The sequence below is a fragment of the uncultured Reyranella sp. genome (genome assembly GCF_945957355.1).
Taxonomy (GTDB): domain Bacteria; phylum Pseudomonadota; class Alphaproteobacteria; order Reyranellales; family Reyranellaceae; genus Reyranella.
This window is the reverse complement of record NZ_CAMFKM010000009.1, coordinates 1-112887: the sequence shown is the minus strand read 5'-3', so window position 1 is coordinate 112887 and position 112887 is coordinate 1. Positions and strand designations below refer to the sequence as shown.

At 66.9% G+C, this 112887-nt stretch carries 109 protein-coding genes and 1 pseudogene (1 of these 110 only partly in view); 52 read left to right on the top strand and 58 right to left on the bottom strand.

All coding sequences use genetic code 11. The annotated features are described in order from the left end of the window. Positions 1-501: the start of a thiolase domain-containing protein gene (locus Q0Q48_RS16170; protein WP_295139686.1), read on the bottom strand. It extends 672 nt beyond the left edge of the window; the window shows 501 of its 1173 coding nt (coding positions 1-501); it begins with the start codon at positions 499-501; the stop codon falls past the left edge of the window. 128 nt (positions 502-629) lie between these two features. Between Q0Q48_RS16170 and Q0Q48_RS16165 the strand changes: the two genes are divergently transcribed. Further along, positions 630-1442 carry a metal-dependent hydrolase gene (locus Q0Q48_RS16165; protein ID WP_295139684.1) on the top strand — a complete coding sequence of 271 codons (813 nt, stop codon included), beginning with the start codon at positions 630-632 and terminating at the stop codon, positions 1440-1442. Here Q0Q48_RS16165 and Q0Q48_RS16160 read toward each other — a convergent pair. Further along, positions 1439-2017, bottom strand: a complete 579-nt coding sequence (locus Q0Q48_RS16160) for a class I SAM-dependent methyltransferase (RefSeq protein WP_295139683.1) — start codon at positions 2015-2017, stop codon at positions 1439-1441. The genes Q0Q48_RS16165 and Q0Q48_RS16160 overlap by 4 nt on opposite strands. Positions 2018-2020: 3 nt before the next feature. Then, on the bottom strand, positions 2021-3235 hold the full coding sequence (locus Q0Q48_RS16155; RefSeq protein ID WP_295139681.1) for an LLM class flavin-dependent oxidoreductase: 1215 nt from the start codon (positions 3233-3235) through the stop codon (positions 2021-2023). A 77-nt stretch (positions 3236-3312) separates the two neighbouring features. On the opposite strand from Q0Q48_RS16155, the gene Q0Q48_RS16150 reads away from it, so the two are divergent. The 9 genes from Q0Q48_RS16150 to Q0Q48_RS16110 are packed head-to-tail and all read left to right on the top strand — an operon-like array spanning position 3313 to position 12528. Further along, a complete protein-coding gene (locus tag Q0Q48_RS16150; protein ID WP_295139680.1) occupies positions 3313-5652 on the top strand; it encodes a CoA transferase in 2340 nt (779 codons plus the stop codon). Between the two features lie 3 nt (positions 5653-5655). After that, on the top strand, positions 5656-6636 hold the full coding sequence (locus Q0Q48_RS16145; protein ID WP_295139678.1) for a nitronate monooxygenase family protein: 981 nt from the start codon (positions 5656-5658) through the stop codon (positions 6634-6636). 57 nt (positions 6637-6693) lie between these two features. Then, a complete protein-coding gene (locus Q0Q48_RS16140) occupies positions 6694-7806 on the top strand; it encodes an S-(hydroxymethyl)glutathione dehydrogenase/class III alcohol dehydrogenase (RefSeq protein ID WP_295139676.1) in 1113 nt (370 codons plus the stop codon). A gap of 14 nt (positions 7807-7820) precedes the next feature. Then, on the top strand, positions 7821-8702 hold the full coding sequence (locus Q0Q48_RS16135) for an MBL fold metallo-hydrolase (RefSeq protein ID WP_295139673.1): 882 nt from the start codon (positions 7821-7823) through the stop codon (positions 8700-8702). Beyond that, on the top strand, positions 8699-9535 hold the full coding sequence (locus Q0Q48_RS16130) for an SMP-30/gluconolactonase/LRE family protein (protein WP_295139671.1): 837 nt from the start codon (positions 8699-8701) through the stop codon (positions 9533-9535). Before Q0Q48_RS16135 ends, Q0Q48_RS16130 begins: the two co-directional genes overlap by 4 nt. A 9-nt stretch (positions 9536-9544) precedes the next feature. After that, entirely contained in the window at positions 9545-10363 is an 819-nt protein-coding gene (locus tag Q0Q48_RS16125; protein ID WP_295139669.1) for an SDR family oxidoreductase, read from the top strand. Between the two features lie 21 nt (positions 10364-10384). Then, the gene (locus Q0Q48_RS16120) at positions 10385-10939 is read left to right on the top strand and encodes a carboxymuconolactone decarboxylase family protein (RefSeq protein ID WP_295139666.1); all 555 of its coding nucleotides are present in this window, start codon (positions 10385-10387) and stop codon (positions 10937-10939) included. Between the two features lies 1 nt (position 10940). Then, positions 10941-11741 (top strand): SDR family NAD(P)-dependent oxidoreductase, encoded by an 801-nt coding sequence (locus tag Q0Q48_RS16115; RefSeq protein WP_295139664.1) that lies wholly within the window; start codon positions 10941-10943, stop codon positions 11739-11741. 28 nt (positions 11742-11769) lie between these two features. Continuing rightward, positions 11770-12528 carry an SDR family oxidoreductase gene (locus Q0Q48_RS16110; protein WP_295139662.1) on the top strand — a complete coding sequence of 253 codons (759 nt, stop codon included), beginning with the start codon at positions 11770-11772 and terminating at the stop codon, positions 12526-12528. On the opposite strand, the gene Q0Q48_RS16105 is transcribed toward Q0Q48_RS16110, so the two are convergent. Next, a complete protein-coding gene (locus tag Q0Q48_RS16105) occupies positions 12482-13393 on the bottom strand; it encodes a LysR substrate-binding domain-containing protein (protein WP_295139660.1) in 912 nt (303 codons plus the stop codon). The two genes, Q0Q48_RS16110 and Q0Q48_RS16105, sit on opposite strands and share 47 nt — an antisense overlap. Before the next feature lie 116 nt (positions 13394-13509). Between Q0Q48_RS16105 and psrA the strand changes: the two genes are divergently transcribed. From psrA to Q0Q48_RS16075, 6 genes are all read left to right on the top strand, one after another. Further along, positions 13510-14622, top strand: a complete 1113-nt coding sequence (gene psrA / locus Q0Q48_RS16100; protein ID WP_295139658.1) for an iron-containing alcohol dehydrogenase PsrA — start codon at positions 13510-13512, stop codon at positions 14620-14622. Positions 14623-14655: 33 nt separating this feature from the next. Then, entirely contained in the window at positions 14656-15531 is an 876-nt protein-coding gene (gene phnD / locus Q0Q48_RS16095) for a phosphonate ABC transporter substrate-binding protein (RefSeq protein ID WP_295139656.1), read from the top strand. A 30-nt stretch (positions 15532-15561) separates the two neighbouring features. Then, positions 15562-16404: a phosphonate ABC transporter ATP-binding protein gene (gene phnC / locus Q0Q48_RS16090; protein ID WP_295139655.1), complete on the top strand. Its 843-nt coding sequence runs from the start codon at positions 15562-15564 to the stop codon at positions 16402-16404. 2 nt (positions 16405-16406) lie between these two features. After that, positions 16407-17201: a phosphonate ABC transporter, permease protein PhnE gene (phnE, locus tag Q0Q48_RS16085; protein ID WP_295139652.1), complete on the top strand. Its 795-nt coding sequence runs from the start codon at positions 16407-16409 to the stop codon at positions 17199-17201. An 87-nt stretch (positions 17202-17288) separates the two neighbouring features. After that, entirely contained in the window at positions 17289-18881 is a 1593-nt protein-coding gene (locus tag Q0Q48_RS16080; protein WP_295139650.1) for an ABC transporter substrate-binding protein, read from the top strand. 158 nt (positions 18882-19039) lie between these two features. Continuing rightward, the gene (locus Q0Q48_RS16075) at positions 19040-20041 is read left to right on the top strand and encodes a tripartite tricarboxylate transporter substrate binding protein (protein WP_295139648.1); all 1002 of its coding nucleotides are present in this window, start codon (positions 19040-19042) and stop codon (positions 20039-20041) included. Here Q0Q48_RS16075 and Q0Q48_RS16070 read toward each other — a convergent pair whose 3' ends face one another. Then, on the bottom strand, positions 20042-20776 hold the full coding sequence (locus Q0Q48_RS16070) for a DUF1194 domain-containing protein (protein ID WP_295139646.1): 735 nt from the start codon (positions 20774-20776) through the stop codon (positions 20042-20044). Positions 20777-21021: 245 nt separating this feature from the next. On the opposite strand from Q0Q48_RS16070, the gene Q0Q48_RS16065 reads away from it, so the two are divergent. From Q0Q48_RS16065 to Q0Q48_RS16045, 5 genes are all read left to right on the top strand, one after another. Further along, positions 21022-21792 (top strand): ferredoxin--NADP reductase, encoded by a 771-nt coding sequence (locus Q0Q48_RS16065; RefSeq protein WP_295139644.1) that lies wholly within the window; start codon positions 21022-21024, stop codon positions 21790-21792. 104 nt (positions 21793-21896) lie between these two features. Continuing rightward, a complete protein-coding gene (locus tag Q0Q48_RS16060) occupies positions 21897-23036 on the top strand; it encodes a CoA transferase (RefSeq protein ID WP_295139641.1) in 1140 nt (379 codons plus the stop codon). After that, on the top strand, positions 23033-25123 hold the full coding sequence (locus Q0Q48_RS16055; RefSeq protein WP_295139639.1) for a hydantoinase/oxoprolinase family protein: 2091 nt from the start codon (positions 23033-23035) through the stop codon (positions 25121-25123). Before Q0Q48_RS16060 ends, Q0Q48_RS16055 begins: the two co-directional genes overlap by 4 nt. Further along, the gene (locus Q0Q48_RS16050; protein ID WP_295139637.1) at positions 25120-26856 is read left to right on the top strand and encodes a hydantoinase B/oxoprolinase family protein; all 1737 of its coding nucleotides are present in this window, start codon (positions 25120-25122) and stop codon (positions 26854-26856) included. Before Q0Q48_RS16055 ends, Q0Q48_RS16050 begins: the two co-directional genes overlap by 4 nt. A 115-nt stretch (positions 26857-26971) precedes the next feature. Continuing rightward, the gene (locus tag Q0Q48_RS16045; RefSeq protein ID WP_295139635.1) at positions 26972-27934 is read left to right on the top strand and encodes a tripartite tricarboxylate transporter substrate binding protein; all 963 of its coding nucleotides are present in this window, start codon (positions 26972-26974) and stop codon (positions 27932-27934) included. An 18-nt stretch (positions 27935-27952) separates the two neighbouring features. Here Q0Q48_RS16045 and Q0Q48_RS16040 read toward each other — a convergent pair whose 3' ends face one another. Next, positions 27953-28669 carry a TIGR02281 family clan AA aspartic protease gene (locus Q0Q48_RS16040; protein ID WP_295139634.1) on the bottom strand — a complete coding sequence of 239 codons (717 nt, stop codon included), beginning with the start codon at positions 28667-28669 and terminating at the stop codon, positions 27953-27955. A 259-nt stretch (positions 28670-28928) separates the two neighbouring features. Here Q0Q48_RS16040 and Q0Q48_RS16035 point away from each other — a divergent pair, with 259 nt between their 5' ends. Continuing rightward, a complete protein-coding gene (locus Q0Q48_RS16035) occupies positions 28929-29291 on the top strand; it encodes a hypothetical protein (RefSeq protein WP_295139632.1) in 363 nt (120 codons plus the stop codon). A 43-nt stretch (positions 29292-29334) separates the two neighbouring features. Here the strand turns inward: Q0Q48_RS16035 and panE are convergent. Together panE and budA are read right to left on the bottom strand one after the other, a co-directional pair. Beyond that, positions 29335-30260: pseudogene (panE, locus tag Q0Q48_RS16030) on the bottom strand (2-dehydropantoate 2-reductase). Positions 30261-30341: 81 nt separating this feature from the next. Further along, complete coding sequence (gene budA, locus Q0Q48_RS16025; RefSeq protein ID WP_295139630.1) at positions 30342-31178, bottom strand: acetolactate decarboxylase; 837 nt, start codon at positions 31176-31178, stop codon at positions 30342-30344. A gap of 89 nt (positions 31179-31267) precedes the next feature. On the opposite strand from budA, the gene alsS reads away from it, so the two are divergent. After that, complete coding sequence (alsS, locus tag Q0Q48_RS16020; RefSeq protein WP_295139629.1) at positions 31268-32926, top strand: acetolactate synthase AlsS; 1659 nt, start codon at positions 31268-31270, stop codon at positions 32924-32926. Between the two features lie 23 nt (positions 32927-32949). Here alsS and Q0Q48_RS16015 read toward each other — a convergent pair whose 3' ends face one another. The 4 genes from Q0Q48_RS16015 to Q0Q48_RS16000 are packed head-to-tail and all read right to left on the bottom strand — an operon-like array spanning position 32950 to position 37030. Beyond that, a complete protein-coding gene (locus Q0Q48_RS16015; RefSeq protein WP_295139628.1) occupies positions 32950-33459 on the bottom strand; it encodes an anthrone oxygenase family protein in 510 nt (169 codons plus the stop codon). Between the two features lie 39 nt (positions 33460-33498). Next, on the bottom strand, positions 33499-34677 hold the full coding sequence (locus Q0Q48_RS16010) for a 3-hydroxybenzoate 6-monooxygenase (RefSeq protein WP_295139626.1): 1179 nt from the start codon (positions 34675-34677) through the stop codon (positions 33499-33501). After that, entirely contained in the window at positions 34664-35878 is a 1215-nt protein-coding gene (locus tag Q0Q48_RS16005; protein WP_295139625.1) for a CoA transferase, read from the bottom strand. Before Q0Q48_RS16005 ends, Q0Q48_RS16010 begins: the two co-directional genes overlap by 14 nt. Before the next feature lie 30 nt (positions 35879-35908). Beyond that, entirely contained in the window at positions 35909-37030 is a 1122-nt protein-coding gene (locus Q0Q48_RS16000; RefSeq protein ID WP_295139624.1) for an NADH:flavin oxidoreductase/NADH oxidase, read from the bottom strand. A 79-nt stretch (positions 37031-37109) separates the two neighbouring features. Here Q0Q48_RS16000 and Q0Q48_RS15995 point away from each other — a divergent pair, with 79 nt between their 5' ends. After that, positions 37110-38816 carry an amidohydrolase family protein gene (locus tag Q0Q48_RS15995; protein ID WP_295139622.1) on the top strand — a complete coding sequence of 569 codons (1707 nt, stop codon included), beginning with the start codon at positions 37110-37112 and terminating at the stop codon, positions 38814-38816. 56 nt (positions 38817-38872) lie between these two features. Here the strand turns inward: Q0Q48_RS15995 and urtE are convergent, their stop codons facing one another. The 13 genes from urtE to Q0Q48_RS15930 form a co-directional block, all read right to left on the bottom strand. Continuing rightward, complete coding sequence (urtE, locus tag Q0Q48_RS15990) at positions 38873-39568, bottom strand: urea ABC transporter ATP-binding subunit UrtE (protein WP_295139621.1); 696 nt, start codon at positions 39566-39568, stop codon at positions 38873-38875. A 2-nt stretch (positions 39569-39570) separates the two neighbouring features. Continuing rightward, on the bottom strand, positions 39571-40317 hold the full coding sequence (gene urtD, locus Q0Q48_RS15985; protein ID WP_295139884.1) for an urea ABC transporter ATP-binding protein UrtD: 747 nt from the start codon (positions 40315-40317) through the stop codon (positions 39571-39573). Positions 40318-40328: 11 nt separating this feature from the next. Then, complete coding sequence (gene urtC, locus Q0Q48_RS15980; RefSeq protein WP_295139619.1) at positions 40329-41447, bottom strand: urea ABC transporter permease subunit UrtC; 1119 nt, start codon at positions 41445-41447, stop codon at positions 40329-40331. Beyond that, a complete protein-coding gene (gene urtB, locus Q0Q48_RS15975) occupies positions 41444-43057 on the bottom strand; it encodes an urea ABC transporter permease subunit UrtB (RefSeq protein WP_295139617.1) in 1614 nt (537 codons plus the stop codon). Before urtB ends, urtC begins: the two co-directional genes overlap by 4 nt. Before the next feature lie 79 nt (positions 43058-43136). Then, on the bottom strand, positions 43137-44423 hold the full coding sequence (urtA, locus tag Q0Q48_RS15970) for an urea ABC transporter substrate-binding protein (protein WP_295139882.1): 1287 nt from the start codon (positions 44421-44423) through the stop codon (positions 43137-43139). A gap of 109 nt (positions 44424-44532) precedes the next feature. Continuing rightward, on the bottom strand, positions 44533-45105 hold the full coding sequence (locus Q0Q48_RS15965) for a HupE/UreJ family protein (RefSeq protein ID WP_295139616.1): 573 nt from the start codon (positions 45103-45105) through the stop codon (positions 44533-44535). A 16-nt stretch (positions 45106-45121) separates the two neighbouring features. Beyond that, positions 45122-45745: an urease accessory protein UreG gene (gene ureG / locus Q0Q48_RS15960; protein WP_295139615.1), complete on the bottom strand. Its 624-nt coding sequence runs from the start codon at positions 45743-45745 to the stop codon at positions 45122-45124. Further along, positions 45742-46170 (bottom strand): DUF3995 domain-containing protein, encoded by a 429-nt coding sequence (locus Q0Q48_RS15955; RefSeq protein WP_295139612.1) that lies wholly within the window; start codon positions 46168-46170, stop codon positions 45742-45744. Before Q0Q48_RS15955 ends, ureG begins: the two co-directional genes overlap by 4 nt. After that, a complete protein-coding gene (locus tag Q0Q48_RS15950; protein WP_295139610.1) occupies positions 46167-46850 on the bottom strand; it encodes an urease accessory UreF family protein in 684 nt (227 codons plus the stop codon). The genes Q0Q48_RS15955 and Q0Q48_RS15950 overlap by 4 nt, the downstream gene beginning before the upstream one ends. Beyond that, positions 46843-47331, bottom strand: coding sequence for an urease accessory protein UreE (locus Q0Q48_RS15945; RefSeq protein WP_295139608.1), 489 nt, complete (start codon positions 47329-47331; stop codon positions 46843-46845). Before Q0Q48_RS15945 ends, Q0Q48_RS15950 begins: the two co-directional genes overlap by 8 nt. A 2-nt stretch (positions 47332-47333) precedes the next feature. Continuing rightward, complete coding sequence (gene ureC / locus Q0Q48_RS15940; RefSeq protein WP_295139607.1) at positions 47334-49379, bottom strand: urease subunit alpha; 2046 nt, start codon at positions 49377-49379, stop codon at positions 47334-47336. Between the two features lie 11 nt (positions 49380-49390). Then, complete coding sequence (locus Q0Q48_RS15935; protein ID WP_216956016.1) at positions 49391-49693, bottom strand: urease subunit gamma; 303 nt, start codon at positions 49691-49693, stop codon at positions 49391-49393. Positions 49694-49745: 52 nt separating this feature from the next. Beyond that, positions 49746-50576: an urease accessory protein UreD gene (locus tag Q0Q48_RS15930; RefSeq protein ID WP_295139606.1), complete on the bottom strand. Its 831-nt coding sequence runs from the start codon at positions 50574-50576 to the stop codon at positions 49746-49748. A 30-nt stretch (positions 50577-50606) separates the two neighbouring features. Between Q0Q48_RS15930 and greB the strand changes: the two genes are divergently transcribed. Continuing rightward, positions 50607-51158 (top strand): transcription elongation factor GreB, encoded by a 552-nt coding sequence (greB, locus tag Q0Q48_RS15925; RefSeq protein WP_295139604.1) that lies wholly within the window; start codon positions 50607-50609, stop codon positions 51156-51158. Here greB and pcaB read toward each other — a convergent pair. Genes pcaB through pehA form a run of 4 tightly spaced genes read right to left on the bottom strand, consistent with a single transcriptional unit; the run spans position 51145 to position 55269 of the window. Beyond that, positions 51145-52446, bottom strand: coding sequence for a 3-carboxy-cis,cis-muconate cycloisomerase (gene pcaB, locus Q0Q48_RS15920; protein WP_295139603.1), 1302 nt, complete (start codon positions 52444-52446; stop codon positions 51145-51147). The two genes, greB and pcaB, sit on opposite strands and share 14 nt — an antisense overlap. Positions 52447-52450: 4 nt before the next feature. Next, a complete protein-coding gene (gene pcaG, locus Q0Q48_RS15915; RefSeq protein ID WP_295139602.1) occupies positions 52451-53014 on the bottom strand; it encodes a protocatechuate 3,4-dioxygenase subunit alpha in 564 nt (187 codons plus the stop codon). Next, on the bottom strand, positions 53011-53715 hold the full coding sequence (gene pcaH / locus Q0Q48_RS15910) for a protocatechuate 3,4-dioxygenase subunit beta (RefSeq protein ID WP_295139600.1): 705 nt from the start codon (positions 53713-53715) through the stop codon (positions 53011-53013). Before pcaH ends, pcaG begins: the two co-directional genes overlap by 4 nt. Before the next feature lie 21 nt (positions 53716-53736). After that, a complete protein-coding gene (pehA, locus tag Q0Q48_RS15905) occupies positions 53737-55269 on the bottom strand; it encodes a phosphoric/sulfuric ester hydrolase PehA (RefSeq protein ID WP_295139599.1) in 1533 nt (510 codons plus the stop codon). Between the two features lie 71 nt (positions 55270-55340). Here pehA and Q0Q48_RS15900 point away from each other — a divergent pair, with 71 nt between their 5' ends. Beyond that, positions 55341-56372, top strand: a complete 1032-nt coding sequence (locus Q0Q48_RS15900) for a C-terminal binding protein (protein WP_295139598.1) — start codon at positions 55341-55343, stop codon at positions 56370-56372. A gap of 15 nt (positions 56373-56387) precedes the next feature. Here the strand turns inward: Q0Q48_RS15900 and Q0Q48_RS15895 are convergent, their stop codons facing one another. From Q0Q48_RS15895 to Q0Q48_RS15870, 6 genes are all read right to left on the bottom strand, one after another. Further along, entirely contained in the window at positions 56388-56564 is a 177-nt protein-coding gene (locus tag Q0Q48_RS15895; RefSeq protein ID WP_295139597.1) for a hypothetical protein, read from the bottom strand. Positions 56565-56613: 49 nt separating this feature from the next. Next, the gene (locus Q0Q48_RS15890; protein ID WP_295139596.1) at positions 56614-57594 is read right to left on the bottom strand and encodes an NAD(P)-dependent oxidoreductase; all 981 of its coding nucleotides are present in this window, start codon (positions 57592-57594) and stop codon (positions 56614-56616) included. Positions 57595-57797: 203 nt separating this feature from the next. Next, on the bottom strand, positions 57798-58196 hold the full coding sequence (gene hpxZ, locus Q0Q48_RS15885; RefSeq protein WP_295139594.1) for an oxalurate catabolism protein HpxZ: 399 nt from the start codon (positions 58194-58196) through the stop codon (positions 57798-57800). 9 nt (positions 58197-58205) lie between these two features. Continuing rightward, on the bottom strand, positions 58206-59588 hold the full coding sequence (locus Q0Q48_RS15880; RefSeq protein ID WP_295139592.1) for an AtzE family amidohydrolase: 1383 nt from the start codon (positions 59586-59588) through the stop codon (positions 58206-58208). Further along, a complete protein-coding gene (locus Q0Q48_RS15875; protein ID WP_295139590.1) occupies positions 59585-59773 on the bottom strand; it encodes an AtzG-like protein in 189 nt (62 codons plus the stop codon). Before Q0Q48_RS15875 ends, Q0Q48_RS15880 begins: the two co-directional genes overlap by 4 nt. Positions 59774-59809: 36 nt before the next feature. Continuing rightward, entirely contained in the window at positions 59810-60070 is a 261-nt protein-coding gene (locus Q0Q48_RS15870) for a hypothetical protein (RefSeq protein WP_295139588.1), read from the bottom strand. On the opposite strand from Q0Q48_RS15870, the gene atzF reads away from it, so the two are divergent. After that, a complete protein-coding gene (gene atzF, locus Q0Q48_RS15865; RefSeq protein WP_295139587.1) occupies positions 60041-61816 on the top strand; it encodes an allophanate hydrolase in 1776 nt (591 codons plus the stop codon). The genes Q0Q48_RS15870 and atzF overlap by 30 nt on opposite strands. Positions 61817-61883: 67 nt before the next feature. Then, the gene (locus Q0Q48_RS15860) at positions 61884-62636 is read left to right on the top strand and encodes an SDR family oxidoreductase (protein WP_295139586.1); all 753 of its coding nucleotides are present in this window, start codon (positions 61884-61886) and stop codon (positions 62634-62636) included. 15 nt (positions 62637-62651) lie between these two features. On the opposite strand, the gene Q0Q48_RS15855 is transcribed toward Q0Q48_RS15860, so the two are convergent. Next, positions 62652-63746, bottom strand: a complete 1095-nt coding sequence (locus Q0Q48_RS15855) for an alpha-hydroxy acid oxidase (protein WP_295139584.1) — start codon at positions 63744-63746, stop codon at positions 62652-62654. A 188-nt stretch (positions 63747-63934) separates the two neighbouring features. Here Q0Q48_RS15855 and Q0Q48_RS15850 point away from each other — a divergent pair, with 188 nt between their 5' ends. Then, positions 63935-65839 carry an ABC transporter substrate-binding protein gene (locus tag Q0Q48_RS15850; protein WP_295139583.1) on the top strand — a complete coding sequence of 635 codons (1905 nt, stop codon included), beginning with the start codon at positions 63935-63937 and terminating at the stop codon, positions 65837-65839. A gap of 48 nt (positions 65840-65887) precedes the next feature. Here the strand turns inward: Q0Q48_RS15850 and Q0Q48_RS15845 are convergent, their stop codons facing one another. Continuing rightward, complete coding sequence (locus tag Q0Q48_RS15845; protein WP_295139581.1) at positions 65888-69247, bottom strand: carboxyl transferase domain-containing protein; 3360 nt, start codon at positions 69245-69247, stop codon at positions 65888-65890. Between the two features lie 25 nt (positions 69248-69272). On the opposite strand from Q0Q48_RS15845, the gene Q0Q48_RS15840 reads away from it, so the two are divergent. Then, positions 69273-69731, top strand: a complete 459-nt coding sequence (locus tag Q0Q48_RS15840; protein WP_295139579.1) for a flavodoxin family protein — start codon at positions 69273-69275, stop codon at positions 69729-69731. A 15-nt stretch (positions 69732-69746) separates the two neighbouring features. Here Q0Q48_RS15840 and Q0Q48_RS15835 read toward each other — a convergent pair whose 3' ends face one another. Further along, positions 69747-70550, bottom strand: coding sequence for a glucose 1-dehydrogenase (locus Q0Q48_RS15835; protein ID WP_295139577.1), 804 nt, complete (start codon positions 70548-70550; stop codon positions 69747-69749). Between the two features lie 102 nt (positions 70551-70652). On the opposite strand from Q0Q48_RS15835, the gene Q0Q48_RS15830 reads away from it, so the two are divergent. From Q0Q48_RS15830 to Q0Q48_RS15820, 3 genes are read left to right on the top strand one after another with little or no spacing between them, the layout of a single operon-like run. Beyond that, complete coding sequence (locus Q0Q48_RS15830) at positions 70653-71123, top strand: tripartite tricarboxylate transporter TctB family protein (protein WP_295139575.1); 471 nt, start codon at positions 70653-70655, stop codon at positions 71121-71123. Beyond that, entirely contained in the window at positions 71123-72622 is a 1500-nt protein-coding gene (locus Q0Q48_RS15825; protein ID WP_295139573.1) for a tripartite tricarboxylate transporter permease, read from the top strand. The genes Q0Q48_RS15830 and Q0Q48_RS15825 overlap by 1 nt, the downstream gene beginning before the upstream one ends. Positions 72623-72636: 14 nt before the next feature. Beyond that, positions 72637-73602: a tripartite tricarboxylate transporter substrate binding protein gene (locus tag Q0Q48_RS15820; protein WP_295139571.1), complete on the top strand. Its 966-nt coding sequence runs from the start codon at positions 72637-72639 to the stop codon at positions 73600-73602. Between the two features lie 118 nt (positions 73603-73720). On the opposite strand, the gene Q0Q48_RS15815 is transcribed toward Q0Q48_RS15820, so the two are convergent. Both Q0Q48_RS15815 and Q0Q48_RS15810 read right to left on the bottom strand, forming a co-directional pair. Next, the gene (locus tag Q0Q48_RS15815; RefSeq protein ID WP_295139569.1) at positions 73721-74944 is read right to left on the bottom strand and encodes an acyl-CoA dehydrogenase family protein; all 1224 of its coding nucleotides are present in this window, start codon (positions 74942-74944) and stop codon (positions 73721-73723) included. Positions 74945-74953: 9 nt separating this feature from the next. Next, positions 74954-76078 carry an acyl-CoA dehydrogenase family protein gene (locus Q0Q48_RS15810; protein WP_295139567.1) on the bottom strand — a complete coding sequence of 375 codons (1125 nt, stop codon included), beginning with the start codon at positions 76076-76078 and terminating at the stop codon, positions 74954-74956. 85 nt (positions 76079-76163) lie between these two features. Here Q0Q48_RS15810 and Q0Q48_RS15805 point away from each other — a divergent pair, with 85 nt between their 5' ends. Then, positions 76164-76508 (top strand): DOPA 4,5-dioxygenase family protein, encoded by a 345-nt coding sequence (locus Q0Q48_RS15805; RefSeq protein ID WP_295139566.1) that lies wholly within the window; start codon positions 76164-76166, stop codon positions 76506-76508. Between the two features lie 4 nt (positions 76509-76512). Next, complete coding sequence (locus Q0Q48_RS15800; protein ID WP_295139564.1) at positions 76513-76995, top strand: CinA family protein; 483 nt, start codon at positions 76513-76515, stop codon at positions 76993-76995. A gap of 2 nt (positions 76996-76997) precedes the next feature. Here Q0Q48_RS15800 and Q0Q48_RS15795 read toward each other — a convergent pair whose 3' ends face one another. From Q0Q48_RS15795 to Q0Q48_RS15785, 3 genes are read right to left on the bottom strand one after another with little or no spacing between them, the layout of a single operon-like run. Further along, on the bottom strand, positions 76998-77396 hold the full coding sequence (locus Q0Q48_RS15795) for a DUF423 domain-containing protein (RefSeq protein WP_295139563.1): 399 nt from the start codon (positions 77394-77396) through the stop codon (positions 76998-77000). 4 nt (positions 77397-77400) lie between these two features. Further along, the gene (locus Q0Q48_RS15790; protein WP_295139561.1) at positions 77401-78204 is read right to left on the bottom strand and encodes a glucose 1-dehydrogenase; all 804 of its coding nucleotides are present in this window, start codon (positions 78202-78204) and stop codon (positions 77401-77403) included. Between the two features lie 10 nt (positions 78205-78214). Continuing rightward, complete coding sequence (locus Q0Q48_RS15785; RefSeq protein WP_295139559.1) at positions 78215-78988, bottom strand: enoyl-CoA hydratase-related protein; 774 nt, start codon at positions 78986-78988, stop codon at positions 78215-78217. 86 nt (positions 78989-79074) lie between these two features. Here Q0Q48_RS15785 and Q0Q48_RS15780 point away from each other — a divergent pair, with 86 nt between their 5' ends. After that, positions 79075-80007: a 3-hydroxyacyl-CoA dehydrogenase NAD-binding domain-containing protein gene (locus tag Q0Q48_RS15780; protein ID WP_295139557.1), complete on the top strand. Its 933-nt coding sequence runs from the start codon at positions 79075-79077 to the stop codon at positions 80005-80007. Here Q0Q48_RS15780 and Q0Q48_RS15775 read toward each other — a convergent pair. Continuing rightward, a complete protein-coding gene (locus Q0Q48_RS15775) occupies positions 80004-81788 on the bottom strand; it encodes a DEAD/DEAH box helicase (protein ID WP_295139556.1) in 1785 nt (594 codons plus the stop codon). The two genes, Q0Q48_RS15780 and Q0Q48_RS15775, sit on opposite strands and share 4 nt — an antisense overlap. A gap of 380 nt (positions 81789-82168) precedes the next feature. Here Q0Q48_RS15775 and Q0Q48_RS15770 point away from each other — a divergent pair, with 380 nt between their 5' ends. Beyond that, positions 82169-83242 carry an LLM class flavin-dependent oxidoreductase gene (locus Q0Q48_RS15770; RefSeq protein ID WP_295139555.1) on the top strand — a complete coding sequence of 358 codons (1074 nt, stop codon included), beginning with the start codon at positions 82169-82171 and terminating at the stop codon, positions 83240-83242. Beyond that, positions 83239-84132: a DMT family transporter gene (locus Q0Q48_RS15765; RefSeq protein WP_295139553.1), complete on the top strand. Its 894-nt coding sequence runs from the start codon at positions 83239-83241 to the stop codon at positions 84130-84132. The genes Q0Q48_RS15770 and Q0Q48_RS15765 overlap by 4 nt, the downstream gene beginning before the upstream one ends. Here the strand turns inward: Q0Q48_RS15765 and Q0Q48_RS15760 are convergent. Both Q0Q48_RS15760 and Q0Q48_RS15755 read right to left on the bottom strand, forming a co-directional pair. Beyond that, entirely contained in the window at positions 84122-84496 is a 375-nt protein-coding gene (locus Q0Q48_RS15760) for a lysozyme inhibitor LprI family protein (RefSeq protein ID WP_295139551.1), read from the bottom strand. The genes Q0Q48_RS15765 and Q0Q48_RS15760 overlap by 11 nt on opposite strands. Next, the gene (locus Q0Q48_RS15755) at positions 84493-85281 is read right to left on the bottom strand and encodes an SDR family NAD(P)-dependent oxidoreductase (protein ID WP_295139548.1); all 789 of its coding nucleotides are present in this window, start codon (positions 85279-85281) and stop codon (positions 84493-84495) included. Before Q0Q48_RS15755 ends, Q0Q48_RS15760 begins: the two co-directional genes overlap by 4 nt. A gap of 56 nt (positions 85282-85337) precedes the next feature. Between Q0Q48_RS15755 and Q0Q48_RS15750 the strand changes: the two genes are divergently transcribed. Beyond that, positions 85338-85829, top strand: coding sequence for a GFA family protein (locus Q0Q48_RS15750; protein WP_295139546.1), 492 nt, complete (start codon positions 85338-85340; stop codon positions 85827-85829). A gap of 1 nt (position 85830) precedes the next feature. Here Q0Q48_RS15750 and Q0Q48_RS15745 read toward each other — a convergent pair whose 3' ends face one another. Continuing rightward, positions 85831-86853, bottom strand: a complete 1023-nt coding sequence (locus Q0Q48_RS15745) for an alpha/beta hydrolase (RefSeq protein ID WP_295139544.1) — start codon at positions 86851-86853, stop codon at positions 85831-85833. A gap of 17 nt (positions 86854-86870) precedes the next feature. Between Q0Q48_RS15745 and Q0Q48_RS15740 the strand changes: the two genes are divergently transcribed. Continuing rightward, on the top strand, positions 86871-87683 hold the full coding sequence (locus tag Q0Q48_RS15740) for an enoyl-CoA hydratase-related protein (protein ID WP_295139541.1): 813 nt from the start codon (positions 86871-86873) through the stop codon (positions 87681-87683). 164 nt (positions 87684-87847) lie between these two features. Here the strand turns inward: Q0Q48_RS15740 and Q0Q48_RS15735 are convergent, their stop codons facing one another. Genes Q0Q48_RS15735 through Q0Q48_RS15725 form a run of 3 tightly spaced genes read right to left on the bottom strand, consistent with a single transcriptional unit; the run spans position 87848 to position 89594 of the window. After that, positions 87848-88663, bottom strand: coding sequence for a crotonase/enoyl-CoA hydratase family protein (locus tag Q0Q48_RS15735; protein WP_295139538.1), 816 nt, complete (start codon positions 88661-88663; stop codon positions 87848-87850). Next, positions 88660-88860: a hypothetical protein gene (locus Q0Q48_RS15730; protein ID WP_295139535.1), complete on the bottom strand. Its 201-nt coding sequence runs from the start codon at positions 88858-88860 to the stop codon at positions 88660-88662. The genes Q0Q48_RS15735 and Q0Q48_RS15730 overlap by 4 nt, the downstream gene beginning before the upstream one ends. Then, the gene (locus tag Q0Q48_RS15725) at positions 88857-89594 is read right to left on the bottom strand and encodes a TSUP family transporter (protein ID WP_295139532.1); all 738 of its coding nucleotides are present in this window, start codon (positions 89592-89594) and stop codon (positions 88857-88859) included. The genes Q0Q48_RS15730 and Q0Q48_RS15725 overlap by 4 nt, the downstream gene beginning before the upstream one ends. A gap of 76 nt (positions 89595-89670) precedes the next feature. Between Q0Q48_RS15725 and Q0Q48_RS15720 the strand changes: the two genes are divergently transcribed. From Q0Q48_RS15720 to Q0Q48_RS15710, 3 genes are all read left to right on the top strand, one after another. Next, on the top strand, positions 89671-91104 hold the full coding sequence (locus Q0Q48_RS15720) for an amidase (protein ID WP_295139529.1): 1434 nt from the start codon (positions 89671-89673) through the stop codon (positions 91102-91104). Between the two features lie 82 nt (positions 91105-91186). Then, complete coding sequence (locus Q0Q48_RS15715) at positions 91187-92152, top strand: tripartite tricarboxylate transporter substrate binding protein (RefSeq protein WP_295139527.1); 966 nt, start codon at positions 91187-91189, stop codon at positions 92150-92152. Positions 92153-92160: 8 nt separating this feature from the next. Then, complete coding sequence (locus Q0Q48_RS15710) at positions 92161-92523, top strand: DMT family protein (protein WP_295139525.1); 363 nt, start codon at positions 92161-92163, stop codon at positions 92521-92523. 15 nt (positions 92524-92538) lie between these two features. On the opposite strand, the gene Q0Q48_RS15705 is transcribed toward Q0Q48_RS15710, so the two are convergent. Genes Q0Q48_RS15705 through Q0Q48_RS15695 form a run of 3 tightly spaced genes read right to left on the bottom strand, consistent with a single transcriptional unit; the run spans position 92539 to position 95986 of the window. After that, complete coding sequence (locus Q0Q48_RS15705) at positions 92539-93828, bottom strand: PepSY-associated TM helix domain-containing protein (RefSeq protein ID WP_295139523.1); 1290 nt, start codon at positions 93826-93828, stop codon at positions 92539-92541. 2 nt (positions 93829-93830) lie between these two features. Further along, on the bottom strand, positions 93831-95711 hold the full coding sequence (feoB, locus tag Q0Q48_RS15700) for a ferrous iron transport protein B (protein WP_295139520.1): 1881 nt from the start codon (positions 95709-95711) through the stop codon (positions 93831-93833). Further along, a complete protein-coding gene (locus tag Q0Q48_RS15695; protein ID WP_295139516.1) occupies positions 95708-95986 on the bottom strand; it encodes a FeoA family protein in 279 nt (92 codons plus the stop codon). The genes feoB and Q0Q48_RS15695 overlap by 4 nt, the downstream gene beginning before the upstream one ends. A 56-nt stretch (positions 95987-96042) precedes the next feature. Between Q0Q48_RS15695 and Q0Q48_RS15690 the strand changes: the two genes are divergently transcribed. Genes Q0Q48_RS15690 through Q0Q48_RS15675 form a run of 4 tightly spaced genes read left to right on the top strand, consistent with a single transcriptional unit; the run spans position 96043 to position 99248 of the window. Next, positions 96043-96759, top strand: a complete 717-nt coding sequence (locus tag Q0Q48_RS15690) for an alpha/beta hydrolase (protein ID WP_295139513.1) — start codon at positions 96043-96045, stop codon at positions 96757-96759. Next, positions 96756-98132 carry a CoA transferase gene (locus Q0Q48_RS15685; RefSeq protein ID WP_295139511.1) on the top strand — a complete coding sequence of 459 codons (1377 nt, stop codon included), beginning with the start codon at positions 96756-96758 and terminating at the stop codon, positions 98130-98132. Before Q0Q48_RS15690 ends, Q0Q48_RS15685 begins: the two co-directional genes overlap by 4 nt. A 4-nt stretch (positions 98133-98136) precedes the next feature. Next, complete coding sequence (locus Q0Q48_RS15680) at positions 98137-98751, top strand: pyridoxamine 5'-phosphate oxidase family protein (protein ID WP_295139509.1); 615 nt, start codon at positions 98137-98139, stop codon at positions 98749-98751. After that, positions 98718-99248, top strand: a complete 531-nt coding sequence (locus tag Q0Q48_RS15675) for an N-acetyltransferase (RefSeq protein WP_295139507.1) — start codon at positions 98718-98720, stop codon at positions 99246-99248. Before Q0Q48_RS15680 ends, Q0Q48_RS15675 begins: the two co-directional genes overlap by 34 nt. Here the strand turns inward: Q0Q48_RS15675 and Q0Q48_RS15670 are convergent. Genes Q0Q48_RS15670 through otsB form a run of 3 tightly spaced genes read right to left on the bottom strand, consistent with a single transcriptional unit; the run spans position 99245 to position 103169 of the window. Beyond that, positions 99245-100630, bottom strand: coding sequence for a trehalose-6-phosphate synthase (locus Q0Q48_RS15670; protein WP_295139504.1), 1386 nt, complete (start codon positions 100628-100630; stop codon positions 99245-99247). The genes Q0Q48_RS15675 and Q0Q48_RS15670 overlap by 4 nt on opposite strands. Beyond that, on the bottom strand, positions 100615-102414 hold the full coding sequence (locus Q0Q48_RS15665) for a glycoside hydrolase family 15 protein (RefSeq protein WP_295139501.1): 1800 nt from the start codon (positions 102412-102414) through the stop codon (positions 100615-100617). Before Q0Q48_RS15665 ends, Q0Q48_RS15670 begins: the two co-directional genes overlap by 16 nt. After that, positions 102411-103169 carry a trehalose-phosphatase gene (gene otsB, locus Q0Q48_RS15660; RefSeq protein WP_295139499.1) on the bottom strand — a complete coding sequence of 253 codons (759 nt, stop codon included), beginning with the start codon at positions 103167-103169 and terminating at the stop codon, positions 102411-102413. The genes Q0Q48_RS15665 and otsB overlap by 4 nt, the downstream gene beginning before the upstream one ends. 264 nt (positions 103170-103433) lie before the next feature. Between otsB and Q0Q48_RS15655 the strand changes: the two genes are divergently transcribed. The 5 genes from Q0Q48_RS15655 to Q0Q48_RS15635 all read left to right on the top strand — a co-directional run bounded on the left by Q0Q48_RS15655 (position 103434) and on the right by Q0Q48_RS15635 (position 109727). Continuing rightward, complete coding sequence (locus Q0Q48_RS15655; RefSeq protein WP_295139497.1) at positions 103434-103622, top strand: CsbD family protein; 189 nt, start codon at positions 103434-103436, stop codon at positions 103620-103622. A 108-nt stretch (positions 103623-103730) separates the two neighbouring features. Continuing rightward, positions 103731-104879, top strand: a complete 1149-nt coding sequence (locus Q0Q48_RS15650) for an aminotransferase class V-fold PLP-dependent enzyme (RefSeq protein WP_295139495.1) — start codon at positions 103731-103733, stop codon at positions 104877-104879. Between the two features lie 119 nt (positions 104880-104998). Continuing rightward, the gene (locus Q0Q48_RS15645) at positions 104999-105976 is read left to right on the top strand and encodes a tripartite tricarboxylate transporter substrate binding protein (RefSeq protein WP_295139492.1); all 978 of its coding nucleotides are present in this window, start codon (positions 104999-105001) and stop codon (positions 105974-105976) included. Positions 105977-105978: 2 nt separating this feature from the next. Continuing rightward, entirely contained in the window at positions 105979-108045 is a 2067-nt protein-coding gene (locus Q0Q48_RS15640) for a hydantoinase/oxoprolinase family protein (protein WP_295139488.1), read from the top strand. Further along, the gene (locus tag Q0Q48_RS15635) at positions 108042-109727 is read left to right on the top strand and encodes a hydantoinase B/oxoprolinase family protein (protein ID WP_295139485.1); all 1686 of its coding nucleotides are present in this window, start codon (positions 108042-108044) and stop codon (positions 109725-109727) included. Before Q0Q48_RS15640 ends, Q0Q48_RS15635 begins: the two co-directional genes overlap by 4 nt. A gap of 91 nt (positions 109728-109818) precedes the next feature. Here Q0Q48_RS15635 and Q0Q48_RS15630 read toward each other — a convergent pair whose 3' ends face one another. Beyond that, positions 109819-111684, bottom strand: a complete 1866-nt coding sequence (locus Q0Q48_RS15630) for a dihydroxy-acid dehydratase (RefSeq protein WP_295139482.1) — start codon at positions 111682-111684, stop codon at positions 109819-109821. A 157-nt stretch (positions 111685-111841) separates the two neighbouring features. After that, positions 111842-112642: a hypothetical protein gene (locus tag Q0Q48_RS15625; RefSeq protein ID WP_295139479.1), complete on the bottom strand. Its 801-nt coding sequence runs from the start codon at positions 112640-112642 to the stop codon at positions 111842-111844. Between the last annotated feature and the right edge of the window lie 245 nt (positions 112643-112887).

Below are 112887 nucleotides of genomic sequence, written 5' to 3'. Positions count from 1 at the left end.
GGCGAGCTGCTCGGAGGTCGTGCCGAACTCGTACATGTGACGCATCGCGCAGTTGGCGTACATGTTCACGACCGTCGGGCCGTAGGGGAATTCGAACGGATCGTCGGGTGTCGGCGTGCCGCCGCGACTGCGCGGTACCGTGCCGGTCGCCATGCCCTCGGCGCGCGGACGGCCGGCCAGGGTGATCAGGGCCACCTTGCATTTGCCCGCGGCGATCGCCTCGGCGGCGTGACCGACATGGAGCACGTAGGAGGAGCCGCCGGTATCGGTCGAATCGACGTGGCGAACCTTGAGCCCCATGTACTCGACCATGGACATCGGGCCGAGGCCCGGCGCATCGCCGGCGCAGAAGTAGCCGTCGACATCGTCCTTCGTGAGGCCCGCATCCTCCAATGCGCCCTTGGCGCACTGCGCATGGATCTGGGCCAGCGAGATGTCCTTCGCGAGCCGCGTCGGATGCTCGTAGATTCCAGCGATATAGGCCTTGCCCTTGATGCTCATCGGCGAGCCATCCCCCTAGGTCATTGTGCAGCGCACATGGTGGGCGATCGGAGCCTCACAGGAAAGTGCGCACTTTCGCAGCGAAGAATGATGCTAGGCTCTGCGAAACGAACGGGGAGCGACGCCACATGGTCTTCCGTCTTCTTTTCGCAACTCTGGCGGCTGTGGTTTGTCTTGCCGGGGCCGCACAGGCCCAGGGCAAGGCTGAGCTGCTGTGGTACAGCCAGGCCGCCTTCAAGCTCACAACCCAGAGCGGCAAGGTCATCATGATCGACCCCTGGATCATGGGCGCCACCAGGATCCCGCCGGAGCTGAAGGACCTCGACAAGATCGGCAAGGTCGACCTGATCCTCGTGACGCACGGCCATGGCGACCACCTGGGCGACGCGATGGAGATCTCCAGGAGGAACAACGTGCCGCTCTGGGCGCCGGCCGGCCTCAACCAGACGCTGGCCACGCTCGGCCTGATGCCCGCCAACCTCGTGCCTCGCATGAGCAAGGGTGGCACGATCGAGCCCTTCCCCGGCGTCAAGATCACCATGGTCCACGCCGACCACTCTTCCGAAATGATCCTGAAGGACCCGGCCACGGGCAAGGACACGAGTTTCGCCGCCGGCGAGCCCTGTGGCTTCATCATCGAGCTGGAGAACGGCTTCAAGATCTACCACATGGGCGACACCGGCCTGTTCGGCGACATGAAGCTGATCGGCGAATACTACAAGCCCGACCTCGTGCTGATCCCGATCGGCGGCCACTACGTGATGGACCCGAAGGCGGCGGCCTATGCCACCAAGGAGCTGATCAAGCCCAAAATGGCGTGGCCCATGCACTATGCCAGCAACCCGTTCCTGCGGGGCACACCTGCGGAATACAAGGCGGCTCTGGGCCAGTCGTCGATCGAGGTGATCGACGCCGTGCCTGGCACGAAGAAGCAGTTCTAGTCGCTTCGTTCGAGGACGGCTTCCCATACCGACTTGGGTCGATCGTACCGGTCGATCACCTTCTCCTCGATGGCGAGCATCCGCCAGCCATGTGCAAACAGACGATCGACGGCATTGCGATCGAAGAAGCGCTTGGGCGTGCCGTCGACGAGATAGAAATCCTTTTCGATTTCCGGATGGCCGCTGGCCCCGAAATGGTGATCGTTGGTCGAATTGAGCCGGCACAGCAGCACGCCGTCGGGCTTCAGGACCTCGTGCACTCGTCTGGCCAGTGCAATGGTTTCCGACCAGTCGAAGTAGTGCAGCGACAGGCTGGCAACGACGACACCGACGCTGCGCTCAGCAAGCGGAAATGGTGCGCGAATATCCTGGCAATGAATTTGAACCGAGGGCACGCGCTCCCGCGCGCGTGCGACCGCTTCGGGTGACAATTCGATCGCGACGACGCGATGCCCCGCAGCGGCGAGCGTGGCGGTATCGCGTCCGCCTCCACATCCCAGCTCCAGCACTGGCTGCCCCCCTGCCCGTTCGGCGATGAGCGGCAGCCAGCGCGCCAGCCATTGATCGACCGCCAAGTCTCAGTCGCCGGTCACGTCGCGCGCGCCGGGCGTGCGGGCGCGGAACTCCTCGGGGGCCTCGCGGCCGGCGTCGGTGAAGGCTTTCTTCACCGCGGCGACGTTGGGTCCGAAGATGCCCTTGCGGTTGTCCTTGGCCCACTGGTTCGAGTTGACGATGGTGTCGAGCGACCCCTGGAAGCGCGGCATGACGTAGCGCGCGAACAGCTCGTAGGACCGCAGGGTCTGCTCGCGCGTCGCCCATTCGTGGGCGCGGAACAGGACGCCACCGAAGCCGCCGTTGGAGAAGCCCAGCAGACGCTCGATGCCCTTGGCCACCGTATCCGGGCTACCGACCAGGGTCGTCCCCATCTTCACGCCGTCGCGCAGCGGATCGTCGGCGCGGCCCGGCGGGCGGCCGAGCGTATCCTCGAAATAGGTCATGGTCTCGCGGCGCTCGCCGGCATGGACTTCGCGCAACGCCTGCTCGTCGTCCTCCGTCACATGGCAGTTCACCACCACCCGCCACTTGCCGCGGTCCGCCGTCTTGCCGTGCTTGGCCGCAGTCTCCTCGTAGATGCCCCACTGCTTGCCGAGCATTTCCGGCCCGCCGGGAATTCCGGCGCCGATCGACAGGACACCGAGCCCGTGCTTGCCGGCCGCGATCATGCCCGAGGGGGTGATGGTGCTGGCGCAGGCGATCGGGAAATGCGGATAGCTGTAGGGCGCGAGATGCAGCCGCGCTTCCTTCAGCTCGAACCAGTCGGTCTTCATCGTGACCGGCTCCTTGCATTCGAGCAGGCGCATGATCGCCTCCAGCGCCTCCTCCATGCGCGGTCGCTGCGTCGAGGGATCGATGCCCATCATGTAGGCGTCGGACGGCAGCGCGCCGGGACCGCAGCCCAGCATCGTGCGGCCGCGCGACATGTGGTCGAGCTGCACGAAGCGGTTCGCGACCATCAGCGGGTGGTGATACGGCAGGCTGGTCACGCCCGAGCCGAGGCGGATGTAGCGCGTGCGCTCGATGGCGGCGCCGATGAAGACTTCCGGCGACGCGATGGTCTCCCACCCGGCGGAATGATGCTCGCCGATCCAGGCTTCGTCGTAGCCCAGTTCGTCGATCCACTCGATCAGCTCCATGTCGCGTGCCATCGAGAGAGTCGGGTTCTCGCCGACACGATGGAACGGCGCCAGGAAGATGCCGAACGTTAGTCCTTTATGATTACCGGTCTGTGCCATTGAAGTCCTCCGTCACGCGCGACGGTAGCATGTGCGCGACGTTGACCGCAGCACTGGCTTGCGCAGATCATCCGACGATGATGGAGACCGCTTCCCTCCCGCTGGCGCGCTTCAGGATCGTCGAGGTGAACGACGCGAATGTGCCGCTCTGCCTGCGTTTGGCGATATCGCTTGCAGCGAAGATCGCGGCCGATCTCGGTGCCGACGTGCTCAAGATCGAGCCGCCCGGAGCGGATCCGGTGCGCCGCGCGCCGCCTTTGCTGCCGCAGGGCGGAAGCGCGCTGTTCCAATTCCTCAACACGTCGAAGCGCTCGCTGACGCTCGATCTCTCGAGCGAAGCCGGCCGCACGGCACTCGCCGCCGTGGTCGACGGGGCCGACGCCGTGCTGTTCGAGGAGCCGACTTCCGTCGCGCCGATATTGCGCACGGGCAAGGCGACGCCCATCGAGATCGCGGCCTTCCCGGTCGAGATGGAAGCGGCGTGGCGGCCCGTCAGCGAGCTGGCGATCCAGGCGCTGGGCGGACTGATGCACATGGTGGGCGAGCCCGCGCGCAAGCCGCTGAAGCTCGGCGGTCATCAGGCTTCCTATCCGGCAGGGCTCACCGCCTTCACCGGCCTCATGTCGGCGCTCGCCGCGCGCGACGCCGGCCGGGCCGCACCTTCGGTTCGGGTGTCGCTTGCTGAAGTGATGCAGTGGGTGAATTGGAAGGCCGCATCGGGCGCCGCCGCATCGGGCACGTCGCCAGGGCGCGAGGGGAAGAACTCGGAATTCCAGGTTCTGCCCTGCCGCGACGGACATGTGGCGGTGGTCTACACCGTGACCCAGTGGCCAGCGACACGCGCCCTGATCGGCGATCAAAGGCTCGACGACCCGAAGTTCGCCACCCGCGCCGGGCGACGCCAGAACATCGCCGAACTCTATGCGGTGCTCGCGCCATGGTTCGCCGACAAGACGCGCGAGGAGATCCAGAAGACGGCGCAGGCCAAGGGCGTGCCCTTCGGCCCGATCTTCTCGCCAGCCGAGTTGCTACAGACCGAGCAGTATGTGGCGCGTGGTTTCCTCGCCGACATGATGCATCCGACGGAGGGCAAGCTGCGCCTGCCGCAACTGCCCGTACAATGGAACGGCCGCTCCTTCGCGCCGCGTCCGGCGCCGCCTCTTCCGCCTCCCCATTCAAATGGGGAGGTGCTCTCGTCATACGAGGGCGGAGGGGGCAGGAACGGTCGCTCGCAGACCATGCGCCCTCCGTCGCTGAAGACAGCGACACCTCCCCATTGGAATGGGGAGGAGAATGAACGTCCCCTTGCCGGTATCCGCGTGCTCGACTTCGGGCTGCTGACCGCGGGCGCGAACACCTCGGCGATGCTGGCCGATCTCGGCGCCGATGTGATCAAGATCGAATCCGGCGCCTATCTCGACCCCTTCCGCGTCGTCGGCAAGACCGACAATGACGAGGGCTGGTGGAACCGCTCGCCGCAGTTCCGCTTCACCAACCGCAACAAGCGCGGGCTGGCGCTGAACCTCAAGGATCCCGAGGGCCAGCGCGTGATCCGCGAACTCGCCGCGCACTGCGACGTCGTCGTCGAGAATTTTCGCCGCGGCGTGCTCGATCGCGCCGGCCTCGGCTACAAGGATCTGAGCACCATCAACCCGCGCCTGGTGTTCGCCGCCATCTCCAGCCAGGGTGACACTGGACCCGAGCGCATGAACGTCTCGTTCGGCAGCACGCTCGACGCCACGTCGGGCATCGCCTCGCTGACCGGCTATGAGGGCGAGACGCCGCGCATCTCGGGCATGGACGTGAACTACCCCGACCAGATCGTGTCGTTGTTCGCCACCGGCATCGTCATTGCCGCCGTCACCGAAGCGCGCCGCACCGGCAAGGGCGCCTTCCTCGACTTCTCCCAGCGCGAGGTCGCGTCGTTCACCCTGGGCGAGGAAATTCTCGCGGCTTCGGCCGATTCGCGTCACCGGCTGGAACCGCGCGGCAACACGGAAGTCGGCGTCGCCCAGCAGGACGCCTACGAGTGCGCTGACGGCAAATGGCTGGCCGTCACGCTCGAAAGCTCCGATCCGTCGATGGCGGCCTTCTGCGCCGGCAAGGAGCGCGACGCCGCGCTGGCCGCGCTGCTCGCCAAGGGCATCGCCGCCGCGCCATGCCTCGATGGCAATGATCTCCTTCTCGACGCTGAATTGCAGGGCGTCACCCTGGTACGCGACGAGAACGGCGGACTCGTGAAAGGCCTGCCCTACCGGCTCGACGGCGCGGGTCTCGCCATCGAGCGGCCGGCGCCCGATCTCGGCCAGCACACCGCCGAGGTGTTGCGCGAACTGCTGGGCTGCGACGATGCCCGCCTGAAACAGTTGAACGACAGCGGCGTGACCTCGACCACGCCCACCATCGGAGAGGTTTGATCCATGCCGCGCGCTGAAGTGCACAAGTTGATGGAGCGCATGGCGATCCCCGCCATCGCCGCTCCGATGTTCCTGGTCTCCAATCCCGCGCTGACCCTGGCCTGCTGCGGCGAGGGCCTGATGGGCAGCTTCCCCGCCCATGGCACACGCAGCCGCGAGGAGTTCCAGGGTTGGCTCGACGAGATGGTCGAGGGGATGAAGCGGCTGGAGGATGCCGGGAAGAAGCCCGCGCCCTGGGCCGTCAACCTCGTCGTCCATGCCTCGAACCCGCGCTACCAGGGCGACCTCGAACTGGTCGAGAAGTACAAGGTGCCGGTGGTACTCACCTCGAAGGGAGCGCCGGGCGAGGCCATCAAGCGCATCCATGGCTGGGGCGCCGTCGCCCTCCACGATATCGCCAACCGGCGCCACGCCGAAAAGGCGCTGGAAGCTGGCGTCGACGGCGTGATCGCGGTGGCCGGCGGCGCCGGCGGCCATACCGGCACCATCAACCCCTTCGCGCTGATGAACGAGGTACGCCAGCTGGGCGACAGTTTTGCGGTGGTGCTGGCCGGCGGCCAGACGACGGGCCGCGACGTGTTCGCGGCCGAGGCGATGGGCGCCGACCTCGCCTATATCGGCACGCGTTTCATCGCGACCCAGGAGGCGATGGCGGCGCAGGCACACAAGGACATGATCCTGGGCACGCGCGCGACCGACGTGTTCCTCACCGCCTCGATCGACGGCGCTCCGGCCAACTGGCTGACGCCCAGCCTTCTGGCCGCCGGAATCGACCTCGACGTGCTGCGCACGACCCTGCCTGGCAAGATCGTCGGCGCCCAGGAGAACAAGAAGCGCTGGAAGGACATCTACACGGCGGGTCACGGCGTGGGGAACATCGAGGACATCCCGGCTGCCGCCGACCTCGTCAGACGCCTCGTCAGCCAGTATCGCGAGGCGAAGGCTGAAATGGCGCGCACGCTCGCCGGTCGCGTCGCAGCGTAGACGGTGGGCGGCCCCCTGCTCTAGGTTTCGGCTCCAGAGTTTCGAGGGGGTATCCGCGTGAAGACAAAGGCAGCCGTGTGTTTCGAGGCCGGCAAAAACCTCGAGATCGAGACCGTCGACCTCGAAGGGCCGAAGTTTGGCGAGGTCCTGGTCGAGATCAAGGCGTCGGGTGTCTGCCACACCGACGAGTTCACCCGGTCCGGCGGCGATCCCGAGGGCCTGTTCCCGGTGATCTTCGGCCATGAGGGCGCGGGCGTCGTGGTCGATGTCGGGCCGGGCATCGTGTCGCTGAAGAAGGGCGACCACGTGATCCCGCTCTACACGCCGGAATGCCGCCAGTGCAAATCCTGCATCTCGGGCAAGACCAACCTCTGCACCTCGATCCGCGCGACGCAGGGACAGGGCGTGATGCCCGACGGCACCTCGCGCTTCTCGATCAAGGGCCGGAAGATCCATCACTACATGGGCTGCTCGACCTTCTCGAACTACACGGTGCTGCCCGAGATCGCGCTGGCGAAGATCCGCCCCGACGCACCGTTCGACAAGGTCTGCTACATCGGCTGCGGCGTGACGACCGGCATCGGCGCCGTCATCAATACCGCCAAGGTCGAGGCCGGCGCCAACGTCGTGGTGTTCGGGCTCGGCGGCATTGGCCTCAACGTGCTGCAGGGCGCGCGCATGGTCGGCGCCAACATGATCGTCGGTGTCGATCTCAACCCGGCCCGCGAGGCCCTCGGCCGCAAGTTCGGCATGACGCACTTCGTCAATCCGAAGGAACTCGGCGACAAGGACCTGGTCGCGCATCTCGTAGAGCTGACAGACGGCGGCGCGGATTACAGTTTCGAATGCGTCGGCAACACCAAGCTGATGCGCCAGGCGCTGGAATGCTGCCACCGCGGCTGGGGCAAGTCGGTCATCATCGGCGTCGCCGGCGCCGGCCAGGAGATCGCCACGCGCCCGTTCCAGCTGGTCACCGGCCGCACCTGGATGGGCACCGCATTCGGCGGCGCCAAGGGCCGCCGCGACGTGCCGAAGATCGTCGACTGGTACATGGATGGCAAGATCGACATCGACTCGCTGATCACCCACACGATGCCGGTCGAGAAGATCAACGACGCGTTCGACCTGATGCACAAGGGCGAGTCGATCCGCAGCGTCGTCACGTTCTAGCGCGGGAGGGAAAATTGGCCGTCAGAGCCATCGGAAACGCCACCATCCAGAAGGTCGAGGAGATCTGCGGTCCTGGCTTCAAGCCCGGTCGCATGTTCCCGAAGTTCGACCAGGAAGCCTTCGACGCCCAGAAAAGTTGGATGGTGCCGGAGCACGTACAGGAGGGTAGCGACCGGCTGATCGGCTCGGTCCACACCTGGATCGTCAGGACTCCGAAGCACACGATCCTGATCGACACCTGTCTCGGCAATCACAAGCAGCGCCACAATCCCGGCTGGAACAACCTCGACACGCCGTTCCTCGACCGGCTGAAGGCCTGCGGCTGCCCTGCGGAGTCCGTCGACTTCGTGATGTGCACGCACCTGCATGTCGATCATGTCGGCTGGAACACGAAGTTGGAGAACGGACGCTGGGTGCCGACCTTTCCCAACGCGAAGTATCTCTTCGCCAAGCGCGAATACGCGCACTGGGAAAGCGAGCGGAAGTCACAAGGCGAAGGCAAGGTGAACGACGGCTCGTTCGATGATTCGGTGCTGCCGGTCGTCGAGGCCGGCAAGGCAGTGATGATCGAGAGCGATCACCAGCCCGACCCGCTGCTCACCCTCCGGGACTATCCTGGCCACACGCCGGGCTCGATCGCCATCAACCTGAAGGACCGGGGCCGGCAGGCCTGCTTCTCGGGCGACATCATGCATCACCCGATCCAGGTCTATCACCCCGACTGGTCGAGCCAGTTCTGCTGGGACCAGGCGATGTCGGCCATCTCGCGCCGCAAGCTGCTGGAGGATTGCGTCGAGAGCAATGCGCTGCTCTGCCCCGCCCACTTTCCCGGCGCCAATGCGGGCTACATCAAGCCCGAGGGCAATTCCTTCAGGATCGACTGGGATCGCCCATGAAGCTCGAACCGCTGCTTGACGGCCTCTCCTTCGGTGAAGGCCCGCGCTGGCGGGACGACCGGCTCTATTTCTCGGACTTCTATGTCCACCAGGTGCGCACCGTCGACGAGAGCGGCAAGGCCGAGACGATCGTCGAGGTGCCCGGACGCCCCTCGGGCCTGGGCTGGCGGCCCGACGGTACGATGTTGATTGTCAGCATGACCGACCGCCGGCTGATGCGCTTCACGAACGGCAAGCTCTCGGTCGAGGCCGAGCTGGGCACGATCGCGACCGGCCTGTGCAACGACATGGTCGTCGACGCCAAGGGACGCGCCTATGTCGGCAATTTCGGCTTCGACCGGCACGCGGGCGAGAAGCCGCGCGCCGCGGTGCTGGCGCGCGTCGATCTCGATGGCTCGGTCCACGCGGCCGACGAGCTCATGTTCCCCAACGGCACCGTCATCACGCCCGACGGCAGGACAATGATCATCGGCGAGACCTTCGCCAAGCGGCTCACGGCTTTCGACATCGCGGACGACGGCACGCTCTCCAACCGGCGCGTCTGGGCGGAGACGCCGACCTGCAATCCCGACGGGATCTGCCTCGATGCCGAGGGCGGCATCTGGGTCACCGGTGCCTTCACCCACCGCATGATCCGCGTGCTCGAAGGCGGCAAGGTCACTCACGATCTCGATCTCGGCGAACGCGCCGCCTATGCGTGCATGTTGGGTGGCCGCGACCGCCGGACCCTGTTCGTCGTGACCAACAGCGGCAGTGGACCGGCCATCGCCGCCAAGAAGGACGGCCGCATCGAGACGATGCGCGTCGACGTACCCGGCGCCGGCCTGCCCTAGGAGGAATTCGTGAAAGGTCCCGAAGACGATGCCGGGCTGACCGGCAAGGTGGCGATCATTTCGGGCGGCGGCGCAGCCGGCGACGGTATCGGCAACGGACGGGCCGCGGCGATCCTGCTCGCCCGTGCCGGTACCCGCGTACTGGTGGCCGACAGGGACATCAAGCTTGCGCAGCGCACCGTCGAGATGATCCTGGCCGAGGGTGGCCATGCGGCGGCTCATGCCGGCGACATGACGCAGGAGGCGGAGTGCAAACGGCTGGTCGACGCCGCGGTCGACCGCTGGGGCCGGCTCGATTTCCTCGACAACAATATCGGCATCGGCAGCCGCGGCTCGGTGGTCGAGGAAAAGCCCGAGGAATTCCGTCGTGTGATGCAGGTGAACGTCGAGACGATGTTCCTGCTCTCCAGGCACGCGATCCCCGCCATGATCAAGACCGCCAAGGGCGGCTCGATCGTCAACATCTCCTCGATCTCGGCGCTGCGGCCGCGCGGCCTCACCACCTACACGACGTCGAAGGCCGCCGTGATCGGCCTCACCCAGGCGATGGCGGTCGACCATGGCCGCGACGGCATCCGCGTGAACTGCATCTGTCCCGGCCCGGTCTACACGCCGATGGTCTATGCCCGCGGCAACGGCATGAGCGAGGCTGCGCGTGCCCAGCGCGCCAAGGCCTCCGTTCTCAAGACCGAGGGCACGGGCTGGGACGTGGGCCACGCGGTGCGCTTCCTGCTGAGCAACCACGCCCGCTACGTCACCGGCCAGGTCCTGGTCGTCGATGGCGGCGTGACGCTGCAGGGCCCGGAACGCGATTCGCAAGATCACTGAATCCAAAGGGAGAAAAACAAGATGGCCCGCCTGCCCTATCTCGAGCCCGACCAGGTCGCGCCCGAGTATCGCGACATGCTCAAGCGCAACACCAACCTTCACAAGCTGCTGGTCAACTCGCCCGACATGGCGCGAGCCTTCAGCGGCTTGGGCGGCTACATCCGCTTCAAGAGCAAACTCGATCCCCGCCTGCGCGAGCTCGCCATCCTGCAGGTCGGCTGGCTGGAGAAGTCCGAATACGAATTCACTCATCACGTGAAGATCGGCAAGGAGTTCGGCGTTACCGTCGAGGACATCAAGGGGCTGATGGCCGAGACCGAGGGCAAGCCTTCGCAGCTCGAGCCGCTCGCCAAAGCGATCCTCAGGGGTGCACGCGAGATGGTGAAGGACCTGGGCATGTCCGACGCGACCTTCGCCGAGATAAAGAAGGACCTGTCCGACGAGCACATGACCGACCTGGTGCTCACCATCGCCTTCTACTGCGCCGTCGTCCGCGTGCTCGCCACCATGCAGATCGACAACGAGCCGCAATACAAGGAAGTGCTGAAGCAGTATCCGCTGCCGGGAGTGAAGTGACATGCGCCTGAAAGATCGCGTCGCCATCGTCGTCGGCGCCGGCCAGAGCCCCGGTGAAGGCATGGGCAACGGCCGTGCCACCGCCCTCACCTTCGCGCGCGAGGGCGCCAAGGTGCTCTGCGTCGATCACAATCTCGACTCGGCGAAGGAGACCGTCGAGATGATCGGTGCGAACCAGGGCACGGCGGTCGCCTTCAAGGCCGACGTGACCAGGGGCGCCGACCTCAAGGCCATGGTCGACGAGACGCACGCGCGCTGGGGCCGGGTCGACATCCTGCACAACAATGTCGGCGTCTCGCTGTCGGGCGGCGATGCCGAACTTCTCGACATCACCGAGGAAGCCTTCGATCGCTGCACCGCGATCAACCTCAAGAGCTGCATCTTCGCGGCGAAGCACGTGCTTCCGATCATGCGCGCGCAGCAGAGCGGCGTGATCATCAACATCTCGTCGATGGCCGTCATCACCACCTATCCCTACGTCGCCTACAAGGCGACCAAGGCGGCGATGGTGTCCTTCACCGAGCAGCTCGCGTACCAGAACGCGCAATACGGCATCCGCGCCAACGTCATCCTGCCCGGGTTGATGAACACGCCCATGGCGGTCGACACGCGCGCCCGAACCTTCAAGAAGAGCCGCGCCGAGGTCGAAGCCGAGCGCGATTCCAAGGTGCCGCTGCGAAAGAAGATGGGTACCGGCTGGGACGTCGCCAACGCCGCCCTCTTCCTCGCGTCCGACGAGGCGAGCTTCATCACCGGCGTGACCCTGCCGGTCGACGGTGGCGCCAGCGTCCGGCGCGGCTAGAGGCACGAACCTTGCGTCGGCCAGCGCCATGAACCGACTTGCCGGCAAGACTGCCCTCATCACCGGTGCCTCCTCGGGCATCGGCCGTGCCATCGCCAGGAAGTTCCACGCGGAAGGGGCGACCCTTCTGCTAATGGACATCACGGAGGCCGTCGTCGAAGGCGGCGAACCGACACACAGGATCCTGGACGTGCCCTTCTTCCAGGGTGACGTGTCAAACGAGACGGACGTCGAGGAGGCGGTGCGCCGGGCGGCCCTGCCGACCGGCCGGCTCGATATCGTAGTCAACGACGCCGCCATCCGATCGGCGAAGAAGCTCACCGACACCAACCTCGAGGAATGGAACCGGGTGATGGAGGTGAACGTCACCGGCGTCTTCCTGATGTGCAGGGCGGCGGTGCGCCGGATGCTGACCCAGGAGATCCGCAACGAGGCGCGGGGGCGCATCGTCAACATCTCCTCGCAGCACGGCATGATCTCGTCGCCCGAGGACTTCTCCTATGGCGTCTCGAAGTCGGCGGTCGTCTACATCACGCGCCAGATCGCCTCGGACTACGGACGCGACAGCATCATCTGCAACGCAGTGGCGCCGGGAAAAATCCTGACCGGCAAGACCGGCCGCGCGATCGAGCCGCGCTGGATCGACTATTCCCATGCCCGCACGCCGCTGCCGCGGCTCGGCCGCTCCGAGGACGTGGCCAATGCCGCCCTGTTCCTCGCCTCGGACGAGGCGACGTTCATCACCGGCGAGAACTTGATGGTCGACGGCGGCTGGATGGCGAACTGACCGGCAGCAACCCGGCCAGGACCTGAAGGAAGGCGCGCACGAGGCGCGCATTCTGCCGCTCCTTCAGGTGCACGACGTGCGCGTAGGTGAAAATCTCCGCATCTGCGATCGGTAACGGCCGGATGCGCGGGTCGGGAATGAACTCCGCCTCCGACACCACGCCCATGCCGATCCCCTTGGCGACCGCCTCACGGATCGATTCGCGGCTGCCGATCTCCATCACGACCTTGGGCCGCACATCGGCCTCACGCATCGCCTGGTCGAAGGCGCGGCGCGTCGTCGAGCCCGCCTCGCGCACGACCAGCCGCTGTCCCTCCATGTCGCGCGCGCGCAGGCTGCGCCGCTGTGCGAAGGGATGATCGACATGGCAGAAGGCAATCACCCTGTGGCGGCGATAGGGGATGGCGACCAGCCGTGGATCGGGATCGACATGGGCCAGCACCGCCACGTCGGTGCGATAGTCCAGCAGGTCGCGCAGCGTGTCGCGTGAGTTGCCGACGGTGACCGACACGTAGAGGCCGGGATGGCGCGCATTGAAGGCCGCCAGCATGTCAGTGACGTGATAGGGACCGACGGCGCCGACACGGAGATGCCCGGTCTTGAGGCCGCGCGTCTCGTTGAGATAGTCGGCCGCCTCCTTCTCGTCGGCGAACAGGCGGCGCGCGATGTCCAGAAGGCCGCTGCCGGTCTCGGTGAGTTCGATACGCCGGCCCCGTCGCACGAACAGCTCGACGCCGAATTCCTGTTCCAGCGACTTCACCTGTGTGGTGATGGTGGGCTGGCTGACGCCCAGTTCGCGCGCGGCGGCGGTGAAGCTCAGGCGCTGTGCCACGGCATGGAAGGAGCGGAGCTGCGTGTGCCGCATATTGATTTTCTCAATGCCAATCCGAGAATGTTTGAATTGGATAAATGTGAGTAACGGCCGGAGGATTGTCAAAAGCCGACAAGGCAATGCCAGTGAGCCATGGGAGTGACGCGCGGATGTGGCGCTACCGTAATCCGGTCGACGTGAAGTTCGGCGCCGGCGTCTTCGAGACGCTGGGCAAGGTGCTGGCCGGCCGGGCCTATTGTCTCGTCACCTACGACGACGCCAATGGCGGTGGGGTCTTCGCCGATCTCGCGCGCCGCGTCGTCGGCCAGGCCGGCGCCCCGGCCGTGACAGTGGGCAATATCGGGCCCAATCCCGATTTCGTCGGCCTCACGGAGTCCTGCCGGGCCTATGCCGCGGCGACGCGTCCCGTCGAGGCGATCGTGGCGCTGGGCGGCGGCTCGGTGATGGATGCCGCCAAGGTCCTGGCTGCCGCGTCGGGCGACTTCGAGGTGGTGAGACGGCACCTCGCCACCGGCCGGGATGGCGAGGCGCTGGGGCGGACACCGATCATCGCCGTTCCCACCACCGCGGGCACCGGCAGCGAGGTGACCTCCTGGGCCACGGTGTGGGACACGCAGGCGATGAAGAAATACTCGCTGGCCCGCGAGACGCTCTATCCCGAGGCCGCCTTGGTCGATCCGCTGCTGACGCTCGGCCTGCCGCGCGCGATCACAATCAGCACCGGACTCGATGCGCTCAGCCATGCGCTCGAAAGCATCTGGAACGTCAATGCCAATCCCGTGTCGAGTTCGCTGGCAGAGGTTGCCGCGCGCGAGGTGATCGAGGCCCTGCCGCTGCTGGCTGACGATCTCACGAACGAAGCGCTGCGCACGCGCCTGGCGCGCGCCAGCCTGTTCGCGGGCCTCGCCTTCTCGAACACCCGCACCGCGCTCGCACATTCGCTGTCCTATCATCTGACTCTGCACCATGGCGTGCCGCACGGCATCGCCTGCTCGTTCAGCCTGCCCATGGTGATGCGCGCCGTGGCCGGCTGCGACGCCGCCTGCGACGCCTCGCTGCGACGCATCTTCGGCAACGACCTTGGTGCAGGTGCCGCGCGGCTCGAGGCATTCCTTACGAAACTCGGCATCTCGCCGGATGCCACGGCACACGGCATCGCCGCCCGCGACTGGTCGCGTCTTGTCGACGACGCGCTGGCGGGGGACCGCGGGCGCAACTTCATCGGACGCCGGGAGGCGCTGTTGGCCGAAATGGCCGCTTAGTCAGTCAAAGAAAAGAAAATATGGAGGAAGCAAATGACGAGGATGACGCGTCGCGATTTCGGGCTTCTCACCGCGGGCTCGCTGCTGGCCGGTGGACCCTTCGGCACCGCCCAGGCCCAGCAGGTCCTGAAGGTCGGCCTGATCCCCTCCGAGGACTCGCGGGCGATGCTCGCGCAAAGCAAGGACATCCTCGACGCCGTCGAGAAGAACTCCGGGATGAAGGTCCAGGGCTTCGTCGCCACCGACTATAACGGCGTCATCGAGGCGCTGCGCGCCAAGCATCTCGACATCGCCTATCTCGGGCCCTTCTCCTACGTGCTGGCCACCACCGTGACGCCGGTCGAGGCCTTCGCGATCGCCGAGACTGCCAAGGCCGGCCGCACTTACTATCACTCCAAGATCATCGCCCTGAAATCGAGCGGCATCAAAACGCTCGACGATCTCAAGGGCAAGAACTTCGCTTTCGTCGACCCGGCCTCGACCTCGGGCTATGCCTTCCCGCTGGCGGGCCTGCTCAAGGCGGGCATCGAGCCCAAGCGCGATTTCAAAACGGTGATCTTCACCGGCGCGCACGACGCCAACGCGCTGGCCGTGGCCAACGGCAAGGTCGATGCCGCGACAATCGCCGACCGCATCCTCGATGCCGCCATCGCCAAGGGCCACATCAAGGCCGACCAGATCCAGGTGGTGTGGGAATCGCCGCCGATTCCGGAATCGCCGATGGTCTGGCGCAAGGATCTGTCGCCGGAAACGAAGGCCAAGGTGAAGGCCGCCTTCCTCTCGATCAAGGATCTGAACTGGTCCGACCAGGGCAAGCTGAACGGCTTCAAGGAAACCAACGACCAGGCCTACGACATCGTCCGCGAGACCGCGAAGCTCGCGAACATCGATCTCAAGAAGCAGAAGTAGCCATACGCCTGCTCCCAGGGAGATCGACCCATGATCGAAATCCGCGGCCTCGCCAAATCCTATGGCGACCACCAGGCGCTGCACGATGTCAGCCTCTCGATCCGGCCCGGCGAGTTCGTCGTCGTGCTGGGACCATCGGGAGCCGGCAAATCGACCCTGCTGCGCTGCATCAACCGGCTGATCGAGCCGACCGCCGGCGACATCGTGGTCGACGGCACGTCGCTGTCGTCCAACCGCCGCGACCTGCGCCTGCTCCGGCGCAACGTCGCCATGATCTTCCAGCAGCACAATCTGGTGAAGCGTCTGTCGGTCCTGAAGAACGTGCTGGTCGGCCGCATGGCCGACCTTTCGCCGATCCTCAGCAGCCTGCAGCTCTTCCCCGAGGCCGACGTGAAGATCGCGATGCACTGCCTCGAACAGGTGGCGATGGATCACAAGGCCCGCAATCGCGCTGACGCATTATCGGGTGGCGAGCAGCAGCGGGTCGGCATCGCCCGCGCCCTCGCCCAGCAGCCCAAGTTCATGCTGGCGGACGAGCCCGTGGCGAGCCTCGATCCCAAGACCTCGCGCACCGTGCTGAACTACCTGAAGAAGAGCTGCAAGGAATCGAACATCGCCGTCCTCTGCAATCTCCACCAGATCGACTATGCGCTCGAGTTCGCCGAACGTGTCGTCGGCCTCTCGGCCGGCCGCGTCGTCTATGACGGCGCGCCGGCGGGCGTGAGCGGCGACGTGATCCGCAGCATCTATCCCGGCCTTGACGATCCCAACGTGCTCGACGCCGCGCAGCGTCTTACGGAACGCCGCCGCGCCGCGGCGGAAGCCGAGATTGCGCTCGCAGCCTCCGCCGCCTCGGTCGAAGAGAGGGCCTGACCATGTCCCTGCAGTTCGTCGTCAACAAGCCGCGCGGTCCGCTCGGCTGGTGGATCATGGTCCCGATCGGGGGCCTCACGATCGCCGCGCTCTGGTGGTCGGCCGTCGGCACGCGCCTCAGCGTGTCCGGCTTCGTCGAGGGTCTGCCCTGGATCGGCGATTTCATCGGCCGCATGCTGCCACCCAACTTCGCCTTCATGCAGAAGCTGGTGCAGCCCGCCATCGAGACCGTGCAGATCGCGCTGTGGGGCACGCTGCTCGGCATCGTGCTGGCCCTGCCGGTCTGCTTCTTCGCGGCGCGAAACCTCTCGCCCTATGCCTGGGTGTTCCATGGGCTGCGCCAGGTCCTGAACGTGATGCGCGGCATCAACGAGATCATCCTGGCGCTGATCTTCGTAGCCGCCGTGGGCCTCGGCCCGTTCGCGGGCGTGCTGGCGATCGCGCTGCACGGCGCCGGCATGCTGGGCAAGTTCTTCGCCGAGGCGATCGAGGAAATCGACGAAGGCCCGCTCGACGCTCTGCGCGCAGCCGGCGCGAGCACGCTGCAACGGATCGTGTTCGGCGTATTGCCACAGGTCCTTCCGGCCTGGATCGGGGTCGTGCTCTATCGCTTCGAAACCAACATCCGCGTGTCGACGGTGCTGGGCATGGTTGGTGCGGGCGGCATCGGCTTCGAACTGATCAGCTCGATGAAGCTCTTCGCCTACGAGGACACGGCGGCCTGTGTCATCGTGATCCTGATCCTCGTGCTTGCCGCCGACCTCATGTCGTCGAAACTGCGTGCCATGATCCGATAGGATAATTCGCCAGCCGGACTGGCGCTCTCGACGCCGCGGCCACACCACGTCATCCTCTCTGCAATTGGGTTGGGGAGGATTGTATTCATGCGTCTATCGATCGGATTCCTCGGTGTCGTGGCGGCACTGGGCCTGGCGGCCGGACCGGCGCTCGCTCAGAAGAGCGGCGGCACTTTCAAGATGTACATCGCGGACAATCCGCCGAGCACTTCGATCCACGAGGAAGCGACGACCTCGACGGTCGTGCCCTTCATGGGGCTCTACAACAACCTCGTCGTCTTTGATCAGCAAATTCCGCAGAACAGCCTCGAAACGATCCGGCCTGACCTGGCCGAGAGCTGGTCCTGGAGCGAGGACGGCAAGAAGCTGACCTTCAAGCTAGTCGGCAATGCAAAGTGGCATGACGGCAAGCCCTTCACCTCGGCCGACGTGAAGTGCACCTGGGACATGCTGACGGGCAAGAGCGAGACCCAGAAGTTGCGCAAGAATCCGCGCACCTCCTGGTACTGGAACCTCAAGGAGGTCACCACCAACGGAGACCGCGAGGTGACCTTCCATCTCGGCCAGCCGCAGCCCTCGCTGCTGATCCTGCTCGCCTCGGGCTACAGCCCCGTCTATTCGTGCCATGTGCCGACGGCGCAGATGCGCACCAAGCCGATCGGCACCGGTCCCTTCAAGCTGGCCGAGTTCAAGCAGAAGGAAATCGTGAAGCTGGTCCGTAACCCGGACTACTTCAAGAAGGGCAAACCCTATCTCGACGCGATCGAGATGCCGATCGTACCGGCGCGCGGCACGGCCATGCTGGGCTTCGTCTCGGGCCGCTTCGACATGACCTCGCCCTATGCCGTCACCATCCCGCTGCTCAAGGACATCAAGGCGCAGGCCTCGACCGCCGTCTGCGAGGTGGCGCCGATGAACAACAGCACCAACCTGATCGTGAACAGCGAGGCGCCGCCCTTCAACAATGCCGACATTCGCCGCGCAATGCTGCTCACCATCGACCGGCAATCCTTCATCAACATCCTGGCCCAGGGCGCCGGCGAGGCCGGCGGCGTCATGGAGCCGGCGCCGGGCGGCGTCTGGGGCATGCCCAAGGAGTTGTTCGACACGGTCCAGGGATACGGGCCCGATGTCGCCAAGAATCGCACCGAAGCGCAGGCCCTCATGAAGAAGGCCGGCTACGGTCCCGACAACAGGCTGAAGCTCAAGGTCTCGACCCGCAACCACCTGCTCTATCGCGATCCGGCGGTGATCCTGATCGACCAGCTCAAGGAGATCTACATCGACGGCGAGCTCGACCTGGTCGACACGGCTCTGTGGTTCAACAAGGTCGCCCGCAAGGATTACTCGGTCGGCCTCAACACGACCGGCAATGGCGTCGACGATCCCGACCAGACCTACTTCGAGCACTACGCTTGCAAGTCGGAGCGCAACTATGTCGGCTACTGCAACCCCGAAATCGAGAAGCTCTTCCCGATCCAGTCAGCCGAGCGCGACATCGAGAAGCGCAAGAAGCTCGTCTGGGAGATCGACAAACAGATCCTCGAGGAGGGTTTCCGCCCGATCATCATGTGGAATGCCTCGGGAACCTGCTGGCACCCCTACGTGAAGGGTTTCCGCCCGATGGTGAACAGCCTCTATAACGGCTCGCGCTTCGAGGACGTCTGGCTGGACAAGTAGCCGGCGCCGCGAAAGCCTCAGGACTGCCGGAAGCCGCGCCCCGTTGCGCGGCTTTCGTGCGAGGGACCTGACATCGGCGCGCCCCTGAGAGTAGTGTTGCGTCCAACGCGGGTCGCGAACAACGCGGGCCTCAGACGATTCTCCCGGGAGGAGCCGACATGGATTCGTCACGCCAGGTTCTGACACGTCGGCATGTCCTGATGGGCGCGTTGCTTCTCGCTTCGCCAATGCTCGCAACAGGCGCGGCGCAGGCCGCCGACTGGCCGGATCGCCCGATCCGGATGATCATCCCGTTCGCCGCAGGCTCCGGCGCCGACACGGTCGGCCGGACCTTCGGCGAGCAGCTCGCGAAGGTGCTGGGCCAACCGGTCGTAATCGACAACAAGGGTGGCGCCGGCGGCCTGCTGGGCACTGCGGAAGGCGCGCGGGCGCCGGCCGACGGCTACACGCTGCTCCTCACCTCGCAGGGCGCAACCGTCTTCAACATGGGTCTCTACAAGGCGCCGGGCTACGATCCGCTGAAGGATCTCATCCCGGTAGCGACGACGGGCATCCTCACGAACGTCATGGTCGTGTCGACCGCCAATCCGGCAAACACCGTCGCCGACGTGATCGCGCAGGCCCGGGCCAAGCCGGGCGAACTCACCTACGGGTCGAGCGGCGTAGGCAGCAGCCTGCACATGTCGGGCGTCATCCTGGAGCAGCGCACCGGCGTCAAACTGCAGCACGTCCCGTATCGCGGCGCGCCGGCCGCCGTCCTCGCCGTGATCAATGGCGAGGTCACCACGGGCTTCTTCAATGCGCCGACGGTCGTGAGCCAGATCAAGGCCGGCAAGCTGAAGGCGCTGGCCGTCACCACGAAGGATCGTTCGGTCATCCTGCCCGAGGTGCCGACCATGATGGAGACGGGCATCCCGGACTATGTCGTGGCGACATGGCTGGGCTTCGCCGTGCCGACCGGCACGCCCGCGCCGATCGTGGCGCGCCTCAACGCCGAGATTGGCCGCATCGCCCAGATGCCGGAAGTAAAAGAGAAGCTCCTGGTCCAGGGCTTCGAGGTCCTGCCGCCCGACACGCCGGCCGCCGCCCGCAAGCTGATCGCCGACGACCAGGCGCTATGGCTGCCCATCATCAAGGCGTCGGGCGCGACGGCAGAATAGTCAGTCCGCAGCCGCGATTCGGGAGCGCGGCAATCCCGCGATCTCCTGGATCAGCTTCTTCGTCATCGACCGGCCGAACGCCCCGTGGTTCTCGGCGACGATCGTGAAGGCACCAGGGCCGCCGATGACGTTGTCCTGAAAGTATTTTTCGAGGCCACCCGGCGGGTTCGTGTGCTCGGGCCGGAACGCCTCCTCGATCGGCGTCAGGATCACCAGCGCGTTGATCGTGATGTTCTTCGACACGGCATCGTCGCGCGCGTCGCTCACCAGGCGCCCTGCGATGTTATTGCCGTCGCCCGACACATCGATGACCCGCCGGTCCGAGTCGAACGGCGCACGCTCGAACTGTCTCACCGCGAAGTCGATGGCAGCGCTGATCGAGGTGCTGCCGGCAAAGGAGCGCGGAGTCTCGATCAGCCTGTCGCCGAAACGGCGCGCAGAGGCGCCGTCGCCGATCACCGTCCAGTCGATGACGACGTTCTGCATGTTGGCGGACGCCCATTCGACGAAGCATATGGCGATGCGCCGGTGGGGCCCCGAGGTGATGGCCCGCACCACGTCGGGGTGGGTGATGGCAGCCGCGGCGCCTTCGCGCTGAAGCCTGAACTTGGGCTCGGTCACGCTGCGCGACACGTCGGCCGCCAGCACGAGCAGCATGTCCACGGGCTCTGCCGCCCGTACCGACGGGGAGAGGAGCAGCAGCACCGTACCCAGCAGCGCAACAATCCGCCTCATCGCACGCGACCTCACTCACCGGTTCAGCCGAGTATAGGACGCCGGCACCCGTCCGCGAGCCGATCAGGCCTCCTGGCAAAGAAGCTGCGAGGTGGCCGGTCTTCGCAGCAATTCCTGCTCCGAGAGGCGTCCGAAACGCGACATCCTTGCCATTGCGAATTACTCGCGCATCTGGCTATTTTTGCTGCACTGCACTATATCCGTTGCGTCGGCGTGGCGCCGGCCCGTTGCGTAGGAGTTTCCGCGTGAGTGCGTTGAGGAACGAGACCGTATTGTCGGTGCATCACTGGACCGACGAATTGTTCAGCTTCCGGACAACCCGGGATAAGGGTTTCCGCTTCGCCAGCGGCCAGTTCACGATGATCGGCCTGAAGGTCGAGGGCAAGCCGGTGCTGCGGGCCTACTCGATCGCCAGCCCGCACTACGTGGACGAGCTGGAGTTCTTCTCGATCAAGGTGCCCGACGGCAAGCTCACCTCGCATCTCAAGAACCTGTCGCCCGGCGATCGCGTCCTGGTCGGCGCCAAGGCGGTCGGTACCCTGCTGCTCGACAGCCTCACCCCCGGCCGCAACCTCTACCTGCTGGGCACCGGCACCGGCCTCGCCCCGTTCCTGTCGATCGTGCGCGACCCGGACGTCTACGAGCGCTTCGAAAAGGTCATTCTGGTCCATGGCTGCCGCCATGTCCGAGACCTCGCTTACCGCTCGGCGCTGGCCGACGAGCTGCCGGCCGACGAGATCCTGGGCGACATGGTGCGCGACAAGCTCATCTACTACCCGACCGTCACCCGCGAGCCCTTCAAGTATCGCGGCCGCATCTCCCACCTGATCGAGAACGGTACCCTGGCCAAGGAGGTCGGCCTGCCGCCGATGTCGCGCGAGAACGACCGGTTCATGCTCTGCGGCTCGGTCCAGATGCTGGCCGATATCCGCGCCCTGCTCGAAGGCATGGGACTTGCTGAGGGCAGCACGACGACCCCGGGCGAGTTCGTGGTCGAAAAGGCCTTCGTCGAGTAGACGGTTCCGCTTCGCGAGGCCCTGCAAGTAGCGTGTGACGGTCGTCGGCGGCTAGGATGCCGGTGATCGCAACACACGCCGTCAGGCTCGGGAAGAGGACGAAAGTGACACTACCGCTCGAAGGAGTTCGCGTCATCGAAGTGGGCCAGGCGCTGGCCGGTCCGCTGGCCGGCGTGCTGCTGGCCGACATGGGCGCCGATGTCATCAAGATCGAGAAGCCCGACGGCGGCGACGATGCCCGCATCTGGGGCCCTCCGTTCGGCCCTGACGGCAAGACCTCGCTCTATTTCTATTCGCAGAACCGCAACAAGCGCTCGGTCGTGCTCGACCTCAAGCTCGCGGAAGACGTCGACAAGCTGCACAAGCTTTGCGAGACCGCCGACATCCTGATCCAGAACCTGCGTCCCGGCGTGGTCGACGAGGTCGGCATCGGTCCTGAAACGATGCTCGCGCGCCATCCGCGCCTGATCTACTGCTCGATCTGGGCCTTCGGCTACCAGGGCCCGCTGCGCATGAAGCCGGCCTTCGATCCGCTGCTGCAGGCCTATGGTGGCATGATGAGCGTGACCGGCCGGCCGGAGGATCCTCCGACCTTCTGCGGCGCCTCGATCAACGACAAGGCGACCGGCATGTTCTGCACCATCGGCGCTCTGGCAGCGCTGCGGCTGCGCGACAGGACCGGCAAGGGATGCCTTGTCGACACCTCGCTGTTCGACTCGGCCGTGCACTGGGTCGAGGGCCAGGTGAACGGCTATATCGCCAACGGCACCGTGTCCAAGCGGCACGGCACCGGCAGCCCGGTGATCGTGCCCTACCAGACCTTCGACACGGCCGATCACCCGATCTGCCTCGCGCCCGGCAACGACCGGCTATGGGCACGCTGCGCCAAGGTGCTGGGCCATGACGAATGGGCGACGAACCCGAAGTTCGCCAAGAGCGCGGAGCGGGTCGCGCATAAGACCGAGCTGCTGCCCATGATTGCCGAGGCGCTGAAAGCGAAGCCACGCGCCGAATGGCTCGAACTGATGGAGAAAGCCGGCGTACCCTGCGCCGCGGTGAACGATATCGGCGAGTTGGCGCGCACCGAGCAGATGGAAGCCTCGAAGCTCATCCAGCAATTGCCCGGCGGGCCCAAGGTGGTCGGCCTGCCGATCTCCTTCGACCATGTGCGGCCGCATTCGCCCCGCTCGGCGCCATCCTTGGGCGAACACACCGACGAAGTGCTGGGAAGCCTGCCCAAGTGACGGCCCCCGCCCCGTCTCCCGCCCTTCTCGCCCCGTGGCGCATCGGCGTCGACGTGGGCGGCACCTTCACCGACATGGTGCTGCGCGACGCCGCGGGCGCCGTGCGCATCTTCAAATCTCCCTCGGTTCCGGCCGATCCCAGCGAGGGGGTGCTGGGCGTGTTGCGGCTCGCGGCGAAGCAGCTCGACATCACGCTGACGGCATTGCTGCGCGACTGCGCGCTGTTCGTGCATGGCTCGACCGTGGCGACCAACACGATCCTCGAAAAGAAGGGCGCCAAGGTCGGCCTGCTGACGACCGAAGGCTTCCGCGATTCGCTCGAGATCCGGCGCGGCATCCGGGAGAACCAGTGGGACCATCGTGCGCCGTTCCCGCAGGTGCTGGTGCCACGTTACCTGCGCCTGCCGGTGCGCGGTCGCATCGCGGCCGACGGTACGGAACTGGCAACTCTGCAGGCTGAGGATGTCGACGCCGCAGCCAGGGTCTTCGCCGAGGAAGGCGTCGAGTCGGTCGCGGTCTGCCTGTTCAACTCTTTCCTCGACGGCGCGCACGAACGCGCCGCGGGCGGCCAGCTTGCCAAGAGCTGGAACGGCAAGTGGGTCTCGTTGTCGAGCGACGTCATGCCAACCATGGGTGAATACGAACGCGGCTCGACCGCCGTCGTGAATGCCTATGTGGCGCCCAAGGTGACGAGCTACTTGCGCGCGCTCGACGAACAGCTGCGCCAGTTCGGCCTGCCGCGCTCGCTGCTGCTCCTGCAGAGCAACGGCGGCGCCGTATCGGTCGATCAGGTGGCGGCGCGGCCCGTGATGCTGGTCCTGTCGGGTCCGGCGGCCGGTGTGGGTGCGCTCAAGGGCTGCGCGGCGCCGGGCGAAAAGGCCAACCTGATCTCGATGGAGATCGGCGGTACGAGCTGCGACGTGATGGTAATGGCGCGCGGCGACGTGCCAGTCACCGACGAGCTCACCATCGACGGCTATCACCTCACGACGCCCTCGGTGGAGATCCACACGGTCGGTGCCGGCGGCGGCACGATCGCCTGGGTCGACGATGCCGGCCTTCTCCATGCTGGCCCGCAGGGTGCCGGCGCGCGGCCCGGTCCCGCGGCCTACGGGCTGGGCGGCGAGAACCCGACCGTCACCGACGCGCAGCTCGTGCTGGGCCGCCTGCGCCCCGGTCCGCTGGCCGGCGGCGCGGTCACGCTCGACGCCGAACTTGCGCGCAAGGCCATCGAAACCAAGCTCGCCAGGCCGCTCGGACTGTCGATCGAGGACGCGGCAGCGGGCGTCATCCGCCTGCTGGAACAGAACCTGCTGCATGCGGTCGAACGGCTCAGCATCGAGCGCGGACACAATCCCGCAACCTTCACTCTGGTGGCGGCGGGTGGCGCCGGACCGATGCACGGCACCAATGTCGCGCGCGCCCTGGGCAGCCGCCGCGCCCTGCTGCCGCGCGCCGCCGGCGCTTTCTGCGCGATGGGCATGCTGCAGTCCGATGTGCGGCAGGACTACCTGCAAGTCTTCCTGGCCGATCTCGACAAGGTCGAGATCGCGACGCTGGAAGCTGGCTTCGGCCAGCTCGAAGCGCGCGCGAGGGAAGCGCTGGCCCGTGACGGATTCAACGCCGACGAGGTCGTGATCGAGCGCCAGCTGGATCTTCGCTACGACGGCCAGCAATGGCCGGTCCGTGCGCCGCTATCCGCATCAGGCTTCGATGCCGCCGCGGCCCGCAAGGCTTTCGAAGCCGAGCATCAGCGTCTGTTCGGCCATATCCAGCCGGGCGGCCGCATCGACATCACCGCGCTGAGGGTCGTGGGCCGCGGCCGGCTCGACTGGACACCGCCCGCGGCGCGCTCGCCGCAGACCGACGCGCCCAAGCCGCGCGAGACCCGCAAGGTCTGGATCGATCCGGCGACCGGCTGGCTCGACGTGCCAATCTATGATGGTGCCGACCTGCGCCCCGGCTGCCGCCTCAACGGCCCGCTGCTGGTCGAGGAGCGCACGACAACGGCCTTCGTCGGCCCCCGCGACGTGCTCGAAGTCGACGAGCGCGACGATTTCCTCGTGCATGTCGGAGCCGCCGCATGAGCGCCGCCACCCTCGACCCCGTCACGCTTGCACTGGTGCAGAACCGGCTCGACCACATCTCGCACCAGATGGGCTGGGTGATGACGCGCACCGCGCGATCACCGATCTTCAGCCAGAGCCATGATTTCTCCTGCTTCATCGCGGACGCGCGCGGCACCTTGATCAGCCAGGCCGATGGCATTCCGATCCATACCGGCGGCGGCGGCTTTGCCGTGCGCGCCATCCTGCGCGACTTCAAGGATGCCATCGCCCCCGAGGACGTGTTCCTGCTGAACGACCCTTACACGGCCGGCGGCAACCACCTGCCCGACTGGGTGATCACGCGGCCGGTGTTCGTCGGCGGCAAGCTCGTGGCCTTCGCCTGCAACCGCGCGCACCAGGCCGACATCGGCGGCGGGGCGGCCGGCACCTACAATTCGGCGGCGACCGAGATCTTCCACGAAGGCATTCGCCTGCCGGTGCTGAAGCTGATCGAAGCCGGCAAGGTGCGCGACGACCTGTGGCGCCTCCTCATGCTGAACACGCGCCTGCCCGACGCGCTCGACGGCGACCTGCGCGCCATGATCGGCTCGACGCGGATCGGTGCCGAGCGGCTCGCGCTGCTGGTCGAGGAGCTGGGTGTCGATCGCGCCGATGAATTCTTCGAAGGCGTGCTCGACCACGCCGACCGCCGTTTCCAGACCTGCATCGATCGCCTCGCGCAGGGCGTGTGGAGAGGCGAGGAGCGGGTCGACAACGACTGCTTCGAGCCGATCGACGCGAAGATCGCCGTCGCCATCACGGTCAAGGATCGCAAGCTGGTCGTCGATTTCGCCGGCACCTCGCCGCAGGTGCGCGGCTTCAAGAACAGCTCGATCGCCAACTCGACCTCGGCGGTGTTCATGTCTCTGGCCTCGTTCTTCGAGCCTGACCTGCCGAAGAACGAAGGTGCCTTTCGCAGCGTCGAGATCCGCCTGCCCGAAGGCACGCTGGTGAATGCGCGCATGCCGGCGCCGATGACCATGAACACGGTGTTCGTGGCCCACGAGATCATCCACGCGATGTGGAAGGCGCTGGCGCAAGCGCTGCCGGAGCGCGCCTCGGCCGGCTGGTCGAAGGCCGTGCACGCCGTCACGGCGGGCCTGCGGGAAGATGGCGGACGCTACGTCATGTACCAGTGGGCCGGCGCGCCGGCCGGCGGCGGCGTCGAGGGCCGCGACGGCTTCCACCTGATCGGGCACCTGATCACCCTGGGCGGCCTCACCCTGCCCAATCTCGAAACCTACGAGCAGCTCTACCCGGCCCGCTTTCGCCGCCAGGAGCTGCGCTGCGACACCGCCGGGGCGGGCCGCTTCCGCGGCGGCGCCGGCTGCGACTACGAGGTCGAAATCTTCACCCCGGCCGACTACGCCTTCCGGGGCGAGGGTGCCGGCGCGCCGTCGAGCTTCGGCGTCGCGGGCGGCCAGGCCGGCGCCGGAGGCGAGGTGATCCTCACGTTGGCCGACGGCAGGCGTATCCAGGCGCCGAAATACGGCGTCGAACGGCATGGTCCGGGCACCTACCGCGCCCTCTCTCCTGGCGGGGGCGGCTATGGCGATCCCAGGACGCGCGACCCGGAGCGGGTGTTGCGTGACGTTCGCGACGGCATCGTAAGCGTCGAGAGCGCAGAGAAGGACTACGCTGTCGCCCTTGCCACGAACGGCCGCAACGTCGATGCCGGGCGCACGGCGGAGCTCCGCAAACCCCTGCCCTGAAACCGCCATCTGCCGTTCGGCTGGCGGTGGGAGGCAGCGCGCTCATCTTGCCGCAACGCGAAGTCCCGACTTAGTTTCCTCCCCGATAATGAAGACAATCAGGGAAGGACTTCACATGATCCAGCGCCGCACTTTCGTGGCTGGCACCGCCGCTGCCCTCACGCTGCCCTCGATCGCCTTCGGGCAGAGCGGCCAGATCCGCCTCGTCGTGCCCTACGGTCCCGGCGGCTCGACCGACACGGCCGGCCGCGTCCTGGCCGAGCGCATGTCCGCCGATACCGGCAAGAACATCGTGGTCGAGAACCGCCCGGGCGGTGGCACGATGGTCGGCATGGTGAACGTCGCCAAGAGCAAGCCCGACGGCACCAGCCTGATGGTCCTGACGACCACGGCGGCGCTTCAGCCGGCGTTCGACATTCCGATGCCGATCGATCCGCAGAAGGACCTCGCGCCCGTCGCGCAGCTCGCCGACATACCCTGCGTACTCGCGGTCAATTCGAACAATCCGGCCAAGACTTTCGCCGAGTTCATCGAATGGGTTAAGGCACAGCCCGGTCCCGTGCACTACTCGACATCGAGCTCCGGCGGCCTGCCGCACCTGTGGGGCGAGCTCATCGCCACGCGCACCAACGGCAAGCTCCAGCACATCCCCTACAAGGCTGCGGCCGAGGCGCTGCGCGACGCGGTCGCCGGCCACGTGCCGGCCTTTGTCGACGTGACCACGCCGGTCGACGCGCAGATCCGCGCCGGCACGATGCGCGGACTGATCTGCGGTGCCAAGAGCCGCGTTGCCAATATTCCGACCGTGCCGGTGGCGAGCGAACTGGGGGCGCCCGAACTCGAGGCCGCCGTCTATTTCGGCGTGGCGACGACGGCGGGCACGCCGCGCGAGACGATCCAGGAGCTGAACGCCGCGGTGAATGCCGCGCTGAAAGCCGAGGTGGTCCGCGAGAGGCTGACGTCGCTCGGCTTCATCCCGACCGGCGGCACGCCCGAGGCCTACGCCAAGCGCCTGGCCGACGAGACCGTGCGCTGGCGCAAGGTGATCAAGGACGCGAAGATCCCCGCGCCGACCTGAGCACGGGACCTTCTCGGCCTAGAACGACCCGGTGAACTCGAACTCGATCGAGTTCCTCACGTTGTCGATCTTCCAGGAGCTGAGGCGGCGCAGGAAGCTCTGCCCCAGCAGGGCGCGGCTGCGCGCCGGGCTCACCGACGCCATGACATTCTCCATCGTGCGCTCGCCGATCTTGATCGAGCGGAGCCTCACGATACGCTGCTGAAGGCCGCTTCCGTCGGCCAGGGTAAAGCGCCTCTGGCCGAGCGAATCGGCCTCGGTGAGGGTGCCGTTGCGCCTCATCTCCTCGGCGAGTTCTTCCGGGATCTGGACGTTGGCCGCGCCGGAATCGACGATGAAATACGCCGTCGATGTGCTGTTCACGGTGGCCGGCAGCACGAACACGCCCCCCATCCTCTGGAATCGCTCGGTCGCGCGGGCCAGTGCCGCATCCTTGAGGGCCTTGGCGCTGGGCTGGCCGGCCGCGGGATCGCCGCCGCACGGCGTCCAGCCCGGAGGCGCCCCTTCAACCGGCCCGTAGCAAAAGTTCGAAGCCGACAGCAGCTTCGAATAGGTATCGCGCTGTTCGCAGGCGGCGATCGCTTCGAGGGCGGGCGTAGCCGGAGCACGGCAGGCGGCATTGCTCTTCTGCCATTGCGCGATGAACTGCGCAGCCTCCTGTGGCTGCGCCTGGGGTGCTCCGGCTTCGGAGAGCAGCGCGGCGGCAAGCGCCGCCAGGAAAAGTGCCGGTCTCATCGTTTCGTTCCAATCACCACTGCAGTAGGTTGGACACGCCCGCGCTCAACCTGTACGAAGCCTATACCATCGCCCACCAAATGGTCGGCCTGCGATGGCTGAGAGATGTGTGTGCTCCCGCCCACGTACCGAGGCGACCGCATCTGGACCGGCCCGAGTTGCCGGTCTCGTTCCCGAGCTTCCTCGTTCTGTCGATGCCGGCTGTGCGATCCTGCGCGCCGAGCTGACGGGAGCCGCACGGCCCCGGAAGGATATTCCCATGGCAATGCCAAAGAACATTTCGACCCTGATCTGGAGCGCCGTCGGCGGCGCCGTGCTCTGCGCGGTCGTCGGATTCACCTGGGGCGGCTGGGTCACCGGCGGAACGGCGCGCAAGGAGTCCGCCGCGGCGGTCCACGGCGCCGTAGTCGCTACCCTAGCGCCGATCTGCGTCGACCGCTTCAACCGGCAGCCTGACGCCGCGACGAAGATCGCCGAACTCAGCAAGGCCAGCACCTGGGACCGCGGCAACGTAATCGCCAAGAGCGGCTTCGCCACGATGCCGGGCGCCAAGGACGCCGAGTCCGACGTGGCGCGCGCCTGCGCCGAAATCCTGGCGAACCCGCCCACGCCCAAGACCTGAGCACAAGGGATGCCGGCCTACCGGCCGGCGTCGCTCCTATTGCTTAACTCTGCATCCGCGTCCGGCGAGCCTCATAGGCCTTGAGATGGGCATAGGCGAGCCGCAGCACGGGGAAGCCGTCCGCCTTGCCGCTGCGCTTCAGCAAATCACCCAGCATGTGATCCGCTTCGATGGGGCGACCACTTTCGACGTCGCGCAGCATCGACGCGGTGAACGGCGAGCCTGAGGTCGTGAGCATCGTCTTGCCGCGCTGCACGGACGCCGGTCTTGGTGCGAAGCCCTGTGACGCGGCGATCGACGAGATCTCGTCGAACAGGGCCAGCGTGCGGTCGGCCGCTCCGGCCGCCACGATGTCCCCCACCGCGGCACGCATCAGGCAGGTGATACCGGCGGCGGTCGAGATGAATACCCACTTCTCCCACATTCCCTGGAGGATCGTGTCGCTCGCACCGCCCTGCACCCCGGCGGCGGCGAACGCTTCCGCGATCGCATCGACGCGCGCGGTGCGCGAACCGGAGCGCTCGCCGAAGGAGATCGTGCCGCCGTCGTTCAGGTGCAGCACGCGCCCCTCGGGATCGAGCACCAGCGAGATGGCGCACTGACCGCCCAGCGCGGCATGCTCGCCGAACCGCGCACCAGCGAATCGAGGTGGCTCATGCCATTCAGCAGCGGCAGGATCGCCGTGTTCGGCCCTACGGCCGGCGCAAACGAGTCCATCGCAGTGTCGAGATCGAAGGCCTTGCAGCTCAGCAGGATGAGGTCATAGGGCCCGGCCAACCTGTCGGCCGTGACCGTGAGCGGCGCCGGGAGGTCGAGATCGCCCAGCTTGCTCTTCACCACCAAGCCGGTCCCGGCAAGCTGCGCCGCCCGGCCCGGCCGCACCAGAAAGGTGACTTCGCACCCCGCCGCCAGCAGGCGCGCACCGAAATAGCCGCCAATCGCGCCGGCACCAACCACCAGAATACGCATGTCCAGATCCCTCACGCTTCCAATTAGCGGACCTTAGTGAAGGTGGAATCCAGCTTCGCGCGACTGTTCCTCGGAATTGCCCTAGCGATCTTTCGCCATCTCTGCCTTTTCGAGCGCCGCCGCCGGGTCCTGCGTCAGGTCGGCGTGCAGGAACTCGCGCGTCTCCGGGATCGCGAGGTGGAGATTGTCGAGGTCGTGGACCTGCACGTCGAGCGACGCCGCCTTGGCGCCCAGCACGTGGCCGCCGCTCCTGCGATCCTCGGTCAGGAAATGCAGGTGCCATCCCGCCACGCCGATCGTGCGTGAATAGGCCGGCGTCCAGAATCCCAGCATGGTTCCCCTGACGTCGTTCTTCCGGAACTCGGCCTGGGCATCGGTCGCCTTGTCGAGATGCACCCCCGCCTCGACCTTGCAGGCAACACGCCAGTAGACCTCGTCGAAATGACCGTCGAGGCGCACCGCGAAGAAGAGATTGTCCGATCGCCGCAGTCCGTCGAGCGCGGCGATGAGAGACGACATGGAATCGATGTTCTCGATCTTGCCGCGATGCTGGGGATGGAAGTTCGTCAGGGTCGCGAACGGCACGGACGCGTTGTCGGAGGGCAAGGTTATGCGGCCGTCCGCATGGGCCTGGTAGAATTGGCCGTCGAGCACGACCATCTCGCCGTCGAGCCCCTCGAACGTGCCGAGGCCGAAGTCGCCGTGTGGCCTGAGCCCGCCCACCGTGACGGCCTCGTTGTAGACGCCCTGCACCAGCGCACCCGTCGTCGAGACCTGGAACAGGGTCGAATGGTCGAGGCCCAGCGCCTCGGACAGCGCCCGGGAAACGAAATGGCGCAGCGGTTCACCGGTCTTCTCGCAGTGCGCCACAAGCGCGTCCATGAGCGATTGATACACTTCGGTCGTCAGCCTCGGCATTGCGCCTTCCTTCCATCGCGGGCGACAAGGGCTGCCCGGACGGGCATGATCGCCCGGACGCGGCCCGGAATCGAGAGCGGAGCAACACGATGAGCGACCCGAAGAACGGCGCGCACCTGCTGGTGCGCAACCTCGAGGCCCAGGGCGTCGAGTACATATTCGGCATTCCCGGCGCCAAGATCGATCCGGTCTTCGACGCGCTGGTCGACTCGAAGATCAAGCTCGTGGTCTGCCGGCACGAGCAGAACGCGACCTTCATCGCCGGCGGCCTGGGCCGCCTGACTGGCAAGGCCGGCGTCGTGCTGGTGACCTCGGGACCTGGAGTTTCCAACCTCGCCACCGGCCTTGCCACCGCCAACACCGAGGGCGATCCCGTGGTGGCGCTGGGCGGCGCGGTGCCGATCGCCGATCGGTTGAAGCAGGCGCACCAGAGCATGGACACGGTGGCGCTGCTGCGGCCCGTCACCAAGTACGCGGCCGAGATCGACTCGCCGTCGGCCATTTCCGAGGCGATTGCCTCGGCCTTCCGCGCCGCCGAGTCCGGCCGGCCGGGCACGGCCTTTCTCGGCCTGCCCAAGGACGTGATGAAGGCGCCCGCTCCCGGCCCGGTCCTGACCCCGGCCGTGGTGCCGCGGCTTGGGGCCGCCAACAGCGAAGCCATCGCCGAAGCCGCCAAGACGATCGACGCGGCCGAACGGCCGGTGATCCTGCTCGGCATGCTGGCGAGCCAGGGTCCGGTTGCCGAGGCGGTGCGCGTGCTGCTTGCCCGGACCCGGCTGGCGGTCGCCGGCACATATCAGGCCGCGGGCGTGGTGCCGCGGGATCGCCTCGACTGCTTCGGCGGAAGGGTCGGGCTGTTCCATAACCAGCCGGCCGACCGGCTCCTCGACCAGGCGGACGTCGTGATCACGATCGGATTCGATCCGGTGGAGTACGATCCCGGGCTCTGGAACGCCGGGCGCAAGCGCACGCTGATCCATATCGACTGCATTCCGGCCGACTACGACCAGTGCTACCGCCCCGACATCGAGTTGATGGGCGATAGCGCCGCCACATTGCGCGCGCTCTCGGCACTGCTGAAGCCAAAGGAGCGCCCGACACAGTCGGCCCTGCTCGCCGAGATCCAGAAAGAGCGCACGACGGTCGCCGCCGAGGCGGCGAGACGCAACGGCGCGCCGGTCCATCCGCTGCGCCTGGTGCACGAACTTCAGACGCTGATCGACGAGGACGTGACGCTCTGCTCCGACATGGGCTCGTTCCATATCTGGATGGCGCGGCATCTCATCAGTCACCGCCCGCGACAGATCCTGATCAGCAACGGCCAGCAAACCCTGGGCGTCGCCCTGCCCTGGGGCATCGCCGCCTGTCTCGCCGAGCCAGGGCGCAAGGTGATCTCCATCTCCGGCGACGGCGGCTTCCTCTTCTCCGCCGTCGAGTTGGAGACAGCGGTGCGGCTCAAGTGCAACTTCGTGCACGTCGTCTGGATCGACGGCAGCTACAACATGGTCGGCATCCAGCAGGTCGCCGCCTACGGTCGCGATTCAGGCGTGCATTTCGGGCCGGTCGACGTCGTGAAGTTCGCCGAGTCGATGGGCGCCCGGGGCCTGATGATCAAGGATGCCGACGATGTCGGCCCGACGCTGCGCAAGGCAATGGCGATGGAAGGCCCGGTACTTGTCGGCGTGCATGTCGACTATCGCGACAATCCCAACCTGATGGCCGCGATGCACGAGGACGTCATCATCTGACGCCCTTGTGCCACGGCCCGCGTTCAGCGCAGGCCGTAGGACCGGCGGCCGGCCGACGTCAGGTCGACCGCCCAGGCGCCGAGCAGGCACAGGAAGGCCAGGATCGCACCGAGCGAGCGGACGTGGTTCCACGACGCCCACGGCACCCAGAAGTCCTTCCAGTAGCTCGCGGCATTGGCATCGGCGCCCGCCACGGTGGCGAGCGTCTCGTTCAACGGCACGTTTACCTGCAGGGTGACGCCGATCACGGCGGCGGCGTAGATCAGAGCCGCAAGCGCGGAAAGACGCGCCGCGCCACGATGCCCGGCCGAGCGGGCGCCGAGTGCCGCCAGCAGCGGCAGGACCAGGGCGCCGAAGAAGACGATGGCGAAGAGCGGACTGCGCACGATGGTGTTGATGCCGTGCATCGAAGTCACGGCCGACATGGCGCCGCCGAGATCGAGGCCCGGCATGACGATGGTCGAGAAGGAATAGAAGATGCCCGCGTTCAGTGCGGTGCACAGCAAGGCGAGGACGAAGAAGACGTGGCGCATCCCTGAAACTCCGCTGACCCACCCTACGAAGCTGCAGCCCTAGCCGAGGCCGTTGCCGCCGTAAAGCCACTCGAGAGAGTCGAGCCACTGATCCTGCGTCCGGGCGCCCATCATCGCATTGCGCAATGCCGCGTGCGGGCCGGCCGGATGATAGACGTGATCGCCCATGGCGCGGGACATCAGCTGTGTTCTTGCCGTGCGCAGGACGCGGCGATCGCGATAGGTGACGAGGCCGGCCTCTATGGATTCGCCCCGGGACAACGAATCGGCGAGGCAGACGGCATCCTCCATCGCCATGCAGCCTCCCTGTGACATGTACTGCAGCATGGGGTGTGCAGCGTCTCCCAGCAGCGCCACCCGTCCATCGACCCACCGGTCGACCGGATCACGGTCACAGAGAACCCACATGTGCCAGTTGCGCCCGCGCTCTATGATGTTCCGCGCCCGTTCGCAGACATGGGCAAAGCCCTTGCGAACCTCTTCCGTGTCGACCGGCCGGCCCGCGACGGGCTCCGGCGCATGGTTGTGATAGGTCACCACGAGGTTGAAGAGCTTCCAGCCGGACAACGGATAGTGGACGATGTGGCACTTGGGCCCGGCCCATAGGGTAGCGGCGTTCCAGCGCAGATCCTCGGGCATCAGCTCGGTCGGGATCACGGAACGATAGGTCGTGTGCCCCGAAACGCGCGGTGGCCCGTCAGCGGTCACCTGAGTCCGCACGTTCGACCACAGCCCGTCGGCGCCGATCAGGGCGCGGCCCCGCACCATCTCGCCCGTTCGCAGCCGGGCGGCGACCGACAGGCCATCCTGATCGTAGCCGGTGACCTCGGCATTGGTGCGCAATTCGATCAGGGGATGATCTTCGCACCCCTTCAAGAATACGCCGTGCAGATCGCCGCGATGCACGACGGCGTAGGGATTGCCGAAGCGGGCGCGAAACCTGTCGCCGAGATCGATGTGGCAGATCTCGCCGTCGGCCAGCGCATCCATCAGCCGCAGCCGATCGATATAGACCGCCATGCCGCGCGCCGCCTCGCCGACGCCGAGCCGGTCGAAACAGTGGAAGGCGTTGGGGCCGAGCTGGATGCCGGCGCCAATCTCGCCGAGGCGGCTCGCCTTCTCCAGCACCTGCGAGGCGATGCCCTTCTGGGCGAGCGCCAGCGCCGCCGCGAGTCCGCCGATGCCGCCGCCGGCGATGAGGATCCTATCGGGGGCCACCGATGACCTTGTCGTCGTGCAACCGGGCGATCTCATGCCCGGGCAGGCCTAGAATCCCAGAAAGAATCTCGTCTGTATGCTGCCCCAGCACGGGCGCCGGCTGTGGCGGCTGACGTGGCACGGCGCCGAACTGCATCGGCGACGCCGCCACTGGGTAGCGGCCGATGCCGGGCTGGTCGAGGATCGTGAACATCGGATTGTCGAGCACGTTAGCCTTGTCGGCGGCCAGCTCGCGGAACGTCTGGTAGGGCGCCCAGAGCGCGCCGGCCTTCCTGAGCGCAGCCGAGACCTCCGCTGCATCGTGGGCCGCAACCCACGGCTCGATCACGGCGATGAGCTGGTGGCGGGCGTTCCAGCGGCCGGCATCGCTCTTGAGATCGTGCCCTGTCTCGGACTCGATCCTCCTGAAAGCATCCGTGAAGCCGCCCGCGGCCGCCAGCGCATCGACATGGCGATCCGAGAAGATGCAGATCATCACGAAGCGACCGTCCTTCGTGCGGAAGTCGCGACCGAAGGTGCCGAAGATCTCGTTGCCGAAGCGCGGACGGTCGACGTCGTTCACGACCGACTCGCCGATATAGCCCAGCGCCGAGGTGGTCGCGAGTGCCATGTCCTGCAGCGGCAGCACGATCTTCTGCCCCTGCCCTGTCATGCGGCGATGACGCTCGGCGGCGAGCAGCGACAGGGCGCCCGCATAGGCCGCCGCGAGGTCCCAGGGAGGACAGACCGCGTTCACCGGCCCTTCATGGCCGACCGGACCGGTGACCATGGGGAAGCCGGTGATGGCGTTCACCGTGTAGTCGACATGGGCCGAGCCGTCGCGCGCGCCGATGATGTTGAGCGCGATCAGGTCGGGGCGCTTCTTCGCCAGCTCCTCGTAGGAGAGCCAGCCGCGTGCCGGCATGTTGGTGGTGAAGATGCCAGCACCCTCACCCGGCGCGGTGATCAGCGCCGTGAGCAGCTCGCGGCCCCGGGGGTTACGCAGGTCGACGGCGATCGAGCGCTTCCCCTTGTTGAGGCCGGCCCAGTAGATCGAGCGGCCCGCTTCCGTGACCGGCCAGCGCTCATTGTCGAGGCCGCCCTCGATGTCGTCGAAGCGGATCACGTCGGCCCCCATCTGGGCGAGCGTCATGCCTCCCAAAGGGGCGGCGATGAACGCCGAGCCCTCGACGATGCGGAGGCCCGCAAGAATGCCTGTCATGTACGTTTCCCGTGCCTATTGTCTTTCTTCTTACTTCCGCCCCAGCGTGTGCTCGCGCTTCTCCAGCCACCAGCCGTATTCCGGCGTCCACAGGTCGAAGTCGGGATCGCAGCCCAATGCCTGCGCGGCGTGCAGCGGCCAGAACGGCTCATAGAGCGCCTGGCGGCCGATCGCGATCAGGTCGGCGTCGCCGGCTTGCAGGATCGCCTCGGCCTGCGGCCCGTCGAGGATCAGGCCGACCGCCATGGTCGAGATGCCGGCCTGCTTCTTCACGGCCGAAGCGAACGGCACCTGGAAGCCTAGGCCGCGCTTCACGCCGGCCGCCGTCGCGGCACCGGCGATGCCGCCTGAGGAGCAGTCGATTACGTCGACGCCGATCGCCTTCAGCTCCTGGGCGAAGGCCACCGTGTCGTCGACGTCCCAGCCGCCGCCGCCATCGACGGCGGAGACGCGCACGAACAGCGGCTTGTTCTCCGGCCATGCCTGCCGCACGGCGCGCGCCACGTCGAGCGGGAAGCGCATGCGCCCGGCGCGATCGCCGCCGTACTGGTCGTTGCGCGTGTTGCTGATCGGCGAGAGGAACTGCGCCAGCAGGTAGCCGTGCGCGCCGTGCACCTCGAGCACATCGTAGCCCGCCGCATCTGCACGCTTCGCCGCAGCGGCGAACTTCTGCACCAGCTCCTCGATTTCATCGACCGACAAAGCGCGCGGCTTCAGCCACCCCTCGGCCGCGGCAAGATCGGTAGGGCCGACCACTTCCCATTTCTTCCAGCCGGCGCCTTCCGGGCCAAACTGGCCGCGCTTGTCGAAGGTGCGCGGCGTCGAGCCCTTGCGACCCGAGTGCGTGATCTGCGTCGCCGACAGCACGCCCTCGCCGCGGATGAAATCGGTCAACCGCTTGTGGCTCGCGATCTGGCTGTCGTCCCAAAGGCCGAGATCTCCCTGGGTGACCCTGCCACGCGGTTCCACGGCGCAGTTCTCGGTGAACACGGTGCCGAACCTGCCCAGCGCGAACTTGCCGAGATGGACGAGGTGAAAGTCGTTCACCAATCCATCCGTCGCGCGGAACTGGACCATGGGCGAGAGGACACAGCGGTTGGGCGCGGTGACGCTGCGCATCGTGAACGGCGTGAAGAGAAGAGGTTTCTGCAAGGGTCGGTCCCCCGGACGGGATGGCTTTCGGGAAGCCGAACATAGACCGGGGCGGCCGGCCCGGCCTATCCTCCCCGCCATGTTTGACCTCGTCATCCGAAACGGAACCGTGATCGATGGCTCCGGCGCCCCGCGCCGGATCGCCGATGTTGCAGTGCAAGGCGGCCGGATTGCCGCTGTTGGCCCCACGCTGGGTGCCGGCAAACGCGAGATCGATGCCGAGGGACTGATCGTCGCCCCGGGCTTCGTCGACATCCACACCCACTATGACGGCCAGGCGACGTGGGATCCCTTCGTCACGCCCTCCTCGTGGCATGGAGTCACGACGACGGTGTTCGGCAATTGCGGCGTCGGCTTCGCGCCGGTGCGGCCGGGCGCCTCGGGCTATCTCATCAACCTGATGGAAGGCGTCGAGGACATTCCCGGCACCGTCCTCAGCGAGGGTGTGAAGTTCAACTGGGAGTCCTTCCCCGACTATCTCGACGCGCTGGCCTCGATGGACAGGGCGGTCGACGTGGCGGCGCAGCTGCCGCACGGCGCGCTGCGCTTCTACGTGATGGGGGATCGCGGCGCAGATCACGCCGAGGTGCCGACCGAACGCGAGATCGAGGAGATGGCCCGCCTCACCGAGGAGGCGCTGCATGCCGGCGCCATGGGCTTCACCACCTCTCGCACCACCAAGCACAAGGCGCGCGACGGCCGGTTCACGCCCTCGCTCAGCGCCCGCGAGGCCGAACTGCTGGGCATAGCCCATGGCATGAAGCGCGCCGGCCGCGGCGTGCTGCAGGTCAATTCCGACTTCGGCCCCGGTGAGTTCGAAGCGCTGGACGCCGCCGCAAAGCTGGCGGGCCGTCCGCTCTCCTGCCTGCTGGTCCAGGTCGACGCGCAGCCCAAGCTGTGGCGCGAGACGCTCGACCAAATCAACGACGTGCGCCGCAGCGGCCGGATGGCCAATGCGCAGGTCGGCTCGCGGCCGATCGGCGTCATCATGGGGCTCGAGACGACGGCGCATCCGTTCGCCGGCCATCGCGCCTGGCTCGACATGCGCAAGCTGTCGCCCGAGGAGCGCTATCAGCGGCTCGTCGCCGATGCCGACCTGCGCCGGGTGCTGACGGAGGGCCATCAGGAACCGAACCCGCGCGCTTTCATGGCCGAGGCCTTTCACCGCATGTTCCCGATCGGCGAGCGGCCGGACTACGAGCCGCAGCCCGAGGACTCGATCGCCGCGATCGCGCAGCGCACCGGCCGCACGCCGCAGGCGGTGGCGCTTGAGGAGATGATGTCGCGCGGCGGCAAGGGCCTGCTGATGCTGCCCTTCGAGAACTATGCCTATGGCAGTCTCGACGTGGTGCACGAGATGATCACCGATCCGGCGTCGGTCCTGGGCATCGCCGACGGCGGCGCGCATGTCGGCGTGATCTGCGACGCCTCCTCGCCGACCTCGCTGCTGACCCTGTGGGGCCGCGACCGCACGCGCGGTCCGAAGCTCGACCTCGAATTCCTGATCGCCAAGCAGACGCGCGGTACGGCCGAGGCCTACGGACTGATGGACCGCGGCCTGCTGGCGCCGGGGCACAAGGCCGACATCAACGTGATCGACTTCGACGCCCTCACCCTGAAGCGCCCCGAGGTGGCCTACGACCTGCCGACCGGCGGCCGCCGCCTGATCCAGCGCGCCACGGGGTACCGGCACACGTTCAACGCCGGCGTTGAGACGCTGCAGAACGACGAGCTCACCGGCGAGCGCCCTGGCCGTCTGGTGCGGGGCGCGCAGATGGCGCAATAACTCCGTCGTCTCGACCGGAGCCCCTTCGGGGCTTCGGTCGAGACGACGAATTATTTCTAAACCGTCATATGCTTGCGCACGGCCTCCACGTCGAAGGTCTCGCGCGTGCCCGACATCACGACCTCACCGCGGTCCATGACCGCGAAGTCATCGGCGAGTTCGTGGGCAAAGTCGAGATACTGTTCGACCAGCACGATCGCCATGTCGCCACGCTGCCGCAGATAGGTGATGGCGCGGCCGATGTCCTTGATCACAGAAGGCTGGATGCCTTCGGTAGGTTCGTCGAGCAGCAGCAGCTTGGGCCGCATCGTAAGCGCGCGGCCGATCGCCAACTGCTGCTGCTGGCCGCCCGAGAGATCGCCGCCGCGCCGCTTCAGCATCGACTGCAGGACCGGAAAGAGTTCGAATACCTCGTCCGGCACCTTCTTGTGCTCGCGGCTCACCGGGGCAAAGCCCGTTTCGAGATTCTCCTTCACCGTCAGCAGCGGAAAGATCTCGCGGCCTTGCGGGACCAGCGCCACGCCGCGACGCGCGCGCTCGTAGGGCGGCAGCTTCGAGACTTCCTGGCCGTCGACCGAGATCGTTCCCGAGGCGATGGACTGCAGCCCGGAGATGGCGCGCAGCAGGCTGGTCTTGCCGACGCCGTTTCGGCCCAGCAGACAGGTCACGCGGCCGATCGTGGCCGAAAGCGACACGCTGCGCAGCGCCTGTGCGGCACCGTAGTAGAGATTGACGTTCTGGACTGAAAGCATCGTCATCGCCCGAGATACACTTCGACGACGCGCGGATCGGCGCTCACCTGGTCGAGGGTCCCCTCGGCCAGCATCGAGCCCTCGTGCAGCACCGTCACCTTGACGTCGAGCGCGCGCACGAAGCTCATGTCGTGCTCGACCACGACGACCGAGCGCGTCCTGTTGATCTCGCGCAACACCTGCGCGGTCGTCTCCGTCTCGACGTCGGTCATGCCCGCGACTGGCTCGTCGACCAGCAGCAGCTTGGGATCCTGGGCGAGCAGCATGCCGATCTCCAGCCATTGCTTCTGGCCATGGCTGAGACGGGCCGCCGGCATGTGCTGCTGCGCCTCCATGCGGATGATCGACAGGATCTCGTCGAGACGCTGGTTCTCCTCCCGCGTCGGCGTGGCGAGCAGCAGCTTGTACCAGCTTCGCAGGCCGGCCAGCGCCAGCAGGAGATTGTCGCGCACCGTGTGGCTCTCGAACACGGTCGGCTTCTGGAACTTCCGGCCGATGCCGAGGGTAGCGATGCTGGCCTCGTCGAGCTTGGTGAGGTCGGCCGTGCCGTCGAACACGACCTCGCCGGTGTCGGGCCGCGTCTTGCCGGTGACCACGTCCATCATGGTGGTCTTTCCGGCCCCATTGGGACCGATGATGGCGCGCATTTCGCCGGGCTCGATCAGCAGCGACAGGTTGTTCAATGCGCGGAAACCGTCGAACGAGACGGTGACACCACTGACGTAGAGCAGCGCCGAAGTGCTTCGCATGGTCGGGGTGCTCATGCCAGCACCCTCGCCTTGCGGGCCTGGGACCGGGACTTCATCTGGCTCCACAGGCCCACGATGCCCTTGGGCAGGAGCAGCGTGACGACGATGAAGAGCGCACCGAGCGCGAACAGCCAGACCTCCGGCAGGGCGCCGGTCAACCAGGTCTTGCCGAAGTTCACCAGGATCGCGCCGATGATCGGGCCGACCAGCGTGCCGCGACCGCCGACCGCGACCCAGAGGACCGCCTCGATGGAATTGCCGGGCGCGAACTCGCTGGGATTGATGATGCCGACCTGCGGCACGTAGAGCGCACCGGCAACGCCCGCCATGGCGGCCGACAGGACGAACACGAAGAGCTTGAAGCCCTCGACCCGGTAGCCGAGGAAACGCATGCGGCTCTCCGCGTCGCGCACCGCCGTCAGCGCCTTGCCGAAGCGCGAGCCGACGACTGCGGCCGAAATGATGAGACCAATGGCGAGCGCGACCGCCGAGGCAAAGAACAGCGCGGCGCGCGTCTCACTAGCCTGGACCGAAAAGCCGAGTATGTCCTTGAAGTCGGTCAGGCCGTTGTTGCCACCCAGGCCCATGTCATTGCGGAAGAAGGCCAGCATCAGGGCGAAGGTCATCGCCTGGGTGATGATCGAGAGATAGACGCCGGTCACGCGGCTGCGGAAGGCGAACCAGCCGAGCGCGAAGGCCAGCACGCTGGGCACCAGCACGACCATGACCGCAGCGAACCAGAAATGGTCGAAGCCGTGCCAGAACCAGGGAAGTTCCTTGTAGTTCAGGAACACCATGAAGTCGGGCAGGATCGGATTGCCGTAGACGCCGCGACTGCCGATCTGGCGCATGAGATACATGCCCATGCAGTATCCGCCCAGGGCGAAAAACGCCCCATGGCCCAGCGAGAGGATCCCGCAGAAGCCCCAGACCAGATCGACCGCCAACGCGAGCAGCGCATAGCAGAGATACTTGCCGAAGAGCTGCAGCACCCATGACGGCACATGCGCCGGGTTGGTCGCAGCCAGGATCAGGTTGGCCAGCGGCAGGGCGATACCGACGGCCAGGATCAGCAGGACGCACAGACGCAGGTTGCGGTCCATGCCCTGCCAGAGAAAGCGCGTGATCATTCGACGGACCGCCCCTTCAGCGCGAACAGGCCGCGGGGGCGTCGCTGGATGAACATGATGATGAAGACCAGGACCAGGATCTTGCCCAACACGGCGCCGGCATAGGGCTCCAGGAACTTGTTCACCACGCCGAGCGTCAGGGCGCCGATCAAAGTGCCGAACAGGTTTCCGACGCCGCCGAACACCACGACCATGAAGGAGTCGATGATATAGCCCTGCCCGAGATTGGGGCTGACATTGTCGATCTGGCTGAGTGCGACGCCGGCCAGTCCCGCGATACCCGAGCCCAGGCCGAAGGTCAGCGCGTCGACGCGTGGCGTGCGGATGCCGACGGCCGAGGCCATCGGGCGGTTCTGCGTGACGGCCCGCATGTAGAGGCCGAGCGGCGTCTTACGCAGGAGCAGGATCAGCGCCGCGAAGACGACCAGCGCGAAGACGACGATCCAGAGCCGGCCGTAGGTGATGTTGAGCTGGCCGAGTTGGAAGGCGCCGGACATCCAGGATGGCGCCCCGACCTCGCGGTTCGACGAACCAAAGATCGAGCGCACCGCCTGCTGCAGCACGAGCGACAGTCCCCAGGTCGCGAGCAGCGTATCGAGCGGCCGTCCGTAGAGGAAACGGATGATGGTGCGCTCGATCAGGATGCCAATCGCGCCCGACACGAGGAAGGCGAGCGGCAGGGCTATGACCAGTGAAACGTCGAACAGATGCGGCGCCGAGGTACGAATGACTTCCTGCACGACGAAGGTCGTGTAGGCGCCCAGCATCACCATCTCGCCATGTGCCATGTTGATCACGCCCATGGTGCCGAAGGTGATGGCAAGGCCGATGGCGGCCAGCAGCAACACTGAGCCGAGCGAGATGCCGTACCAGACGTTCTGCACCATCTGCCAGGCGGCCAGCGTCTGTTCGATCGAATCGGCGGCGGCCAGGGCGGCCGTCTTCACGTCGCCGTCAGACGCTGCGGCGACCGTGTTCAGCACACCGAGCGAATCGCGGTCGGCGCGATCGCGAACCACGGCGATCGCCGCAAGCTTCTGTGCCGAAGGAGAATCGGGTGTCGCGAGAATGATGGCGGCGCGCGCCTCGCTCATGGCGCGCTTGATGCGCGGGTCCTTCTCGGCGGCGAGCGCCTGGTCGAGGGCCGGCAGGGCCGTCGCATCGCGGCGCTTGAAGAGGGAGTCGGCGGCATTCAGTCGGACCCTGGAATTCGGACTCATCAGGGTGAGCGAGCCGACGGCGGCTTCGATCGTGCCGCGCAGCCGGTTGTTGACCCGCACGCGCTCGAGGTCGGCCTCGACGGCCGTACCGGCCGGCTTGCCGGAAACCGCTTCGGTCAGCGCCAGCCTGTTGCCGTCGGCCTTGCCGATAACCGCGAGCTTGTCGGAAGTGCGAACGTAGAGCTGGCCGGCGCCCAAGGCTTCGAGGATCGGTGCGGCGCGCTCGTCGCCCGAGGCCGCCAGGGCCGTGATCGCCGCCTCACGCTCGCTCAAACCGCCGGAGGTGAGATTCCCGACGAGAGTTGCGAGGTCAGCCGCGAGGGCCGCTCCAGCCAATGCCAGCGACGCCAGCACCGAGAGCAACACCGAAAACGGTCGAAGAAGGAGCATGTGCTGTGACTTGAACCCGGGAGATGGAAACGGGGCGACCCGAAAGTCGCCCCGCCCTGTGAGCCCTGCGCAGTCGGCCTTACTTGGCCGCCTTGCCGATGCACTTGTTGGCGACGGTGTCGAAGTTTCCGCAGTTCACGGGCTTCGTCCAGTCAGCCTTCAGGTTCTTGGAGTCGTCGAGGATCGGCGACCATGCAGCGCCCGGGACCAGGCCGGGAGTCTTCCACACGACGTCGAACTGACCGTTATCCTCGATCTCGCCGATCAGGACCGGCTTGGTGATGTGATGGTTCGGCAGCATCTCGGAGATCCCGCCCGTCAGGTTGGGGACCTTGATGCCGATCAGCGCGTCGATCACCTTGTCGGGGTCGGTCGTGCCGGCCTTCTTGACCGCTTCTACCCACATCCGGAAGCCGATCACGGAGGCTTCCATCGGATCGTTGGTCACGCGCTTCGGGTTCTTGGTGAAGGCCTGCCAGGTCTTGATGAATTCCGCGTTCGTCGGATCCTTGACCGACTGGAAGTAGTTCCAGGCCGCCAGATGGCCGACCAGCGGCTTGGTATCGATGCCGGCGAGCTCTTCCTCGCCCACCGAGAAGGCCACGACCGGGATGTCCTTGGCCTTGATGCCCTGGTTGCCGAGTTCCTTGTAGAACGGGACGTTGGCGTCGCCGTTGATCGTCGAGACGACGGCGGTCTTCTTGCCCGCCGAGCCGAACTTCTTGATGTCGGCCACGATCGACTGCCAGTCGGAATGACCGAACGGCGTGTAGTTGATCATGATGTCTTCCTTCGGAACGCCCTTCTGCAGCAGGTACGCTTCGAGGATCTTGTTGGTCGTGCGCGGATAGACGTAGTCGGTACCGGCGAGGACCCAGCGCTTCACGTTGCCGCCGTCCTTGCTCATAAGGTAGTCGACCGCCGGGATCGCCTGCTGGTTCGGCGCGGCGCCGGTGTAGAACACGTTACGCTGGCTCTCCTGGCCCTCGTACTGGACCGGGTAGAACAGGATGCCGTTCAGTTCCTCGAACACCGGCAGCACCGACTTGCGGCTGACCGAAGTCCAGCAGCCGAACACCACGGCGACCTTTTCCTTCTGCAGGAGCTCGCGCGCCTTCTCGGCGAACAGCGGCCAGTTCGACGCCGGATCGACGACCACGGCCTCGAGCTTCTTGCCCAGAAGACCGCCCTTCTTGTTCTGCTCCTCGACCATCATCAGCACGACGTCCTTCAGGGTCGTCTCGCTGATCGCCATCGTGCCCGACAGCGAATGGAGGATGCCGACCTTGATCGTATCCCCCGCCTGCGCGAGCGCGCTGGTCGCCGCACTGGCCACCAGGCCGGCGGCGACGAGGCCCGTCCGCATGAGTGTTCCCAATTTCATCCCGCTCTCCTTGTCTTTCGACGGATCTCCCCGCCAAAAACAAGGCTAGCGAAAGTCGTGCCAAACCGGCCGAATGCCCTTGGGATAAGGGTTAGTTGGCGATCAGAACCAGCGCGCCGCCGGCCACGACCGCGCCGCCCAGAGCCCGCAATCCCAGGTCGCCGACCGCGCGGCGCGCAACCCAGCCGAGCCCTAGACCCGCGACATGCAGTGCGGCGGTCGCGGCGACGAAGCCCATGATGTACATCGCCGTCCCGCTGGTCGGCGCCTCGATGGCGTGAGCGTAGCCGTGGAAAATCGCAAACAAGCCGACGATTACCATGGCCGCCGCAGACGGCAGGCGCACGGCGGCTATGATAAGCACGCCTAGCAGCAGAACCGATGCAACGATTCCGGCCTCCACAAGAGGCAGTTTAATGCCCGCGAATCCGGCAGCTGCCCCGACAAGCATCATCGCGATGAAGGAAGCCGGCACGAGATACGCCGCAGCCGGGCGCTTCACCGCCAGCAGCGAGGCCCAGACACCGACACCGACCATCGCCAGCAGGTGGTCGAGGCCGGTGAAGGGATGGGCGAAGCCCGAGGTCTCGTGTCCGGAATGGGCCAATACGGGGGTTGTCGCCATAGCGAGCAGAACCGCCAGGCGGATCGTCCGAAAGTTCATTGAATGCTCCTGTCCTCTAGTTCAGTCGTGCCGGCAGGCCGCCTTGCCGCACGATGAAGGCCGCAATATCCTCGACTCCCTTATTCTCCTTGAGATTGGAGAAAAGGAAAGGCCGCTGACCGCGCATCCGGCGGGCGTCGCGGTCCATGACGTCGAGACTGGCCCCGACCAGCGGGGCGAGATCGATCTTGTTGATCACCAGCAGGTCCGACCGCGTGATGCCCGGACCGCCCTTGCGCGGGATCTTCTCGCCCGCCGAGACGTCGATCACGTAGATCGTGAGGTCGGCCAGTTCCGGCGAAAAGGTCGCGGCGAGGTTGTCGCCGCCGGATTCGACGAAGATGACCTCGAGATCAGGCCACTTGCGCACGATGTCGGACACCGCGGCGAGATTGATGGAGGCGTCCTCGCGGATCGCCGTGTGCGGACAACCGCCGGTCTCGACCCCGACGATGCGCTCGGGCGCCAGCGCACCGGCGCGGGTCAGGAACTCGGCATCCTCCTTGGTGTAGATGTCGTTGGTGACGACGGCGATATCGTAGGCTTCGCGCATGCGCTTGCACAGGCGCTCGACCAGGGCCGTCTTGCCCGATCCGACAGGGCCGCCGACCCCAACTCTGAGCGGACCACGCAGGCTCATTTGTCCAGTTCTCCGGCCACCAAGGCGATGTATCCCACGCCCAGCAAGAGGCAGTAGGGCGAATAGTATTTCCGGTTGCGCGTGGCAAACGGCTCGGTCGTGAAATGAGCCTTCCAGCGATGGCTGAACCCGGCGATCCCACGCGCCACGAAGATGCCGGCAATCATGTAGGTGCCCGCGAGCACCGTCGGCTCATGGATCCGGCCCAACACGTACCACGGCCACAGGGCCATCACCGCAAGGACCAGGGCGACCGCGAAACATTGCCAGGCCGGCGGCATGTGGCGGCGTCCATCGCCCACGACGCTGCGCGCGAGGGCTTCCTCGCTGGCTTCCGGCCAGTGGCTGCCCAGGCCCCACACCACGTGAACGACGGCAACGGCGCCGACACCGATCGTCAGAAGGAGAGCCAACAGGACTGTCATGAGCGGAAGAGCCGGGTGTATTGCGTTTCGTGACGGAGCGAGCACCAGTCGAGCAGCGGCGTGGCCGTGCCGACTTCGTCCAGCGACTGCACGGCGACCGCGGCCCGGGTGGCGTCGTGCACCGAAGCTTCCAGCGCGGCAAGGGCAATCTGGCCGTCGGTCTGACCGAGCGGTACGGCGCGCAGGGCGGCCGAGATGAGATTGGCGATGAAGGCATGGAGATAGCCCGCCAATGCCTGTTCCAGCGCGATCCCATGGACGGCGGCGGCCAGGGCCACGGCGACCGGCAGGGCAAGCTCGCCGTCGAGGCGCCGGTGCACCTCGTCGAGTGCAGGATGAGGCCACGCCGTGCGCGTGATCGACAGGAACGAGCCGCCCTGCTGGCGCGATTCCAGCGCCATCTCCGAAGTTCCCCGCCAGGCGGCGGCACGTTCGGCGATGGCATCGAAGGCCGGCCCGTCTCCCGCGGATGCCGCTCGCCAGCCCGCCGCGAAAAGCGCCCCATCGACCGCGCCGGTGCCCTGCCGCAATACGCTGTCGAGCCAGGCGACCAGCGAGGCGCGATCCCGGATCAGCCTCTCTTCCACTGCGGTCTCGACGCCGTGGCTGTAGCTGAAGGCACCGACCGGATAGGCTGGCGACAGCCAGGCCAGCAGCCGGTACAGCGGGTCGCTAGCCATGGCGTTCGGCATGCAGTTCGCCGTGGCGATGGCCGGTATCGTGATTGTGCTGGCCGTAGGCGCCGCCCTCCGGGTCGAACGGGGCGCGGACCTTGCGCACCTCAGCACCCAACCCCTTCAGCATGTCGATGATCACGTGATCGTCCCGAATGAGAATGCGGTCGCTGTCGATCTGGGTCGGCAGGTGGCGATTGCCGAGATGCCAGGCGAGCCGTGCGAACGACGCGGCGTCACGGCCGCGCACTTCGACCAGGTCCTCGTCGGCCGCTTTCACTTCGACGAAGCCGCCCTCTTCCAGCTTCAGCCCATCGCCTTCGTGCAGCACGACGGGCTCGACCAGGTCGAGCAGGAAGTCGAGCCCGCCGTCGCCCAGCATGCGCAGGCGGCGGCGATAGCGATCGTCGAACAGAAGGGTGACGGTATCGGTGCGCTCGGACGCCGGCCAGCGGCCGGCGCGCACGACTTCGATGGCGCGCTTCATGGCTAGAACAGGAAGTAGCGCTGTGCCATCGGCAGCGACGTCGCCGGCTCGCAGGTCAGCAACTCACCGTCGGCCCGCACCTCGTAGGTCTCTGGATCGACGTCGATCTTCGGGCAGGTCGAATTATGCACCATGTTCTTCTTGCCGATCTTGCGCGTGCCCTTCACCGGCAGGAGCGAACGGGTCAGGCCCCACTTCTTGGCGACGCCCTTCGCGATCGCGGCCTGGGAGACGAACAACACGGGACTGGTCACCAGGCTGCGGCCGAAGGCGCCGAACATCGGCCGGTAGTGGATCGGCTGCGGCGTCGGGATGGAAGCATTGGGATCGCCCATGGGAGCGGCGACGATCGAGCCGCCGATCAGCACCATGTCGGGCTTGGCGCCAAAGAAAGCCGGCGACCACATGACCAGGTCCGCGCGCTTGCCGACCTCGACCGAGCCGACATGTTTGGCAATGCCGTGGGTGATCGCGGGATTGATCGTGTACTTGGCGATGTAGCGCTTCACGCGGAAATTGTCGTTGTCGCCGGTCTCTTCCTTCAGCCGGCCGCGCTGCTTCTTCATCTTGTCGGCGGTCTGCCAGGTGCGGATCACGACCTCGCCGACCCGGCCCATCGCCTGGCTGTCCGACGACATCATGGAGAAGGCGCCCATGTCGTGCAGGATGTCCTCTGCCGCGATCGTCTCCTTGCGGATGCGGCTCTCGGCGAAGGCCACATCCTCGGGGATGGCGGCATCGAGGTGATGGCAGACCATCAACATGTCGAGATGCTCGTCCACGGTATTCACCGTGTAGGGCATCGTCGGGTTGGTCGAGCTGGGCAGCACGTTCTTCTCGCCCGCAAGCCGGATGATGTCCGGCGCATGGCCGCCGCCAGCACCTTCCGTATGAAAGGTCGCGATGGTGCGGCCCTTGAAGGCGGCGCGCGTCGTCTCGACGAAGCCGGATTCGTTCAGCGTGTCGGTGTGGATCGCCACCTGCACGTCGTATCGGTCGGCGACGCTCAGGCAGTTGTCGATGGCGGCGGGCGTAGTGCCCCAGTCCTCGTGCAGCTTGAGGCCGCAGGCGCCTCCCTCAATCTGCTCCTTGATGCCGGCGGGCTTGCTGGTGTTGCCCTTGCCGAAGAAACCGAGATTCATCGGCAGGCCTTCGGCGGCCTGCAGCATGCGGCCCATGTGCCAGGGCCCCGGCGTCACCGTGGTTGCGAGCGTGCCGTGCGCCGGGCCGGTACCACCGCCCATCATGGTCGTGACGCCGCTGTAGAGCGCATCGTCGATCTGCTGCGGACAGATGAAGTGGATGTGGCAGTCGATGCCACCCGCCGTGATGATCTTGCCCTCGGCCGCGATCGCCTCTGTGCCCGGACCGATGACGATGTCGACGCCCGGCTGGACGTCGGGATTGCCGGCCTTGCCGATGGCGACGATCACGCCGTTCTTGAGGCCGATATCGGCTTTCACGATGCCCCAATGATCGACGATCAGCGCATTGGTGATCACCGTGTCGACCGCGCCCTGCGCGCGCGTCTTCTGGCTCTGGCCCATGCCGTCGCGGATCACCTTGCCGCCGCCGAACTTGACCTCCTCGCCGTAGATCGTGTGGTCCTTCTCGACCTCGATGAAGAGGTCCGTGTCGGCCAGCCGCACCTTGTCGCCGACGGTGGGCCCGAACATGTGGACATAGGCCGAGCGCGAGATTCGCGTCGGGCCTTCGCTCGACGGTCCGACCTTGGCGATCGGGCCCAGCTTGCCGCCCACCTTGCCCTGGAAGCCGTGGCTCTCGCGCCCGCCGAGGTAGGGCGTGAGCCGCACGGTGCGCGACTGGCCGGGCTCGAAACGCACGGCGGTGCCGGCGGCGATGTCGAGCCGCATGCCCTTCGCCCGCTTGCGGTCGAACTTCAACGCGTCGTTGGTTTCGAAGAAATGATAGTGGCTGCCGACCTGGATGGGGCGGTCGCCGGTGTTGGCGACCTCGATGGTGATCGGGTTGCGGCCCTTGTTGAGTTCGAGCTCACCGGCGCTGGGGAAGATTTCACCCGGGATCATGGCGTCTCTCCTCAGCGAATCGGCGCGTGGACGGTGACGAGCTTGGTGCCGTCGGGAAAGGTCGCCTCGACCTGGATCTCGGCCAGCATGTCGGCGATGCCGTCCATCACTTGGGCCCGCGAGATCACGTGGGCGCCGTCGCGCATCAGGTCGGCGACCGAACGGCCGTCGCGCGCGCCCTCGACGACGAAATCGGTGATCAGCGCCACCGCCTCGGGATAATTGAGCTTCACGCCGCGCTCCAGACGACGGCGTGCCACCACGGCCGCCATGGCCACCAGAAGCTTGTCTTTCTCGCGCGGCGTCAAATTCATCGACCGTTTCCCCCTGCCGGTTGGGCCCGACTATAGCGCGACCCAGTTTGCATCAAACATGCCAAACGCGGGGCAGCCGGCGGCCGCGAAACTCGGTGAGAAAACGGATGGTCGCCTGCCTCACCGCGGTTGCTTCGCCCAGCAGGCGCGCGACCAGGATGCCGTTCACGACGGTGACGCCCGCACGCACTTCGTCTGCAGCGTCGAGCAGGCTCCGCGCCTTCTCGAAATGAACTTGCGGCGCATCCCATACGCCGATCACCGTCGCCAGCGCATTGGCCGCGCCGAAACCGGCGCCATCGGGCGTCTCGCCCTCAACCCGCAGCGTATCGGTCCAGACCAGGCGGCCCGGGCGGCGCACCGACCAGGCGTCCAGCAACAGGCCGGACGTGAAACGCTCACCCGAAGCGCCACGCCCCAGCACCACCATTTCACAGGCGAGCAGCGAGCCACCTTCGACCACTTCGGCCACCGTTCGGCGCTTCAGCCGCGCGCCCTCGAAGACGATGGTCTCCTGCGGCAGCCAGTCAAGCGCCGCGCCCTCGCCGACCCGCACGTCGACGTCGATCGCGCAGGGATCGCTTCCCTTCGAGGCGCGATAGATCTTCTCGGCCGCCTGGGTGGTTGCCACCGCCGCGGCACCGGGCCCGATCTCGACCGCCATCCTGAGGGCATCGCCGCCCGTCACGCCGCCTGAGGTGGTGATCATGACCGCCTGCGGCGGTTCGCCCGGCTCGGATTTCGGGAACAAGACCCGGCAGGGATCGCGTTGATAGAGGTCGCCCAGGCGAGTCCTGCCGTCCCGCAGGTCGAAGGTGACCCGGCTTTCGCCGGAAGCACGCTGCATGCGGGGGGATGGGGTCGGAGACGGGCTGGTGGTCATCGGCTCCGACTTGATAGATTAAGGACCAGAATGAGCAAGGCCTTCACCAAGGAAAGCGACGACGGCGACGAGGACGACCTGCCCGACGATGTCGGGGGATTGCCGGCCGGCGCCAAGAACTACATGACCCCGCAGGGCTTCGAGCGCATGCGGGACGAGCTGATGACGCTCATGCGCAAGGAGCGCCCCGAGGTCGTGCAGGTCGTGTCGTGGGCGGCGGCCAATGGCGACCGCTCGGAGAACGGCGACTATCTCTATGGCAAGAAGCGCCTGCGCGAGATCGACCGCCGCATCCGGTTCCTGAGCAAGCGGCTCGAGCGTTCGGAGGTCGTCGATCCGGCCAAGCGGCCCAAGACCGACCAGGTGTTCTTCGGCGCCACCGTGACTTACGTCAATTCGAAGGACGAGGAACGCACCATCAAGATCGTGGGCGTCGACGAGGTCGATCCGGGTCGCGGCCATGTGAGCTGGATCTCGCCCATCGCGCGCGCCGTCATGCGGGCCCATGAAGGCGACGCCGTGCGGATGAACACGCCCGGCGGCGAGGAAGAGATCGAGATCCTGAAGGTCACTTACGTTTGAGGTCCGCCAGCAGACGATCGACGAACGCCGGCGAATAGCCGAGGAGCGCGGCTTCGTCGGCCAGTTCCTTTTCGAGCCGGCCGAGCGCCTCGACGAAGGACCCGCCCCGGGCCAGCGCCTTCTCGACCAGCGCGTGCGCCTCGTGCTTGCCCATCTTCCGGGCCAGCAGGAAGGTTGCGCGCTCGGCGAGGACGGCGGCCTCGGCGGCATCCATGTTGGCCTGCAGCGCGTCGGGCTCGAGGACCAGTCCGGAGGCCACTTCCGCCATCGCCTCTACGGCCGATCCCAGGCATTCGACCAGCGCGGAGAGGGTCGGCCATTCGGCCTGCCATCCGCCCAGCGCGCGCTCATGCTCCTGCGGCATGGCCGCCACGATCGTCGCGGCCAGCATCGGCGCCCGCGTCGCCGCCGACAGGACGAGCGCGGCGCTGACCGGGTTGCGCTTGTGCGGCATGGTCGATGAGCTGCCGCGACCGGGACCCGACGGTTCCGCCGCCTCGCCCACCTCGATCTGCATCATCAAGGCGATGTCGCGCGACGCCTTGGCGAGGGAACCGACGACCAGGGCGCAATCCTGCGCGACCGCCGCGACACGCACGCGCTGCGTGAACCAGGGCCCCGGCGGCAGCGCGAGCTTCAACCGCTTCGCCAGCACCTGCATGACCTGGCCGGCTTCCGGACCCAGCGCCGTCAGGCTTCCCGACGCGCCGCCGAACTGGAGAACCTGCGTTTCGTCGAAGCTCTCTGCGAGCCGGCGCTTCGCGCGCGCGATGTCGGAAGCCCAGCCGGCGATCTTCTGCCCCAGCGCCAGCGGCGTTGCCGGCTGCAGCAGCGTCCGTCCCAGCATCGGCGTCGCACGATGCTTCTTCGCCAGACGCGCAAGGGCCGCGACGATACCATCGAGCGTCTTCAGGAGCGGCGGCAGCGCCTCGCCGAGCTGCAGCACCATCGCCGTGTCGATCACGTCCTGGCTGGTGGCACCCCAATGGACATAGTCGGCCGCCTTCACATCGCGTTGACGGACCTGTTCGGTCAGCGCCTTCACGACCGGCACGGTAAGCGTCGCCGTCCGGCGCGCAGCGGCAGCGAGCGGCGCGGGATCGTACAGGGACGGATCGCAGGCCTTGGCGATGATCGACGCCGCGCGCTTCGGGATCAGGCCGGCAGCCGCGGTTGCTTCGGCGAGCGCCGCCTCGAAGCTCAGCATATGGCGCAAGGTTGCCGTGTCGGAGAAGCAATCGGCCGTGGCGGCCGAGGAACCCAGCGCAGAGACGAGACGAACGGCCATGCGTTCAGCAGTCGAAGAAGACGGTTTCGGTCGGACCGCCGAGATGGATCGGCAGCCGCCACACGCCGTCGCGATCGCGCGTTGCGATCAGCGTGGCGCGCCCCGCCGGCTCGATGAGCGCCAGCACAGGATCTTCGGCCAGCGCCGGATCGCCCTCGAAATAGAGGCGCGTCGCCAGACGATTGAGGACGCCACGCGCGAACACGGAGATGTTGATGTGCGCCGCCTGCAGGCCGCCGGCCGGCCAGGGCACGCGGCCGGGCCTCACCGTGCCGAACCGAGCGCATCCCATCGTGTCGGTCGACGCGCGTCCGAAACCCTCGAATCCGGGATCGAGCGGCAGGTTGCGGCGATCCTCGGGATGGTTGTAGCGACCATGGCTGTTGGCCTGCCAGATCTCCAACAGACCATCAGGCACGATCGCGCCGTCGGCGTCATGCAGGGTGAGGGCGATCTCGATCCTCTCACCCGCGACGCCCGGCGCCGCTAGGTCCTGGTGACAGGTGTTGGTGACCGTGCCGAAATAGAACGGACCGATCGTCTGCGACGGGGTCAGCAGGCGGCTCATGTGTTCTCCATCGGCGTGGCGTTGCGGCCGCGCAGCACGATGTCGAAGCGATAGGCCAGCGCCCAGCCCGGTTGCGTCGCCTCCATATCGAAGGCGGCCTGCAGGCGGGCCCGTGCGCCTTCGGGCACCGAATTGTAGATGGGATCGAAGAGCAGCAATGGGTCCTGCGGGAAATACATCTGCGTGATCAGGCGCGTGGCGAAGGCCGGCCCGAACAGCGAGAAATGGATATGCGCCGGCCGCCAGGCATTGTGGTGGTTGCCCCAGGGATAGGCACCGGGCTTGATTGTGATGAATTCGTAGTGGCCGTCGGCATCGGCGCGCGTCCGGCCCCCGCCCTGGAAATTCGGATCGAGCGGCGCATCATGCTGGTCACCGGGATGATGATAGCGACCGGCCGCATTGCACTGCCAGATCTCGACCAGGGCCCCGGCCACCGGCCGGCCATCCTCGTCGAGGACCCTGCCCTGAACGATGATCCTCTCCCCCAGGGGCTCGCCCATGCGCTGGCGCGTGAGATCGTTCTCGCCGGCATCGAGCCGCTCCTCGCGCAGGAGTGGCCCGGTGATTTCCGACAGCGTGTGCGGCAGCACGATCGCCGGCTTCGACGGTGAACGGCTCACCGTCGACTTGTAGGCAGGCGAGCGGTTTGGTGGATGGTGCTCTCCCGGCGCAGGCCGGCGGTACGTTTCCTCTTTCATGCCGCCGAGCTTAGCGCCCGCTCAGGCGGCGCGCACCTCCAGCCCCTGCGGCGTGGCGCGGTAGCCGGTGAGTGTCCGCTCGGCATAGCCGAGCCGCCAGTCCAGCATCTTGCGGGCATAGTCGGCGACCGTCGCGGCATAGGCCGGGTCGGCCGCGCAATTGACGAACTGGCCGGGGTCCTTCGCGAGATCGAACAGGAGCGGCGGCAGGGCGGCGAAGTGCACGTACTTGAATTTCTCGTCCTGCACGACGGCCAGCGAGCATTTGTCCATCGGCACGCCCAGCGCCGATTCGGGCTTGCTGTAATGGAGGTCGCGGAAGTCGAACTCGTAATGAACCTCGGTACGCCAGTCGGCCGGCACGTTGCCCTCGCAGAACGGCAGCAGAGAGCGGCCGTCGCACTGGCGCGGCACCGGCAGCCCCATCCATTCGAGGAGGGTGGGCATGGTATCGATCGTTTCGGTGAAGCGATCGACGATGGTGCCGCGGGTCCCGTTCGCCTCGGCCCGCGGATCGCGGATCACCATCGGGATGCGATAGGACTCGTCGAAGTAGCCGATCTTGCCCAGCAGGTAATGATCGCCGCCCTGCTCGCCATGGTCACAGGTGAACACGATCAGCGTGTCGTCCCACTGTCCGGTCTCCTTCAGGTAGTCGAAGACACGGCCGAGATGATCGTCAATCTCGCTCATCAGGCCGCAATAGGTGGCGCGCATCTGCGCGACCTCGGCTTCCGTCATGTCCGAACCGAGCGCCTGTCCATCCTGGAAGAAGCTCGCCTGCTTGATGTTGCGCACATAGTAGTCGGTCAGCGCGTTCTGCCGGCCCTCTTCCGCGGGCGAGGCTGCGCGAACCGGCCTGGGCATGTCCTCGGGGCGATACAGGGAATTGTAGGGCTCCGGCGCGATGAACGGCGGATGCGGCCGGTAGTAGCCGAGATGCAGGAACCAAGGCTTGTCGCCACGGCCCCGGAGATAGTCGAGCCCGCGCTCGGTGAACCAGGCCGTGTCCGACAGCTCCTTGGGAATGACGGCCGGCCGGCCCGTCGCGCCGGCGCCCGGCGCGCCTTTCGGCAGCCAGATGTCCTCACGGATCTTGGGCAGTTCGAATCCCTGGCTCGCAACCCAGCCGAAATAGGCATCGCGATTCTCGAAGGCGCCGACCGGGTGGAAGCCTTCCATGATGTCGCCCAGCACGAAGAAGCGCGGATCGTTGGGCGCGGTCTGGCGCGGATCGGGCGTCGTCGTCGTGTACCCGACCAGAGCGGGATCGTAGCCGCCGCGCCGCAGCTCGTGCGCCAGGTTGGTGAAGCGCGAGGCGAGCGGAATGGTGTTCTGCACCGCGCGGTGATTCATCATGTATTGTCCGGTCAGCAGGCTGGCGCGCGCCGGCCCGCAGGGCACGGCCTGGGTGAAATGGTTGCGGAAGGTCACACCCTCGGCGCATAGCCGGTCGATGTTGGGCAGCTTCAGGTAGTCGGCACCGAGCTTGGGCAGCATCGCCCCGCGCCACTGGTCGACGACGATCAACAGGACATTCTTGGACGCAGGCATGTTCATTCACCGAGGTTGGACGGCGGCAGGATTGCGATAGAGTGCCGCCAAAGCGACGGAGGAGACAACACGTGGCGCGTTTCAAGATCGTGACGACCGGACCGGGAAAAACCGACCATTCTCTGGAAATGGAGGCGCTCGCGTCCGTCGGCGCGGAGATCGTCGAGGTTTCGGGCGACGAGAGCGAACTCATCAAGGCGGTGGCCGACGCCGACGCCATCTACGGCAAGGGCCGTCCCCGGATCACAGCCAAGATCATCGAAGCGGGCAAGAAACTGAAGGTCGTGTCTCTGGGCAGCGTCGGCGTCGATTCGGTCGACGTGGAGACAGCCACCCAGCTCGGCATCCCGGTCACCAACGTGCCCGACACCTTCATCGAGGAGGTGGCCGACCATGCCATGACCCTGATCCTCGCGAGCTGGCGGCGGCTCGTCGTGCAGGACCAGATGGTGCGCAAGGGCGAGTGGACCAAGGGCCGGCCGCATCTCTACCAGTTCCCGCGTCTCATGGGCATGACCCTGGGCTTCATCTCGTTCGGCCATGTCGCCCGTGCCGTCGCCAAGCGCGCCGCGCCGTTCGGCTTCCAGATGCTGGCCTACGATCCCTATATCGAGGAGCTGGTCATGTCCGACTACGGCGTCCAGCCAGTCGGCTACGAGGAGCTGCTGCAGCGGTCCGACATCGTGAGCATGCATGCGCCCGGTACCAAGGATGCCCATCACCTGATGAAGGAACAGCACTTCCGCCAGATGAAGAAGACGGCGCTGTTCGTGAACACCGGCCGCGGCTCGACGGTCGACGAGCCGGCCATGATCAAGGCATTGCAGGAGGGCTGGATCGCTGGCGCCGGCCTCGATGTGCTGGAGACCGAGCCCGTGGGCCACAACAATCCGTTGCTCGGCATGGACAATGTCATCCTGACCGCTCATGTCGCATCGGCCTCGAGCCGCTTCGATCCCGCCCGCAAGCGCCGCGTCGGCGCCGAACTGGCGCTGGTCCTGGGCGGCAAGTGGCCGCGCGCCTGCGTCAATCCGATGGTGCTGGAGAAGTCCAAGCTGCAGCGCTGGCAGCCCTTCTCGATGGAACGCGGCCCCGGCAACTGAGCCGGCGCTCTCGGCTCAGGACTTCTGCTGCTGCAACCGGTCGCGGATCGCCCGGTCGCACTGGGCAAGGCTCTCGAAGGGCCCGAGGATGACGTGGCCGCCATCGTCCATCGCATACCATCCGGTCTGGGTGAGGTTGTAGTCGCCCAGATCCTCGCTGGGGACATGGACGGCAATCAGATCCTTCGGCATGCGCATGAAGTGCACATGCGCCCGCCTGGGAGGCTTTTCAACCCCGCCATCAGGTACGCCGCGTCCAGCCTGGAAGATTGACCGCCCCCGGCGGCACCTCGCCCTTCATCAGCGCCGCGACCTGGCGCACCGTGTCCATCGCCTGACTCTCGCTGGCGGGCGGCGTCAGGCCACCGATATGCGGCGTGGCGATCACGTTGGGCAGGCGGGCCAGCTCGGGTGACGGCATCTGGTCCGGCGCCCGGCCGACATCCATTGCCGCACCCGCGATGCGGCCCTCGATCAGGACCTTCGCGAGCGCGGCCTCGTCGACCAGGTTGCCGCGCGACAAGTTGATGAAGAAAGCGTCGGGCTTCATGCGGGCGAAGGCCGCCGCGTCGAGCAGGTTCTCGGTCTCTTCGTTGGCGATGGCGAGGCAGATCACGTAGTCGGCGCTGGCAAGCAGGTCCTCCATCGGCAGCTTCACGAAGCGCGGGTCGTCGACCTGGGCGTAGGGATCCGACACCAGAACCGTCATGCCGAGCTGGGCGAGTAGCGGCGCCAGCGCGCGCGAGATCCGGCCGTAGCCGATGATACCGACGCTCGCCCCCCCCAACTGCCGTCCGACCCTGATCTCGGGCTTCACCCCTTCGTGATAGGCGGTCGCCGCCCGCGTGATCCCGCGCGAGAGATCGACCAGGAAACCCAGCGTGAGTTCGACCACCGACGGCACGAAGCCCGCCTCCGCGTGGGTCACCAGTACGCCCGCCTTCGTGGCCGCCGCGACGTCGATGTTGCGGATGTCGATGGCGCTCCGCATCACCGCACGCAGTCCCGGCAGGCTTTCGAACACGACCGCCGGTATCGCCGTCGCCCGATCGGCCACGATGAAATCGACGCCGCGCGCCATCCCGATCACGCCCTGCGGATCGAGCGGCGCCTCGCCCTCGTGCAGGACGACGTCGACCAGTTCCTGCAATCGGGCGAGTGCGCGGGCGCCGTAATACTGCCGGCGCGCGAGCGGGACATGGGTCAGGAGAAGCTTCTTCATGCCGCCGAGCTTACGACGGCGGCGCAGCGAAAGAACCCACCGGACGGTCGAAACAAGCGTTTTAGAAGGGTCGAGGAGCAACATTGTTGCGCCGACGGTCACCGCGGCCCGTGATTCGGGGGGGGCGCGACTCTCACTTCATTTGTTTCGTTTATTGCGTTTATTTCGTTTATCCACCCCGACCCCGACTTTTCGACGGCCCGTCAGCTCTTCATCGGCGTCGCCTCGCCCAGCAGGGAGACGTGGGCGGCGACGATGCGCCAGCCGTCGGGAGTGCGCATCCAGGTGTGGCTCTGGCGGCCGGGCTTGGCCGCGCCGTGACGCTGGAATTCGCAGTTCGCCGTGCCGAAGTCGCGGCCGTAGGTGACGATCCAGAGCTTCAGCAGGTCTCGGTTCGGCACGAACTGCGGGTTGCGGCCGGAACGAAAGGCGGCGATCTGGTCGTAGCCGTAGAGCTGCTCGCCGACGCCGTAGCGCAGCGTGTGCGGACTCTTCCAGAAGAGTTCGTCCAGCACCGCGACGTCGTTGCTGTTGAGCGCCGCCTCGTAGCGATTGAAAGCCGCCGTCACTTCGGCAACGACATCCGGGATGTTGATCTCCATGTCCACTCCTTACGCGGGCGGCGCGGCGGCCACGCCGAGCTTCTGCAGATGGGCGGCCACGCGCAACGCGGCCTGTTCGTTGTAGGGCCTGGCGATCAGCTGCACGCCGATCGGCAGGCTACCCGGCCGTTGCAAAGGGGCCACGGCGACGGGCAGGCCGATGAAGGAGATCGGCTGGGTGTAGATGCCGAGATTGGCGCGCACCGCCAGCTCGACGCCGTCCAGCACCATCATGGTCTGGCCGAGCTTCGGCGCAGTGCAGGGCGTGGCCGGCGCCAGGATCACGTCGACCTCTTCGAACAGCTTCAGCACGTGAGCGCGGTACTGCCGGCGGAAACGCTGGGCCTTCACGTACCAGGCGCCCGGCAACAGCGCGCCCGCCATGAAGCGCTCCCGCGTGTCGGGATCGAAATCCTGCGGCCGCGTCCGCAGGCGCGGCAGATGAAGCTGCGCGCCCTCGATCGCCGTGATGACATAGGCCGCTGCGCGTGCCGCGGCCGCCTGCGGCAGCACGACGGTCTTCGTGGCGTCCAGTGCCCTGGCCACGGTCGCGACGGCCTCGAACGCCTCAGGCTCGCCGCCCTTCACGAAATAGTCTCCGGCGATGGCGATGCGCAGTCCATCGACGCCCTCGACCAGGCGCGGCAGGGTTGGATCGGCTGGCCGGTCGGTACAGACCGGGTCGTCCGAGTCCCAGCCCTGCATGGCGTCGAAGGAAAGTGCCAGGTCTTCCGCCGAACGCGCGATCGGACCGAGATGGTCGAAGGAATCCACGAAGGGGAAGGACCCGGCGCGGCTCAGCCGTCCATAGGTCGGCTTCAGCCCGAACAGGCCGCAGAGCGAGGACGGAACGCGGATCGAACCGTTGGTATCGGAGCCCAGCGCCAGGGGCACCTCCCCCGCCGCCACCGCGGCACCCGAGCCGCCGGAGGAGCCGCCCGACATGCGCGTGGGATCGTGCGGATTGCGCGACGGCCCGTAATGGGCGTTCTCGCCGGTGAAGTCGTAGGCGTATTCGCCCATGTTGAGGCCACCGACCAGGATGGCGCCGGCCGCCTCGAGCTTGCGCACCAGCGCGCCGTCACGCTCGGCCCTGTGGCCGTCGACGTTGATCTTCGAGCCCGCGCGCGTCGGCAGGCCGGCGATGTCGAAGAGGTTCTTCACCGCGAAGGGCACGCCCAGCAGCGGCCCGCGATGCAGGCCCGCATCGACTTCCGCCGCGCGCTTGCGGGCACGTTCGGCCACGATATCGGTGAACGCGTTCACCGTGGGCTCGGCCGCTTCGATTCGCTTGAGGGTGGCGTCGATCACGGCGGCTGCCTTCACCTTGCCGCTCATCACCGCGCCCGCGATCTCGGTCGCGGTCGCTTCCTTCGAGGTGGGATCGCTCATGGCCGGAAAACCGGAGCGGACATCAGATCGTCCTCGAGGTCCAGTTCGAGCAACGGTCGCGCGATCAGGAGCGAGCGCTCGACGTTCAGGATCACGTTGGGGAGATATTCGGGTGCGATCGCGAGGCCCGCGGTCTTCGCGCCCTCCTCGACCATGCGCGCCACGTCACGCTTCTCTTCGGCCATGCGCTTCCTTCTTTCATTCCATCGAGGTCGCGGTCTTCAGACAATATGGAGATCGCGGCATACGAGCCGGTAGCTCGCGCCCAGTTCCCGTCCAAGCTGCCGAAGAAGTCGCAGGATTGCCAGCCCGGCCGCCATTTCATGCGCGCGACGCTTCATGGCACATCCTCGCTTCCTGCTTCCCCGTTCGGCCGAGAAGGCAAGGACCGTGCCAATCACTGCGCGCATCTGGGAGCTGCAATCGGTGTGGCGCTTGTCTACAAGCAGCACATGACAGCCTTTCTCGACCTCGGTGTTCATGCGTTGCACCGCGCCTATCGCGCCGGCACGCTCGACGTGCGGCAGACGATCGACGAGGTGCTGAAACGCATCGGCCTGGCAGGAGACGACAAGGTCTGGATTTCGCGCGCGTCCGACGCGGACCTTCGCGCGCAAGCGGCTGCGCTCGATGCGCGGCGCGACGAGATCGACCGGCTGCCACTCTATGGCGTGCCCTTCGCGGTGAAGGACAATCTCGACGTCACGGGCATGGTGACGACGGCAGCCTGCCCGGGCTTCGCCTACGAGGCCACGACGTCCGCCGCAGTCGTGCAGCGGCTCGTCGATGCCGGCGCGATCATGGTCGGCAAGACGAATCTCGACCAGTTCGCCACCGGCCTCGTGGGCGTGCGCTCGCCATACGGTGTGCCGCGCAATCCGTTCGATGCGTCATATGTGCCCGGCGGGTCCAGCTCGGGATCGGCGGTCGCGGTCTCGTCGGGACTCGTGAGCTTTTCGCTGGGCACCGACACCGCAGGATCGGGCCGCGTGCCCGCCGGCTTCAACAACATCGTCGGCCTCAAGCCGACTCCTGGCTTGCTCAGCAACGAGGGCATGGTGCCGGCCTGCCGCTCGCTCGACTGCACGTCAGTGTTCGCTCTCTCCTGCGCCGATGCCGATGCGGTGCTGGCCGTCGTCGCCGAGCCGCACGCGACACCTTCCATCGGCCGGACCTTCCGGTTCGGCATCGTGGGCGCGAGGGATGCGGAGTTCTTCGGCGACGCCGCCTACGCGACACTCTATGCGCAATCGATCGAACGGCTGAAGGGCCTGGGCGGCACACCGGTCGAGATCGACTACGCGCCGTTCCGCGATGCCGCGCAGCTTCTCTACAACGGTCCCTGGGTCGCCGAACGCACCGCGGCGGTCGGCGCCTTCATGGAGGGCGCCGACGACACGGCGGGCGTCTGGCCAACCACCCGGCAGATCGTCCTGAGCGGCCTCGAGTACAGCGCCGTCGATGCCTTCGAGGGCCAGTATCGGCTCGCCGAACTGAAAGCCCGTGCCTTCGCCGAAATGAAGGGCCTCGATTTCCTGGCCGTGCCGACCGCCGGCACGATCTACCGGCTGGCCGATCTCGAGCGCGAGCCGGTGCTCTACAACTCGCATCTGGGTCACTACACGAACTTCGTGAACTTCTTCGGCCTTTCGGCGCTTGCCGTGCCGGCCGGCTTCCGCCCGGACGGCATGCCGTTCGGCATTACCCTGATCGCGCGCGCCAACGCCGAGCGCGCCCTGCTGGCCTTCGGCGCGCGGTGGCAGCGCGCGGTGCCCTTGCCGCTCGGAAAGACAATGAGCCGGCTGCCACAACCCGAGTGCGATCCCGTCGTGGTGGAGGATCGCATCTCCGTCGCCGTGGTCGGCGCCCATATGAGCGGCCTTCCGCTGAACGGCCAGCTCGTCGAACTGGGAGGCCGGCTGGAGAGCACTGGCAAGACCGCGCCCGCCTACCGCTTCTACGCCCTGCCTGGCGGCCCGCCTCACCGGCCGGGCATCGTGCGTGTGGCCGAGGGCGGCGGCGCGATCGAGTTGGAAGTGTGGAGCCTGCCCGCCGATAAAATCGGCGCCCTGCTGCGCCAGATCCCCTCGCCGCTCGGCCTCGGCACTGTGAGCCTGGCGAATGGAGCTTCGGTACCGGGCTTCCTTTGCGAGGCACATGCCGCCGAGGGCGCGAAGGACATCACCGCGCTGGGCGGCTGGCGGGCCTATCTGAAGACCCTGTCCTAGCCCGCGGCCCTTCAACTGCGGGGCGCCGGTCTGCTAGGGTCCGCTCCTTCGAGGAGGAAACGAACCCATGAGTGGAAAGATCGCCGTCGTCACCGGCGCGGGCAGCGGCATTGGCCGCGCCTCGGCGCTGGCCCTGCTGAACAACGGCTACAAGGTCGCGCTGGCAGGCCGCCGCAAGGATGCGCTCGACGAAACGGCGTCGATGGCCGGCAACAACGCACCGAACGCGCTGGCCGTGCCGACGGACGTCACGAAGCGCGACGACATCTTGGCGTTGTTCGCCAAGGTGAAGGCCACCTGGGGCCGCCTGGACCTGCTGTTCAACAATGCCGGCGGCGGCGCCCCGCCCGTGCCACTGGAGGAACTGCCCTACGAGACGTGGCTGAGCGTCGTGGCGGCGAACCTGACCGGTCCGTTCCTTTGCACGCAGGAGGCCATGAAGATCATGAAGGACCAGACGCCGCGCGGTGGCCGCATCATCAACAACGGCTCGATCTCGGCGCATGCGCCGAGGCCCTTCTCGGTCGCCTATACCTCGACCAAGCACGCCATCACCGGCCTCACCAAGTCGACCTCGCTCGACGGCCGCGCCTACGACATCGCCTGCGGCCAGATCGACATCGGCAACGCCGTGTCGCCGATGACCGACCGCATGACCAAGGGTGTCCTGCAACCCAACGGCACGACCATCGCCGAGCCGCGCATGGACGTCTCCGCGGTAGCCAACGCCATCCTCTACATGGACAGCTTGCCGCTCGACGCCAACGTGCAGTTCATGACCGTGATGGCGACGAAGATGCCGTTCGTTGGTAGAGGCTAGCGCGCAGCGCTAGCCTCAGTACCCCTCGTCCTGCAGGTTGAGCAGCGGGAACGCGCTGTGCACGCCGGTCAGGTTGGTCGGCATGCTCCTCGCGATGTAACTCTTGTCGAGCTGCGACAACGAGGTGACGCCGAGCAGGCCCATAACCTCCTTCATCTCCTCCTCAAGCAGCTCGATCACACGCTCGATGCCGGCCGCGCCGGCGGCGGCGAGGCCGTAGCAGTAAAGACGGCCGAGGCCGACCCAGTCGGCACCCATGCAGATCGCCTTCACGATGTCGCTGCCGCGGCTGAAGCTGCCGTCGACGGCCACCTTGGCGCGACCCGCCACCGCCTCGACGATCTCCGGCAGCACCTCGGCCGAGCCGCGTCCATGGTCGAGCTGGCGGCCGCCATGGTTGGAGCAGTAAACCGCCCAGACTCCGTTCTGGCAGGCCAGCTCGGCATCCTCGCCGGTGCCGATCCCCTTCAGCATGAACTTCACGTCGGGGAACTTCTCGCGCACGGCGATGAAGTTCTTCCAGGAGAAGGCCGCCTGGTGATCCTGCCCGGTCGCCGAGGAGCGCCACGACTTGACGAAGCGCTTGGCGATGTCGCGCTCGCGCCGGCTGTAGACCTGCGTGTCCACGGTGATGCAGAAGGCATCGTAGCCGGCGTCCATCGCCTCCTTCACGCGGTCCGCGACCCAGGCATCGTCGCCGCGCACATAGAGCTGGTAGATCTTGGGGCCGGCGCCGCCCTTCACGATGTCCTGCAGCTTGAGCGTGGTCACCGAGCTGATCAGCATCGCGACATTGCTGGAACCTGCGCCCTGCGCGACGGTGATGCCGCCGCCGGCCTCGAAGGATTCGAGCGATCCGACGGGCGCCAGCATCACCGGCAGGCGGATCTTCTTTCCGAGGATTTCGGAGGACGGATCGATCTTCGAAACGTCGCGCAATACGCGGGGCTTGAAGGCGATCGTGTCGAGCGCCAGCCTGTTACGGCGCAGCGTGGTTTCGGTCTCGGTACCGCCGATCAAATAGTCCCAGATGTTGGGATTGAGCCTGATTTTCGCCGCTTTTACGATCTCGTGTAGCGTCACGAACTCGCTCTCAAGGCCGCTCGTCATCGTTCCCTCGAATCTTCCGGTTTCGAGGGTTTTCTTGCGCGTCTCCTGCGTCCCGTCAACGTGGCGTCACAGGTGGCGCCCAGCATTGACGTTGGCACTTCGGGACGATTTTATCGCCGCCGGGCATCCGCCCGGCGGAACCAGCGGAGACGGCCTGCTGTCCGCAGGCAATCGGTGAAGGACTCGAGATGAAGAGACGCGTTCTGACGGCAGCACTGGTCTTCGGATGGATGGCGGGGCCGGTCCTCGCCGCCGATCCCGTGCCCGCCCTCAAGGAAACGCCGATGTTTGCCGACCAGGTGAAGTCGGGTGCCCTGCCGCCGGTCGACAAGCGCGTTCCCGAGCAGCCCTGGGTCGTGAAGAATTTCGCAGGCGGGGACGGTCCCGGCCAGCAGGGGGGCCAGCTCAACATGCTGGTGGCCAGCGCGCGCGACACGCGCTTGATGACGATCTTCAGCTACACCCGACTGATCGTCTACGATGACAAGTTCAAGCTGCACCCCGACATCCTCGAGAGCTACGAGGAAAAGGACGGCCGCGAGTTCACGCTCAAGCTGCGGGCCGGACACAAATGGTCCGACGGCCATCCCTTCACGACCGAGGACTTCCGCTTCTTCTGGGAGGACGTCGCCAACAACAAGGACCTCTCCTCGGGAGGGCCCAACGTCGAGCTTCTGGTCGACGGACAACCGCCTAGGGTCGAGATCATCGACCCGCTCACCATCAAGTACACGTGGGACAAGCCTAATCCGTACTTTATCGAGAGCCAGGCGCGCGCCGCCCCCCTCTTCCTCTTCCGGCCGGCGCACTACCTGAAGAAGTTCCATGCCAAGTACACGCCGGAGGCCGAGATCCTGAAAGCCGCCAAGGGCGGCCAGCAGAGCTGGGTGTCGGTCTATCGCCGCCTGGACGTGATGTACGCCAATGACAACATCGATCTGCCGACGCTGAACCCGTGGGTCTCCACCACGCCGTCTCCGGCGCAGCGCTTCGTCTACCAGCGCAATCCTTACTATCACCGGATCGACGAGAAGGGGCAGCAGCTCCCCTATGTCGACCGGGTGATCTTCACCGTCGCAGCCGCCAACCTGGTGCCGGCCAAGGCTGGCCTCGGCGAGGCCGACCTGCAGCCGCGCTACCTCAACATGCGCGACTACACGTTCCTGCAGAAGAGCGCCCAGTCCTCGGGCGTGAACGTGCGCCTGTGGGAGGCGGGCTCGGGTTCGCAGCTCGCGCTCTATCCCAACCTCAACGCCAACGATGCCGAGTGGCGCAAGCTCATGCGCGACGTGCGCTTCCGTCGGGCGCTCTCGCTGGCGATCGACCGCGAGGAGCTGAACCAGGTCGTCTATATCGGCCTGGCCAGGCCGTCGAACAACACGATCATGCCGCGCTCGGAACTGTACAAGCCCGAGTATGCAAGCAAGTGGGCACAGTACGACCCCAAGCTCGCCAACAAGCTTCTGGACGAGATCGGCCTCACGAAGAAGGACAGCCAGGGTATCCGCCTGCTGCCCGACGGCCGGCCGGCGACGATCGTCGTCGAGCATTCCAGCGAGGAGACCGAGGACAGCGACGCGCTCGCGCTGATAGCCGACAACTGGAAGAAGATCGGCATCAAGATGCTGACCAAGCCGCAGACCCGCGACAACTTCCGGCTCCGCACCGCCTCGGGTGAAGCCGTGATGACGGCCTTCGCGGGCGCGGTCACGGCGGTCCCGACGCCCAATACCAGCCCCAAGGAGTTCGCACCGACCATGCTGGGCGGCCTGCAATGGTCGCGCTGGGGCATGTTCGTCGAGTCGAAGGGCAGGCAGGGCGAGAAGTGCGACCTCGACTCGGCCTGCAAGCTGCTCGACTACGTGAAGGAATGGGAGACGGGCGCGACCGAGGAGGACCGCCGCAAGGCCTGGGAGAAGATCCTCGCCACCAATGCCGACGAGGTCTTTTCCATCGGCACGGTCAACGGCGTCCGCCAGCCGATCGTGGTCGGTCCGAAGGTCCGCAACGTCCCGAAGGAAGGCTACTACGCCTGGGATCCGGGCGGTTACATCGGCCTCTACCAGCCGGACACGTTCTGGATCGCGCAGTAGCGATCATGCCGAAAAACGAAAGGCCCCTCCTGCGAGGGGCCTTTTCTTTTACCAGGTGTCGATGTTCGGCCGCTTCTTGTGGCTGTGCGGTGGCCGCGGCTTGGCGTCCAGCAGAGCCGTCGCGATCCAGCGCCGCGAATCTGCGGGATCAATCACCTCGTCGACCTCGAAGTAGGTCGCGGTGCTCAGAGCCTTGCCACGCGCGTAGGCGGCCGCGACCATCCTGTCGAACAGCGCGCGGCGCTCGTTCGGATCGCTCACCGCCTCGAGTTCCTTGCGAAAGCCGAGCTTCACGGCGCCTTCCAGGCCCATGCCGCCGAACTCGCCGGTCGGCCAGGAGAGTGCGAAGACCGGCGCGTGGAAAGAGCCGCCGGCCATCGCCTGCGCACCCAGCCCATAGGCCTTGCGCAGCACGATGGTGCCGAACGGCACGGTGAGGTTGGCGCCGGTCACGAACAGCCGCGAGCAGTGGCGGACCAGCGCGGTCTTCTCGATCTCGGGCCCGACCATCATGCCCGGCGTGTCGCACAGGAACAGGATCGGAATGTCGAAGGCATCGCAGAGCTGCAGGAAGCGCGCCGCCTTGTCCGAGGCGTCGCTGTCGATGGCGCCCGCCAGATGAACCGGATTGTTTGCCACGATACCGAGCGGCTTTCCCTCGATACGGCCAAACGCCGTCACCATGCCCGGCCCGAAGGCGCGGCGCACTTCCAGCACCGAGTCCTCGTCACACAGCGTGGCGATCACGTCGCGCACGTCGTAGACCCGCAGCCTATTCTCCGGGATCGCCCGTCGCAGCAGGCGCTGGTCGGCCGCGCGCCACTCGGGCAGCGCGCCCTGGAAGTAGGACAGGTATTTCTTGGCGACCGCGACCGCCTCGGCTTCGTCCTCGACGGCGATGTCGACCACGCCGTTGGGGACCTGCACGTTCATCGGCCCGACTTCCTCGGGCGAGAAGACGCCGAGATTGCCGCCCTCGATCATCGCCGGGCCGCCCATGCCGATCGACGAATTCCTGGTGGCGATCACGACATCGCAGCAGCCCAGGATCGCCGCATTGCCGGCAAAACAGCGGCCGGAGTTGATGCCGACCAGCGGCGCGACACCGCTCAGGCGCCCGAAGATGTGGAAGGCCATGGTATTGAGGCCGGCCACCGACTGCACGTCGATGTCGCCCGGCCGCCCGCCGCCGCCTTCGGTGAAGAAGACCAGCGGAATCCGCTGCTTCTCGACGATCTCGAACAGCCGGTCCTTCTTGTGGTGATTGTTCTTGCCCTGGGTGCCCGCCAGCACCGTGTAGTCGTAATGGGCAACGGCAACACGGCTGCGCTCGGGCCCGAACAGCGAACCGTTGACCCGGCCAATGCCGGTGATCAGGCCGTCGGCTGGAGTCTTCTCGATCAGGTCCTCGACGGTTCGGCGCGTACGCTGGCTCGCGATTGCAAAGGCGCCGTACTCGACGAAGCTGTTGGGATCGACCAGGTCCTCGAGATTCTCGCGAGCCGTCCGCTGGTTGGTCTTGCGCCGCCGCGCCACGGATTCGGGCCGCTTCTCGTCGAGCGTCAGGGCGCGGCGTTCGAAATACTCCGCGAGGTCGGGCCGGATATGGTCGAGGTCGATCGCCTCCTCGACCGCCGTGCCCTTCACTTGGACATCGGCCTCTTCGACGAACAGCAGCGAATGGCCCTCATAGACCGTCTCGCCGGCCTCGACCGCGATGCGCCGCACATAGCCACGCACGGGGCTGCGGATTTCGTGCTGCATCTTCATCGCATCCATGACCAGCAGCGCCTGGCCCGCCGCAACCGCGTCGCCTTCCGTCACTGACAGGCTCACGATGGTGCCCTGCATCGGCGCAGGCACGGCGGCCGTCCCTTCCGGCGCGTCGGTCGTCATGCCGGGTGAAGCCGTCTCCGACCGCGTCTTGCCGAACGCCAGCACCGCCAGCGGATCGACGCTGTCGACCCGTGCGCCGGCCTGCCGCGTCGAGGAGGCAGCGGGAGCCGCCGCCTCGAAATAGAGCCCGGCCTTCAGCTTGGCCGCCGTCTCAATCAGGGGCACGGCCTGTTGGTCGACGAAGCGCGTATGGACCTCGTCGGCTCGGAAATCGGGGTGGGCGATCAGGGCACGCAGGAAGGCGATGTTCGAGGGGGCGCCTTCGAGCCGGAACGCCGCCAAGGCCCGCTCGGCCCGCTGCAGGGCGCCATCGAAATCGGCCGCATGCACGATCACCTTGGCCAGCAGCGAATCGAAGTTGGGATTGGTGCGATAACCCGCATAGCCATAGGTGTCGACGCGCACGCCCGGTCCCGACGGCGGCTCGAACGCCGTGAGCGTCCCGCCTCCCGGCCTGGCCGAACCATCGGCCACCATGGTCTCCATGTTCACGCGCAGTTGGACGGCGTGACCGCGCGGCGCAGCCGTGCGGACGCCCGTCTCATCGAGCGGCGCCCCGCCAGCCAGCCGCAACTGCGTCGTCACCAGGTCGACGCCCCACACTTCCTCGGTGACGGTATGCTCGACCTGAAGGCGCGGATTGGCTTCGATGAAGCAGAAGAAATCCGGGGCCGCGTCGTCGACCAGGAATTCGAAGGTGCCGAGGCTGCGATAGTTCACGGCCTTCGCCATCCTGACGGCAGAGTCCACGATCCGCGCGCGCATCGCCTCCGACAGATTGGGGCTGGGCGCCAGCTCGACGATCTTCTGGCTGCGGCGCTGGATCGTGCATTCGCGCTCGCCGAGCGAAGCGATGCCGCCGTTTCCGTCGCCCACGATCTGCACCTCGATATGGCGCGCCCGGGCGATCAATCTCTCGGCATAGAGGGTGCCATTGCCGAAGGCCGCTTTCGCCTCCGCCGAGGCCCGGGCGAAAGCCTCGTCGATCTCGCCTTCCTGCGTGACGATCCTCATGCCGCGCCCGCCGCCGCCCGCGATTGCCTTGATGACAATGCCGCTGCCGCGATGCCCGTCGAAGAAGGCCTTCACACCCGCCACGTCGGCCGCACCGTCGGTTCCCGGCAGGACCGGCACGCCGCACTTGATCGCCTGGGCGCGTGCACGCGCCTTGTCGCCGAACAGGTCGAGTTGCTCGGGCGTCGGGCCGACGAAGACCAGCCCCGCTTCGGCACAGGCTTTTGCGAAGGCCGCGTTCTCGGAGAGAAAGCCATAGCCCGGATGCACAGCGTCGCAGCCCGCATCCCTGGCGGCCGCGATCACGCCGGCAATGTCGAGATAGGCGGCAGCGCCACGCCCCTTGAGCGGCCGCACTTCATCCACCCGCCGAACGTGCAGCGAAGTCGCGTCGTCCTCCGAATGGATGCCCACGGTCGCGATGCCGAGTTCGGCGGCGGCCTGGGCGATGCGGATGGCGATCTCGCCACGGTTGGCGATCAGGAGTTTCTTGAGCATGTCAGCGTGGGGTAGAACCCCCTCCATGTCGAAAAGGCTGCTCATTGTGGCGCACGCCCCGTCGCAGAACACCCTCTCCCTTCGGGAGGCGGTGGAACGCGGCGCGCGCAGCGAAACGGGGATCGACGTCCGGGTGATCCCACCGCTGCAGGCCGGCCCGGAAGACGTGCTGGCCGCCCAGGCGGTGATCCTGGGTACCACGGAGAACCTGGGCTACATGAGCGGCGCCCTGAAGGACTTCTTCGACCGCAGCTACAATGCCTGCCTGGAGAAGACCCAGGGGATGCCCTGCGCCCTCTACATCCGGGCCGGCAGCGACGGCACCGGCACGCGTCGCGGCGTCAAGACGATCCTGACCGGCCTGCGTTGGCGAGCCGTCCAGGAGCCGCTGCTGTGCAAGGGGCCCTGGCAGTCCGGGTTCGTCGACCAGTGCGAGGAACTGGGCGCCGCCATGGCGGCCGGCCTCGCCGCCGGCATCTTCTGAGCCACTGGCCCCGGATCACTGCGCCGTGTAGCCGCCGTCAACGACGAGGCCCGAGCCGGTCATGAAGCCCGCATCGTCGGATGCCAGGAACACGATGCCCTTGGCGACGTCCCCGGCAACACCCAGCCGGCCGATCGGATGCATGGCCAGCGACGTCTTGCGCGTAGCCTCGGTGTCGTTGGTGCCGAGGGCGCGCGCCCGCATCGCGAAGGTCTGCTGACCCATGTCGGTGTCGATGACGCCGGGATGGATCGAATTGACGCGGATGCGATAGCCCTTGCGGCCGAACTCCAGCGCCGTCGACTTGGTGAACAGCGTGACGCCGCCCTTGGTCAGCGAATAGAGCGGATCGAGCTGCGAGCCCACGAGCCCTGCCACCGAAGCGAGATTGACGATCGCCGATCCGTGCGCGCTCGCAGCACCTCGCGCCTTGAGATGCGGAAGCGCTATCTTCGTCCCCAGCACGACGCCCGTCAGGTTGACGGCGACGAGCCTGTGCCACTCATCCATCGACGCTTCCTCGACGCCCTTGCCGACGAAGATGCCGGCATTGTTCACGAGGATATCGAGGCCGCCGAACTTCTTGGTGGTCGCATCAATCGCGGCAGACCAGCTGGCCTCCTGCGTAACGTCCAGCGGAACGAACAACGCCTGTCCGCCCGCAGCCTCGATCTCCTTCGCGGTCTGCCTGCCACGCTCCTCGAGGACATCGCCGATCGCCACCTTCGCGCCGACGCTCGCCATGAGCTTCGCCGCCTCGCCGCCGATGCCGCGCGCGGCGCCGGACAGGAACGCTACCTTGCCATCGAGCCTGTTCATTGCACGTCTTCCTCCTGATTATTTTACCGACCATCTCAAAGCCGCTATGGTCCGCGCAAGGTACAACGCCGACGACAACAACCTCCGGGAGGAAATTGATCCATGTCGCGAAACGCGCGACGCGGCTGGCTTGTCGCGACGGCGACGATGATGTCGATCTGCGTCTTCGCCATCTGGCAATCGCTCCTGCTGTCGCTGACCGACCGGCTGGGCCCCGGTCCCGGCTTCTTCTCCTTCTGGCTTGCACTGCTCGGCGTCCTGTTCGCCGGCCTGCTGATGCTCGACGTGTGGCGCAAGCCGCCGATCGAGAGCGACGAGACTCTCTTCCCGCGTGGCGAAAGCGCCTTCCGCGTCATGATCATCATCGGTGCGGTGGCCGGCGCGACCCTGTTGATGGGCTGGCTGGGCTTCGAACTGGCGATCCTGGTCTTCATCGCAGTGCTCACCTTCGCCCTGGGCGAACGGCGCTGGTACGCAATTGGCCTGTTCGCCATCGCCGGCAGCTTCGGCGTCTACTACGTCTTCACGCGCTGGCTCGACGTGCTGCTGCCGCCCGGACCCTGGGCTGTCTGATGGAATCGCTCGGATATCTGATGGCCGGGCTCGGGGCGGCCCTGTCGTTCAACAATCTGTTGTTCGCCTTCGTGGGTTGCGTGCTGGGCACGCTGATCGGCGTGCTGCCGGGCCTCGGGCCCGCCGCCGGCACCGCGATCCTGATCCCGCTGACCTTCAATCTCGATGCGACCGGCGCCATCATCATGCTGTGCGCCATCTACTACGGCGCGATGTACGGGGGCACGATCACCTCGGTGCTGATCAACGTACCGGGCGAAGCCGCCTCGGTCGTCACCTGCATCGACGGCTACCAGATGGCCAAGCAGGGACGCGCGGGCTCCGCGCTCGCCATCGCCGCCATCGGTTCGTTCGTCGGCGGCATCGTCGCCACGATCCTGCTGGTCGCCGTCGCCGCACCGCTGGCCAGCCTGGCGCTGAAGTTCGGGCCGGCCGAGTTCTTTGCCCTGATGGTCGCGGGGCTCTGCCTCGTGGTCGGCCTGGCCGGCCGCAACATCCTGGCAGCGCTGCTCATGACGGCACTGGGCCTGCTCCTGTCGCTCATCGGCATGGATCCGGTCCGCGGCGCGCCGCGCTTCACCTTCGGCATCGAGGAACTCTATGACGGCATCGGCTTCGTGCCGGTCGTGATGGGCCTGTTCGGCGTCGGCGAACTCCTGCTGGCCGCGGAAGCACGCCAGAGCCATCTGATCCAGGCCGACCTCAAGAAGTGGTATCCGACGCGCGACGAGTGGCGCCGGTCGTCCGGCGCCATCGGGCGCGGCACCGTGATCGGTTTCGTCCTGGGCCTGATCCCCGGGGTGGGCGCCATCGTCCCGACCTTCATGGCTTACGTGCTGGAGAAGCGCGTCTCCAAGAATCCGGAACGCTTCGGCAAGGGCGCCATCGAGGGCGTCGCCTCGGCCGAGACGGCCAACAACGCCTATGCCAACGGCTCCATGGTGCCGCTGCTGGCGCTGGGGGTTCCGAGTTCTCCCACCATCGCGGTGCTGATGGGGGCCTTCATCGTCAATGGCCTGACTCCCGGCCCGTTCCTGTTCCAGGAGAAGCCGGAGCTGGTCTGGACGGTGATCGCCTCGTTCTTCGTCGGCAACGTGCTGCTGCTGATCCTGAACCTGCCGCTGGTCGGGCTGTGGGCGCGGCTCCTGAAGATCCCCTTCGCCTATCTCTGCACCGGCGTGCTCATCTTCTGCATCATCGGCGCCTATGGGCTGAAGCAGAGCTTGTTCGACGTCTGGGTCATGCTGGGCTTCGGCGTGTTGGGCTACATTCTGCGCAAGCTCGACTTCCCGATCGCACCGGCGATCCTGGCGCTGATCCTGGGACCGATGATGGAGAAGTCGCTGCGGACGACGCTGGAAATCTCTGGCGGCAGCTTCGCGATCTTCCTCGACCGTCCGCTTGCGCTCGCGCTGCTTGCCATTCCGCTCATCGTGCTGGCTGCCATCGCCCTGCGGCCGCGCGCCTTCGCCAGCCTGAGACAAACCGACATCGAATGAAAAGGAGGACTTCCATGATCCGCAGACGCACCCTGATCGCCGCTGCCGGCGCCACGGCCCTCGCGGCCCCTGCCTTCGCGCAGAACTTCCCGCGCAAGGCGGTACAGATGATCGTCGCCTTCCCGGCCGGCGGTAACACCGACATCGGCGCACGCATCCTGGCCTCGATCGCGGAGAAGGGCCTCGGCCAACCCATTACGGTCGTGAACAAGGGCGGCGCCGGCGGCCAGATCGGCTTCACCGAGGGCGCCCGCGCCCGTCCCGACGGCTACACCGTGACCTTCATCAACCTGCCCAGCGTCAGCACCATCGTGCTCGATCCCGAGCGCAAGGCGGCGTTCAAGATGGACAGCTTCGTGCCCGTGGTGAACCAGGTGCTCGACCCCGGCGTCGTGTGGGTGAAGGCAGACAGCCCCTACAAGACGTTCGGCGACCTGCTCGACGCCGCCAAAAAGGCGCCCGGCAAGATCAGCGCCTGCACCACAGGCATCCTGAGCGACGACCATCTGGCGATCCTGATGGTCGACGACGCGGCGAAGGTGAACTTCCGCATCGTCCACTTCGAAGGCTCCGCCCAGCAGCTCACCGGCGTCATGGGCGGCCATGTCGACTGCGCCTTCGACAATGTCGGCGGCATCGTGAAGAGGGTGAAGTCGGGCGAGCTGCGCGCCTTGGTCGTGACGGACGACGTACGTTCCAAGTTCCTGCCCGACGTGCCGACCACCAAGGAGCTCGGCCTGCCGTCGGTGATCTCCTCCTCGACGCGCGGCATCGCCGTGCCGAAGGGCACACCCGCCGACGCGATCAAGGTGCTCGAGACCGCCTTCCTGAAGGCGATCAACGATCCCGAGCACATCAAGAAGATGGACGAACAGGGCCTCGCGCTGAAGCCGATGGTCGGGGCGGAATATGCCAAGTACTACGCCGACTCGCATGCGGCGGCGACCAAATATACAGAATGGGCGCTCAAGCAACGCTAGGGCTTTCGTAAGAAAGCCCTGGTGGGCGGCAGCGCCTTCATAGGCGCGAGAGCCCACACCGGGCAGAATGGATAAGGATCAGATTTCCTATCCATTCTGCACCGCGCGAGCCGACGCGCTATGAGCGCGTCAACTTGTTGAACGGAATATCCTTATCGACCCGGATGTCGGCCGGCAGTCCCAGCACGCGCTCAGCCACAATGTTGCGCAGGATCTCGTCGGTGCCGCCGGCGATGCGGAAGCCGGCGCCGCCGATCCATTGAGCCTGGAAGCCGGCCGCGAAGGGCACGTCCTCCTTCATGATGCCGGCATGGCCCATCAGCTCCATCGCGAAGGCGCCCATGTCCTGCATCTTGGGGGCCGCCACGATCTTGATGATCGAGGATTCCGGCCCCGGTGTCTGGCCCTTGGACAGCGCCGTCAGCGTGCGATAGCGCGTGAGCTTGAGGCCCTGCTGCTGGACGTACCAGTCGGCGATCTTAGAGCGGACCTGCTGGTTGCGGATCGCCGCGCCGTCCTCCAGCTCGGTCTCGCGCGCCAGCTCCATCAGCTCGTCGATGTCGAGGCCGCCCGACGGCAGGCCGACGGCGAGACGCTCGTTCATCAAGGTGGTGAGCGCGGCTTTCCATCCCTCACCCACCTTGCCCAGCCGCTGGCTGTCGGGGATGCGGACGTTGGTGAAGAACACCTCGTTGAAGTTGGCGCCCCCCGACATCTGCTTGATCGGACGGACCTCGACGCCGGGGCTCTTCATGTCGAGGAAGAACATGGTGAGGCCGGCGTGCTTCGGCACGTTCGGATCGGTGCGCGTGATCACGATGCCGAAGTCGCAATAGTGCGCGCCCGACGTCCAGACTTTCTGGCCGTTGATGATCCAGTCGTCGCCGTCGCGCTCGGCCTTGGTGCGAATGCCCGCCACGTCGGAACCCGCGGCCGGCTCGGAGAAGAGCTGGCACCAGATCTCCTGGCCGTGCAGCGCCGGCTTCACGTAACGCTTCAGCTGCTCGGGCGTCGCATAGGCCATCATCGTCGGGATGCACATGCCCAGCCCGATGTCGAAGAAGCCCAGCGGCACCAGGTAGTTCGACTCTTCCTGCTGGTAGATCACCTGCAGGATGGGCGAGGCGCCGCGTCCGCCGAATTCCTTCGGCCAGGTCATGCGCGCGTAGCCGGCAGTGGCCTTCTTGTCCTGCCATGCCTTGGCCTTCTGCAGCAGTCCCGGATCGTCGTTGCGCGCGCGGTTGCTCTGCGTGTCGTCGCTCTTGCGCGTGGCGTTGGCGTCGAGCCAGGCGCGCACTTCCTGGCGGAAGGCGGCTTCTTCGGGGGTATCGTTGAAGTCCATCGTTTCCTCCTAGGCCGCGTTCTTCTGTTCGAGACGGGTCACCAGCTTGTCCTTCCAGGCCATCGGCCCGCCCAGCGACAGCGCCATCAAACGCGAGCGGCGGTAGTGGAACTGCGTGTCGGCCTCCCAGGTGAAGCCGATGCCGCCATGGGTCTGGATGTTCTCCTTGGCCGCGAAGTCGTAGGCGTCGGTCGCGGCGATACGCGCCGCCGCCGCGGCCAGCGGCAGGTCGGCGCCGTCCTCGGTCAGCATCATGGCGCCGTAGTAGGCGTTGGAGCGCGCCAGCTCGAGCTTGACGTAGCAGTCCGCCAGCTTGTGCTTGATCGCCTGGTAGGAGCCGATGGCGCGGCCGAAGGCGTTGCGCTGCAGCGCATAGTCGCGCGCCATCCACATCGCCGCCTCGGCGCCGCCCACCTGGGCAAAGGCGAAGTAGACCGCCGCCGCATCGTACAGCCGCTCGAGCAGGCGCCAGCCTTCGCCCTCAGCGCCCAGCAGTTCGGCCGAGGCGTCGCTGAAGGAGAGCTCGGCATGCTTGCGCGCGGGATCGATCGTCTCGATGCGCTTCCTGGCCACGGCCTTCTGCGTGAGATCGACCAGCACGAGAGACACGGCGCGATCGCCTGAGCCCCCGGTATTGGCGAGCACGATGGCGAAGGTCGCGGCCTCGCCGTCGGTCACCGGAAGCTTCTTGCCGTTCAGACGACCGCCGCCAAAGGTGGTGCGGATGTTCCGCGGCTTCGGCGGCTGCGCGCCCTCGGCAATCGCCAGGGTGCCGATCGCCTTGCCGGACGCGAGCTCGGGCAACCACTTCTTCTTCTGCGCGTCGGAGCCCGCGAGCTTCAGCGCTTCGGTCGCCAGCACCACCGAGCTGTCGAACGGCACTGGCGCCGCGGCGCGACCGATCTCTTCGGCGGCGACGCAGACCTCGAGCGGCGACAGGCCCATACCGCCATACTCTTCGGGAATGCCGAGGGCGGGCACGCCGAGATCGACGAGCCCTTTCCAGACATCGTCCGCGTGGGTTTCGTTGCCGTCGAGCACGCGCCGCACCACTTTGGTGGGGCACTTGTCGGCGAGGAATTTGCGAACCTGCTCCTTGAGCAGCTTCTGGTCGTCGGAGAAATCGAAGTTCATGATGCCCAACCCTAGCAAGCAAGCTCGGCTCGGGGAACGGTTCTAGGTTCCGTCAGGCGGGTTGTGCAACGATATGGTGAACGTCATGAATGCTGACCAAATCAAGGACTGGCATGCCCACGTCTACTTCGACGAAGCGTCTCGCGATGCGGCATGGGCGCTGCGCGAGCGGATCGAGAAGACCTTCCCGATCGAAATGGGCCGCTTTCACGAGAAGCCGGTCGGGCCGCATCCGCGCTTCAGCTATCAGGTCGCCCTGAAGAACGAACAGTTCCTTCCGGTCATGTCGTGGCTCACCCTCCACCGCGGCGAACTTACGGTGTTCATTCATCCCAACACCGGGCACGATCTCGAGGATCATCGCGACCGCGCGATCTGGATGGGCCAGCAGGTGCCGCTGGTCCTCGACATCTTCACGAAGAAGGATTGACCTGATGGACTCCCTGCTCCCGCTCGCCCGGCGCGTCGGTGAAAAACTGAAAGCTCGCAAGGAAACAGTCGGCATCTCCGAATCGTCCGCCGGCGGATTGATCTCGGCGGCGCTGCTCGCCGTGCCGGGCGCCTCGGCCTATTTCATGGGCGGCGCCGTGGTCTACACGCGGCCGGCCGGAGATGCATTCCTCGCCGTGCCGCGCGAGAAGCGCGCCGGCGTTCGTTCCTCCTCGGAACCGTGGGCCCTGCTCGCCGCCGAGCATGTCCGCGGCCGGCTCAAGACCACGTGGGGGCTCGCCGAGACCGGCGCCTCCGGCCCGACGGGCAATTCCTACGGCGATCCCGCGGGACACACCTGCGTAGCAGTCGTCGGCCCCAATGGCAGCGTCGCCCGCACCCTGCGCACCGGCTCCGACGATCGCGTCGCCAACATGCGCGCCTTCGCCGCCGAAGCCCTCAAGCTGCTCGACGAGCAACTTTCCTGACGTCAGCCGATCGGCCGCTTCAACGCGGCGATCGCCACGAACACCCAGCCCGCGATGAAGGCGAGACCGCCGACCGGCGCCACGGCGCCGAACCATCGCGGGCCGCCGAACGACAGGGAATAGAGAGCGCCTGGAAACAGGATGCTGCCGGCGAGGAACAGCCACAGCGCGACGATGGTCAGGCGGGCGTTGAGCAGTTCCGCCCCCGCCAAGGCGCAGACGCCCAGCATCGCGAGGGCGTGAACCATCTGATAGTGGCTGCCGGTCTGCAGCCAGTCGCGTGCCTTGAGCCCGGCTTCCGTGCGCAGGTCGAGACCGTGCGCGGCGAAGGCGCCGACGATGACCGAGATCGCGCCGCTCAGCGCGGCGACGACGATCCAGAGCCGCGCGGCGGCGCCCATGAGACTATTGCAGCGGCCGGGTCGGTCGCCCGCCCGCCGTCATGCCGCCGTCGATCACCAGCTCCTGGCCCGTGATGTAGTTGCCGGCGTCGGTGCACAGGAAGAGCACGCCGTTGGCGATGTCCTGCGCCTCGCCCACGCGCGGCAGCGGCACCGTGGCGGCGGCGCGCTCGCGCGGATCGATCGGCGCGTTGCGACGATTGCCCTCGGCGCCGGTCGGGATCTTCTCCCAGATCGGTGTGGCGATGATGCCGGGATGCACCGAGTTGCAGCGGATATTGTCGGCCGCATGTTCGAGCGCCACCGACTTGGCGAGCAGGCGCACGCCGCCCTTGGTCGCCGAATAGGCCGCGAGGCCCGGCGCACCGCGCAGCCCCGCCACCGAGGACATCAGCACGATCGAGCCGCCGCCCGCGCGCTTCATCGCCGGGATCGAATGCTTGATCGAGAGGAACACGCCGTCGAGATTGATGGCCTGCTGGCGCTGCCAGTCAGCCAGCGTCATCGTCGCGATCGGCGACATGATGCCGATGCCGGCATTGGCCACCATGATGTCGAGACGGCCGTAGCGCTTCTCGGCGTCGGCGACGATTCCCGGCCAGGCCGCCTCGTCGCGCACGTCGTGGCGCAGATAGTGTGCCTTGCCGCCCGCCTTGGTGATGCGCTCGACGACACCCTTGCCCAGGGTGTCGTCGATGTCGGTGATGAGAACCGACGCGCCTTCGCGCGCCAGCGTTTCGGCACAGGCCTCGCCGATGCCGGAAGCACCGCCCGTGACGATGGCGACCTTGCCCGAGACCTGAGCCATGGAACGCTCCCTAGCGGTTCTTCCAGTTGCCGGGGCGCTTCTCGGCGTACGACTTGACGCCTTCCTTGAAGTCCTCGGTCTTGCGCGTCCAGTCCTGCTCGGTGAGTTCACGCTCGGTGGCGATCTCGGCCGCATCGGCGAAGCCACGGCGCATCGTCTCGCGGGTCGACATCACCGCGAGCGGCGCCGACTCGGCGATCTCCTGCGCGAGCTTGATCGCTTCCTTGCGCACGTCGGCGAGCGGCACCAGCACGTCGGCCATGCCCCATTCGTAGGCCTGCTCACCGCCAATGCGGCGGCCCGTGTAGAACATCAGGTTCGCCTTCTGCTGGCCGATCAGGCGCGGCAGCGTGAAGGTGAGCGAGAAGCCCGGGTGGAAGCCCAGACGCGTGAAGTTGGCGGCAAAGCGCGCCTCGGCGCAGGCGACGCGGAAATCCGGCATCAGGGCGAGGCCGAGGCCGCCGCCGATCGCCGGGCCCTGCACCGCGGCGACGCTGGGCTTCTTCGAACGGAAAAGGCGGGTTGCTTCCTTGTAGAGATGCTTGCCGCTCTCCGCCGCGCCGGTCTGCGGGCGGTTGGCGAAATCGGCGCCGGCGCAGAACGACTTGCCCTGCGCGCACAGCACATACGCGCGGATCTTGTCGTCGCGGTCGAACGCCTCGAAGGCATCGGCGATCTGGTTGATCAGCGAGTTGTCGAAGAAGTTGTGCGGCGGCCGCTGAATCTCGACGATTCCGACCGCGCCGTCGGTGCTGATCCCGATGTCCTTGAAGGTGGCGCTCATCTGTTTTCTCCCGCGTTGAAAATCCGGCTAACTTGGCCGGGATACTGCCCCGGCAGGGGTCACGCGTCGATACGGGAGAAAAAGGTATGCCGCAAAGCGAACGACACGCCTTGGTGCTGGGAGGCGGCACCATGGGCGTCGGAATCATCGCCATGTTCCTGGGCGGTGGCTGGAAAGTGGACGTCGTGTCGCGCTCCGCCTCGACCCGCGATGGCCTGCCTGCGGCGACATCCCGCGCACTGCAGGCCATGGGAAGACCGGATGACGTTTCGGGCCTCGCGACCTATGCGACGCTCGAGGAGGCGCCCTGGTCGAAGATCGACATCGTGGTCGAGACGGTCACCGAGGATCTGGCGCTGAAGCAGAAGATCTTCGCCGACCTGGAGCGGCTGTCGCGCCCCGGCGTGCCGCTCACCTCCAACTCGTCGAGCTTCCCGATCAGCGAGATCGGCAAGGGCTTGGCGAGCCAGGACCGCATGATGGGGCTCCACTTCTTCATGCCGGCCCACCTCATCCCGCTAGTCGAGGTCGTGCGCTCCGTTCACACCGATGTGGCATTGGCCGAGAAGGTCGGCGCCATCATGAGTGAACTGGGCAAGCGCCCCGTCCAGGTGAAGAAGGACGTGATCGGCTTCCTGGGCAACCGCATCCAGGGCGCGCTGATGCGCGAGGCGCTGTGGCTGATCGAAGAGGGCGTCGCCTCGCCCGAGGATATCGACGCGACCGTGCGTCTCTCCTTCGGTTTTCGCTATGCCGCCGCCGGTCCGATCACGCAGAAGGAGCATTCGGGCTGGGACACGACCTGTGCCGTCGCCAAGATCATCTGGCCCGATCTCAGCAACGCCGACGGACCGCCGCCCGTACTTCAGCGCAACGTCGACCAGGGGCGGATCGGCTTCAAGACGAAGGGCGGGTTCTTCGACTGGGACGAGGCCTCAATGGCAAAAGAGCGCGCCCGGTACGAGCGCGCTCTTTCGAAGTGCCTGGAAATCTTCCGCGAGGAAGGAATTCTCAGCTAGGCGGCGCGGCCCCGGCCGCGGCCACCACCGCCTCCGCCGCCAAAGCGACGGCCCTTCCACTGGGGACGCGGGCCCTGCGGACGATCGCCGTAGGGACGCTCACCTTGAGGACGGTCGCCATAGGGGCGGTCACCCTGCGGACGATCGCCGTGCGAGCGGTCGCGCTGGGCCTGGTCGAAGCGGTCGCCGCGCGGGCGGTCGCCGAAAGAGCGCTCACCCTGCGGGCGGCCATGGTGCGGCCGGTCGCCATGGGGGCGGTCACCGTGAGGACGGTCACCCTGAGGACGCTCGCCGCGCGGGCGGTCGCCGTAAGGACGGTCGCCATGAGGCCGGTCGCGCTGGGGGCGATCGCCGTGGGGACGATCGCCGTAAGAACGCTCGCCCTGCGGACGCCCGCCTTGCGGGGCATCGCGATAGTCGCCGCCGCGGAACTGCTGGTCGGCATGCGCCGGCACCCGATCACCACGCGACTGGTCATAGTTCGGGCGGTCGCCGAACGAGCGATGCCCGCCGGGACGACCGCCGCCACCATTCCGGCCGCCGCCGCGCGGGCCACCACGGCCCTCGCGCGGACGCTCGTCACGACGGTCGTCGCGATCTTCACCCTCGGCGCGTGCCTTGGGCGGCGGCAACTGCGGCATATCCTCGTTGGCCGGCGTCGGTACGACCGGGATGCGCTGGTTGGTCAGGCGCTCGATGCCCTTAAGCTGGCCGCGCTCGCTGCCGTCACAGAAGGAGATCGCGATGCCCGACGTACCGGCGCGCGCGGTGCGGCCGATGCGGTGGACGTAGCTCTCGGCGTCGGCCGGCAGCTCGAAGTTGATGACGTGAGTCACGCCCTGCACGTCGATGCCGCGCGAGGCGAGATCGGTCGCGACCAGCACGCGCGCCTTGCCGCGGGCGAAGTTGTCGAGCGCCTTCTGGCGGGCGTTCTGCGACTTGTTGCCGTGGATCGCCTCCGAGCGCACGCCGCGATCCTCCAGCGCTTCGGCGACGCGGTTGGCGCCGCGCTTGGTGCGCGTGAAGACGATGACGCGCTCGAGGCTCTCGTCGGACAGGAGATGGCTGAGCAGGGTGCGCTTGTTGGCGGCGTTCACGAAATAGACGCGCTGGTCGATGCGCTCTACCGTGCGGCCCTGCGGCGCGATCTCGACCTTCTCGGGATTCTTCAGGATCTCCGAGGCGAGCTTGGCGATGTCGTTCGGCATGGTCGCCGAGAACAGCAGGGTCTGCCGGTTCTTCGACACGGACGCCGCGATACGGCGCACGTCGCGGACGAAGCCCATGTCGAACATGCGATCAGCTTCGTCGAGGACGAAGAAGGTTACTTGTCCGAGCTTCACGTTGCCGCGCTCGACCAGGTCGAGCAGACGGCCCGGCGTGGCGATCAGGATGTCGACGCCGCGCGACAGGGTTTCGATCTGGCGGCCATAGCCCAGGCCGCCGACGACCGTGCAGAGGCGCAGGCCGAGGCCGCGGCCATAGGTGTCGAAGCTGCGGGCGATCTGGACCGCGAGCTCGCGGGTCGGTGCCAGCACGAGGGCGCGCGGGCTCTTGGGCTGGGCGCGCTCCTTCGACTCGGAAAGATGCTGCAGCACGGGCAGCGCGAACGCCGCCGTCTTGCCGGTGCCGGTCTGGGCGATGCCCAGCACGTCACGGCCCTGCAGCAGGGCCGGAATCGTGCGCGCCTGGATGGGCGTCGGTACCGTGTAGTTCGCCGCGCTCAATGCACGCAGCAGCGGCTCGGCCAGACCGAGATCCGCAAACGTAACTTCACTCACTGAAAATCCTTACTTGCCGCCCGGCATGCCATCCCGGGCACGCGCATCTGTGGCGGCGTTAGGCCCGTTCCCGCGCGCGGCTGGGACGGCTCTTGTCCTGGGGGATTGTCTCGGGATGAGGCGCCGTCAAAAAGGAAATGGGGCGCGTCGCGCGATCGCGAGAAATCTTTGTAGGCCCGCATACCGGCGGGCTGGCGCGTATATGATGCTGCAGCGCAGCGAAGTCAAGGCGATTGATGCGCCTCCCCGGAGGCCGGGCGCGGCTCCGGTTTCCGACAAGACCGTGCAGAGCGATACGGGGCGTGCGCACACGGTCGAAAACGGCACTCAGGTGGTGAAGAATGCTGCCACAAAACACGAATGGATCTGGAGGAAACGGCATGGAATTCGGCATCCTCTTCACCTCGCATCCCAATCCTAAGGAAGAGCCCTATCCGCATCGTGCCGTGCATGCGCGCACGACGGACGAGATCATCGAGGCGGAGCGGCTGGGCTACGACACCGCCTGGATCGCCGAACATCATTTCTCGACGGGCTACGGCATCATGCCGGACTGCTTCGCCTACATGGCCTATCTCGCCGCCAAGACCAGCCGCATCAAGCTGGCGTCCGGTGTGATCACCCTGCCGCTCTACGATCCAATCCGCGTCGTCGAGAACGCCAACTTCGTCGACATCCTGTCGAACGGCCGGGTCATGCTGGGCATCGGCTCGGGCTACCGACCCTATGAGTTCGTCGGCCTCGGCAAGGATTTCGAGGGCCGCCGCGACATGGTCGAGGAAGCCGTCGGCCTGATGTTTGATGCCTTCCATCGTCATCGCTACGACCACAAGGGCAAGTATTTCAGCGGCACCGTCGCGGAGCCCTACGAGATGCTGCCGCAGCCCGTGCAGATGCCGCATCCGCCGCTCTTCATGGCGGGCGGCACCGACCGCTCGATCGGCTATTGCGGCCGCAACGGCTTCGGTCTGATGCTATCGACCCTGCCCGGCATCGAGACGCTGGCGGCGCAGACCGCCCTCTACAAGCGCGAACTCGCGACCGCCTCGGCCGAGCGCGCCCGGAATCCCGCCGCCGGCCAGATCGACATCGCGCGCTGGGTCTACATCGCCGACAGCGATGCGCAGGCGCGAGCCGAGACCGAGGAAGCGATCGTCCGTCACATCGCGCATTTCGGTGGCACCGGCACGGCGGGCTATCTCGGATCGGTCTCGGAGAAGGGCACTCAGCTGAGCTACGACGAACTCCTGAACACCACGCTGCTGCACGGTTCGGCCGAGACCGTGATCGCGCGGCTGCGCGAGATGCAGGCGCGCACCGGCATGACCTCGCTGCTGCTGCACTATCCGCCCTACTACGGACGCGAGAAGACGATGAAGAGCCTGAAGCTCTTCGCCGAGCGCGTGATCCCCGCCTTCCGGCCCCCGGCGCAGCGCGTCGCCGCAGCGGAATGACGACGCAGGCGGCCCCCATCGGCCGCAACAACAACAATTCGCGCGGCGCGATCTTCACGATGCTAGCCATGCTGGGCTTCGCCAGCATGGACACGATCACCAAGTGGATGGTGGCCGACTATCCGATCGGCCAGATGATGTGGGTACGCTACGCCGTCTTCTGCGTTTTCGCCTGGCTCGTCGTGCGCCGCCGCGGCCTGCGTACGGCCGCACGCTCGAACCGGCCATGGCTACAGCTCGGCCGTGCCCTGCTGGCGGTGATCGAGAGCGCGGTGTTCGTGCTGGCCTTCCGCTACCTGCCGCTCGCCGACACACATGCAATCGCCGCGACCTCGCCGCTGATCGTAATCGCGCTCGGCGTACTGTTCCTCGGCGAGAAGGCCGGGCCGGCGCGCTGGGCGGCCGTCGGCGCGGGCTTCGCCGGCGTAATGCTGATCGTGCGCCCGGGCTTCCGCGAACTCGACTGGACGCTTCTGATTCCCGTCGCCGGCGCAATCCTGTGGGGCGCCTACCAGATCCTGGTTCGCCTCTGCTCGCGCAGCGACAAGCCCGACACGACCCTCGTCTGGTCGGCCTTCGTGGCCTTCGGCGCCACGACCCTGGTCGGGCCCTGGCAATGGATCTGGCCAGACGCGAAGGGCTGGGCGCTGCTGCTCGCCATCGCTTCGCTGGGGGCACTGGCGCACTATGCGCTGATCAAGGCGCTGGATTACGCGGAGGCCGGGTCGGTCCAGCCCTACAGCTACACGCTGCTGGTCTTCGTCACGATCCTGGGCGCCATCGTCTTCGGCGACATCCCCGACCACTGGACCCTGGCTGGGGCCGCCGTGATCGTGGCCTCGGGTCTCTACACCTGGCACCACGATCGGCGTGCCACCGCTACTCCCTGACGCAGGACAGATCGCCTTCCGGGCAGTTGAGCTGCGCTTCGAGGTCCTTCACGCGCGCGAGGCTGAGACGGGCCTGGCACTGGGCGACGATCATCCCGTGGATCGAACCGCCGGTCGTCGGCCCGCCGATGAAGGCGCATTCCCTGTCGCGGAAGCGGATCCAGGCCTCCTCGGCCGCCTGCAGGCGCGCCCGGCTTTCGGGTCCGAGGCGCGTCCGCAGCTTCGTGTAAGCGGCGTTGAGCTGCCGGTCGGCGTCCTGCAGCGTCGTGCCTGCCTGCTGATTGAGTTCCATCTGACTCTGCGCTTGGGCGGAGGCTTGGAAAACCACCAAGGAGGCGAGGAGCGCCGCAAGCGGCCGGATCATCGCGGCCAGGCCCGCAACGCCACCAGGCCGCCGTCGATCGGCAGCATCACGCCCGTCACCCAGCGCGATTCGTCGGAAGCGAGATAGACCGCGCCATGGGCGATGTCCCAGGCCGTGCCCTCGACCTGCATCGGCACCATCTTCTTGCGCCGGTCGCGCGCCTCTGCGCCGAGATGCGCCACCATCGGCGTATGCACGGAACCCACGATGATGCAGTTGGCGCGGATGTTCTGCGTCGCATAGTCGGCCGCGACCGACATCGTGAAGCCGTGCAGCCCCGCCTTGGCCGTCGCATAGGCCACCGCGCCGGCGCTGCCCATCAGGCCGACCGCGCCGGCGATCGACGACACCATGATGATCGACCCGCCGCCCCCTTCCTTCATGCGCGGCAGGCACGACTTGGTGCACAGCATCGTCGTCGTGAGATTGGCTTCGAGGACCTTGTTCCAGGTTTCGAGCGTCACCGTCTCGGGCGTGCCCGGCCCGCCGATGCCGACATTGTTGTGCAGGATGTCGAGGCGGCCGTATTTTTTCATCGCGAAGTCGGCCATCGCCTCGGCGGCGTCGAGCTGCGCCACGTCGGCCGCGAAGACCGACGCCTCGCCGCCCTCGTCCTTGATCTGTTTGGCCAGTCCCTCGGCACGCTCGGCGCTGCGGTTGACCAGCACGACTTTCGCGCCTTCCTTGGCGAACAGCAGCGCCGTCGCCATGCCGTTGCCGACACCTTCGCCGCGCGGCGCCGCGCCCGTCACCACCGCCACCTTGCCCTGCAGCCGCCCGGCCATGTCTACTCTCCACCCAGATGATTTCAGGCGCGGACCTTAGCCGGGAGACGAAGGCGATGACCAGCGAGACCGAGACGTTCGAAGGCGGCTGCACCTGCCGCGCCGTGCGCTACCGCCTCACCTCGAAGCCGCTGTTCGTGCATTGCTGCCACTGCCGCTGGTGTCAGCGCGATTCAGGCACCGCTTTCGCGATGAATGCGATGATCGAGGCCGAGCGGGTCGAGCGGCTGGCCGGCGAAGTCGTGGTGATCGACACGCCGACCTTGAGCGGCAGGGGCCAGAAGATCGCGCGCTGCCCGAAATGCCGCATCGCGGTGTGGAGCAACTACTCCGGCGCCGGACCGAGCATCCACTTCGTGCGCGTCGGCACGCTCGACGAGCCCGACCGGCTGCCGCCCGACATCCATATCTTCACCATGAGCAAGCAGCCGTGGGTCGTGCTTCCCACCGGCGTCCCGGCCGTCGAGGAATATTATGACCGCAACCAGCTCTGGCCGAAGGAGAGCCTCGAAAGGCTTGCGGTGTTGAGGGCGAAGAGCGCGTCCTGATCTAAGTCCAGTAGCCGGGCAGCTTCGTGGCCAGCCACTTCGCAAGAGCCGCGTTCACGTCGACCGGCCTCTCCTGTGCCATCCAGTGACCGGACTCCACGACGACTTCCGTGAGATCGTCGCAGCTTTGCCGCATGGGCTCGGCGAGCTTCGAGGTCATCGTCTCGCAGGTCGTGTCATAGGCGCCGTGCAGGAACAGGACCGGCATGGCGAGCCGGCCGCCGTTCGGCGTGCGCTTCGCATAGACGCCATTGGCCTTGTGGTTCATGTACCACGAGTCGGGACCGAAGAAGCCGTTCCTGGTCAGCGCGGCCGCATAAGCCTCCATGTCCTGCTCGGTCAGCACATCGGGATCGCGCGGTATGTCGGGGCAGGCGCCGCCGCCGAACCAGCCGCCGGCGCGGCGCACCATCGAGGTCGGCGCCGGTTTGCCCACCCGCGTCGGGTCGCCCTTGCGGAACAACGCCTTCACCACGTTGAGCGGGTTCGCATCGAACCCCGCACAGGCCTTGTCGAAGCTCTCCTCGTAGAAGAACTGATAGTCCCATTGCCCCGCCGGGAACTGCGCCTCGGGATAGAGCGTGCGGTCGACCAGCGGCACGACGGTGTCGAGCGTAAAGCCGGTCGGGAGATAGGGCACGCACAGGCTCGCCACGCCGACCGTCTTGTCCGGATGATGCGCCGCCATGTTCCACACGACGGGGCTGCCCCAATCGTGGCCGATCCACACCGCCTTGTCGCGACCGAGGAACGAGAGCAGCTCGACCATGTCGGCCACGATCTCTTCCTGCGCGAAATCTTCGTGCCGCGCGTAGGTGCTCGAGCGGCCGTAGCCGCGCATGTCGGGCGCGATGCAACGGAAGCCCAGGGCGGCGAAGGCCGGCAGCTGGTGCCGCCACGACAGCGACAGTTCGGGCCAGCCGTGGACGAAGATCAGCAGCGGCGCGTCTTTCGCTCCGCAGGCTAGATAGCCCGTCGTGTGCCGGGCGGTCTTGACGGTGTGTTCGGTGACCGGGAATGTCATGAGAAGGAGAAGGTCACATGGAAATCGATACTGGCACAACCGAACTCTTGTGCAGCGTCCGCGACGGCGTCGCCCTGATCACGCTGAACCGCCCCGAGGCGCGCAACGCGATGTCGCCCGACCTCACCGCGGCACTTCGCGACCAGATCAAGGCACGCGGCGACGACGATGCCGTGGGCGCGCTGCTGATCACCGGCGCCGGCACCGCCTTCTGCAGCGGCGGCGACGTGAAGGGCATGGGCGGCCGCGGTCCGCGTGGCCAGATGAGCTACGAGGAGCGGTTGGCCGACCTGCGCTGGCGCCAGACCCACCTCACCGGCGCGCTGGTCGCCGTGCGCAAGCCCACCATCGCGGCCCTGCCCGGTGCTGCGGCCGGCGCGGGCCTCGCCATCGCGCTGGCCTGCGACATCCGCATCGCCGCGAAGTCGGCCTTCTGCACCACCGGCTACGCCAAGATCGGCCTGTCGGGCGACTACGGCATCTCCTGGCTGCTGACGCGCACCGTGGGGCCGATGCGGGCACGCGAGCTGATGTTCACGTCAGAGAAGGTCGGTGCCGAGCGCTGCGAACAGATCGGTCTCGTGAACCGCGTGGTCGACGATGCGAAGCTGCAGGACGAGGCCTTCGCCTTCGCCAAGTCGCTCGCCGAAGGGCCGCGGGTCGCGTTGCGCCACATGAAGGACAATCTCGACGAAGCCCTGCACATCAATTACTCGGACGCGCACTATCGCGAGGCCGAGCGCCTGGTCCAGTCGTCGCGCACCGCCGATCACAAGGAAGCGGTCGCGTCCTTCGTCGAGAAGCGCAAGCCGGTGTTCAAGGGGCGGTAGCGGTCACCCGCCCCACCTTCACCAACATCACCTCACCCTGAGGAGCGCTCCGCAGGAGCGCGTCTCGAAGGGTGGGAATGCGCACTTTGCCTATTGCCGATCCTTCGAGACGGTGCGCTACGCGCACCTCCTCAGGATGAGGGGGTGTGTGGTCGAACGTCCACTCAATCCCTGTAGTTCGCGGCGCGCTTCTGCAGGTTGGACATGATGGCTTCGAGCTGGTTGGGCGAGCCGATCAGCTTCTGCTGCTCGACCGATTCCATCATCAGGCCCGAAGCGGCGTCGGTCGCGACGGCGGCGTTGAGCAGCCGCTTGTTGGCGCGGATCGCGTCGGGACTCTTGGAGGCGATCTCGCGCGCGGTCTCCAGCGCGGCGGCGCGCGGGTCGTCGACCACCCGCGTCACGAAGCCCATCTCGCGCGCCTCGACGCCGTTGAAGATGCGGCCGGTGTAGGTGAGTTCGCGCACGATGTCCTCGCGCGCCAGATGGCGCATGAGCTGCGTGCCGGCGAGATCGGGCACGAGGCCCCACTTGATCTCCATCACCGAGAAGCGCGCGTCGGCGGTGGCGTAGCGGATGTCCGGTCCCAGCGCGATCTGGAAGCCGCCGCCGAAGGCCACGCCATGGACGGCGGCGATCACCGGCACCGGCAGTTCGCGCCACAGCCAGGCGCATTGCTGCGGCCGGTTGGCGATGCCGTGGGTACGCTTGGTGAGGTCGCGAACGCCCGGCACCGCGTCGCCCCCCTGGTCTTCGGCCGCCTTCATCGCGGCGAAGCTGCCCATGTCGAGGCCGGCGCAGAAGGCCTTGCCCTCGCCCGACAGGACGACGCAGCGCAGACCCGGCATGGTGGCGAGCTTCGCGCCCGCCTCGATGATGCCCTCGAACATCGCCGGGTCGAGCGCGTTCATCTTGTCGGCGCGGATCAGGCGCACGTCGGCGACGCCGTCCTTGAAGTCGATCGAGACGCGGTCCTTCATTTCTCTCCCTCCGATTTCATCCATTCGCGCAGGCGGCGCTTCACTTCCTCCGGATCCACGCGCTTGGGCGGCTCCAGGCTGCCATCCTCGCGCTTGGGCCACATCATCACGGCAATGCCGCGTTGAACGTCGGCAAAGGTGCAGTCGTCGGGCAACCGGTCGAGCAAGGCCCGGACCTGATCCTTCACATCGCTCATCGCGTCACCATCAGCCAGAGTCCCTGCCCTATGTACACCGTGCCGAGCGCCAGGATCACGCGGCGCGTCCAGTGATAAAATTGCTTGTCGGACATACGGTCGAGGAAGCTGCGCGACAGCGTCGTCCCAATGACGGCGAAGACCGCGGCATAGCCCATGACGAGCCACTGTTCGAGGTCGCGGCCGGCCGGGCCCTCGATCACCATCGCGAAATAGAGCACCTTGGTCAGGTGCCCCAGCACCTGCGCCGCCGCCTTGGTCGCCACGTTGACCTGCCGCGTCATGCCGGTGCGGACATAGAAAATGTCGAGCAGCGGCCCGGTGACGCCCGAGACCAGCTGGATGGCGCCGCCGATCGCGCCCGCCAGGAAGGCCTGCCCGCCACGCTCGATGTTGGGCGCGATGCGCTGCGGCACCGCGAGGGCGATGAACGGCGTGAGCCCGACGGCCATCAGCACCAGCGCCTTGTCGGGCACGAAGTCGAAGAAGGAGAAGACGACCAGCGAGGAACCGGCCCCGGCGCCGAACTGCAGCACGACGTTCCAGTTCACGTGACGGCGCCACAGCCAGGCCCGCCAGCCATTGGCCGCGATCTGGATGACCCCGTGGAACACCATGGCGACCGGCACCGGCAACAACAGCAGCAGGAAGCCGATCAACAGCATCCCGCCCGCCATGCCGAAGATGCCGGAGACGAACGAGGTCACGACGGCCACGACCGCGAGCGCCGCCATTACGGGAAGCGAAAACATCGGCCGCGGGCGTAGCGCAGCGTGCAGACCGTGTCGAGGATGAGCTAGTGTGCCCGCCATGACCGACACCGATCTTCTCTTCACTCCGGCCGTTCAGGCGGCCGCGCTCATCCGCGCCCGGAAGCTTTCGCCCATCGAATATCTCGACACGGTGCTGAAGGCCGCCGAGCGCGCCAACCCCAGGATCAATTGCTTCCGCGAGGTCATGGTCGACCAGGCAAGGCGCGAGGCGAAGAAGGCCGAGGAGGCCGTCACACGCGGTGAAACGCTGGGCCCCCTGCACGGCGTTCCGATCAGCGTGAAGGACCTGGTCGACGTCGAAGGCGTGCCGACGCGGCACGGTTCGGCGATCTTCGAGGGCAACGGCCCGGCGGCTGCAGACGATCTGCTGGTGCAGCGCCTGCGCAAGGCCGGCGCCGTCATCTTCGCCAAGGCAACGACGCCTGAGTTCGGCGTGAAGGGCCTGACCGACGGGCCATTCGGCGTCACCCGCAATCCGTGGAATCTCGAGCGCACGCCGGGCGGCTCGAGCGGCGGCGGCGCGGCGGCGGTGGCGGCCGGTCTCAGCCCGCTGTCGCTTGGCACCGACGGCGCGGGCTCGGTGCGCGGTCCCGCTTCCTGCTCGGGCCTGGTCGGCCTCAAGCCCACCCTGGGCGCCGTGCCCTACGACACCACGCGCGATGCCTACGGCAACAACGTCTATGCCGGGCCGCTGGCGCGCTCCGTCACCGACGCGGCGATCATGCATTCCGTGCTGGCGGGCCCCAGCGACAAGGATCCGTGGACCCTGTCCGGGAGTGCCCAGAAGCCGCTGTCGCCGAAGCTCTCCGGCAACGACCTCGCCGCCGTGCGCATCGGCTACATCGAGCGCACCGCCAATCCCCGCGTGGCCGCCGACGTGCGCACCAACACGCTTGCCGCGCTCGCCGCCTGGGAAGCGATGGGCGCCGAGGTCGAGGAGGTCACCGACAAGATCGACTGGATCGAATACGAAGGCCGCGTGCTCTACCAGGCGAATTTCGCCGTCTTCTGCGCGCAGTACCTGCCAAAATGGCAGAACCAGATGGATCCGGTGACGCTCGCCTTCATGGAGCGCGGCGCCAAGTTCACCCTGGCCGACTTCCGCAACGCGCAGTTCGCGCGTACCGCGCTGTTCCGCAAGATCCAGTCGCTGTTCGAGCGCTACGACTTCCTGGTGATGCCGACCAATGCGCGCACCGCCCTCGACGTAACGCACGATGCGGCCAACGACGAGGTCGTGATCGACGGCGTGAAGTGCGGCATCACCCGCCAGGGCTGGACCTCCTACCAGTACCCGTTCAACCTCACCGGCCATCCCGCCTGCGCCTACCCGTCGGGATTCGGCGCCGACGGGCTGCCGACCTCCGTCCAGGTCGTGGGCAAGTGGGGCGCGGAGACCGACGTGCTGCGGATGGGCGCCCTGCTCGAAGGCGCAAGGCCCTGGGCGCAGCACCGGCCGCCGGCGCTCTGAGCCTCCGCAGCGCGGGCTGGGAGCTTTGCGCGGCCCCGGACGTTCTCCTAGGCTCCTCCCAAACATGAACAGGAGGAATCCAATGCGTCTGGTTGCCATCGCAGGAGCCCTTGCCGGGCTCGTGCTGGGGTCGGGAACGGCCCTGGCGCAGACTTTCGACAAGCCCATCAAGATCATGGCGCCCTATGCGCCGGGCGGGAACATCGACGTCACCGCGCGCATCATCGCCGACAAGCTGCGCGAGGTGACGGGGACCACCGTCATCGTCGAGAACAAGGCCGGTGCCAGCGGCATGATCGGCAGCGACATCGTCGCCCGCTCGGCGCCGGACGGGACCAGCCTGCTGGTCTCCGCCAATTCGCTGGTTGCCGTGCCCGCCATCTACGGCAACGCGCCCTATGACTGGCGCACGGCCTTCACCCCCATCACTCACATCCAGCGCGTGCCGGCCGTGCTCGTCGTGCCGCCCAGCTCGCCGATCAAGACCCTGGCCGACTTCATCGCCCTGGGGAAGGACGGCAAGTTTGCGGTCGCCGATTCCGGCGTTGGCACCACCAATCACCTCGCCATCGAACTGATCGGCGAGGCCACCGGCACCAAATACACACTGGTCCACTACAAGGGATCGGGTGCCGCCATGATCGACGTGATGGCGGGCCAGGTGCCGGCCCAGGTCGACCAGCTCAACGCCGCCATCGGCAACATCAAGTCGGGCAAGCTGCGCGCCATCGCCGTGTCGTCCGACAAGCGCGTGCCGCAGCTTCCCGACGTGCCGACCTTCAAGGAAAGCGGCGTGAAGGGGCTCGAGAATTTCACCTTCGCGACCTTCACCGGCCTGTTCGGGCCGGCGAAGATGCCGCCCGATGTGGTCGCCAAGATCAACGAGGCGATGGTCAAGGTCCTCAAGGATCCCGCCGTCGTCCAGCGTTTCGCCGACCTCACGGCCGAGGCCTATCCGACCACCCCGCAGGAAACCGCGGCGATGTTCGACGCCGAGGACAAGATGGTCGTGCCGCTCATCAAGAAGCTTCAGATCAAACCGGAGTAACCAGCTCGATGTCCTTCTTGCCCGCCACCATCACGCCCATCGTCTTGTTGCTGGTGTCCAACGTCTTCATGACGTTCGCCTGGTACGGGCACCTCAAGTTCACCGACAAGCCGCTGTGGCTGGTGGTGGTGGCAAGCTGGGGCATCGCCTTCGTCGAATACTGCTTCGCGGTTCCGGCCAACCGGTACGGCCATGAGGTCTACTCGGCGGCCGAGCTCAAGACGATGCAGGAGGTGATCACCCTCACCGTGTTCGCCGCCTTCTCCGTCCTCTATCTCGGCGAACGCATCACCTCGAACCACCTCGTCGGCTTCGCGATGATCTGCGGCGGCGCCTTCTTCATCTTCAGGGGACCGCTACCCTCCTGGTGAAGGAGGGCCGCTCGCCTATTCGGCCGCCTGGCCGGCGGCCCGCAGTATGGCCTGCCGGGCCTTTTCGCCGGCCCGGCGATTGCGGCGCTTGATCCACCACATCAGGAAGCCGGTGACGGCGAAGATCGGGATGATGACGCCCGACACGAAGACCAGGAACTTGTAGGTGCCGCCCAGCCCAATGCCGTAATGCAGCGCCCGCTGCCAGGCGATCATCGTCTCGCCGGCCGACATGGACTGCGGATCGAAAACGTCGACAACGGTCCTGCGATAGGGATCGACGATCACCGTGACGATGGGCGCGCCCTCCCGATGGTCGGGTCGCACCAGGCCGACGCGCAACGCCTGATCGGGCCGGGTCGGCAGGAAGGCGTTCAGGAATCGCGTGCCCGGAACGCGCGACCTGGCGAGTTCGACCGCCTCGTCGACACCCATGGCCGGCGTACCGCGCATCGGCTCGACCCGCGCCTGGAACATGGCTGCGCGCATGTCGCGCCCCGGCGACACGAGATTGACCGCGGCCGAGATCTGCTGTGGGAAGGCGAGATAGACGCCGGTGAAGTTCACCAGCATGAAGATCACCAGCGACCAGATACCGACAGCCCCGTGCAGCTCGCGGTTCAGGCGCAGGCCCTTGGCCTTGCGGCGGACCATGAAGGCCTGCTTCCACTGGCCGGGCTTGGGCCACCAGAGATACAGGCCGGAACAACCCAGCAGGAGCATTGCCACACCGAGCCAGCCCACGATCTCGCGGCCGAGGCCGCCGGGGATGAAGATGTGGCCGTGCAGGTCGTGGAAAAAGCGCACCCAGCCCGTCATCGCCTGCTGGGTCTCGAGGACCTGCAGGGATACCGGATCGACCAGGATCTGCAGGCTGCCGGCAAACGGACTCTGTGTCGGCACACGGCCCTGCGCCGGCTGTCCGGGCTGCGCGTTGCCGGTGCCACCCTGCTGGCCGCCGCGGAACTGCGGCCGCTCGCCGGCCATCCCCGGACGCGACAGTCGCACCGCGGCAGGTTCTCCCACTTCGGTCGGCCAGCGCACCGCGATGGGGATACGGCCCGGTTCGCTGTTGGCCGCTTTGGCGGCTTCGATCAACCGCCCCGCCGACTGCCACTCGCCCACCGTCCTGACCTCGGGCTCGCCCTGGCCCAGCAGGTGCTCGATGTCGTGCGCATAGACCAGTACCGCGCCGGTGATGCCCATCATCACCAGGGGCAGCAGCAGGATCAGGCCAATCCAGAGATGGATCTGCTGCAGCCAGTAGCGGAACGTGCGCCGCTGCGGCTTCGGTCCCTGCGCCATCGTCACCCTCCGCCGAACGCGACGGCGATGCGATAGGTGAGGAAGGCCGCCACGTACGCCAACGCCAGCATGTAGAAGAACGTCACCCACAACCATCGCCAGCCGCCGGTCTCGCGGCGGATGACCGCCAGGGTCGAGGCGCATTGCGGCGCGAACACGTACCAGGCGAGGAAGGCCAGCGCCGTGGCCAGGCTCCATTGCGAGCTGAGCGCGGAGGCGATCTTGTCGGTGGCCTCCTCGCCGCCGCTGATCGCGTAGATGGTGCCGAGCGACCCGACCGCGACCTCGCGCGCCGCCATGCCCGGGATCAGCGCGACGTTGATCTGCCAGTTGAAGCCCAGCGGCTCGGTCAGCGGCTGGATCGCCGTGCCGATCCGGGCGGCCAGGCTGTAGTTGATGGCGGGCTCGGTGGCGCCCTCGGGCGGCTGCGGGAAGGAGGCCAGTACCCAGATCAGGATCATCATCGACAGGATCGTGGTGCCTGCACGCTTCAGGAAGATCGTGGCGCGCGTCCACAGGCCGATGGCGACGCTCCTGGCCTGCGGAATCTTGTAGTCCGGCAGCTCGAGCATGAACGGCTCGCCGGGCTGGCCGCGCCAGATCAAGCGCTTGACTACGAACGATACCGCGAGCGCGCTGGCGATGCCGACCGTGTAGAGGCCGAACATCACCAGCCCCTGCAGGCCGACGAAGCCCCAGACCTCGCGGTCGGGAATGAACGCCCCGATGATCAGCGTATAGACCGGGATGCGCGCCGAGCAGGTCATCAGCGGCGCCACCAGGATGGTGGTGAGACGGTCGCGCCGGTCGTCGATCACGCGCGTCGACATGATGCCGGGGATGGCGCAGGCAAAGGACGACAGGAGCGGAATGAAGGCGCGCCCGTGCAGTCCGGCGCCGCCCATGATGCGGTCCATCAGGAAGGCCGCGCGCGCCATGTATCCCAGGTCCTCGAGCACGAGGATGAAGAAGAACAGGATCACGATCTGGGGCAGGAACACGATCACGCTGCCGACGCCACCGATCAGCCCGTCCTTCAGGAAGCTCTTCAGCAGGTCGGGCAGCGGTAGCCCGGCGACGAGGTCACCGAGCAAGTGGAAACCGGCCTCGATCGCATCCATGCCGGGCTCGGCCCAGGCGAAGACCGCCTGGAACATCACGAACAGGATGGCCAGCAGCACGACCAGGCCCGCCACCGGATGCAGCAACACCGCGTCGAGACGCGCCGTCAGGCTGTCGCGCTTGCCTTGTCCCTTCACCACCGAGGCCAGGATGCGATCCGCCTCCTTCTGTGCGCGCCGCAGGGCCGAGGCATCGGGTGTGGTCCAGACGGTTCCGGTCGCGCCTTGTGCGGCCGCCAGCCGCCGATCGATCTCGGCCAGCAGTGAGTCGGTGCCGCCGCGGCGCACCGCGACCGAACTCACGACTGGCAGTCCCAGTTCCCGGCCGAGCTTCTCGGTGTCGATCTCGATGCCGCGCTTGCGCGCGATGTCCATCATGTTGAGCGACAGCATGACCGGCCGGCCGACCTGCTTCAGCTCGAGCACGAGGCGCAGCGCCAGCCGAAGGTTGGAGGCGTCGGCCACACAGACGATCAGGTCCGGAGTCACGTCGGTCTGGGTCCGGCCCAGCACGACGTCGCGTGTCACCTCCTCGTCGGGCGAGCGCGCGCGCAGCGAATAGGTGCCGGGCAGGTCGACGATGCGCACCGTGCGGCCGGCGGGCGTCGTCAGCGGACCGACCTTCTTCTCGACGGTGACACCGGGATAGTTGGCAACCTTCTGGCGGCTGCCGGTCAGCGCGTTGAACAGCGCCGTCTTGCCGCAATTGGGGTTGCCGACCAGGGCGACGACCGGAGCGGCAGTGGATGCGGTGACGCTCACGGCTCGGCTCCGACACTCACGAGAACGGCCATCGCCTCGCGACGCCGCAGGCCGATGGTGGTGTGGGCGACGCGCACGGCGATGGGATCGCGGCCGAACAGGCCCTGGTGCAGCACTTCGACGTCGGCGCCCTCGACGAAGCCCAGCTCGATCAGACGGCGCTCCAGTTCGGGCGCGGGCATACCTGCGGCGACACGCCCCGCGGCGATGGCCTGTATGCGCCCACGAAACCCCACGGGGGCGGCGCCAAGTGCTATGGTTGGTTCGCTGCTCATTGAGAGTAAGTCGTAGTAGCATTGATAAAGTTGGCGTGCCAGCGGGAGGTAGAGAAATGGCAAATATCGTTCTGGCGCACGGCGCCTGGTCGGCGGCCTGGGCGTGGAAGAAGATGCGTCCGCTGCTGCAGGCGGCCGGCCACCAGTTCTATGCCCCGACCTATACCGGCCTCGGTGCCCGCGCCCACCTCGCCACTCCCGCCGTGGATCTCTCCACCCACATCCAGGACATCGTCTCCGAGATCGAGTTCGAGGACCTGAACGACGTCGTCCTGCTGGGCCATTCCTATGGCGGCATGGTCGCTACCGGCGTTGCCGACAGGATCCCCCACCGTCTTGCACGCATCGTGTACGTCGACGCCTTCGCGCCCAGGGACGGACAGAGCCTGTTCGACCTGGTCGGGCCGAAGGCCGAGGGCAACATGCGCAAGGGCGCGGAGAGAGAGGGCGACGGCTGGAAGATGCCCGTCAATCCGATGCCGCCCGACACCTCTCCTGAGGACGTCGCCTGGGCCGGCCCGCGCCGCCGGCCGCAGCCGATCAAGACCTTCGAGCAAAGGATCAAGCTCGAGTCCAAGGAGCCCCTGCCGCCCCGCGATTTCATCTATGCGACCCGCAACGGCCCCGGCGACCCGTTCCGCCAGTTCGCCGACCGGGCGCGCAGCGAAGCCGGCTGGACCTGCCACGAACTCGACACCAGCCACAACCCGCACATCACCTGCCCGAACGAGTTCATGGCCCTGCTGACGAAGATCATGGCGGGCAGCAAGTGAACACCGACCTGGCCTATTCGATCCTGGGCCAGCTCGGACGCAGCCCGCGCGCCGACGACCGGCTCACGATCGCGGGGGGCGACGATCCGGTGTTCCAGACCCCGTGGCGCGTCGGCACCGCCGGCGCCGCGGCTCTGGGCGCCGTCGGTCTCGCCGTCTCCGACCTGTGGCGGCTGAAGACCGGCAGGCCCCAGCCGGTCTCGGTCGACGTCGCGGCTGCCACTGCATCGCTGCGTTCCAACACCTACGTCCTGCGCAACGGCGAACGGCCGGTGTCGTGGGATCCCCTGTCCGGCCACTATCCGACGCGCGACGGTCGGCACATGTTCATCCATACCAACCATCCGCACCATCGCGCGGGCGCGCTGCGTATTGCCGGCGCCGAGGGCGACACGCGCGAGGCGCTGGCCGCCGCCGTCGCCAAGTGGGACGGGCTCGCGATCGAGCAGGCGATCGCCGACGGCGGTTGCGTCGGCGGCCTGACACGCAGCCGCGACGAATGGAACGCCCACCCGCACGGCGTCGCGGTGGCGAAGCTGCCGCTGATCGACATCGTGAAGATCGGCGACGCGCCGGCAGAGCCCCTGCCCAAGGGCGAGCGCCCGCTGTCGGGCGTGCGCGCCTTCGATCTCACCCGTGTGCTCGCCGGTCCGACGAGTGGCCGCGTGCTGGCGGAGAACGGCGCCGACGTGCTGCACGTCGCGGCGCCTCACCTGCCCTACCAGGCCGAACTGCTGATGGACACCGGCCATGGCAAGCGCTGTGCCTGGATCGATCTGCGCGACCCTTCCGGCGTCGAAACGATGAAGGCGCTCCTGAAGCAGGCCGACATCTTCACCCAGGGCTATCGCCCCGGCACGCTCGCGGCGCGCGGCTTCTCGCCCGAGCAGGTGGCGGCGCTGCGGCCCGGCATCGTCTGCGTCAGCCTCTGCGCCTACGGCCATGAAGGCCCGTGGTCGTCGCGCCGCGGCTTCGACTCGATCGTGCAGAACGTGACCGGCCTTGCCGCGACGCAAGGCTCGCTGGACAAGCCGCGCAACCTGCCGGTCCAGGCCCTCGACTACATCGCGGGCTATCTCGGCGCGCTGGGCGCGCTGGTGGCGCTGGCCCGCCGGGTCGAGCAGGGCGGCTCCTGGCAGGTCCGCGTCTCGCTGGTCCAGGTCGCACACTGGCTCGCGGGCCTTGGCCTCGTCGACGCCGGCAAGGGCGCCGCCGAACTGCCCGAGAGCACGCTGCTGCCGCTCCTCACCGAAAGCGTCGGCCCGCTCGGCCGGCTGCGCCACCTGAAGCCGGTGGTACAGCTTGGCGAAACACCGGCCTATTACGCCCGTCCCGCCGAACCTCTCGGCACCTCTCCCGCGCAGTGGGCCTAGCAGCATGTCCGACATCCTGAGAACGGAAGCCGAGCTCGAGGCGATCTACGGTCGGCCGGTCGAAGCGTCGACGGTCAAGGAAGTGAACTGGATCACGCCGCACTACCGCGCCTACATCGAGGCGTCGCCCTATGCGGCGCTGGCGACGTCCGGCCCCGAGGGTCTCGACTGCTCGCCGCGCGGCGACCGGCCGGGCTTCGTTCGGGTACATGACGAGAAGACGCTCATGCTGCCCGACCGCCGCGGCAACAACCGCATCGATTCGCTGCGCAACATCGTGCGCGACCCGCGGATGGCGCTGCTGTTCATGATCCCCGGCGTCGGTAACACGCTGCGCGTGAACGGCCGCGCCCATCTCAGCGTCGCCCCGGATCTGCTGGAGTCCTTCGCCGTCGAGGAGAAGGCGCCGCGCTCGGTGGCCGTGATCGAGGTCGATGCCGTCTATTTTCAATGCGCTCGCGCGCTGGTCCGCTCGGAGCTGTGGAACCCCAAGCGGCACATCGATCCCAAGTCGTTGCCTAGCGCCGGCCAGATCCTGGCGGCGTTGAGCAACGAGAGAGTTGGCGGCGAAACCTACGATCGCGAATGGCCGGGCCGGGCAGCGGCCACGATGTGGTGATCCGCGAGCGCGAACCGGCGGACGACGAGGCGATCCGCCGCCTGAACGACCTGGCGTTCGGTAGCCCGTTCGAGGGCAAGCTGATCGAGGAGCTACGCGAGGCCTTCATCGATGCGGTCGAGCTGGTGGCGGTCGAGGACGGCGCCATCGTGGGACACATCCTGTTCAGCGCGCTGACGACGATGGTCGACGACGACGCCGTGCCGACCCTGTCGCTCGCGCCGATGTGCGTCCATCCTGACCACCAGAACGCGGGCATCGGCAGCGCCCTCGTCGAGACCGGGCTCGACCTGGCGCGCCGCCGCGAGTGGCAGGCCGTCGTGGTACTCGGCCATCCGGGATTCTATCCGCGCTTCGGCTTCTCGGCCGAGCTGGCCAGCGGCCTCGACGCACCGTTCGAAGGCGACTCGTTCATGGCCCTGGAACTGGTGCCGGGCGCGCTCGACGGAGACGACGGGCTGATCGTCTATCCGACAGCATTCGGCCTGGTTTCCTAGGCCGCCGCGCGCGCGTCCGACGGCGCTTCGAGGGCCTCGATGAAGCGCCGGCAGTAGGCTTCCGCCGTCGTGCGCAGGACCTTCTCCTTCAGAACGCTGTGACGTTCCCGCCGCTCCGACAAGGGCATGGTGAGCGCCACATGCATCGCATCGGCGATGGCATCGGGATCGAACGGGTTCACGATCAGCGCCTCGGTGAGGTCCTGCGCAGCCCCGGCGAACTGCGACAGAACCAGCACGCCGGGATCCTCGTCCGATTGGGCCGCCACGAATTCCTTGGCGACCAGGTTCATGCCGTCGCGCAGTGGCGTCACGACGCCGATCCGGCCGAGGCGGTAAAGTCCCGCCAGGGTCGCGCGCGGCGCAGCCCGGGTGGAATACCTGAGCGGCGTCCAGTCGAACTCCGAGAAGCGGCCGTTGATGCGGCCAGCCAGCCGGTCGAGCTCGGTGCGCAGCTTGCGATACTCGTCGACCTCCTCGCGCGAGCGTGGGCAGATCTGCAGGAAGTGAATGCGCCGCTTGTGCTCGGGATGCTTCTCGATCAGCCGGCCGAAGGCTTCGAAGCGGTGCGGCAGGCCCTTCGAGTAGTCCAGCCGGTCGACGCCGATGGCGAGCGCGCGGTTCGACAGGCTCTCGGCAACCCGCTGCACCGCCTTGTCGCTCTCGGCCCGCACGGCGTCCTGGGCGAAGCTCTGGGCATCGATGCCGATCGGATCGGCGAAGGCGCGCACCCGCCGCCCGGCAAGGCGAATCCACTCGCCCTCGACCGTGGCCCCCAGCAGGCGTTGCGCACAGTCGCGAAAGTCGCGGGCATGTTCCTCGGTCTGGAAGCCGACGACGTCGTAAGCGCAGAGATCGGCGACCAGCTCGCGCGCCACCGGCATGGCCTCGAGCATCGAGGGTGGGACGAAGGGCACGTGCAGGAAAAATCCGAGCCGCCCCTGGAAACCCCGATTACGCAACAGGCGGGCGAACGGGATCAGATGATAGTCGTGCGCCCATACCGTGTCGTCGCCCTGCAGCAGTGGCGCGAGCGCCGAGGCGAAGGAGCGGTTGACCGAGAGGTAGCCCTCGTAGTCCTCGCGGCGGAAATGCATCAACCCCAGCCGGAAGTGCAGTAGCGGCCACAAGGCGCCGTTTGCAAATCCGACGTAAAAGCCACGATAGGCCTCGGGCGTGAGATCGACCGTCGCGTAGGTTACGCCGCGCGCCTCGACGATGGCGGGTTGCGCAGAGGGCTCTGACGATAGCCGTCCGCTCCAGCCGAACCACATCGCCCCGGGCGTCATCAGGTCGCGCAGCGCCACCGCCAGGCCGCCGGCCGAGGCGCCCCGCGCCTTCGGCACCGGGACCCTGTTGGAGACGATCACGAGGCGTGCCACAGCCCCTCCTCCCAGCTCCGCGAGAGCCGCATGGCCGACAGGATGAGGCCGACCTGGCTGTAGGTCTGCGGGAAGTTGCCCCACAGTTCCCCGGTGCGCGGATCGAGGTCCTCGGAGAGCAGCCCGACATGATTGCGCCGGGCCAGCACGTTGTTGAAGAGCTCGAGCGCCTCCTCGCGGCGGCCGACGCTGGCCAGCGCGTCGATGTACCAGAAGGTGCAGAGCAGGAAGGCGTTGGACGGCGCGCCGAAATCGTCGGCCTCGACGTAGCGCATGAGGAAGCCGTTCTTCATCAGCTTCTTCGAAACCATGTCGAGGGTGGCGTGGAAGCGCGGGTCGTCGGAGCGCAGCAGGCCAATTTCGGGAAACACCAGGCTGGAAGCGTCGGCCATTTCGCGATCGAGCACGCCCGACAACCATCCTTCGGATGTGGTGCCCCGCTGGAGGATCTCCTGGCGCAGCACGCCCGCCTTGGCCAGCCATTCGCGCGATTCGCCATCGAGGCCGACCCGTCGCGCGATCAGGCCCAGCCGGTGCTGGGCGGCCCAGCACATGGCGGCCGAGAAAGTGTGAATCTCCTCGCGCTCGCGATATTCCCAGAGGCCGGCATCGGGCGTGAGCGCGGCGCGATGGGCTTCGTCGCCCACGACGCAGAGCTGGCGATAGAGTTCGACATCGCCCTGGCGTGGCAGGCGCTCGTCCCAGAACATCTGGGCCGCCGTCAGCACCATCGAGCCATAGACGTCGTTCTGCCGTTGGCCGACGGCCGCGTTGCCGATACGCACCGGCCCGTAGCCGCGATAGCCGGGCAGCGTATCGATCAGGCGTTCCAGCGTGTCGGTGCCCGGCGCGATCGGGAACAACGGCGCCACATTGTGAACCTCGCCGTGCGTGCTGCCGGCCTCGACCACATCGATGATGAAGCGCACATAGCTTTCCATCGTGCGGGTCGCCGACAGGCGATTGAGCGCCGTCACCGTGAAGAAGGCGTCGCGCAGCCAGGTGAACCGGTAATCCCAGTTGCGCACCGTGCCCGCGGCCTCCGGCACCGACGTCGTAAGGGCGGCCAGTACCGCGCCGGTGTCCTCGTAGCTGCAGAGCTTGAGGGTGATGGCGGCACGAATGACGGCAACCTGCCAGTCGAACGGGATGTTGAGGTCGCGCACCCACCCCTGCCAATAGACCTCCGTCTCGCTGAGGAAGGAGCGCGACAGCTGATCGACATTGTCGGTGATGCTCTCGTCGGCCCCGACGATGAGGGTGAGCGGCCGGTCGAGCGAGAATTCGGTCTCGTGGAGCACGTAGTTCAGCGAGGCGTCGGTGGTGAGCCGCAGCACGGCGTCATCGCCGTAGTAACGTATGTGATTGCTACCCATCGTGACCTGCGACTGGCGCGCACCGTAATTGAAGGTGGGACGCAGGCGCAGGGTAATGCGTGGCCGGCCAGCCACGGGCTCGAGCCGGCGCATCAGCATGGGAGGCCGGAACATGCGCCCGAAACGGCGGAAGCGCGGCGCAAAATCCCAGATGCGCGCTGTGCCGCCCGCGCCGTCGATCGTCGTTTCGAGAATCGCCGTATTAGGAACATAGCGCTGGCGGCTGTCCTTCATGCCGTCGACGACGACGTCCATGAAACCCGACTGCGGATCGTTGCCGCCCAGCAGGGCATTGAAAACCGGATCGCCATCGAGCCGGCCCAGGCCGTGCCAGACGTGGCGACCGTTGCGGTCGATCAGGCTCGCGATCGAACAGTTTCCGACGACGCCGAGATCGAGCGTGCTCATGCCGAAGCTCCCGTCGCCGCCTGCCGCGTTGCCGGCCGCCCCGCAAGCCGCTCGGCATTGCGCGAGAGCCAGGCGCGTACCTGCGCCGGATCGCCATCGAATACGTCCTGGACGCGCAGCCCCTCGCCACCATGCCGACGAGCGGCGCTCATGCCTGCTTCGTCGGTGAAATCGTCGCCGACGAAAATGGGACGCCGGCCCTTGAAGGCATTGTCCTTCATGAAGCGTTCCACCGCGTGCCCCTTCGAGGTGGACCGCGGGCCGATCTCCACGGCCTCGCGCGCCGGGATCAGGCGAAACCACGGGTGATCGTCGGGCACGAGGGCCCGAACGACCCGCCACACATCGTCATGGCGTTCCGGCGCCAGGCGATAGTGAATGGCACAACCATGCGGCTTGGGTTCGATGAGCACACCTGGCCATCTCTCGGTCGCCGCAACCAGCGAGTCCCGCCAAGCCTGCGTCACCGCAAGACCGGCGGGCATCTCCTCGACCGTGCCGTCGCTGAACCGCAGGGTGACGCCATGCTCGCCGGCGGCGGCGGAGGTAAACGGCTTGAGGAGCTGGTCTATCGTCTTGAGCGACCGCCCGCTGACGATCGCGAGCGCGCCCCCGAGGATTGCATGAAGGTGTGCAAGAAGTTCCGGCAGCGCCGGTGGAACCACCACGAGTTCCGGCGTGGCGGCGATTTCCAGCAAGGTCCCGTCCAGATCGAGGAAGAGTGCCGAGCCGTAGTCGAATTCCGTTGCTGCCATCTCGTCCCCTTTGCGCCTTGGTTGCCTGGGGCGCGAAGGGGCCTTTGACCACAACACGCCGCGATTCGGGGGCCGTCCCGAGTGAAGCGGCCGCGCCTGGCGCGTGCCTTTCCAACGCTGAAAGACCACATTGGTTCCTCAAAAAGACGCAGTGTTGTGGCGACAGCAAGGCAAGAGATGCAATGCCGCGAACCGAGGAACGTCCTCAGGGGAAGGGCGTTGACAGGCCGCCAAGCCATTCAACGCTCAACAGAGGAGACCGTCATGAGCAGCACCACGGACAAGATCAAGGGCGTCACCAACGAGGCCATCGGCAATGCCAAGCAGGGCATCGGCAAGATGGTCGACAGCGACAAGATGCGGGTCGAGGGCGCTATCCAGGAGCGCAAGGGCGAAGCGCAGCAGGCCGTCGGCAAGACCAAGGACGCGCTGAAGAAGGCGATCGACGGCTAACCCCGCGATCCCTGATCTGCACGGAGCAGGACGCCCGCCGAAAGACGGGCGTCCTTTTTCTTGCTCCGCGTTTGGCCTAGGGTACCGGATCTCCCAGATGGCGGTCCCATGCTTCCTTCCCAACGTGAACTCTTCGACATCCCGCGCGACGTCTGCTTCCTCAATGCCGCCGCGTGGAGTCCGCTACCGCTTGCCGTTCAGGAAGCGGGCCGCATCGGTGTGGCGCGCAAAGGGCAGCCCTGGAAGCTCGAAGCCGATTTCATGTCGAAGCAGTACGAACGCGCGCGTCGCGCGGCGGCGGCGTTGATCGGCGCCGATCCCGCCGATATCGCCTTGATTCCGTCGGTGGGCTACGGCGTCTCGACCGCCGGCAAGGTGATGAGCCTGCCGCGCGGCAGCCGTGTGCTTGTGCTTCAGGACGACCACACCTCGCCGGTGCTCGAGTGGATGAGCCGCGCCGAAGAGGGCGGCTTTGCGGTCGAGCAGGTGAGACAGCCCGCCGACGGTGACTGGACCTCGGCGGTTCTGGAAGCGATGACGCGTGCGGGCGCGGCCCCCTTGTCGCTGGTCTCGATCTCGTCCGTGCATTGGTCGGATGGCGGCGCCATCGACCTGCCGCGCGTTGCCGAAGCGGCACGCCAGTCGGGCGCGGCGTTCCTGGTCGATGCGACGCACGATGCCGGCGTCCGCCGCATCGACGTCAAGACGCTCGATCCCGACTTCCTGATCTTCCCAACCTACAAGTGGGTCCTGGGTCCCTATGGCCGCGCCTTCCTGTATGTCGCCAAGCGTCGTCAGAACGGTGTGCCGCTGGAGCAGACCGCGCCGGCGCGCAAGGGCGTGGCCGCGGAGCAGAAGGTCTATTTCCGCGACCTCTCCTATGCCGACGGCGCCCGCCGCTACGACATGGGCGAACGCGACCATTTCATCACCCTCGAAATGGCCGCCGTCGGCATGGAGATGATGGCAGGTTGGGGCAACGATCCCATCGTTGCGCGGCTCACCATGCTCACGGATCGGCTGGCCGACGGGCTCGCGAACTCCGGCGTTCGCGTGATCGACCGCAAGCTGCGCGCGCCGCACCTCCTCTGCCTCCAGTTCCCCAAGGGCATGGACGACGACCTGCCGCAGAAGCTGGCCGCGGAAAGTGTCTACGCGGCGCCGCGCCTCGGCCGGCTACGCATCAGCCCGCACGTCTACAACGACGAGCAGGACGTCGATCGCTTCGTCGAGGTGTTCAGGAAGGTCGCGCTGTAGGATCGCCTCGCGCTGCGTATTCGCGCAGCACGGATCGTCCATGGCATCGTGATTGCATTCGGATGAGCGGTGCTGGCCCGACGAAATCTTGCCGGCGCGCGTAACAGAGGGACCGGCACTTGCGTAACACTCGTCGACACATCCTCGGGCAGCTTCTCGTCACGGCACTCGCCTCGCCGTTCATCTCCCGCGCCGCCTCGGCGCAGGGCAAGTATCCCGAGCGGCCGATCAAGATGATCGTACCCTTCCCGCCGGGCGGCGGTGTCGACCTCACGGCGCGACTCATGATGGAGCCGCTATCCAAGGAGCTCGGCCAGACGATCATCATCGAGAACAAGGGGGGCGCTGGAGGAATCATCGGCGTCGAGGCGATGTCGCATGCCGCGCCCGACGGCTACACGCTGTCGCTCACCGGCGCCGGCACGCTGACCGCCGGCCCGCATCTGCGCAGCAAGATGCCTTACGATCCGATGGCGCTGACGCAGATCACGCGACTGGTGCGAATGCCCTTCATCCTGGCGGTGCGCAACGACCTGCCGGCGAAGACCCTGCCGGAGTTCATGGAGCTGGCGAGGAAGCAGGAGTTGCGCTGGGCTTCGGGCGGCATCGGCACCAGCCAGCATCTCGCCGGCGAGCTCTTCACCCAGATGTCCGGCCTGAAGATGATCCACGTTCCCTATCGCGGCACCGGCCCGGCCCTGAACGATCTGGCGGCCGGCATCGTCGACGCCTATTTCGGCGATCCCGCAACGCTCGGCCTGATCCGCAGCGGAAAGGCGCGCGCCATGGCCGTGACGTCGCCGGAGCGCTGGCCCGTCCTGCCCGACTCGCCGGCGCTCGCCGAAGCGGTGAAGGGCTACGAGGCGGAGAACTGGTACGGCCTCGCCGCCCCGGCCGGCGTGCCGAAGCCGATCGTCGACCGCCTATACGCCGCCATCGCCAAGGTGCTGGCCGAACCGGAAGTGAAGAAGAAATACGACGAGAGCGGCCTTACCCCGGCTCTCCTGCCGCCGACGGAATACGTGGCCTTCCTGAAGCGCGATTCAGTTACCTGGGGCGACGTGGTACGCAAGGGCAACATCAAGATCGACGAGTAAGAATGTCCTCCCGTCTGGCCGTCGACATCGGCGGCACGTTCACCGACGTCGTGCTCGAAACCGGCACGAAATCCCATGCCATCAAGGTCCTGACCACGCCCGATGCGCCCGAACGCGCCGTGCTGGAGGGCGTGCGTTCCATCCTGGCCGAAGCGAAATGCCGGCCGCAGGACGTGTCGCTCGTGGTTCACGGCACGACGCTGGCCACCAACGCGCTGATCGAGCGCAAGGGCGCGCGCACCGCACTGATCACGACGGAAGGATTCCGAGATTCCGTCGAGATGGCGTGGGAGCACCGCTTCGAGCAATACGACATCTACATGGAGCGGCCGCAGCCGCTGGTGTCGCGCGACCTGCGCTTCGGGATCCCGGAGCGCGTGGCCTCCGACGGCGCGGTGTTGCTGGCGCTCGACGAGGCCGCTGTGCGCCGCGTCGCGGCACGACTGAAAGCAGAGAGGATCGAGGCGGTCGCCGTCTGCTTCCTGCACAGCTTTACCAACGAGGCCCATGAGCGACGTGCCGGAGCGATCCTGGCCGAGGAACTGCCCGGCATCGCCGTCTCGCTCTCCTGCGAGGTCTGCCCCGAGATCCGCGAATACGAGCGCACCTCGACGACCATCGCCAACGCCTATGTCCTGCCGCGCATGGAGGGATATCTCGGCCAGCTCGAGACCGATCTCAGGGCGGAAGGCATCGTGGCGCCGCTGTTGCTGATGATGTCGTCGGGCGGCATCACCACGGTCGACACGGCACGCCGCTACCCCGTGCGCCTGGTCGAGTCCGGGCCGGCGGGCGGGGCCATCCTGGCGCGCGCGGTAGCGGCCGAAAACGATGCGCGCAAGGCCGTCGCCTTCGACATGGGCGGCACCACCGCCAAGCTCACCCTCCTCGACGATCTCGATCTGCAGCGTTCGCGCCAGTTCGAGGTCGCGCGCGCCTATCGCTTCGTGCAGGGCTCCGGACTGCCGGTCCGCATTCCCGTCATCGAACTGGTCGAGATCGGCGCCGGCGGCGGCTCGATCGCGCGTCTCGATGCGCTGGGCCGCATCCAGGTCGGCCCCGATTCCGCCGGCAGCGTCCCGGGGCCAGCCTGTTACGGGCGCGGCGGCACCGAGCCCACCGTGACCGACGCCGATACGGCGCTGGGGCGCCTCGATCCCACGCGCTTCGCGGGCGGCGCCATTCCGCTTCACCGCGACAAGGCCGAGGCCGCCCTGCAGTCGCTGGCCGGCCCGCTCGGCACCGATGCCCAGGGCGCGGCGGCCGGCGTGGCGGAGATCGTCGACGAGACCATGGCGAGCGCTGCCCGCGTGCATGCCGTCGAGAACGGCAAGGACACCGCCGATCGCACGCTGATCGCCTTCGGCGGCGCCGCGCCGCTGCATGCCGCACGGCTCGCCCGCAAGCTCGGCATGAAGCGGGTCATCGTGCCGATGGGCGCCGGCGTCGGTTCGGCCTTCGGCTTCCTGCGCGCCTCGATTGCCTACGAGGTGGTGAGGACGCGCCATGTCCGGCTCGACATGTTCGACGCGAAGACGTTGAACGAGCTGTTCGCGACGATGCGGGCGGAGGCCGAGGCCGTGGTGCGGCCGGCGGCGCCAGGCGAGACGCTGGTGGAATCGCGCCAGGCCTTCATGCGCTATCGCGGCCAGGGCCATGAGATCGCCGTGCCGCTGCCCAACCAGCCGTTCAGCGCTGACGCCGCGAGCGACCTGCGCCGCCGCTTCGAGGCGACCTACGAGCAGGTGTTCGGCCGCGCCATTCCCAAGCTCGAGGTCGAGGCCCTGACCTGGACCCTGTCGATCGGCACCGACCGGCCGCTGCCGCCGCCGGCCTCATCCGTCGCCCGGGTCGCGGCACCGGCAGCGTCGGGCCACCGCGAGGTGCTGGATCCCGCGACCGGTCTCCTGGAGCGCGCGGCCCTTCATGAGCGCAAGCTGCTGGAGCCGGGCATGGCGCTCGACGGTCCGGCACTCATCGTCGAGGATGGCACCACCACCGTCGTCCCGAACGGGTTCATCGCCCATGTCAACGCGGTGGGTCAGATCGTCCTGGAGGACCGCGCATGAGCACGACCACCCAAGCACAAGCCAAATCACCGCTGGGTGATATCCGCCTGCAGGTCATGTGGAACCGCCTGCTCTCCGTCGTCGAGGAGCAGGCCCGGGCGCTGGTACGCACCGCCTTCTCGACCAGCGCGCGCGAGGCCGGCGACATCTCGGCCGGCGTGTTCGACCTCGAGGGCCGAATGCTGGCGCAGGCGGTCACCGGCACGCCGGGTCACGTGAATTCGATGGCGCGCAGCGTCATCCACTTCATCCGAGAGTTTCCCGTCGAGACGATGAAGCCGGGCGACGCCTACCTGACCAACGATCCGTGGAAAGGCACCGGCCATCTCTACGACATCGTCGTCACCTCGCCCGCCTTCCACAACGGCAAGCTGGTGGCGCTGTTCTCCTGCACCACGCATGTGGTCGACATCGGCGGTCTCGGCCAGTCGCCCGACGGACGCCAGGTCTTCCATGAAGGACTCTTCCTCCCGCTGCTGCCGCTGATGCGCGAGGGCGTGATCGACGAGAGCGTGATGCGCATCGTGCGCGCCAACGTGCGCGAGCCGGTGCAGGTCGAGGGCGACATCCACGCCCTGATCGGCTGTAACGGGATCGGCGAAAGGCGTCTTTCCGACATGATGGCGGAGCACGGGATCGACACTCTCGACGAGCTCGGCACGCACATCATCGAGAAGAGCCGCGCCGGCATGATCGCGGCCATATCCAAGCTGCCGCGCGGCACCTGGAAGGGCCATATGCGGATCGACGGCTATGACGCGCCGATCGACCTGCATGCCGCCGTCACGATCCATGCCGATCATATCTCGGTCGATTATGCCGGCACCTCGGGCTCGTCTATCTACGGTATCAATTCGCCGATGTGCTACACTGAGGCTTACACCGCCTTCGGCATCAAGTGTGTGGTGGCGCCGACCATTCCGAACAATGCCGGCACGCTCGACTCGATCCTGGTCACGGCACCCGAAAACACCATCGTCAACGCGCTCTACCCGGCGGCGGTGAATGCACGCAGCACGATCGGCCACATGCTGCCCGACGTCTGCTTCGACGCGCTGCATCAGGTCATTCCGGGACAGGTTCCCGCGGAAGGCACGTCCAACCTCTGGAACCTGAAGCTCGGCGCCGGACACGGCATGACCGGGACGATTGGCAACAGCCGCCCCTTCATGGTGACGACCTTCCACTCCGGCGGCGCGGGCGCACGCCCGACGCTCGACGGACTCTCCGCGACGCCCTTCCCCTCCGGCGTGCGCAACGTGCCGGTCGAGATCACCGAGACCATCGCGCCCGTCGTCGTCTGGAAGAAGGAGTATCGCCAGGACTCGGGCGGAGCCGGCGCACAGCGCGGCGGCCTCGGTCAGGTGATGGAGGTCGAGCATCGCGAAGGCGCGCCCTTCGGCATCTTCGCGACCTTCGAGCGGGTCAAGTATCCGGCGCGCGGCCGCGACGGCGGCAAGCCCGGCGCCAACGGCCGCCTGTCGCTCGCCTCGGGCCAGGAGCTGAAGGCCAAGGGCTTCCAGACCATCCCGGCCGGCGAGCGGCTGGTGGTGGAGATGCCCGGCGGCGGCGGCTATGGCGATCCCGCCGCGCGCGATCCGGAAGCCGTCAAACGCGACGTGCAGCTGGGCCTCGTCAGCAAGGAAGCAGCAAAGGCCGCCTACGGCGTCGAGGGCGATTAGGACACGCCACTCGCCATGGAGCGCGCCACTCCAGTGGCGCCTCATGAAGAGGAAGAGCGCCACTGGAGTGGCGCGCTCCAATGAAGTCCCGTCAGAAACTCTTGTCGAACTCCGGGCGGTGCTTATTGCGCAGCTTGAAGTTCTGCCGTTCGGCCTTGCGCGGCGCGCGTACCCAGACCTCGCGGTTGGGATGCAGGCCGCCGCCGCGCGTCGCGGGCACCGCGCTGGTGCGGGCGCGATGGAGCAGACGCGTATCGGCGATGCCGCAGTTGGGATGGATGCCGCCATTGTCGGCGACGACCTTGTCCCACGCCGCCTTGCGCTTGGCATAGATGGCCGGATCGGCGAGCTGGGTGCAGTTCAGCTCGTTGATGTTGAGGTCGGCCACGATCTCGTCGCCCTCTTCGACCAGCCCGATCGGGCCGCCGATCGCCGCCTCCGGCCCGACATGGCCGATGACGAGGCCGACCGAGCCGCCCGAGAAGCGCGCGTCGGTCATCAGGGCCACGACGATGTTGCGCTCGCGGCAGAGCGTCGTGATGCGCGAGGTCGGATCGAGCATCTCCGGCATGCCGGGGGCACCGCTCGGCCCCTCGTAGCGCACGATGATCATGTCGTGGTTCTGGAAGGTCTCCGGCGTCTCGTCGAGCGCCTTGAGCAGGCCCTGCTCGCCCTCGAACACGCGGGCGCGACCGCGGAACAGGTTGTTCTCGAGACCACCCTCGACACCCGCAAGCTTCAGGATGGCGGAGAAGTCCGGCGACAGGTTGCCGCCAAGCATGCGCAGGCCGCCGGTCGGCTTGTAGGGCTTCTCGACCGGGTAGACGACCTTGCCGTCGGCCTTCTTGGCGCCTAGCCGCTCTACCTGCCGGGCGAGCGTCTCGCCGGTGCAGGTCAGCACGTCGCCGTTCAGCAGCCCGGCATCCAGCAGCTCGCGCACGATCACCTGCACGCCGCCCACCTTGTCGATGTCGACCATCGAGTACTTGCCGTAGGGGCGTGCGTCGGTCAGCACGGGGACGATGTTCTGCGAGAGGTAGTTGAACTCCTCCGGCGTCATCACGTCCTTCCAGAAGTCGCCGTAGCCGGCGGCACGGGCGATTTCCGGCGCGTGCAGCACGACGTTGGTCGAGCCGCCGACCGCCATCGCCACGATCACCGCGTTGCGGATCGAATCGCGCACGACGATGTCGCGCGGCTTCAGGTCGTTCTTCATCAGGTTGGCCAGATGATCGACCAGTTCGGCCGCGAATTCGTTGGTGCGGCGCGGATCGTCGGACGGCGGCGCCACCATGTGCAGCGGCTGCATGCCGACCACGCCGATGAAGGTCTGCATGGTGTTGTAGGTGAACATGCCGCCGCAGCTGCCGATGCCGGGGCAGGCATGGCACGCGATGAGATGCCTGTAGTCGGCGTCGGGATGGCCGGCGACCTGGTAGGCGCTCACGATGTCGAGCGCCTCGCCCGTGTTCGGCTCCTTGCCGGGATGGATCGCGCCGTCCGACATGATGATCGACGGCAGGTTATGCTCGAGCAACGCTGAGAGCGTGCCGACCGGCGGCTTGTCGCAGGCCACGACCGCAATCGTGCCGGCGAGGCCGGTGGCGCTCAGATGTTCGCACAAAGCGTCCTGCGTCACCTCGCGACCGATCAGCGAGTAGCGCATCTCGCGCGTGCCGTTGCGGATGCCGTCCGAGGTGGCGATCGTGTACTCGGGCTGCACCAGGCGCATCTTGAGCTGGTTCGGCCCCGTGCCGATGCGGGCCTTGAGCTGGGCGTGGATCGCCTCGACCTTGGACAGGACGCCGAGATAGCACTGGCTGTCGCCCTTGGTGCCGACGACGCCGACCGACGGTTCGTGAATCAGGTCCGGATCGGTGCCGAGCGCGCGGGCGACACCGATGGTCTGGGCCGAGCGACCCGGGTGCCGGTCAATGGTCACAAACTTCGGCTTCATCACAACCATCCCATAGGACTTGCAGACATTGGCCCGCCGTTCGGGCGAGCAGGTTCGGCGGTATATCACAGGCACGGCTGGCCATTCCCACGATTTATTCGCGGGTATGACGGGCGCAAAGCCGCTCCCCGGAACCGGGGCGGATCGAGGCCTGGCCCTACGACCCCTTCATCGCCGTCAGCACCTTTGCAGCCAGTGTCCCCGAATGCTGGGAGACGTAGCGGCTCACGACACGGTCGATGAAGGCATGCTGACGCGCGTTGGAGGTAAGCGCCCACGCCGCCGTCGCGGCATAGACCATGTCGCGCAGGAGCGCGGGTTCGTACTTGTCCTTGAGCTTGGCCAGGTCGCTGTAGTCCCGGCGCACCATTCCCGCGACGATTCGGGTGATGTCGAGGGCTACGGGCTCGGAACGGTTGGCCGTCCGGGCGAAGAAGTCGGCGACCATGAGGGCATATCGGCCGTCGCCGCTGGCGAAGGACGCGCCCCACAGGATGTCGAGATGGGTCGGCATCGCGATCCTGAGGTCGGTCAACCGGCCTGGCAGGCCGGCGAACTGGCCCACCAGTGTCGGATCCGTCCCGGCCTGAGCCAGGCGAGCCTGCAAATCATTCGAGACGGGCTGGCCGGCCAGTTGAAGGGCCGCGGCAATCGTCGTGGCCAGGCGGGCATCGGGTCGAGCCGGGACGAGCTTCTCGATCCATCCCGGCTGGGTCTCAAACACGACGGCGAGAAATCCGGCGACGGGCGGATAGGCGACCCACTCCCGATGCCTCTTGCCGAAGGCATCGAGCACGCCGACCAGCCGCTCCGGCCGAGGATCGCGATAGTAGTAGGTGATGACGTCGTCGGCCTCGCTCGTCGACGGCGACGCAGGCTGCGCCATGGGCGCCACGAGCGTTCCCAGGTCGATCATGACCAGCAACGCGAACAGTTTGACCAAGCCGAACACCTTCACCCTGGATCTCCCCCTTGACGAAGAGAGGTTGCAGATCCCGCCCGCACATTGCAACCATGCGATGAAGCTGGCCGATCGTCCATGCCCACACGGCGGCCCCGCCAATTCCAAGGAGGCGCGCCATTCCACTTGGCGCTAGTCTCTGCGCCGGAAAAGAAACGAGGAAACCAAGATGTGGCAGCCCAGCGAGCGCTACCCCGATCCGGCCGTGCGCGTGCTCGATCCGTCGTTCAACCAGTACCGGC

Coding starts and splice junctions, on each gene's coding strand:
- Q0Q48_RS16165 (WP_295139684.1), top strand. CDS start 630: ATGGTCTTCCGTCTTCTTTTCGCAACTCTGGCGGCTGTGGTTTGTCTT.
- Q0Q48_RS16155 (WP_295139681.1), bottom strand. CDS start 3,235: ATGGCACAGACCGGTAATCATAAAGGACTAACGTTCGGCATCTTCCTG.
- Q0Q48_RS16150 (WP_295139680.1), top strand. CDS start 3,313: ATGATGGAGACCGCTTCCCTCCCGCTGGCGCGCTTCAGGATCGTCGAG.
- Q0Q48_RS16145 (WP_295139678.1), top strand. CDS start 5,656: ATGCCGCGCGCTGAAGTGCACAAGTTGATGGAGCGCATGGCGATCCCC.
- Q0Q48_RS16130 (WP_295139671.1), top strand. CDS start 8,699: ATGAAGCTCGAACCGCTGCTTGACGGCCTCTCCTTCGGTGAAGGCCCG.
- Q0Q48_RS16120 (WP_295139666.1), top strand. CDS start 10,385: ATGGCCCGCCTGCCCTATCTCGAGCCCGACCAGGTCGCGCCCGAGTAT.
- Q0Q48_RS16115 (WP_295139664.1), top strand. CDS start 10,941: ATGCGCCTGAAAGATCGCGTCGCCATCGTCGTCGGCGCCGGCCAGAGC.
- Q0Q48_RS16110 (WP_295139662.1), top strand. CDS start 11,770: ATGAACCGACTTGCCGGCAAGACTGCCCTCATCACCGGTGCCTCCTCG.
- Q0Q48_RS16105 (WP_295139660.1), bottom strand. CDS start 13,393: ATGCGGCACACGCAGCTCCGCTCCTTCCATGCCGTGGCACAGCGCCTG.
- psrA (WP_295139658.1), top strand. CDS start 13,510: ATGTGGCGCTACCGTAATCCGGTCGACGTGAAGTTCGGCGCCGGCGTC.
- phnD (WP_295139656.1), top strand. CDS start 14,656: ATGACGAGGATGACGCGTCGCGATTTCGGGCTTCTCACCGCGGGCTCG.
- phnC (WP_295139655.1), top strand. CDS start 15,562: ATGATCGAAATCCGCGGCCTCGCCAAATCCTATGGCGACCACCAGGCG.
- phnE (WP_295139652.1), top strand. CDS start 16,407: ATGTCCCTGCAGTTCGTCGTCAACAAGCCGCGCGGTCCGCTCGGCTGG.
- Q0Q48_RS16080 (WP_295139650.1), top strand. CDS start 17,289: ATGCGTCTATCGATCGGATTCCTCGGTGTCGTGGCGGCACTGGGCCTG.
- Q0Q48_RS16075 (WP_295139648.1), top strand. CDS start 19,040: ATGGATTCGTCACGCCAGGTTCTGACACGTCGGCATGTCCTGATGGGC.
- Q0Q48_RS16070 (WP_295139646.1), bottom strand. CDS start 20,776: ATGAGGCGGATTGTTGCGCTGCTGGGTACGGTGCTGCTGCTCCTCTCC.
- Q0Q48_RS16050 (WP_295139637.1), top strand. CDS start 25,120: ATGAGCGCCGCCACCCTCGACCCCGTCACGCTTGCACTGGTGCAGAAC.
- Q0Q48_RS16045 (WP_295139635.1), top strand. CDS start 26,972: ATGATCCAGCGCCGCACTTTCGTGGCTGGCACCGCCGCTGCCCTCACG.
- Q0Q48_RS16040 (WP_295139634.1), bottom strand. CDS start 28,669: ATGAGACCGGCACTTTTCCTGGCGGCGCTTGCCGCCGCGCTGCTCTCC.
- Q0Q48_RS16035 (WP_295139632.1), top strand. CDS start 28,929: ATGGCAATGCCAAAGAACATTTCGACCCTGATCTGGAGCGCCGTCGGC.
- budA (WP_295139630.1), bottom strand. CDS start 31,178: ATGCCGAGGCTGACGACCGAAGTGTATCAATCGCTCATGGACGCGCTT.
- alsS (WP_295139629.1), top strand. CDS start 31,268: ATGAGCGACCCGAAGAACGGCGCGCACCTGCTGGTGCGCAACCTCGAG.
- Q0Q48_RS16015 (WP_295139628.1), bottom strand. CDS start 33,459: ATGCGCCACGTCTTCTTCGTCCTCGCCTTGCTGTGCACCGCACTGAAC.
- Q0Q48_RS16005 (WP_295139625.1), bottom strand. CDS start 35,878: ATGACAGGCATTCTTGCGGGCCTCCGCATCGTCGAGGGCTCGGCGTTC.
- Q0Q48_RS15995 (WP_295139622.1), top strand. CDS start 37,110: ATGTTTGACCTCGTCATCCGAAACGGAACCGTGATCGATGGCTCCGGC.
- urtE (WP_295139621.1), bottom strand. CDS start 39,568: ATGCTTTCAGTCCAGAACGTCAATCTCTACTACGGTGCCGCACAGGCG.
- urtD (WP_295139884.1), bottom strand. CDS start 40,317: ATGCGAAGCACTTCGGCGCTGCTCTACGTCAGTGGTGTCACCGTCTCG.
- urtC (WP_295139619.1), bottom strand. CDS start 41,447: ATGATCACGCGCTTTCTCTGGCAGGGCATGGACCGCAACCTGCGTCTG.
- urtB (WP_295139617.1), bottom strand. CDS start 43,057: ATGCTCCTTCTTCGACCGTTTTCGGTGTTGCTCTCGGTGCTGGCGTCG.
- urtA (WP_295139882.1), bottom strand. CDS start 44,423: ATGCGGACGGGCCTCGTCGCCGCCGGCCTGGTGGCCAGTGCGGCGACC.
- Q0Q48_RS15965 (WP_295139616.1), bottom strand. CDS start 45,105: ATGAACTTTCGGACGATCCGCCTGGCGGTTCTGCTCGCTATGGCGACA.
- ureG (WP_295139615.1), bottom strand. CDS start 45,745: ATGAGCCTGCGTGGTCCGCTCAGAGTTGGGGTCGGCGGCCCTGTCGGA.
- Q0Q48_RS15955 (WP_295139612.1), bottom strand. CDS start 46,170: ATGACAGTCCTGTTGGCTCTCCTTCTGACGATCGGTGTCGGCGCCGTT.
- Q0Q48_RS15950 (WP_295139610.1), bottom strand. CDS start 46,850: ATGGCTAGCGACCCGCTGTACCGGCTGCTGGCCTGGCTGTCGCCAGCC.
- Q0Q48_RS15945 (WP_295139608.1), bottom strand. CDS start 47,331: ATGAAGCGCGCCATCGAAGTCGTGCGCGCCGGCCGCTGGCCGGCGTCC.
- ureC (WP_295139607.1), bottom strand. CDS start 49,379: ATGATCCCGGGTGAAATCTTCCCCAGCGCCGGTGAGCTCGAACTCAAC.
- Q0Q48_RS15935 (WP_216956016.1), bottom strand. CDS start 49,693: ATGAATTTGACGCCGCGCGAGAAAGACAAGCTTCTGGTGGCCATGGCG.
- Q0Q48_RS15930 (WP_295139606.1), bottom strand. CDS start 50,576: ATGACCACCAGCCCGTCTCCGACCCCATCCCCCCGCATGCAGCGTGCT.
- greB (WP_295139604.1), top strand. CDS start 50,607: ATGAGCAAGGCCTTCACCAAGGAAAGCGACGACGGCGACGAGGACGAC.
- pcaB (WP_295139603.1), bottom strand. CDS start 52,446: ATGGCCGTTCGTCTCGTCTCTGCGCTGGGTTCCTCGGCCGCCACGGCC.
- pcaG (WP_295139602.1), bottom strand. CDS start 53,014: ATGAGCCGCCTGCTGACCCCGTCGCAGACGATCGGTCCGTTCTATTTC.
- pcaH (WP_295139600.1), bottom strand. CDS start 53,715: ATGAAAGAGGAAACGTACCGCCGGCCTGCGCCGGGAGAGCACCATCCA.
- pehA (WP_295139599.1), bottom strand. CDS start 55,269: ATGCCTGCGTCCAAGAATGTCCTGTTGATCGTCGTCGACCAGTGGCGC.
- Q0Q48_RS15895 (WP_295139597.1), bottom strand. CDS start 56,564: ATGCCGAAGGATCTGATTGCCGTCCATGTCCCCAGCGAGGATCTGGGC.
- Q0Q48_RS15890 (WP_295139596.1), bottom strand. CDS start 57,594: ATGAAGAAGCTTCTCCTGACCCATGTCCCGCTCGCGCGCCGGCAGTAT.
- hpxZ (WP_295139594.1), bottom strand. CDS start 58,196: ATGGAGATCAACATCCCGGATGTCGTTGCCGAAGTGACGGCGGCTTTC.
- Q0Q48_RS15880 (WP_295139592.1), bottom strand. CDS start 59,588: ATGAGCGATCCCACCTCGAAGGAAGCGACCGCGACCGAGATCGCGGGC.
- Q0Q48_RS15875 (WP_295139590.1), bottom strand. CDS start 59,773: ATGGCCGAAGAGAAGCGTGACGTGGCGCGCATGGTCGAGGAGGGCGCG.
- atzF (WP_295139587.1), top strand. CDS start 60,041: ATGACAGCCTTTCTCGACCTCGGTGTTCATGCGTTGCACCGCGCCTAT.
- Q0Q48_RS15870 (WP_295139588.1), bottom strand. CDS start 60,070: ATGAACACCGAGGTCGAGAAAGGCTGTCATGTGCTGCTTGTAGACAAG.
- Q0Q48_RS15860 (WP_295139586.1), top strand. CDS start 61,884: ATGAGTGGAAAGATCGCCGTCGTCACCGGCGCGGGCAGCGGCATTGGC.
- Q0Q48_RS15855 (WP_295139584.1), bottom strand. CDS start 63,746: ATGACGAGCGGCCTTGAGAGCGAGTTCGTGACGCTACACGAGATCGTA.
- Q0Q48_RS15850 (WP_295139583.1), top strand. CDS start 63,935: ATGAAGAGACGCGTTCTGACGGCAGCACTGGTCTTCGGATGGATGGCG.
- Q0Q48_RS15845 (WP_295139581.1), bottom strand. CDS start 69,247: ATGCTCAAGAAACTCCTGATCGCCAACCGTGGCGAGATCGCCATCCGC.
- Q0Q48_RS15840 (WP_295139579.1), top strand. CDS start 69,273: ATGTCGAAAAGGCTGCTCATTGTGGCGCACGCCCCGTCGCAGAACACC.
- Q0Q48_RS15835 (WP_295139577.1), bottom strand. CDS start 70,550: ATGAACAGGCTCGATGGCAAGGTAGCGTTCCTGTCCGGCGCCGCGCGC.
- Q0Q48_RS15830 (WP_295139575.1), top strand. CDS start 70,653: ATGTCGCGAAACGCGCGACGCGGCTGGCTTGTCGCGACGGCGACGATG.
- Q0Q48_RS15825 (WP_295139573.1), top strand. CDS start 71,123: ATGGAATCGCTCGGATATCTGATGGCCGGGCTCGGGGCGGCCCTGTCG.
- Q0Q48_RS15820 (WP_295139571.1), top strand. CDS start 72,637: ATGATCCGCAGACGCACCCTGATCGCCGCTGCCGGCGCCACGGCCCTC.
- Q0Q48_RS15815 (WP_295139569.1), bottom strand. CDS start 74,944: ATGGACTTCAACGATACCCCCGAAGAAGCCGCCTTCCGCCAGGAAGTG.
- Q0Q48_RS15810 (WP_295139567.1), bottom strand. CDS start 76,078: ATGAACTTCGATTTCTCCGACGACCAGAAGCTGCTCAAGGAGCAGGTT.
- Q0Q48_RS15805 (WP_295139566.1), top strand. CDS start 76,164: ATGAATGCTGACCAAATCAAGGACTGGCATGCCCACGTCTACTTCGAC.
- Q0Q48_RS15800 (WP_295139564.1), top strand. CDS start 76,513: ATGGACTCCCTGCTCCCGCTCGCCCGGCGCGTCGGTGAAAAACTGAAA.
- Q0Q48_RS15795 (WP_295139563.1), bottom strand. CDS start 77,396: ATGGGCGCCGCCGCGCGGCTCTGGATCGTCGTCGCCGCGCTGAGCGGC.
- Q0Q48_RS15790 (WP_295139561.1), bottom strand. CDS start 78,204: ATGGCTCAGGTCTCGGGCAAGGTCGCCATCGTCACGGGCGGTGCTTCC.
- Q0Q48_RS15785 (WP_295139559.1), bottom strand. CDS start 78,988: ATGAGCGCCACCTTCAAGGACATCGGGATCAGCACCGACGGCGCGGTC.
- Q0Q48_RS15780 (WP_295139557.1), top strand. CDS start 79,075: ATGCCGCAAAGCGAACGACACGCCTTGGTGCTGGGAGGCGGCACCATG.
- Q0Q48_RS15770 (WP_295139555.1), top strand. CDS start 82,169: ATGGAATTCGGCATCCTCTTCACCTCGCATCCCAATCCTAAGGAAGAG.
- Q0Q48_RS15765 (WP_295139553.1), top strand. CDS start 83,239: ATGACGACGCAGGCGGCCCCCATCGGCCGCAACAACAACAATTCGCGC.
- Q0Q48_RS15760 (WP_295139551.1), bottom strand. CDS start 84,496: ATGATCCGGCCGCTTGCGGCGCTCCTCGCCTCCTTGGTGGTTTTCCAA.
- Q0Q48_RS15755 (WP_295139548.1), bottom strand. CDS start 85,281: ATGGCCGGGCGGCTGCAGGGCAAGGTGGCGGTGGTGACGGGCGCGGCG.
- Q0Q48_RS15750 (WP_295139546.1), top strand. CDS start 85,338: ATGACCAGCGAGACCGAGACGTTCGAAGGCGGCTGCACCTGCCGCGCC.
- Q0Q48_RS15745 (WP_295139544.1), bottom strand. CDS start 86,853: ATGACATTCCCGGTCACCGAACACACCGTCAAGACCGCCCGGCACACG.
- Q0Q48_RS15740 (WP_295139541.1), top strand. CDS start 86,871: ATGGAAATCGATACTGGCACAACCGAACTCTTGTGCAGCGTCCGCGAC.
- Q0Q48_RS15735 (WP_295139538.1), bottom strand. CDS start 88,663: ATGAAGGACCGCGTCTCGATCGACTTCAAGGACGGCGTCGCCGACGTG.
- Q0Q48_RS15730 (WP_295139535.1), bottom strand. CDS start 88,860: ATGAGCGATGTGAAGGATCAGGTCCGGGCCTTGCTCGACCGGTTGCCC.
- Q0Q48_RS15725 (WP_295139532.1), bottom strand. CDS start 89,594: ATGGCGGCGCTCGCGGTCGTGGCCGTCGTGACCTCGTTCGTCTCCGGC.
- Q0Q48_RS15720 (WP_295139529.1), top strand. CDS start 89,671: ATGACCGACACCGATCTTCTCTTCACTCCGGCCGTTCAGGCGGCCGCG.
- Q0Q48_RS15715 (WP_295139527.1), top strand. CDS start 91,187: ATGCGTCTGGTTGCCATCGCAGGAGCCCTTGCCGGGCTCGTGCTGGGG.
- Q0Q48_RS15710 (WP_295139525.1), top strand. CDS start 92,161: ATGTCCTTCTTGCCCGCCACCATCACGCCCATCGTCTTGTTGCTGGTG.
- Q0Q48_RS15705 (WP_295139523.1), bottom strand. CDS start 93,828: ATGGCGCAGGGACCGAAGCCGCAGCGGCGCACGTTCCGCTACTGGCTG.
- Q0Q48_RS15695 (WP_295139516.1), bottom strand. CDS start 95,986: ATGAGCAGCGAACCAACCATAGCACTTGGCGCCGCCCCCGTGGGGTTT.
- Q0Q48_RS15690 (WP_295139513.1), top strand. CDS start 96,043: ATGGCAAATATCGTTCTGGCGCACGGCGCCTGGTCGGCGGCCTGGGCG.
- Q0Q48_RS15680 (WP_295139509.1), top strand. CDS start 98,137: ATGTCCGACATCCTGAGAACGGAAGCCGAGCTCGAGGCGATCTACGGT.
- Q0Q48_RS15675 (WP_295139507.1), top strand. CDS start 98,718: ATGGCCGGGCCGGGCAGCGGCCACGATGTGGTGATCCGCGAGCGCGAA.
- Q0Q48_RS15665 (WP_295139501.1), bottom strand. CDS start 102,414: ATGAGCACGCTCGATCTCGGCGTCGTCGGAAACTGTTCGATCGCGAGC.
- otsB (WP_295139499.1), bottom strand. CDS start 103,169: ATGGCAGCAACGGAATTCGACTACGGCTCGGCACTCTTCCTCGATCTG.
- Q0Q48_RS15655 (WP_295139497.1), top strand. CDS start 103,434: ATGAGCAGCACCACGGACAAGATCAAGGGCGTCACCAACGAGGCCATC.
- Q0Q48_RS15650 (WP_295139495.1), top strand. CDS start 103,731: ATGCTTCCTTCCCAACGTGAACTCTTCGACATCCCGCGCGACGTCTGC.
- Q0Q48_RS15640 (WP_295139488.1), top strand. CDS start 105,979: ATGTCCTCCCGTCTGGCCGTCGACATCGGCGGCACGTTCACCGACGTC.
- Q0Q48_RS15635 (WP_295139485.1), top strand. CDS start 108,042: ATGAGCACGACCACCCAAGCACAAGCCAAATCACCGCTGGGTGATATC.
- Q0Q48_RS15630 (WP_295139482.1), bottom strand. CDS start 111,684: ATGAAGCCGAAGTTTGTGACCATTGACCGGCACCCGGGTCGCTCGGCC.